The following is a 111515-nucleotide window of genomic DNA, read 5'->3' as shown; positions in this document are numbered from 1 at the left end:
GTCGCGCACCAGCGTCTCGACCTCGGTGAAGGAATGGCGGATCGGCCGCCGGTCCATCGGGGGCTTGGGTTCCGGCCGCGGCGCGCGCGGCTCCTCCGCCCGCTCGTCGAGCCGGCGCGCATGGTGGAGGTAGGTCTCGCCGCGGGTGCGCAGGGCGCTCGCACCGTCCGGTCCCGCCAGCGTCAGGATGCGCTGGAGCCAGCGCGAGGGGATGGCCGGCGCGCCGCCGGCGCGGTGCGAGCGCGCCATCACGACGCGGCAGGCGCCGAGCGCCATCCAGATGTCGTGGGCCGCAAGGCCGATGCGGCGCTCCGGCGGATCGAGCTCGATCTCCGAACGCATGATGCGCGACAGGAAGGCGTCGGAGCGCGCCGTGCCGGGCCATGTGCCCTCGTTCAGCCCGCCGAGGATCATCACGTCGACACTCTGCAGCCGCGCCTCCAGCGCGCCCCAGATGAAGACGCGCTGCGACAGCCCACCGCGCGGCCGCACGTTGATCGAGCGCATCAGCGCCAGCGCCACGTCGGGCAACTCGGGCGCGCGGAAGGCGAAGCCGGTTTCCGGCGCGGCCACGAAGGCGCGCAGCATGTCGCGCAAGGCCGCGCCCGCCTCTTCGGCATAGAGGGCCGTCGGCGCGCCGTCCTCGCCTGCCGCCAGCGCTTCCAGAACGCGCGTCAGGCAGACGGCGTAGTCGGCGAGCTCCTGCTCGCCCCCGTCGCGCAGGTCGGACAGGGGCTGGAGCGCCGCCTCCAGCCGTTCGGCGAGCGCCTGCGCGGCGTCGCGGTCCTCGACCGGCACGAGCTGCACTGGGCGCGGGGCACGGCCGTCCTCGGCCTCCGCGGCCTTGCGACGTTCGGCAAAGAGCTTCGCGAGCCTCGCTCCGTCCGCGACGCCGCAGCCGCCGCGCAGCGCGATCAGCTCGATCGTGCGTGCCGCCTCGCGTGCGCGCGCCGGTGCGAGCCCGAGCCGCAGGAGCGGGTGCTTCAAGAGCGACAGGAGGGTGATCGGGTCGCCCGGCTCCAACGCGACCGACAGCGCGAGCAGGCAGAAGGTGCCCGGCGGCGTCGCGTGCAGCGGGCGGCCGGCGGAATCGTTGGCGGCGACGCCGAAACGCTCGAGCTCGGCCGACACGCGCCGGGCAAGGTTGCGGTCGGGCGTCGTCAGCGCGACGGTCGCGGACGGGTCGGTCAGCGCGTTGCGGATCGCCACGGCGATCGCCAGCGCCTCCTCGCGCTCGTCCGCCGCCTCGATCAGCTCAAGCCCGTCCAGCGCCTCGCCGCCATGCAGGCGATCGGCATCGGACCAGGCGTCGGTGGTTTCGGCCGGGCGCAGCGCGTCGGACAGGAACTTCTCACGCGCCAGAAGCGGATGGCCCCGGTCGGGACACAGGAGCTCGATGCCCTCGCGCTCCACCAGAAGCCCCTGCAGGATGCGCTTCAGGGCATGCTGCGGGTGGCCCGGCGCCGCGATGGAGCGGGAGCGATCGATCGCATCGAAGCTCTTTTCGTCGAGATGGCAATCGACGCCCGGCAGGATCACCGCGCCGTTCGGCAGCCCCGCCACCGCGCGCAGGAAGCGCAGCGTCGAGGGCGCCGTCGCCGTCGAGCCCGCGACGAGGATCGGCCCGCGCGAGCCGCTGGCTTGGAGCCGCTCCGCTTCCGCGTCAAACCAGCGGCGGCGCAAGCTCGCGCGGTCCTCGACCCCGCGCTCCTTCAGGATCGCCGGCCACTGCTCCGACAGGATCGACAGGAAGGTCAGCGTCAGCTGCCACCATTCGGCGAGGCGATCGGGCGCAAGGCCTGTCAGCTTGTGCAGGCCCGCCTCTTCCGTCACCGCCTCGTCCAGAAAGGCGCAGAGGTCCTCGGCCGAATAGAGGGCGTCCGCCGCCGAGGCCGGCAGCACGATCTCCTCGTTCGCGAGAAGGCGCAAAGCCTGCCGGTTCAGCCCGTCCTTCCAGAAGCGCACGAGACGCGCGAGCAGGAGGTGCCGCTCCAACGGGTCCATCGCCGGCGCCAGCGTCTCGCCGAGATCGACGAAGGCCGCGCCCTCGTCGGCTTCCGCCAGCGTGCGGATCGAGGGCAGGATCGCCGATCCACCGCCCATCGCCCGCGCGAACTCGCCCGCCAGGGAGCGCGCCGCGCGGCGCGTCGGCACCAGGATGGTCAGTCCGGCGAGCGCCAGGGGATCGGCGGTAAAGTCCTCGCCGGGCAGGAAACGCCCATCCAGCACGCCGCGCGCCAGCGTCGGCAGGAACGGCAGGGCAGGGGCTATGGAAAAGACATGCGAGGGCATCACGGCCACCCTAGCCGATGGGGATGGCGGGGTTCCACCCCGCACCCCGCCAGGGGAAATGATTTCCCCTGGACCCCTCTTCATTTGAAACGTGTCCGAGATGGGGAAGGGCCGCTGGCCCTTCCCCATCTCGGAAATGGTCCCAAACGAAAAGAAGGGTTCGGGAATTCTTTCCCGAGCGGGGATCGGGGCGGCAGCCCCGCTACGCCCGCTCGGCCCGCGTCGCGCTGGCGGTGAAGGCGGCCTCGGCCTCGGCGATGGCGCGGGGGGTGCCGACGGTGATCCAGAGCCCGTCGAGGCGCACGCCGAAGAGGCGCTCGGCCTCGATGGATCGGTCGAAGACGCGATTGAGCGAGAAGGTCTCCTCCGGCAGGTCGCGGAAGAGGTCGGGCTTCAGGATGCCGGCGCCGGCATAGATGAAGGGGCTCATGTCCCGCTCGGCGACGCGGCGCAGGCGTCCTTCGCGATCCATGGTAAAGTCGCCGCGCCCCTCGTAGCCGGTGGCCTGCCGCATCTCGGCGATGAGGAGCGACATATCGGCCTCGTCGGGATTCCAGAGATCGGCGAGGAGGTCGAGGTTGTCGCGGTAGCCGTCGATCCAGAACGTGTCGGAATTGATGAGATAGAACGGATCGTCGCCGATCAGCGGCAGGGCGCGCACGATGCCGCCGCCCGATTCAAGCAGCTTGTCGCTCTCGTCGGAGACCAGCACCTCCATGTCGCGGCGCTTGCGCAGGTGCGCGCGCATCAGGTCGGCCATGTAGTGGACGTTGACGACGACGCGCTCGACGCCGTTGCGGGCGAGCGCGTCGAGGCCGTAGTCGATCAGCGCCTTGCCGCGAATCTCGACCAGCGGCTTCGGGATGGTCGAGGTGATCGGGCGCATGCGCTTGCCGAGACCCGCGGCGAGAATCATCGCGGTCTTCGGCTTCGGGGCGCGGGGCAGGCGGGCGGGAATGATGCGGGCGTTCACGTCGGGCTCTTAGCGGTGTGGGGCGTCGGCTTCGTCCAGAAGGTGCCATGCCTCGTAGAGACTGGCCAGTTCGCCGAGCGCCGGATGGGTCAGGATCGTCCTGAGATAGGCTTTAATCCGGGGAATGTGACGCAGGTATTGCGGCTTGCCGTCGCGAAGGAGCAACCGGACGAAGATGCCGAGAATCTTGGTCTGGCGTTGCGCCGCCATGATCGCATAGGCGGCGGCGAAGCCGGCCTCGTCGAAGGCGGGATCGGCTTTGCGGCGCGCGTCGACATAGGCGCCGCGCAGGCGGCCTTCCAGCGCCGGCTCGATCGTGACGCGCGGGTCGTGGGCAAGGGCGGCGACGTCGTAGGCCGAGGGGCCGACCATCGCGTCCTGGAAGTCGAGGAAGGCGATGCGGTCCAGACCGGTCCGCTCAGCGCGCCAGACGAGATTGGGCGCCTGAACGTCGCGCTGGACGATGTGGCGCTCGGCCGTGTCGAGGGCCGTGAACAGCCGGGACCAGACGGATTCGAAGGCAGAGCGCTCGCCTTGCGTCTCGGGCCGGCCGAAGACGTGCGGCAGGTACCAGTCGACGAGGAGGCTCGCCTCGATCGCCATGGCGGCGTGGTCGAACGGCGGCACCTCGTAGGGGCGTCCGTCCGGCAGCACGAGATGCGGATCGAACGGCGTCGCGTGGAGATGGGCGAGCGTCAGCATCGCCGTCTCGTAGCGCTCCGGGATAGGGCGACCGTCCGCGTCGAGGACACCCTCGCGGCCGAGGTCCTCCATCAGGACAAAACCGCGCGACGTATCGAAGGCTTCGATCTGGGGCGTCGCCAGCCCGCGCTCGCGCAGCGCCCCGGCGACCGCGACGAAGGGCACCGTGTTGCGGGCCGAACGGGCGATCTCGGCATAGGCGCGCCCGTCCCGCACCGGGGGGCCGAGCACGAGATCGGGCGAATCCATCAGGATGAGGGGCCGCCCGGCTGCGGTGGTCAGCACCTCGTAGCGGCGCGCGGAGGCGTCGCCCGGAAAGGGCTTGCGGTCGGCGTCGCCTTCGCCGGACGCCGCGAGGAACGCGTGGAGCGCCAGCGGGCGTTCGATGCGGGCCGCGGCCTCGGGGAGCGCGTGTATCGCCACCTGCCGCCCGCCGCCGGGCCGGTCCGCAAGCGTGAGGCGTAGGTTGGCGGCGCGCAGGACATCCGGCGCGTGCTCCGGCCATTCGGCCAGCACGATGCCGGTCTCGGCCGCTTCGTCGAAGCCGAGTTCAACGAGTTCGTCGGGATCGCCGATCCGGTAGAGGTCGAAGTGGCTGATGCGCGGGCGCGTCGGATAGAGCTGCACCAGCGTGTAGGTGGGCGAGGGGACCTCGAGGTCGGGATCGCCGGCCACGGCCCGGATGAGCGCCCTGGCGAGCGTCGTCTTGCCGGCGCCGAGCGGCCCCGACAGGGCGACGACGTCGCCCGTGTTGAGGAGCGGCGCGAGGAGGCGCGCCAGCCGGATCGTCGCGGCCTCGTCGGCAAGGTCCAGCGTGAAGGTGCGGATCTCGTCGGCGAACGCGCCCGAAGCGTCCGTCATTCGGCGGCGAGGTCCTGCTCGTCGCGGCCGAGCGGGAAGCGGCAGGTCACGGTCGTGCCGCCCTTCGGGCCCGACTGGATCTCGACCCGGCCGCCGTGCAGCTCGACGAAGGAGCGCACGATGGACAGGCCGAGTCCGGCCCCCGACTGCCGCCCGCCGGATGGATTGGTCTCGAAGCGCTCGAACAGGCGCGCGACCTCGCCGGGCGCGATGCCGGGACCCTGGTCGGAGACGCTGAACACCATCTCGCCGTTGCTGCGCACGGCCTTGAGGTTCACCGTCGAGCCCGCCGGCGCGAAGTTGGCGGCGTTCGACAGGAGGTTGAACAGGATCTGCGTGACGCGGTGCCCGTCGGCACGGAAGGTCGAGCCGGCGCGGCTGAGGTCGATGTTGAGGATGATGTCGTTCTCGCGGAACCGGTCGCGCACGCCGTCGGCGGCATGGCCGACCGTGCCGGCGACGTCGACGTCGGTGAGATCGAGGTCCATGATGCCGGCGTCGATCGTCGCGAGATCCAGGATGTCGTTGACGATGGTCAGGAGCGACGAGGTCGAGGTGCCGATATAGTCGAGATATTCCGACTGGCGGTCGTTCAGCGGCCCCGTCTCGGGCGAGCGCAGGAGCGCGGAGAAGCCGATGATATTGGTCAGCGGCGAGCGCAGCTCGTAGTTGACGTGCTGGACGAAGTCGCTCTTGAGGCGCGCGGCGTTCTCCAGCGCGTCGTTACGCTCGCGCAGCATGCGCTCGGCCTCGCGCGCGTCCGAGATGTCGGTGAAGGTGAGCATGGTCTGGCCGTTCGGCAGCGGCACGATGCCGTAGGCCTGGACGCGCCCGTCCGACAGCTCGATCTCGCCGCTCTCGGCCTCGCGCGCGCCCTCGTCGAAGGCGGTGACGGCATGGGAGAAGGTCGCCCAGGTCGGGCCGGCCTCGCCGCCGAGCGGCGCGCGGATCGAAACCGAGGCGGTGGCCGCGAAGGAGCGGATGTGCGGCTTGGCGGCGAGGAACTCGGCCGACAGGCCCCAGAGTTCGGCGAAGATCGGGTTGGACAGGCGCAGGCGCCCGTCCTGGCCGAACACGGCGACACCCTCGCGCAGATAGTCCAGCGTCTCGCCCTGCAGGCGCACCAGCGCGTTGAGGCGCGACTCCAGCTGCAGCTTCTCGGTGAGGTCCTCGAACACCCAGCTCGCGCCGCCGCGCGGCTCGGGGCTGGCGAAGACGCGCAGCGTGCGCCCGTCGGTCAGGTGCCAGAGCGCCTCGGTCGGCTGCGTCGCGCGGTGCGCGGCGAGGATGTCGGCCTTGACGTCGCGCAAGGGGCGGTCGTCCGGCAGGATGCCGCGCGAGCGCAGCTGGTCGAGGATACCGATGTGGTCGGGCGCGGTCTCGAGATAGGTCGTCGACAGGTCGAACAGCCGGGCGAAGGCCGCGTTGTGATAGAGGAGACGCGTCTTGTCGTCGAAGCGCGCGATGGCGGTCGTTAGCTGGTCCAGCGTCTCGGAGTGCGAGCGTACGGTCTCGTCGAGCTCGCGCCGGATCGCCTCGGCGTCGGAGATGTCGATCGCAAGCCCCGCCGCGCCGAACGGACCAGCCGCATCGACGACGTGGAAGTTGCGCCGGTCGGCCTCGACCACGGCGCTGAGCCGGTCGCTGAAGTGGCTGGCCTGACGGCGCGTCGCGGCGATGCGGGTGCGATCCTGCTCGTTCAGGAACTCGGTCTGCGCGGTGACGGCGCCGGTGACGCCCGGCGCATCGACGGCCTTGGCATAGGCGTCGTTCACCCAGATCAGGCGCTCGTCGGCGTCGCGCACCCACATCGGCAGGGGCGCCGCGTCGAACAGCGACTGCATCGTCTCGATCATGCCGTTGGTGCGGGCGTTCTCCACTTTAAGCGCCGCCAGTTCCTCGCGCAGGCCCGACAGGGGGGCGAAGCGCACGGTGGCGAGCGCGCCGACGGTGCGGCCCGAGGCCTCGATCAGCCGCCCGTCCGGGCGCTCGATCTCGAGGCGGAAGGGCTCGGCGCGGGTGCGAAGCTGCGCGATCGCGGCTTCCAGCCGGCGCGCCTCGCCGGCATCCATCCAGCCGGAGAAGTCGAGGAAGCCGGCGGAATCGCTGGGGACGCCAAGATTCTTCGGCAGCGTTCCGATGATGTCCGGGGCGCCGGTGCCGGCATAGACGACGAGGCGCTGGTGATCGTCGTTGAGGAGGCCGGCGCGCCGGTCGGCCTCAGTCAGCGCGTCGGCGAGTTCCGCGCGGAGCCGGACATTCTCCTCGGCGGTCGCAGCCTGCTGGCGGATCAGCCAGAAGGCCGCGATCATCGCCGCGCCGATCGTCAGGGCCACGAGGGCGAGATAGAGGAGCGGCTCGGCGGCGAGCGGCTGGGCCTCGGCCTGCGCCCGCGCCGGACCGTTGCCGAGAACGAGGACCGCCGACGCCAGCAGCGGAGCCCACGCGTCCCGTCGCCACTTGGCGTTCCGGCCAGCTTTCAACGAGCAGGTCCCCCGACCCGCCTCCTGCACTGATTCGCGCGTCCGCATCGCGTCCTTTCAGCCGCCCCTCGAGCGAGGCGGGTGTCCCCGTAAGCGCCCCCGCTCCCCAACGGCAGGCATGCAGGCGAATCTAAACGGTGGATAACCGTCCGCAAAGCGTCGATCGGACACGCATCGGAAAAAAGAAAAGGCGCCGGGGGGCTTGCCCCCGACGCCCTCTTGCTATGCGGCCCCCGCCATCGCGACGGGTGGCCGGTCCGTCATCAGTAACGATAGTGCTCGGCCTTGAACGGGCCCTGCGGCGTCACGCCGATATAGGCGGCCTGATCCTCCGAGAGGGTGGAAAGCCGGGCGCCGAGCTTGTCGAGGTGGAGGCGCGCGACCTTCTCGTCGAGGTGCTTGGGCAGGACATAGACCTGGTTCTCGTACTTCTCGCCCTTGGTGAAGAGCTCGATCTGCGCCAGCGTCTGGTTGGTGAAGGACGCCGACATCACGAAGGACGGGTGGCCGGTCGCGTTGCCGAGGTTGAGGAGACGGCCCTCCGACAGAAGCAGCATGCGCTTGCCGTCCGGGAAGGTCACCATGTCGACCTGCGGCTTGATGTTGATCCACTGCAGGTTGCGAAGGCTCGCCACCTGGATCTCGTTGTCGAAGTGGCCGATGTTGCCGACGATGCACATGTCCTTGACGGTGCGCATCGTGTCGAGCGTCACGACATCCTTGTTGCCGGTGGTCGTGATGATGATGTCGGCTGTCGGCGCGGCGTCCTCGAGGGTGACGACCTCGAACCCGTCCATCGCCGCCTGCAGCGCGCAGATCGGATCGACCTCGGTCACCTTCACGCGCGCGCCCGCGCCCTGGAGCGAGGCGGCCGAGCCCTTGCCGACGTCGCCGTATCCGCAGACCACGGCCACCTTGCCGGCCATCATTACGTCGGTCGCGCGGCGGATGCCGTCGACGAGCGATTCCTTGCAGCCGTACTTGTTGTCGAACTTCGACTTCGTCACCGAGTCGTTGACGTTGATCGCCGGGAAGGGCAGGAGGCCGCGCTTCTGCAGCTGGTAGAGGCGGTTGACGCCCGTCGTCGTCTCCTCCGTCACGCCCTTGATGGCGTCGCGCTGGCGGGCGAAGAAGCCGGGGGTGGCCGCGAGGCGCTTGCGGATCTGCGCGAAGAGGACTTCCTCCTCCTCGGAGCCGGGATTCGACAGGACGTCCTCGCCGGCTTCCGCGCGCGCGCCGGTCAGGATGTACATCGTGGCGTCGCCGCCGTCGTCGAGGATCATGTTGGAGGGCTCGCCGTCCGGCCACTGGAAGATCCGGTCGGTGTAGTCCCAGTATTCCTCGAGGCTCTCGCCCTTGACGGCGAAGACCGGCGTGCCGGTCGCGGCGATCGCGGCCGCGGCGTGGTCCTGCGTCGAGAAGATGTTGCACGAGGCCCAGCGAACCTTGGCGCCGAGCGCCTGCAGGGTCTCGATCAGGACCGCGGTCTGGATGGTCATGTGCAGCGAGCCGGTGATGCGCGCGCCCCGCAGCGGCTGGTCGGCGCCGAACTCCTCGCGGCAGGCCATGAGGCCCGGCATCTCGGTTTCCGCGATGTCGAGTTCCTTGCGGCCCCAATCGGCCAGCGAAAGATCCTTGACGACGAAATCGCCCGTATTGGCCATGCGGAAGCTCCTTGGATGGGGCAGCAGGCTCGGCCGAGCCGTCCGGTGCCGCCGTTCAAGGCGCTTCCTTAGCAGGAGAGAGGATATAAGGAAATCCTTATATCGTTATCTCGGCGGTCAGCAGTCCTCGCCGAACCGGTCCGCGACCAGCGCCGAGATCGCCGCCACGGCCTTGTCGGCGTCGTGGCCCTCGGCGCGCACGTCGATCGTGGTCCCCTGGCCGGCCGCCAGCATCATCAGGCCCATGATCGACTGGCCGCCGACCGACAGGCCCTCGCGCGAGATGGTGATGTCGCAGTCGAACTGTTCGGCGAGCTGCACGAACTTAGCCGAGGCGCGGGCATGGAGGCCCTTGCGGTTGACGATGGTCATCGTCTGCTCGACCGGGCCGGAGGCGGGCGAGCCGGCTTGAAGCGATTCGGGCGGCGAGGGGAAGTGTTCTGACTTGTCCATGGCTCGGCCGCCGATGATCCGTTGAACCTGTTCGAGAGCTACTTGCCGCTGAGGATGCGGCTTGCGACGGCGATGTACTTGCGGCCGGCATCTTGGGCGGCGACGAGCGCGTCGGCCATCGGCTTCTCGCCGCGCACGCTGGCGAGCTTGATCAGCATCGGCAGATTGACGCCCGCAAGGACATCGATGTTGCCTTCGTCCATCACCGAGATGGCGAGGTTGGACGGGGTGCCGCCGAACATGTCGGTCAGGATGATCACGCCCTTGCCGCGCTCGGCCTCGCGGACCGCCTGGAGGATGTCCAGCCGCCGCTGCTCCATGTCGTCGTCGGGACCGATGCAGATGGTCTCGAACGCCTCCTGGCGGCCGACCACATGCTCCACGGCGAGCTTGAATTCACGCGCGAGCTGGCCATGCGTCACCAGCACCAGTCCTATCATACGTCGACCATCCCGGACTCCGCCACTTCCCTGTGCAACGGATTGTGCGCTTGCGGCCAGATTGCTGCAAGACGCAGCAAGTCACACCCCTCGGAATCTTTCCAGACTGGCGCCGAACGCCTGCATTCCGGGACTTTTTCCTCATTCACGAAGCCGCGACGCGAATGCTGCGACGCGATATCAACCGGCGCGCGTGGCGGTCCAGAACGAGGGCGTCGCGACGAGGGTCAGAAGGACGTCGGCGGCAAAGGACGGATCGCGCTCGGGCAGCACAATCCGTCGAATCCCGATCCCTAGGAGGATCACGGAGCCTTCCTCCGGCAGGCGCTCGATCGAGCCGCGCGGCACGAGATCGACCACGAGGTCGAGACCGGTCTCGGCGACATGCGGCCGGGACAGGAGACCGATGCCGCGCACCTCGATCAGCCCGGCGGTGGCCGCCGGAGCCTCCCCGTAGAGTTGCGCGCCTCGCGGCTCGACGAAGACCTGATCGTCCGACACGAGGACGGCCTCGAGACCTGCGGCGCCGCCCCGGGCGAGAGCGGCGAGCGCGAGGGAGGACTTGCCGCTGCCCGAGGGCCCACGCACGAGAAGGCCCCGCCCGCCAAGGCGCAGCGCGCTCGCATGGAGGTTGACCCTTGCGCTCACGTGTCGGCCGGAAGCTCGACGGTGAAGCGAGCGCCCGCGATGGTGCCGGGCGCCTTGGGATCGGCCATGTTCTCCGCGCGGATCTCGCCGCCGTGCGCCTCGACGATCTGGCGCGAGATCGACAGGCCGAGACCGGAGTTCTGGCCGAAGGATTCGGCACCCGGACGATCGGTGTAGAAGCGCTCGAAGATGCGGTCGATCTTCTCGGCCTGGATGCCGGGCCCGTTGTCCTCGATCGTGACCACGCAGGCGCGAGTGCGGCGCTGCAGGCGCACCAGGATGCGCCCGTCTTCGGGCGGCACGAAGGAGCGCGCGTTGTCGATGAGGTTGGTGAAGACCTGGCTGAGGCGGAGGTCGTGGCCGGCGACGCGGTAGGTCTTGCCGGGCGGCAGTGGCGCGACGGTCAACTCGATCGCAATGCGCTGCTCCGGCTTCAGATGGGCACGCGCCCCGTCCACCACCGAGCCGACGAGGCCGGCGAGATCGACCTCGCCTGCCACCTCGCGCGCCAGCTCGGCGTCGAGGCGCGAGGCATCGGCAATGTCCGTGATCAGCCGGTCGAGGCGCTTCACGTCGTGCTGGATCACGGCGAGCAGACGCTCGCGCGAGCTTTCATTGCGCGCGAGGGGCAGCGTCTCGACCGCCGAGCGCAGCGATGTCAGCGGGTTCTTCAACTCGTGGCTGACGTCGGCGGCAAAGCTCTCGATCGCGTCCATGCGGGCATATAGCGCATTGGTCATGTCGCGGATCGCCGAGGCGAGATGGCCGACCTCGTCGGCGCGGTCGCCGAAGTCGGGGATCTCCTCGCGCGCGGTGACGCCCCGGCGCACGCGGATCGCAGCGGCCGACAGGCGGCGGAGCGGGGTCGCGATGGTGGAGGCGAGCAGCGCCGAAAGGATCACCGTCACCATCGCGGCGACCGCGAAGGTGCGCACGATCGCCATGCGCTCGGCCTGCACGATCTTGTCGATGTCGCCGCCTTGCGTCGACAGGAGGAGGACGCCGAGCACCGCGCGGAAGCGCTGGATCGGCACGGCGACGGAGACGATCAGCTCGCCGTTCTCGGTGGAGCGGACGAGCGCGCGGGGGCCGCCGGTGAGCGCGCTCATCACCTCCGGATAGGTCGAGCCCGAGCCGCCTGGCGTCTCCTTGTAGACGGGGAGATCGCCATGGCCGAGGAGGCGGCCCGTCTCGCGGCTGATCCAGGCGAAGATGCCGGTTTCCTCTTCGCTCTCCACCGGCGGCAGGTCGTAGCGCAGGATCTGGCCGCGCGAGTAGAGATGGCGCGAATCGAGGATGAGGTTGGCGTCGCGATCGTAGAGGCGAGCGCGCGTGCGGGTCGGCGAGATCAGCCGCCGCAGGAGGGGGGCGACGCGCTCGGGATTGATCGGAAAGTCGAGCGATTCCGACTGGTCGGGATTGGGCTGAAGTGTCGCGCCAGCCTGAAGCTCCAGCAGCCGCTCGGGGTCGACGGTGATTGAATCGGTCTCGACCGTCGCCGAGGAGGCGATGGCGCTCGCGATGATCTCGCCCTGCGTGAGAAGGCTCTCGACGCGCGCGTCGATCAGCCCGGCGCGGAACTGGTTGAGATAGAGGATGCCGGAGACGAGGACGATCAGCGCGACGAGGTTGAGGAAGACGATGCGCCGCGTCAGCGAGGAGAACACCGAGTGGCCGAGAAGGCGCCGGGCGCGGATCAGAAGCCGGCGCACCAGCGGCTTTCGCCGCCAGCGACCCACCCGCCGGCGCGCGGCCGCTGTGCGTCCCGTCTCGGATGTGTCCGTCGCCGTCAAGGCCGGCGGTCCATCAGACTTCGCGGAAGCGATAGCCCACGCCGTAGAGCGTCTCGATCATGTCGAAGTCGTCGTCGATTGCCTTGAACTTCTTGCGCAGGCGCTTGATGTGGCTGTCGATCGTGCGGTCGTCGACATAGACCTGCTCGTCGTAGGCCGCGTCCATCAGGGCGTCGCGGCTCTTCACGACACCCGGACGCTGGGCGAGCGAGTGCAGGATCAGGAACTCGGTGACGGTGAGCGTCACCGGCTGGCCCATCCAGGTGCAGGTGTGGCGCTCCTGATCCATCACCAGCTGGCCGCGTTCCAGCGAGGACTCGGGCGCGGCACCCGGCTTGCCGGCCTGCGCCTCGCGCGGGGCGCCGCGGCGAAGGATGGCGCGCACGCGCTCGACGAGGAGCCGCTGCGAGAAGGGTTTGCGGATGTAGTCGTCGGCCCCCATCTTGAGACCGAAGAGCTCGTCGATCTCCTCGTCCTTCGAGGTCAGGAAGATCACCGGCAGGTCGCTCTTCTGGCGCAGGCGTCGCAGGAGCTCCATGCCGTCCATGCGCGGCATCTTGATGTCGAAGATGGCCAGATGCGGCGGCCGGGCCGACAGACCTTCCAGCGCCGAGGCGCCGTCGGTGTAGGTCTCGACCCGGTAGCCCTCGTTCTCCAGCGCGATCGACACGGACGTCAGGATGTTGCGGTCGTCATCCACCAGCGCGATCGTCGGCATCTCGTTACAACTCCTGTTCCGGCGGGCGGGCGCTCGCCTTCGACCCAGCGAAGCGCCGGAAACGCCCGGTGTCCGCATCGTCGCCGACGCGGACCCGATTCCCTGTCTGAAAGGGAAATGTGGCGTTCGTGGCGCTTTTGCAACGCCTAAAGCATTTCCGCGTCCCGCCGGAACGCCTGCGCGGGTCGGTTCAGAGGTTGACCTTGACGTTCTCGGTGGTGTCCGGCCGCGGCTTGTCGCCGACATAGGCCTTCGCGAACTCCCAGGCCTGCGTGATCTTGTTGGAGGTCACGTCCCAGATTTCGGCCTGATGCGGGCGGATCACGAGGATGGCGGTGTCGGGTCCGTCCTTGCCGCCCGGCATCCAGGCCTCCGCCTGCGGATCCCACGCTTCGTCGATGCGCGCGCGGTCGGTGGTCACGCTCGCGGTGCCGGAAACGGCGACATACTCTTCCTTCTTCACGAAGGAGCAGGCGACCTGATCGTCCGCCTGGATCTCGTCCACCTTGTGGGAGCTGCGGTCGGTGACGAACAGGATCTCACCGCGCTCGCGCGAGATCTTCGGCGCCATCGGCCGCGAGCGCAGCTGCCGGCCGTCGCGCGTCGTGACCATGCAGGTCTCGAAGTCCCCGATCATGTCCCAGAACTTCTCGTTTGCCGACTCGGCCATGTCTCGTCCTTTCGTGCCTGAACCTCGGCCTCTCAACGCGCCGCGCGGCGAAAAGTGCCCCGGCACGCGGCAGAACCCCTCGAATGCCAGCGAACGGCAAAATAATTTTTGCTTGAGTTTATCCGATTGAAGCGAAGCGTTGAACCGATTTAGGTGGGGTCCATCATGTTTTAAATCGTTTGATATTGAGAAGACCATGTATTTCCGTAGCTTTTCGACAGTTGCCGCCCGCCGGTATCGGCGATATTTGCTTGGCTCATGCCGGGGCGGCCCGGTGTTTTTTCGAGGAGCAGGCACATGGATGAATTCGGGCTCCGCAACCCCGATCGCGGCATCGAGACGACCGGCCTCGCGAACGTGTCGTCCCTGCGCTGGAACCTTTCGGAAAGCGAACTCGTCGAGACCGCCGTGCGGCAGGGCGAGGGCACGCTGACCGCCCATGGCGCGCTGGTGGTCACCACCGGCCAGCACACCGGCCGCAGCCCCAGGGACAAGTTCGTCGTGCGCGACGAGACCACCGAGGATCGCATCTGGTGGGACAACAACAAGCCGATGGCGCCGGACGCCTTCGAGCGCCTCTATGCCGACTTCAAGGCGCATGCCGAGGGGCGTGACCTCTTCGTGCAGGACCTCGTCGGCGGCGCCGACAAGGACAACGCGATCAAGGTGCGCGTCGTCACCGAGTTCGCCTGGCACTCGCTCTTCATCCGCAACCTCCTGATCCGCCCGGAGCGCGCCGCACTCGAGAGCTTCGTGCCGGAGCTGACGATCATCGACCTGCCGTCCTTCAAGGCGGATCCGGAGCGCCATGGCTGCCGCACCGAGACGGTGATCGCCTGCGACTTCACGCGCAACATCATCCTGATCGGCGGCACGACCTATGCCGGCGAGATGAAGAAGTCGGTCTTCACGGTCCTCAACTACCGCCTGCCCGAGACCGGCGTGATGCCGATGCACTGCTCGGCCAATGTCGGCGCCAACGGCGACGCGGCCGTGTTCTTCGGTCTGTCCGGCACCGGCAAGACGACGCTTTCGGCCGACCCGAAGCGCACGCTCATCGGCGACGACGAGCACGGCTGGGGCGAGAACGGGATCTTCAACTTCGAGGGCGGCTGCTACGCCAAGACGATCCGCCTGTCGGCCGAAGCCGAGCCGGAGATCTTCGCCACGACGCGCATGTTCGGCACGGTCCTCGAGAACGTGATCCTCGACGAGCGCCGCGTGCCCGACTTCGAGGATGGCCGGCTCACCGAGAACACGCGCGCCGCCTATCCCCTGCACTTCATCCCGAACGCCAGCGAGACCGGCCTCGGCGCGCACCCGAAGAACATCATCATGCTGACGGCGGACGCCTTCGGCGTGATGCCGCCGATCGCCAAGCTGACGCCCGAACAGGCGATGTACCACTTCCTGTCCGGCTACACGGCCAAGGTCGCGGGCACCGAGAAGGGCGTCACCGAACCGGAGGCAACCTTCTCGACCTGCTTCGGCGCGCCGTTCATGCCGCGTCACCCGGCCGAATACGGCAACCTCCTGCGCGACCTCATCGCGAGCCACGGCGTCGACTGCTGGCTGGTCTCGACCGGCTGGACCGGCGGAGCCTACGGCACCGGGCGGCGCATGCCGATCAAGGCGACGCGCGCGCTTCTCGCTGCCGCGCTCGACGGCTCCCTGAAGAACGCCGAGTTCCGCACCGATCCGAACTTCGGCTTCCAGGTGCCAGTCGCGGTGCCGGGCGTCGACAGTGCGATCCTCGACCCGCGCTCGACCTGGAGCGATCCGGCCGCCTACGACCGCCAGGCCAACAAGCTCGTCGGCATGTTCCGCGCGAACTTCGAGAAGTTCGAGGATCACGTCGATGCGGGCGTCGTCGACGCTTCGCCGGCGCTGGCGCTAGCCGCCGAATAACGAAGAGTCCTCTGGGAGGAGGCAAAGGGGCTCGCGACCTTCGGGTTGCGGGCCCCTTTCGTTTGCGGCAACCACGGGTGAGATGGCGGCGTTGCCGCCGCGAACGCTCGAGGAGACACGACCCATGGCAGAGCCCGGTTCCGCCAAAGGCCTGCCCGTGAACGCCCGCATCACCATTCCCGACGACGAGCTCGAGGAGAGCTTCATCCGCTCGGCCGGGCCCGGCGGCCAGAACGTCAACAAGGTGGCGACCGCGGTTCAGCTGCGCTTTGCCGGCGCCGCGTCCACGGTTCTTGGCGACGAGGTGAAGGCGCGGCTTCTGCGCCTTGCGGGTCAGCGCGCGACCAAGGCCGGGGAGGTGCTGATCGAGGCCTCCCGCTTCCGCACGCAGGAGCGCAACCGCGAGGACGCGCGCGAGCGGCTCGTCGCCCTCGTGCGCGAGGCGCTCGTGCCGCCCCCGCCGCCGCGCAAGAAGACGCGGCCGACGCGCGGCTCGGTGGAGCGGCGGCTGGAGGCGAAGAAGGGGCGCTCGACCGTCAAACGGATGCGCGGCCGCGTCGACGACTGACGTCCCGTCGGACGGCTCCTAAACAAAAGTTGATCGCGGATCATTTTTTCTGCATCCGGCGCATCATCGCCCTCGTAGCTCCTGATGCCCCTCGATGGGAGGGCACCAACAGGGGAAACGGACCCATGATCTCCAAGCTGTTCCGCAGTGTCGTCGTCGCCTCGCTCCTCCTCGGCACGGCCGGTGGCGCGATGGCGCAGGGCAAGAGCGTGATGGTCGGCGGCGCGCCGATGTACGCCTCCAAGACGATCGCCGAGAATGCCCCGAACGCCAAGAACCTGAAGACGCTGGTGGCGGCGGTGAAGGCGGCCGGCCTCGTCAAGACGCTCGACGGCAAGGGTCCCTTCACGGTCTTCGCGCCCGACGACAAGGCCTTCGCCAAGCTGCCGGCCGGCACCGTCGAGATGCTGGTGAAGCCCGAGAACAAGGCGATGCTGACGAAGATCCTGACCTACCATGTCGTTCCGGCCAAGGCGACGGCCGAGGCGGCGATGAAGATGATCAAGGACGACGGCGGCAAGCATGTCGTGAAGACCGTCGAGGGCGAGACCCTGACGCTCGCGATGAAGGGCAAGAAGCTGACGATCACCGACGCCAAGGGCAATGTCGCGACCGTCACCCAGGCCGACGTGATGCAGAAGAACGGCGTCGTGCACGTCATCGACACCGTACTGATGCCCTGATCAAGTCTTATGGATTGCCGACGGCCCCGCCTCCACATGGGGGCGGGGCCGTCTCCGTTTCATCCATCACGCACGGGAGCCATGCCATGCAGCGTCGACAGTTCCTTCTCGGCTTCGCGGCCTTCGGGCTCGGGGCTTCAGCCCTCGCGCTGCGGGGCGGCGGCGCGGCCCGAGCGGAAACCTTTCCCTTCACCCTGAGCGACGCCGACTGGAAGAGCCGCCTGACCTCCGACCAGTACGCGGTGCTGCGCCAGGAGGCGACCGAACGGCCCTATTCGAGCCCGCTCAACAATGTGAAGACGAGCGGCCTCTTCCACTGCGCGGGCTGCGACAACGCGCTCTATTCGTCCGCCACGAAGTTCGATTCGGGAACGGGCTGGCCGAGCTTCTGGGCGCCAGTCGCCGGGGCGATCGGCAACCGGACCGACTACGTCCTGGTCTATCCACGCACCGAGGTGCATTGCGCGCGCTGCGGTGGCCATCTCGGTCATGTCTTCGATGACGGGCCGCCCCCGACCGGCAAGCGTCACTGCATCAACGGCGTGGCCATGCAGTTCAAGCCGGGTCCGGTGACCTGAGAGGGACAAGCCTTCGTCAATCTTTGAGGCGCTCAATGATGACGGGGCCGCAGAGGGGCGGCGCGCATTGAACGCAGCCCTTCGGGTCGCCATATCTCGGACAGGTCGAGCGGGGTGCCGCATCAGGGCCCCGACCGACAAGTCGCTTGAGACAAGGGCTTGCCGTGACATGAACAGGATGACGCCGTTTTCTAGTCCGCTGCTTCTCGGTTTCGACGGGGTGGAGCGGATGCTCGAGCGGATGGGCAAGGCCAGCGATGGCTATCCCCCGTTCAACATCGAGCGCATCCGTGCCCCGGGCGAGCGCGAAGGCGCTGCGCGCGACGGGACCGGCGGGGAACCCGCCATTCGCATCACGCTTGCGGTCGCCGGCTTCCAGACGGAAGACCTCGAGATCACGACGGAAGACAACCAGCTGACGATCCGGGGCTCGCAGAGCGACCGGGAGGAGCGCGATTTCCTTCATCGGGGGATCGCCGCACGCCAGTTCCAGAAGAGCTTTCTCTTCGCGGACGGCATGCGCATCCTCGGCGCCCAGCTGAAGAACGGTCTTCTGATGATTGATCTCGTGAAGCCCGAGCCAGAGCGCGTTGTGAAAAAGATCGAGATTACCGTCGAGGATTGAAACCTCGGACCCGATCTCCCGTTTGCCTCTACAGGAGACGCCCATGACCCGTACGAATTCGATCACCCCGTCCGACCTCGCCTCCATCGGCGAGGGGCATCTGGCTTATCTGCGCCGCATGTCGTCCGACGACATCCGTGCCCGTTTCCCTTCCGCCCAGTCGATCCGTCCGGGGCTGAAGCTCTGGGCGCTGTTCTCCGCCGACGGAACGCCGCTGGCGGTCTCCGACGACCGCGGTTCAATCCTGGCGAGCGCTACCGAGAACGAACTGCTGACGGTCAGCATTCACTGACCTGGCACCGATAAGGCGATGAGAGACCGGCCGGACCCTGTCCGCGCCGGTTTTTTCCTGCGCGCTCGTCAGGCCGCGTGCGGCGGCGCCTGATGGGTCATTAGGTGGTGGAGCGAGCTCGCGTCGCGCGAGGCGCGCAGCTCGTTCACCGTGCGCGGATCGCGCAGGAGGCGGGCGATCTTCGAGAGGGCCTTGAGGTGGTCGGCGCCCGAGCCTTCCGGCGCGATCAGGAGGAAGACGAGGTCGACGGGCTGGTCGTCCAGCGCCTCGAAGTCGATCGGCTTGGCAAGGCGCGCGAAGACGCCCTGGATGCGCTGGACACCGGAGATCTTGCCGTGCGGAATGGCGATGCCGTGGCCGATGCCGGTGGAGCCGAGCTTCTCGCGGGCGATCACGGTCTCGAAGATGTCGCGTGCGTCGAGCCCGCTCAGCGCGGCGGCGCGCTCGGAAAGGTCCTGCAGCACCTGCTTCTTGGAATGCGCCTTCAGCGAGGGAAGGATCGCGTCCTCCCGGATCAGTTCGGCCAGCTCCACGTCGTCAATGCCTTCCGCTCAACCGGTCCGCGCAGCCCTCGGCGGGGATGATCGTGCCGGACAAACCTTGCGCAGCCCTTCCCGGACACGCCGATAAACGTCGGCCGGACCTTTTGGGGTCCGGCCGATCATCCGTGCGGCGGGTATCAGACCCGGGCCCGCAATGTCGAGGGGTCGATCCAGCCGACATTGCCGTCCGGGCGGCGGTAGACGATGTTGACCTCCTCCGTGGCGCCGTTCTTGAACACCACGACCGGCCCGTCGCGGCGGTCGAGTTCCATCACGGCGCTGGCGACGCTCATCGTGCCCATGACGAGCGAGGTCTCGGCGATCACCGCGGGCGCGAAATCCTCCGGCACCTCGTCATCCTCCTCGGGCACCGAGCTGATGACCGTGTAGGCGATCTCGCGCGATGCCGCTGCGTTCGCCTTGTGGTCCTTCAGGCGGCGCTTGTAGCGTCGCAGGCGCTTCTCGATCTTTTCGGACGCTTCGGTGAAGCTCGATTCCGGGTCGTGGGTATCGGCGGTGGCCTGAAAGTCGACGCCGCTGTCCAGATGGAGCGTGATGTCCGCGCTGTAGCGCGCGCCCTCCTTGGACAGAACGGTGGCGCCGGAGAAATTTCCGTCGAAGTACTTGGCGACCAAGTCGTTCAGCCGATCCTCGATGCGCGAGCGAAAGGCTTCGCCGACGTCCATGTGTCGGCCCGATACGCGAAGTCCCATTCGTGTCTCCTTCCATTCGTCCGGCGACGGGCCTTCGAAGGCTCTTGGTCGCCGTCATATCGAAGACTTCGCGCGACCATTTCGTTCCGGCCTGCCGGGGGAATCATTCGATCCCAAATCGGTGACGGGGCCAAGGCCCGCGCGCTCAAAAATCCCGGAACGCGTCAGACGGCGAGCCGGCGCGCCTTCATCTCGCGGCGCCGCTGCACCGAGGAGGCGATGCCGAGCGCCTCGCGGTATTTGGCGACGGTGCGCCGGGCGAGATCGATGCCCTCCTCCTTCAGCCGCGCGGCGATATCGTCGTCGGACAGGACGCCGCCGGCGCCCTCCGCGGCGACGAGCGCGCGGATGCGCAGCTTCACGCTTTCGGCCGAATGCGCGTCGCCCCCGTCGCTGGCGGCGATCGCCCCGGAGAAGAAGGCCTTCATCTCCATCGTCCCGCGCGGTGTCGCGAGATACTTGCCGGCGGTGACGCGGCTGATCGTCGATTCGTGCATGCCGACGGCCGCCGCCACGTCCATCAGCGTCATCGGCTTCAGATGGCCGCCGCCGCGCGACAGGAAGGCGCTCTGCTGGCGCACGATCTCGTCGGCCACTTTCAGGATGGTGCGCGCACGCCCCTCGAGCGAGCGCTGCAGCCAGCCGGCGGACTGCCGGCATTGGGCAAGGAACGTCCGCTCCTCGGCGCCGGACACTCCGCCACGCTCCAGATGAACCCGAAGGCGCGGGAAGGCTTCCGGGTTGAGCGACACCCGCCAGCCGTTCGGCGCCGCCGCCTCGCGCGTCACGACCGCATCGGGCACGACGACCGCCGGCGCGTCGAGCGAGAAGGCGGAGCCTGGCCGCGGGTCGAGGGCGCGGATCTCGCCGAGGATGTCGAGAAGCTCCGCCTCGCTCTCGCCGGTGAGGCGCGAGAGGGCCGCAAAGTCCCGCTTGGCGAGAAGCGGCAGATTGGCGATCACCGTTGCCATCACCGGGTCGAACCGGTCGCGCCGGCGGAGCTGGATCGCCAGGCACTCCTCCAGCGAGCGGGCGAAGAGCCCGGCCGGCTCGGCCTCGTCCTGAAGCCGGACGAGAAGCGGCAGGAGGTCGGCCGGCAGACCGAGTTCGGCATCGAGGAAGCCGGAGGCGTCGAGATCGGCGAACCAAAGCTCGGCCAATCGACGCTCCTCGCCCTGTGCAAAGACCTCCGCGATCTCGGCGAGCGCATGAGCGTGCAGCGAAGGCGCATCTTCGCCGATCCGGTCTTCCCAGGACCCCGCATCGGGGCCGGGCGCCGCGGAGCCCGCCCCGCGCGTGTCGAGGAGCCGGTCGGCGGCGTCCGCATGGTGCTCACCCTCGGGCCCGGCGCCGTCCCGGAACGCCGAACCGTCGTCCTGCCAGCCGGACAGCGGCACGGGATCGGTGGTTGGAACGGCCGGCTCCGTCGGCGGCACCGGCGGGGCAGCTTCGGCGGGCGGCACGAGCTCGAGAAGCGGGTTCGCGTCGGCCTCGCGCTGCAGGAAGGCGAGAAGCTCGACGTGGTGGAACTGCAGAAGCCGGATCGACTGCAGAAGCTGGGGCGTCATCGTGAGCGACTGGCTCTGACGCACCTGGAGGTTCATCGACAAGTTCACGGCGATCCTCCCTTCCAGGGCGCCCGTCAGCCAGGGGCAAGCCTCGAAAGGAAACTGGTCCGCATCTTGCTTGTCAAGACAAGCGCGCTAGCGCCGCGTTGGAAATCGTCAATAGGTGAACTGCTCGCCGAGATAGATTCGCCGGACGTCGGGATTGTCCACGATGTCCTGCGGCGCGCCGTGGGTAAGGACGGCGCCGGCGTGCATGATGTAGGCGCGGTCGATGAGCCCCAGCGTCTCGCGCACGTTGTGGTCGGTGATGAGGACGCCGATCCCGCGTCGCGTGAGGTGCCGCACGAGTTCCTGGATGTCGGCGACGGCGATCGGATCGACGCCCGCGAAGGGCTCGTCGAGCAGCATGAAGGTCGGGCGCGAGGCGAGCGCGCGCGCGATCTCGCAGCGCCGCCGCTCGCCGCCGGACAGCGCGGTCGAGGGCTGCTTGCGCAGGTGCCCGATGTGGAACTCCTCCAGAAGCGCAGTGAGTTGGCGCTCGCGCTCCGCCTTCGAGGGCTCGACCATCTCGAGCACGGCGCGGATATTGTCCTCCACCGACAGGCCGCGGAAGATCGAGGCCTCCTGCGGCAGGTAGCCGATCCCAAGGCGCGCGCGCCGGTACATGGGCACGCCGGTGATGTCGTGGCCGTCGAGCTCGATGCGCCCGCCGTCGACCGGCACGAGGCCGGTGATCATGTAGAAGCAGGTGGTCTTGCCCGCGCCGTTCGGGCCGAGAAGCCCGACCGCCTCGCCGCGCCGCACGGCGACGTCGACGCTGTCGACGACCCGCCGGCCTCGGTAGGTCTTGGTGATGCCGCGCGCCACCAGCGTGCCGGCGGACGGATGTGCCCGCGCCTCGCCGGGCATGGCGGTCTCGCGGAGATCGCCGAGGGGACGGCGAGTGGGGGTGTCGATCTGATCGGCCACGAAGCGTCCGGGGTCTGGGCGACCGGCACGAGGCCATGCCGCCCGGGGAATCAAGCAGGGAGAGGCGTCAGTTGGTGCCGGCGGCGCCGTTCGCGCCCGGCGACAGAAGCATGCGCACCCGCCCGCCGCCGCCCGAGGCGCCGTTGCAGTTGTTGCTCTGCAGGCGCGCGACGCCGGTGTCCATCTGGATGCGCAGGACGCAGCCGGTCGCCACGTTCTTGCCCTGGCTGAGCACCACGTCGCCGGTCAGCAGTGCCACCTGCGTCGCCATGTCGAACTCTGCCTTGTTGGCGGTCGCCACCTGGTCGGCCGAGCGGATCGTCACCTTGCCGGTGGCCTCGAGGCGGCTGATGTCGCCCGAGCCGCCCGGCATGTTGGAGCGCTGGGCGGCCGGCTGCGCTTCGCCCTCCTTATTGCGTACGTAATAGACCAGAAGCTTCTCGGCATTCATCGAGGTCGGGCCCTGGCGCACGCTGACGTCGCCCGAGAAGGTAGCGAGCGACTGGCCATCGTCGACGTCGAGCTGGTTCGATTCGATGGCGACCGGTTGGTCGCCCTTGACCTGCAGGCCCCCGAAGGAGTTGCCGAAGCCCTGCGACTGCTGCTGCGCGCCGGCTGCCCCGGCGAGGGCGAGCGTTCCGAGGATGGCCAGCACGACGGGCAGGCGATGGATCGATGTCATGGTCCTGGCTCGCTCGAGGGGGCCTCGCCCCCGGTGGGAAGGGACTGCGGAAGAAGGGTCAGCTTGACCCGGTTGCCGAAGGACAGCGTCTTGCCGCCGTCCGAGATGGAGACGTTGCCCGCTTCCAGGCGCTGGTCGCTGGTCGAGATCTCGACCGGGCCGGTGCCGGTCAGGGAGCCGCCCTCGAGCGACACGTCGGCGCTCTGCATGCGAATGCGGATGCCGCTCGTCGTGTCGACCGCGATCTGGTCGTAGAGCCGCAGCATGTTGGTGCGGGTGTCGAACCGGCCCTTCGCGGCGGTCAGTTCGGCCGTCGTGCTGTCGTCCACCGTCAGATTGGCCCGCACGCCCTCGAGATCGATGCTGGAGCCGCCGAGTGCCTGGATCGCGCGGCTCGCCACCATCGAGAAGGGTCGGTCGTTGCCGTCGACGCCCGACATGCGCGGGTCGCGCATCACAAGGCGGCCGTCCTCGATCGAGGTCGAGGCGAAGGCGATGTCGGCGGGCAGGCTGCGCGCCAGCCAGATGGTGACCGCGCCGGCGAGGACGATGGCGCTGGCGACCAGCGGCAGGCCGATCTTGAGCCAGCGCACGCGCCGCGAATGGACCTGCGCGCGGTCGAACGCGTCGGCCGGCCGCTCGGCGACGTTGCCGAGGGCCAGTTCGTCGCGCGCGGCGCTCGCCTGCCTGGTCTGCCTGTCGGGTGCGTCGAGAATGAAGGGGGCTCCGGAACGAATCGGACGGGGAAATGCGGTTGCGCGGCCGGAAGGCGGCTCCGCATCCCGCGTCGTTTATGCGCGATATAGGGTTTTTACATGGTAAAACCATTCCGCGCGAGGCCCGGCGCGAACGCTCCGGGTGCGGCCCAGGCGACGCTTGGCAAGGCGCGTAGGTCCGTCTATCGCTGACCCCCGAAAGTTCGGGGTCAGGCGGGGCGCGGCATGGACGCACAAGGGATCATCGACCGGCGGCGGCTGCGCCGCAAGCTGTCGTTCTGGCGCGTGGTGGCGCTCTGCGGCCTGGCGCTCGCGGTGCTCCTGGCGGTCCTGGCCGCCGGCTGGCAGCCGGGCGCAGGGCTCGGCCCCACGATCGCGCGCGTCGAGATCTCGGGCGTCATCACCGAAGACCGCAAGATGCTCGACCTTCTCGAGGATCTCGCCGAGGACGACGCGGTGAAGGCGGTGATCGTCAAGGTCAACTCGCCGGGCGGCACCACGGTCGGGGGCGAGACGCTGTTCCACGCGGTTCGGCGTCTGGCCGAGGCGAAGCCCGTGGCGGCCGAGGTCGGACAGCTCGCGGCCTCCGCCGGCTACATGGTGGCGATGGCGACCGACCGGATCGTCGCGCACCATTCCTCGATCGTCGGCTCGATCGGCGTCCTGTTCCAGTATGTCGACGCCTCCGTGCTCCTCGGCCGAATCGGCGTCGACGTCGCGGCGGTGAAATCCTCGCCCCTGAAGGCGGAGCCCTCGCCCTTCGATCCCGCGCCGCCGGAAGCGCGCGAGATGATCGGCAGGCTCGTCAACAGTTCGTTCGACTGGTTCAAGCGCCTCGTCACCGAACGGCGTGGCTTCACGCCGGCCGAGACCGACGCGCTCGCCGACGGCTCTGTCTTCTCGGGCGAGCAGGGACTCGCCAACCGGCTGGTCGATGCGCTCGGCGGCGAGGCGGAAGTGCGGCGTTGGCTGGAGGACGAGCGTGGCGTGCCCAAGGGGCTCGAGATCGTGGAACGCGAGCCCGAAAGCGAGGGGCGCTGGGGCCTGTCGTCCGGCGCCCGGGCCCTCGCCGTCAGCCTTCTCGGCTTCGATCCCGCCGCCTCCGGCCTCGCGCAGGCCGTGGCCGGCGCCACCGGCCGCCTTGACGGGATGGTATCGCTCTGGCAGCCTCCCGGCCACTAGCAGGCGCACGGCCGAGCCGTGTCATCCAATTGAAGTTGCAGGCGTTTTGGGTTTCGCGTGTGGGGCGCGGGCCCGCTGCGCCTTCGGGTTGCGCTCCGGGGACAACGTATCGTGATCAAGTCAGAACTCGTGCAGATCATCGCCGGCCGCAATCCGCATCTCTACCAGCGGGATGTCGAGACCATCGTGAACGCGATCTTCGACGAGATCACGCAGGCGCTCTGCGACGGCAACCGGGTCGAGCTGCGCGGCTTCGGCGCCTTCTCGGTGAAGAATCGCCCGCCACGCGCCGGCCGCAACCCGCGCACCGGCGAGGCGGTGGAGGTGGAGGAGAAGTGGGTGCCCTTCTTCAAGACCGGCAAGGAACTGCGCGAGCGCCTGAACGACGCCTGAGCCCTCCTCGGGCTCTCGTCCGCCCGGCGATTGACGCGGGGCTCCCCCTTCATACCTACATCCGATGCCCGGACCCGCGGGCGTGCGGCCGGGCGGCCCGTCGCCCCGCGCCCTTCAAGACGGACAGACCATGATCTCGAAGATCCTCACCCTCCTCGTGCTCGGGCCGCTGGCCATCCTGCTCGTGGTGTTCTGCGTCGCCAACCGGGCGCCGGTGCCCGTGTCGCTCGATCCGATCGGCACCATGCCGCAGTTCGTCTACGAGGTTCCGCTCTTCGTGCTCCTGATCGGCGCGGTGATCCTCGGCCTGATCCTGGGCGGTCTCGGCACCTGGTTCACTCAGCACCACTACCGCGCTCGCGCCGCGCGCCGGACCGACGAGGTCGAGAATCTCCGACACGAGGTCGCCATCGGCAACGAGCGCCTGCGTCGCATGCGCGAGGAGCAGGTCCGCACCTCCGGTCCCGCGATCGCCGCGCCCGGCGAGGTGCGGCCGGCCCTGTCCGGCCCGGCCGCGGTCTGAGGGTCAGGCGTCGGCCGCCTCGGAGGACGCCGGCTCCCGGCCGCTGACGCGGGCGGCAAGGTTGTCGAAGAATTGGCCGGCGAGCTTCTTGGCTGACGAATCGACGAGGCGACCGCCGAGCTGCGCGATCTTGCCGCCGACCTTCGCGTCCACCGTATAGGTGAGGACCGTCTCGGCGCCCTCGTCGGCCAGATGCACGTCGGCGCCGCCCGATGCGAAGCCCGCGATGCCGCCCTTGCCCTCGCCAACGATGGAATAGCTCTCCGGCGGGACGATGTTCTCCAGCCGCACCTGGCCCGTGAAGGTCGCTTTCACCGGGCCGACCTTGGCGACGACGGTCGCCGCCATCTCGTTCTCGCCGGTCACCTCCAGTTCCTGGCAGCCCGGGATGCACGCCTTCAGAACCGCCGGGTCGTTGAGCAGCGCCCAGACCGTCTCGCGCGGCGCGGGCAGGCGGTATTCGCCCTTCAGATCCATGTCCTATCCTCCCCGCCGGCCCTGTGGCCGGCACGGCGGGAGAATGGAACCGGCGAGGCGCTTTGCCAAGCCGGCACCGTTTGCCGTCCGCCCCCGCGATACGCTATGAGCCGCCAATGAGGAACGACAGACCCAAGGGGCCGGGCAAGTCCGGTCGGCGCGAGCGCCCGGCGGAGCGGCCGGCGCCCCGATCGGCCAAGCCGACCGGAGAGAGGCCGCGCCCGCCGGCGCCGGCCGCCGTGGCCGAGCCGCCCCGGCGCGAAAGCGTCGAGGAGATCGCGCGCGAGAACCGGCGCGACCGTCCGGCCGTCGAGTGGCCGAAGGGCGAGCGTCCCGCGTTCCGGGCGCCGGTCGTCCTCGAGGTCGAGCCGGGCGCCGACTACGCGCTTCTGGATTCGGGCGACGGCGAGAAGCTCGAGCGCTACGGACCGCTGACGATCCGGCGCCCCGAGAACCAGGCGATCTGGCCCCGGCGCATGGCGGCCGCCCGCTGGGACGGTGCCGATGCGATCTTCACCGGCGACACCGACGAGGAGGGCGCCGGCCGCTGGCGCTTCCCCGCGACGCCGCTCGGCGAGACCTGGCCGATGCGCCAGGACGGCCTGCCCTATCTCGGCCGCTTCACCTCGTTCCGGCATGTCGGCGTGTTCCCCGAGCAGGCCGTGCACTGGCGCTTCATGACCGAGACGATCGAGCGCGAGCGCGAGCGCGAGCGGCACCAGCGGCCCGTGCGCGTCCTCAACCTTTTCGGCTACACTGGCCTCGCCTCGCTTCTGGCCGCGCGCGCGGGCGCCGAGGTCACGCATGTCGACGCCTCCAAGCGCGCCATCGGCTGGGCGCGCGAGAATGCCGAGCTTGCCGGCCTGTCCGGCGCGCCGATCCGCTGGATCTGCGAGGATGCCGTGCGCTATGCCGAGCGCGAGGCGCGCCGCGGCTCGGCCTACGACATCATCCTCCTCGATCCGCCGAAATTCGGCCGCGGGCCCAAGGGCGAGGTCTGGCAGCTCTTCGAGGATCTGCCGCATCTTCTCGTCCTGATGCGCCAGCTCCTGTCGGACCGTCCGCTCGCGCTCGTCCTCACCGCCTATTCGATCCGATCGTCGTTCTATTCGCTCTCGGCGCTGATGGGCGAGGCGATGCGGGGCCTTGGCGGCACGGTGGAATCGGGCGAACTTGTCATCCGGGAGGAGGGCGAGGACGCCCGTCACCTGTCCACCTCGCTTTTTTCCAGATGGGTGTCCGCTTGACCGACCGCGAAACTCCCCGCCGCCCCGCCACCTCGGCGCCCGGTCGGGTCAAGGAGGTGACGAGCGTCTCCAACCCGATCGTCAAGGACATCCGCAACCTCGCGCTCAAGAAGCACCGCGAGGAGACCGGCCTGTTTCTCGCCGAAGGGCTGAAGCTCGTGATCGACGCGCTCGACGCGGGCTGGACGATCGACACCCTGATCGCCGCCAAGACGCAGCTGCATTCCGACCTCCTGTCGAAGACCGCTGCGCGCACGGTGGCCGGCGGCGCCGACGTCCTGGAGGCCAGCGACAAGGTGCTCGCCGCCATCTCGCGTCGCGACAACCCGCAGAGCGCGATCGGCGTGTTCCGCCAGAAGACGGCGCGGCTCGACCGGATCGACCTCGGGCGCGACGGGCTGCTGGTCGTCCTCGACCGGGTGCGCGATCCCGGCAATCTCGGCACGATCCTGCGCACCGCCGATGCCGCGGGGGCCAAGGGGGTCGTCCTGGTCGGCGAGAGCGTCGATCCGTTCTCGCTGGAGGCCGTGCGCGCGACGATGGGCTCGATCTTCGCCGTGCCCGTCGCCAAGGTCGACGAGGCCGCCTTCCTCGCGTTCCGCAAGAGCTTTTCGGGTCTCGTCGTCGGCACGCACATGCGCGGCGAGACCGACTTCCGTAAGCCCGCCTACGGGTCGAAGCCGACGCTCCTCCTGATGGGCAACGAGCAGTCCGGCCTGTCCGACGCGCTCGCCAGCGCCTGCGACACGCTGGTACGCATTCCGCAGGTCGGGCGCGCCGACAGCCTGAACCTTGCGGTCGCCACCGGCCTGATGATCTTCGAAGCGCGCCGCGGGAGCCTCTCGCTGTGATGCCCCGTCTCCTGTCCGCCCTTTCGATCGTCGCGCTCGCGGTGGCGCTCGACCAAGGCATCAAGCGCCTCGTCGTCGACACGATGGGGCTCGGCGAGGCGATCGAGGTCCTGCCGTTCCTCGCCCTCTTCCACGCCCGCAACGAGGGCATCGCCTTCTCGATGCTCGACGGCTTCCACGGCCTTGGCCTTGCCGCGATCTCGGTCGTGGTGCTCGGCTTCGTCGGCTGGCTCTGGTGGAACACGCCCGCCGACCGCAAGCTCACGCAGTTCGGCTTCGCCATCATCGTGGGCGGCGCGATCGGCAACCTGATCGACCGCGTCTCGCTCGGCTATGTCGTCGACTACATCCTCTTCCACACGCCGGTCTGGAGCTTTGCCGTCTTCAACCTCGCCGATGCGTTCATCTCGGTCGGCGCGGCGCTGATCCTCCTCGACGAGTTCGTCCTCCACCGGAAGAAGCGCGACGCCGAGGGGGGCAAGACGGCGGACAGTTGACGTTTTCGTGAAAGGAGCGGAAACACGGGGCGGGCGATCCGGAGCGGCCGTCTCGACGCGAGACGCTCGTCACGAAACCGTCGCCGCCATCGGCTAATTCGAGGGCGACCCGATGGTTCGATCGGCAGCAGGAGACGCGAAGATGGGATTTGCCGCCACCCTCGGTTCGCACGCCGCCCGCACCGGCGAGCCCTTGTCGAAGCGCATGCTCTCGCTGATCCCCTCGGCGCCGCGCAGCCTCACCGCGCCGCTCGACCCGCGCGCGCCGGTCCTCGGGCGTCTGGGCGGGCTCGAGGTGCGGCTCGCCCGCACCAAGGCGGAGATCCGCGCGGCGCAGGAACTGCGCTACCAGGTCTTCTACGAGGAGATGAGCGCCAAGCCCTCGCCGCTCCAGAAGGTGACGCGTCGCGACGCCGACGGCTTCGATCGTTTCTGCGACCATCTTCTCGTCTTCGACCGCGCGAGGGCGGGCGAGGGCACGGCGCAGATCGTCGGCACCTATCGCCTCCTGCGCCAGGCCACCAAGGGCCGCTCGCCCGGCTTCTACACGGCCGGCGAGTTCGAGATCGACCGTCTGGTCGCCCGCCATGCCGGGCTTCGCTTCCTCGAACTCGGCCGCTCCTGCGTCCTGCCCGACTATCGCGGCAAGCGCACCGTCGAGCTCCTGTGGCAGGGCATCTGGGCCTATGTGCTGGAGCACCGGATCGACGTCCTGTTCGGCTGCGCCTCGCTCGCCGGCACGGACCTGACCAAGCTGTCCGATGCCCTGGCGCTCCTGCGCGACAGTGCGCCGGCGCCGGACGAATGGCGCGTGCGCGCGGTCACCGGACGCCGCTCGACGCTGCCGGCCGGCACCGTCTGCGCCGATCCCAAACGTGCGCTGGGCACGCTGCCGCCGCTCCTGAAGGGCTACCTGCGGATCGGCGGCTATGTCGGCGAGGATGCGGTGGTCGACCACCAGTTCGGCACCACCGACGTTCTCGTGGTGCTACCGGTGTCGCGGATCAACCCTCGCTATGTCAGTCACTATGGGGCCGACGCGAGCCGCTTCGCGGCCTGAGCCCGCCCGGCTGCGAGCCGATCCCTACTGGTCGACGCGGACCACGGAGCGGGTGCGCATGTCGACCAGCACCGGGCGCCCGTCGAAGTAGAAGTAGCCATAGTCCTGGTCGCCCTCGACGCGGGCCAGTTCCACCGCCTGGGGAACCGAGGCGCCGAGGCTCGGCGCGCTTCTCATCTGCGCGTCGGCCTGCGGGTGGTCGACCGCGTACTGGTAGACGTTGACCCGCTCCTTCTGGTCCTGCGCCAGCGCCGCACCGGCGCCGCCCATGAGAAGGAGCGCCGCCAGCGCCGCCCCGCCGATCCTCGAAAATCCGTCGATCCGTGTCATCGCCTGTCCCCGGACGCGCAGCCTTCAGCACCGCGCATCGAGCAAAATCCATCCTGATCGCGTTCTAGCACCAGCCTTCGGCAAAATCATGGACGCCTGCAGACCATCAGTCTCGCATGCGGTTGTTGAATGCCGAATGAACGTTGCGTGTTCCCTCCGGAATCCTGGGGACGGCAGGGTGCGGGCGTCTTCCGCGAGGCGACGGGCGCCGCTATCCATGCACCCATGCTCGACATCCTGCGACCCGACCGCGAACCGCCACAGGCCCCCCACGCGGGCTCAGGCGCCGTGGGCGACGCCGCGCCGACGCCGATGATGGCGCAGTTCCTGGAGATCAAGGAGCGCCACGCCGACTGCCTCCTGTTCTATCGGATGGGCGACTTCTACGAGCTGTTCTTCGACGACGCGGTGGCGGCCTCCGCCGCACTCGGCATCACCTTGACCAAGCGCGGGAAGCATCTGGGCGCCGACATCCCGATGGCGGGCGTGCCGGTCGTCTCCTCCGACGACTACCTGCAGAAGCTAATCGGCCTCGGCTTTCGCGTCGCGGTCTGCGAACAAGTCGAGGACCCCGCCGAGGCCAAGAAGCGTGGCGGCAAGTCGGTGGTGCGGCGCGACGTGGTGCGTCTCGTCACGCCCGGCACGATCACCGAGGAAACGTTGCTCGAGCCCGGCCGGCCGAACTACCTCATGTGCCTGTCGCGGATCGGCGGGGCCGCGGGCGCCTATGCGATCGCTTGGACCGACCTGTCGACCGGCCTCTTCCGCATCGCGCAGACGAGCGCCGATCAGCTTTCTGCCGACGTCTTGGCGATGGAGCCGTCCGAGGTCGTGGTCGCCGACACGCTGGCCACCGACGAGGCGCTCGGCCCGCTCGTGCAGCGGCTCGGGCGGCGCCTGCGCGTCGAGCCGGCGGTGCTCTTCGACGGCGCGACGGCCGAGGAGCGCCTGTGCCGTTTCTTCGGCGTCTCCACGCTGGACGGGTTCGGCACGTTCGGGCGGGCCGAGCTGTCGGCGGGCGCGGCGCTTCTCGCCTATCTCGCCCGCACGCAGCTGAAGGCGCATCCGCCGCTCTCGCCGCCGCGCCGCGTGGAAGCGGGCTCGTATCTTAGGATCGACCCGGCGACGCGCGCGAGCCTCGAGCTGACGCGCACCGTCGCGGGCAAGCGGCAGGGCTCGCTGCTCGCCACGATCGACCGCTGCCTGACGGGCGCGGGCTCCCGACTTCTGGGCGCGCGCCTCGCCCTGCCGCTGACCGATCCGGCTGGGATTTCCGAACGGCAGGACAGCGTGGCGGTTTTGGCGGAGGAGGGCACGCTGCGCCGTCGCCTGCGCGAATGCCTGCGCGGCCTGCCCGACATCGACCGCGCCCTGTCGCGGCTTGGCCTCGATCGTGGTGGCCCACGCGATCTCGGCGCGCTCGCCGAAGGGTTGGAGCGGGCCGGCGCGATCGCGCGCGAACTCGCTGGCGCGGACCTCGGGCACGAGCTGGCCGAGGCGCTCGCAGCGCTCGAGGCCCGGCCGCTGGCGCTCGCCGTAAGCCTCACCGACACGCTCGCCGACGATCTGCCGCTGCAGCGCCGCGACGGCGGCTTCGTGCGCGCCGGGGCCGATCCCGATCTCGACGAGACGCGGGCGCTGCGCGACCACTCGCGCCGCGTCGTCGCCGAACTGCAGGCGCGCTATGCCGGCGAGACCGGCATCCGCTCCCTGAAGGTCAAGCACAACAACGTGCTCGGCTATTTCGTCGAGGTGCCGGAGGCGCAGGGGCCGGCGATGCTGGCGGGGGGCGCCTTCCACCATCGCCAGACGCTCGCCTCCGCCATGCGCTTCTCGACGCCGGAACTCGCCGATCTCGAGGCGCGCATCACCGAGGCGGGCTCCAAGGCTCTCGCGATCGAGCTTGCGCTCTTCTCGGGCTTGCGCGACGCGGTGCTCGCCGAGATCGACGCCATCCGCGCCGTCAGCGACGCGCTCGCCGTGATCGACGTGTCGGCGGGGCTCGCCGAACTCGCGGTCGCCGCGGACTGGGTTAGGCCCGTCGTCGACGGCACGCTCGCCTTCTTCATCGAGTGCGGTCGCCATCCGGTGGTCGAGGCGGCGCTGAAGGGCGGCGGTCAGTCCTTCGTCGCCAACGACTGCGACCTGTCGCCCCCGCAGGGTGTGTCCGGCAAGGCGGGCGGTGCCGGCGCGATCTGGCTGATCACCGGTCCCAACATGGGCGGCAAGTCGACCTTCCTGCGCCAGAACGCGCTGATCGCGGTGCTCGCGCAGATCGGCGCCTTCGTGCCGGCGACGAAGGCCCATATCGGCGTCGTGGATCGCCTGTTCAGCCGCGTCGGCGCGTCCGACGACCTCGCCGAAGGTCGCTCGACCTTCATGGTCGAGATGGTCGAGACCGCTGCGATCCTCAACCAGGCGACCGAGCGTACGCTGGTCGTGCTCGACGAGATCGGACGCGGCACCTCGACCTATGACGGCCTGTCGATCGCCTTTGCGTCGGTCGAGCACCTGCACGAGGTGAACCGGGCCCGCGCGCTTTTTGCCACCCACTTCCACGAGATGACGGCGCTGGCCGCGCGGCTGAAGCGCCTGCGCAACGCGACGGTGCGCGTCAAGGAGTGGGAAGGCGAGGTGATCTTCCTCCATGAGGTGACGTCGGGTGTCGCCGACCGCTCCTACGGTGTCCAGGTCGCGCGCCTTGCCGGCCTGCCGCCGGCCGTGGTCGAGCGGGCGCGGCAGATCCTGTCGGAATTGGAGCGGTCCGGCCAGGGCGAGAAGCGCACCGCCTTCCTCGACGACCTGCCGCTCTTCTCGCAGGCCGCCCGCGCGCCTGCCGCCCCACCGCCGTCGCCCGCGCTGGACGCGCTCGCAGCGCTCGACCCGGACGCCCTGACCCCACGCGAGGCGCTGGAAGCGCTCTATCGACTGAAGGGGCTCGTCGCCACCAAGCCCTGACGCGCCGCGCGGATCGTTACCCGGCCACGCTTTGTGCGGGGAGCCGGGCGGGAACGCCCGCGGCGCGTCGGCCTTCCTTGCCCGGATGCGCCGCCCCGGTGGCGCGCAGAAGGAGCCATGCGCCATGTCGAACTTTCCCGCCCAGCACCAGTCCCGCGATCCCGGCCTCGAGCACGAGATGACGCCGCGGCCGGACTATGAGCCGCGCTTTCCCGGATCCGGTCGCCTTGCCGGCAAGACGGCGATCATCACGGGCGGGGATTCCGGCATCGGTCGCGCCACCGCCGTCCTCTTCGCGCGCGAGGGCGCCGATGTCGCGATCCTCTATCTCGACGAGGACCGCGACGCCGAGGAGACCAAGGCGCTGGTCGAGCGCGAGGGCCGCAAGGCGCTCCTGATCAAGGGCAACGTGCGCTCCAAGGCCGCCTGCAAGGACGCCGTCGAAAAGACCGTCGCCACGTTCGGCAAGCTCGACATCCTCGTCAACAACGCCGCCCACCAGGAAGAGGTGGAGGACCTGCGCGAGATTTCGGAGGAGCAGCTCGCCAAAACCTTCGAGACCAACATCTACGGCTACTTCTACATGACGCAGGCCGCGCTCGATCACCTGAAGAGCGGGGCGGCCATCGTCAACGTGACCTCGGTCAACTCCTACAAGGGCAACGACACCCTGATCGACTACTCCTCGACCAAGGGTGCCATCACCGCCTTCACGCGCTCGATGGCCTCCAACCTCGTGGAAAAGGGCATCCGCGTGAACGGCGTCGCGCCCGGTCCGATCTGGACGCCCTTCATCCCGATGGCGATGGACGAGGAGAAGGTCGCGAGCTTCGGCAGCCAGGTGCCGATGAAGCGGGCCGGCCAGCCGAACGAGGTCGCCTCCGCACTCCTGTTCCTCGCCTCCGAGGACGGCTCCTACTTCACCGGACAGGTGATGCACCCGAACGGCGGGACCATCGTCGGCGCCTGAACGCGGACGCGCCGGGTGGAGGCCCTCCCGGCGCAACCTTTTGTCAGGGCCGCTCGCCCATGCTAGAGCGCCGCCGCCGGACGGACGGGCTGTCATGCCCTTCGACCGGCGGCGGCGTTGCGCCGGCATGAGGCAGTCCGATGAGCGTTTCTTCCAAACCCGGCATCCGCTTTGCGGCGCGCCACCCGCTCGACGGCGAGGACCTGCGCCTTGCCGAGATCGTCGACCCGGCGGCGCTGCGCGCGGCGCTCTGGGCCCTCGTGCCGTCGGAAAAGCCGGGGGCCTGCGCGACGCCCGAGGTTCGTGCCAAGGTGCTGGCCGTCCTCAAGGCCGCCAATGTCGCCGGACGGAAGGCCGCGGAGGCGATGCTGTTCGCCGACGGTGGGGGGCTGCCCTGCGCCGCGCGCATCTCGGCGCTGCAGGACGAGTTGATCCGCGCCGTCTACGATTTCGCCCTCCACCACGTCTTCGCCGCCACGAACCTCTCGTCCGGCGAGCGCATGGCGATCCTCGCCGTCGGCGGCTACGGGCGCGGGACGCTCGCGCCCGGCTCCGACATCGATCTCCTGTTTCTCCTGCCCTACAAGCAGACGGCGCTCGGCGAGCAGGTCGCCGAGTATCTTCTCTACCTTCTCTGGGACCTCGGCCTGAAGGTCGGCCACGCGACCCGCTCGGTCGAGGAGAGCGTGCGCCTGTCGGAGAGCGATTTCACCATCCGTACCGCGATCCTGGAGCGGCGGCTGATCTGCGGCGATGCCGAACTCTTCGCCGAACTCGGCCGCCGCTTCGACGCCGAGGTGGTCGAGGGTACGGGCCGCGCCTTCATCGCCGCCAAGCTCGCCGAGCGCGATGCGCGCCACGCCAAGGGCGGCGACACGCGCTATCTCGTCGAGCCCAACGTCAAGGAAGGCAAGGGCGGGCTTCGCGACCTCCACACCCTGTTCTGGATCGCCAAGGACCACTATCGCGTCGACACGCGCGAGGCGCTGGTGGCGGCCGGCGTCTTCTCGCGGCGCGAGGGCCAGATCTTCGGCAAGGCCGAGGACTTCCTCTGGGCCGTGCGCTGCCACATGCACTTCCTGACCGGCAAGGCCGAGGAGCGCCTGTCCTTCGACATCCAGCCGGAGATCGCCGCGCGTCTCGGCTACACGTCGCATCCCGGCCTCACCGACGTCGAACGCTTCATGAAGCACTACTTCCTGATCGCGAAAGACGTCGGCGACCTCACCGGCATCTTCTGCGCGGCGCTGGAGGAGGAGAAGGCCAAGGACGTGCCGGGCATCCGCGGCTTCGTCCAGTCGCTGCGCCGCCGCTCGCGCCACATTCCCGGCACGCTGTCGTTCCTCGTCGACAACGGCCGCATCAACGTGGCCGACCGGCACGTCTTCGCGGCTGATCCGGTCAACCTCCTGCGCATCTTCAAGCTCGCGGCGGTCCATCGGCTGGAGTACCACCCGGACGCCCTGAAGCTGATCCGCCGTTCGCTGCGCCTGATCGACAACGACCTGCGCCGCAATCCGGAGGCCAACTCCCTCTTCATCGACGTCCTGACCGACCGCGAGGATCCGGCCTTCCACCTGCGCCGGATGAACGAGGCCGGGGTGCTCGGCCGCTTCGTGCCCGACTTCGGCAAGATCGTCGCGATGATGCAGTTCAACATGTACCACCACTACACGGTGGACGAGCATCTCCTGCGCTCGATCGCGGAACTCTCCAAGCTCGAGCGCGGCAATCTCGGCGGCGAGCTGCCGGTGACCTCCGGCTTCATCTCGACGATCCGCGACCGCGTGCCGCTCTACGTCGCGCTTCTCATCCACGACATCGCCAAAGGAAGGCCGGAGGACCATTCGGTCGCGGGCGCCGAGATCGCCGAGGAGCTCTGCCCGCGCCTCGGGCTGGATGCCGGCGAGACCGAACTCGTCGCCTGGCTGGTGCGCGACCACCTCGTGATGTCGATGGTGGCGCAGCAGCGGGACCTCAACGACCACAAGACGATCCGCGATTTCGCCGCGCGCGTGCAGACGCTGGACCGGCTGAAGCTTCTGACGATCCTGACGGTCTGCGACATCCGCGCGGTCGGCCCGGGCGTCTGGAACGGCTGGAAGGGCCAGCTCATCCGCACGCTCTACGCCGAAACCGAGCCGATGCTCACCGGCGGATATTCGGAATCCTCGCGCGAGCAGCGCACGCAGGCCGCCAAGGCCGAGCTGCGCGCCCGCCTGTCGGCCTGGGACGCGGAGGCGCGCGAGGCGGCGGTCGACCACCACTACCAGAACTACTTCCTGTCGGTGCCGATCGACGAGCAGGTGCGCCATGCGGAGTTCGTGCGCGACGCCGACGCGGGCGCGCGGACCTTCGCCACCATCGCGCGCACCGATAAGTTCCGGGGCGTGACCGAGATCACGGTTCTGGCGCCCGACCATCCGCGCCTCCTGTCGCTGATCGCCGGCGGCTGCGCCTCGGCTGGCGCCAACATCGCCGACGCGCAGATCTTCACGATGACCGACGGACGGGCTCTCGACATCGTCACGCTCAACCGCGAGTTCGCGGAGGACGCCGACGAGCTCCGCCGCGCGACGCGCATCGCCGCCACGATCGAGAGCCTCCTCAACGGGCGCGAGGCGATCCCGGCGCTGATCGCCCGTCGTCGTTCGCCCCGCACCAGCCCGTCCTTCGCCTTTCCCCCGCGCATCGACATCCACAACGAGCTGTCGAACCGCCTGACGGTGCTGGAGGTCGAGGGGCTTGACCGGCCAGGGCTTCTGGCCGATCTCACCGGCGCGATCTCCGACCTCTCGCTCGACATCCGCTCGGCCCATATCTCGACCTACGGCGAGAAGGTGGTCGACGTCTTCTACGTGACCGATCTCCTCGGCATGAAGGTGACGGGCGAGGGACGTTCGGACCGCATCCGCCGCCGTCTCCTCTCGGTCTTCGAGGACCCGGACGGCGAGCTTTCCTCCCCCTCCGTCAAGCCGACGCCGGTTGCCTTCGGGATCGTCAGTTGAGCCTTCTCAAGAAATTCGCGACCGTCGGCGGCGCGACGCTCGTCAGCCGCGTCTTCGGCTTCACGCGCGAGATGATGATGGCCTCCGCGCTCGGCATCGGGCCGGTCGCGGACGCCTTCAACCTCGCCTTCCGCTTTCCCAACCTCTTCCGGCGCCTGTTTGCGGAAGGCGCGTTCAACGCCGCCTTCATCCCGCTTTTCGCCCGCTCGCTGGAGGAGGAGGGCGAGGCCGGCGCGCGGCGCTTCGCGTCCGAGATCTTCGCGACCCTCTTCGTGGTGCTGATGGGGCTGACCGTCGTCGCCATGATCTTCATGCCGTTCCTGGTGAAGACCATCATCGCGCCGGGCCTTGCCGCCTGCATCGACGATCCCGAGACGCTTCGCCAGCAGCTCTCCTGCGAGGACCGCTTCGGCATCACCGTCGCCTTCTCGCGCATCATGTTTCCCTATCTCGCCTGCATGTCGCTGATGGCGATGGTGTCGGGCATCCTCAACGCGTTCCGCCGCTTCTTCGCCGCCGCGGCCGCGCCGACCCTCCTCAACTTCATCCTGATCGGCGTCCTCGCCTACGCGTGGTGGACGAAGGCCGACCAGCAGACGATCGGCTTCCTGATGAGCTGGGGCGTGCTCGCCGCGGGCGTCGGGCAGCTTCTGATGGTGACGCTCGCCATGCGGCTCGCTGGCTTCTCGGTCTCGCTCGGCCGGCCGCGCTGGACGCCGGGCCTGAAGCGGCTCCTGATTCTGGCCGGTCCCGCCGCGCTGATCGGCGGCATCACCCAGATCAACCTCTTTGTCGGCCAGGCGATCGCCTCCTACCAGCCCGGCGCCGTGTCGATCCTCACCTATGCCGACCGGCCCTATCAGCTGCCGCTCGGCATGGTGGGCGTCGCGATCGGCGTCGTGCTTCTGCCCGAGCTCGCACGCGCCCTGAAGGCGGGTCGGCTGGAGGAGGCGCAGCACACGCAGAACCGCTCGCTCGAGTTCGCGCTGTTCCTGACCGTGCCGGCGGCCGTCGCGCTCTTCGTCATGCCGGAGCCGATCATCCGGCTGATCTACGAGCGCGGCGCGTTCGGGCCGGACACGACCGAGAAGGTCGCCGCCGTCCTCGGCCTCTACGCCCTCGGCCTGCCGGCCTTCGTTCTCATCAAGGTCTTCTCGCCCGGCTACTTCGCGCGCGAGAACACGCGCACGCCGATGATCGTCACCGGCATCTCGGCGCTCGCCAACACCGTCCTGTCCTTCGTCCTGTTCTGGTTCTACGCCGAGCGCGGCATCGCGGCGGCGACCACGCTCGCCGGTTGGATCAACGCGGCCCTCCTGTTCGAGGGACTGCGGCGCCAAGGGCTCTGGCACGTCGACGGCAAGCTCCTGCGCCGCGCCGGGCTGGTGTTCCTCTCGGCGGCGCTGATGGGCGGCGCGCTCCTCGTGATGCTGGAGGCGCTGGAGCGCTGGATGGGGGCGGACCCCAACGTCATCCACCAGTCGCTGGCCGTTCTGGCGCTGGCGGGCGTCGCGATGCTGATCTACTTCGTGCTGGCCTTCCTCACCGGGGCGGCCGACCGGGCCATGGTGCTGAAGCTCCTGCGGCGGAAGCGGGCGGCCGGTTAGGGCCGCCCGGCTCCAAGATCGTCAGTCGCGCAGCTCGGCCGGCACCGTACCGCCGTTGGCGGCGAGCTTCGTCATCACCTGCCGGTGCAGCCACGTGTTCATCGCGGCCGAATCGTTGTGGTCGCCGGTGTAGCCGAGCTCCTCCGCCAGCTCCTGCCGGGCCGAGAGGCTGGAATCGAGGTCGAGGAGCTTCAGGAGATCGACGATCGAGTGACGCCAGTTGAGCGTCTGGCCGGCCCCCTTGGCTTTGCCGTCGAGGATCGCGGCGACATCCACCGCGCCGGCCGGAGCCGAGGCGGGAAGGCTGGAGGCGCCGGGCGTCGAGGCGACCGGGCTCGACGTTCCGGCCGTTGCGGGCGATACGACCTCGGAGGTCCCCGGCGCGCCGCTCGCGGGCGCCGTGATCTGCGGGCTCGGCGCGGTCGCTTGGCCGGCGGGCGCGGCGGTGCCGCCAAGGCTGGTCGAGGCCGGCGTCGCCGCGGGGCCGGTGCCGGCCTGCGGCGCGGCTTCGGTGGCGGGCGTCTCGGCGTGGGCGGAGCCGAAGATCTTGGACTTGATGCGGTCGAAGAAGCTCATGGGGCGGTGTCCTCGTGTCTCATGCGGCCGCTGCCGGGCGCAGCGGGTGTGCAGCGAAGACGCAAGGGTTGTGCGGTTGGTTCCCAGCGACGCCCTGCGTTCGCTCAATGACGAGAACCAGCAGACACGGCGCGACTTGCCGCGCGCGTCCCGCTTCGCCATAAGCGCGCGACCGGCCGCGACGGCCGCTGAAGCCTTCGGAGCTGTCCCATGGCCGCGTTCCAGCCGCTCGTGTTCTCCGGCGTCCAGCCGACCGGAAACCTGCATCTCGGCAACTATCTCGGCGCGATCCGGCGCTGGGTCGCGCTGCAGGACGAATACCCCTGCCTGTTCTGCGTGGTCGATCTCCATGCGATCACGGTGTTCCAGGAGCCGGAGGAACTGGAGCGCTCGATTCGCGAGGTGGCCGCCGCCTTCATCGCGAGCGGCATCGACCCGAAGAAGCACATCCTCTTCAACCAGAGCCGGGTGCCCGAGCATGCCGAGCTCGCCTGGATCTTCAACTGCGTCGCCCGCCTCGGCTGGATGGAGCGCATGACGCAGTTCAAGGAGAAGGCCGGCAAGGACCGCGAGCGCGCCTCGCTCGGCCTCTTCGCCTATCCGAGCCTGATGGCCGCCGACATCCTCGCCTATCGTGCGACGCTGGTGCCGGTCGGCGAGGACCAGAAGCAGCATCTGGAGCTGACGCGCGACATCGCCGCCAAGTTCAACCACGACTACTCTGACCGCATCGCGGGCAAGGGCCTCGGGCACCCAATCGCGATGGGGGACGAGACCGTGCAGGGCTACTTCCCGATGACCGATCCCCTGATCGAGGGGCCGGCGACGCGTGTCATGAGCTTCAAGGACGGCTCGAAGAAGATGTCGAAGTCCGACCCGTCCGACCTCAGCCGCATCAACCTGACGGACGACGCCGAGACGATCGCGCGCAAGATCCGCAAGGCGAAGACCGATCCGGACGCGCTGCCCTCCGAGACCGCGGGCCTCGCCGGGCGCCCCGAGGCCGACAACCTCGTCGGCATCTTCGCCGCGCTCGACAACCGCTCGAAGGCCGACATCCTCGGCGAATACGGCGGCCGCCCGTTCTCCGAGTTCAAGCCGGCCCTGGCCGACCTCGCGGTCGCCAAGCTCGCGCCGATCGCGACCGAGATGCGCCGCATCCTCGACGATCCCGCCGAGATCGACCGGACCCTGCGCGACGGCGCGGAGCGCGCCCGCGCCATCGCCAGCCGCACGCTCGGCGACGTCAAGTCCATCGTCGGGCTGCTGAACGGGTAGGGTGGTTGCGGGGCTGCCGCCCCGGTCCCCGCTCGGGAAAGAATTCCCGAACCCTTCTTTTCGTTTGGGACCATTTCCATGATGGGGAAGGGCCACCGGCCCTTCCCCATCATGGACACGCCTCAAATGAGGAGGGGTCCAGGGGAAATCATTTCCCCTGGCGGGGTTTGGGGCGGAGCCCCATGACCACCCCCACCCGCTTGCCGCCCCGGCGCGGCGCTGTCATGGTCCGGCCATGGTATCGAAGCGACTCGGGCGCGGCGAAGGCGGCCGCCGCAAGTTCTTGGCCGTCATCGACGAGACGCCCGAATGCGGGCGTGCCGCCGCCTATGCGGCGCGGCGCGCCAAGGCGTCAGGCGGCGCGGTCGTGTTCCTGTATGTGATCGACGGCGCGGACTTCCAGCAATGGCTGGGGGTCGGCGACATCATGCGCGCCGAGGCAATGGAAGAGGCGGAAACGCGCATGGCGCGGGTGACCGACGAGGTGCGCGAGGCGGTCGGCATCGAACCCGAGACGCTGGTGCGTGAGGGCAAGACGGTGGCGGAAATCCGCGGCCTGATCGAGGCCGACCGCGAGATCGCGATCCTGGTATTGGCTGCGAGCGACGCCGCGGAAGGGCCGGGGCCGCTGGTCTCGGCCGTGGCGGGCTCGGGCTCGGCCTTCCCGGTCCCGGTCACGATCGTGCCGGCGACGCTCACCGACGAGGACATCGAAAGCCTCTGCTAGCGGTCAGGCGCCGGCGGCCGAGAGCGGCAGCGTTAGCCGCACCTCGAGCCCGCCCTCCGGCGCGCGGCCGAGAGCGAGACGCCCGCCGTAGAGGCCGGCGATCTCGGCGGTGATCGGCAGGCCGAACCCGTGGCCGGGGCGCGTCTCGTCGAGGCGGCGGCCGGGCTGGAGGACCGCGGCGATCTCGTCCGTCGAGAGACCCCGCCCGTCGTCGGCGATGCGTACGACGGCCTGCGCGCCCTCCTGCGCAGTCTCCAGAACCACGCGTCCGGACGCGTGCCGGCAGGCGTTGTCGAGAAGATTGCCGAGCATCTCGTCGAGATCCTCCTGGTCGACCGCGACGAAGAGGCCGGGCGCCGGCCGGGTCTCGATCGCCACGCGCGGATCGAACTTCCGGAGCGTCGAGGCGAGGTCCTCGGCGTGACGGGCGAGATCCGTGCGCTGGCGCACGGGGCCGCCCAGCGCTGCGGAGCGGGCGCGGCGCAGGTGATGGCGCACCCGCCGGTCCATCAGGGCGGAGAGGTCGAGGAAGCGGGCGCGCGCGTCCGGATCGGGCAGGCGTTCGGCAGCGGCCGAGAGCGTCGCGAGCGGCGTCTTGAGGCCATGCGCGAGATTGGCGACATGAAGCCGCGACTGGCGGAGGTTGGCCGCGTCCTGTTCGATCAGCGCGTTGAGCTCGCGCTGCAGCGGTTCGAGCTCGGCGGGGTAGCGCCCCTCCACCGTCTCGCGCTCGCCCGAGCGCACGCGAACGAGCGCCGTGCGCAGCCGGTCGAGCGGCTTCAGGCCGAAACGGACCTGCGCGAAGATGGCGGCGACGAGCAGCGCGCCGAGGCCCGCCAACGTGGCCGCGACCTGAAGCGTGACGTCGCGCAGCGGATTGTCGATCGCCCCGCGGGGAGCGGCCACCAGAATGCGGGCCTCCCGGCCGCCCGGTAACGCGATCTCGTCTTCACGCAGGACGATCGCCTGGCCGTCCGGCCCGCACCCGAGATCCAGCCGGTCAGGGCCGCCGCCGATCGACGAGGCGTCGTCCTCGTGGACGAGATCGCGCCCCCCAAGCGAGCGGGAGCGTGCAAGCATACGACCGTCCACGTCCACCTGCCAGAACCAGTCGCCGCGCGGCCTGTCGAACGGGGCGCCGTCGACCTCGGCGAGCGCGCGGGCGAGCGAAGGCGGCTCGGGCGGGCGCCGTCCGCGACGCGGTTCGTCGGGCGGTGGGGGCGTTAGCAGCGCGGTCTGGAGCGTCGCGATCTGCAGGTCGAGCCGCCCGGCCACCTCGCCGCGCACGAACCGCTCCAGCACGGTTCCGATGAGGACACCCGTGACGACGATGGCGGCGAGCACGAAGAGCGCCGCCGATAAGGTCAGCCGCGCCCGGAGCGACAGATCGCGCAGCGCGCGCGGGCGGCGGGCCGGTGGAGGCGGAGGGCCGCGGGGGGGCGGCGGAGGGGGCGGCGGGCGATGCGGCGTCATCCGGCCGCCTCGCCGGCCGTGAGGCGATAGCCGAGGCCGCGCACGGTCTCGATCATCGCATGGCCGATCTTGCGGCGAAGCCGCGCGATGATGACCTCGACGGAATTGGAATCGACTTCGGCGTCGCCCTCGTAGACGCGCTCGATGAGGTCGGCGCGCGGCACGACGATCTCCTTGCGCAGCATCAGGCAGGAGAGGACGCGCCATTCCAGCGCGGTGAGCTTCAAGGGCAGGCCGTCGCGCTCGAACGTGCCGACCTGCGCGTCGAAGGTGAGGGGGCCGCAGGCGATGCGCGCGTCGGCATGGCCGCGCGAGCGGCGCACCAGCGCGCGCAGGCGCATCACCAGCTCCTCGACGCGGAACGGCTTGACGAGATAGTCGTCGGCACCCGCCTTGAACCCCTGCACCTTGTCGCTCCAGCCGTCGCGCGCGGTGAGGATGAGAACCGGCAGGTCGCGTTTGGCAGTTCGCCAGCCGCGCAGCACCTCGATGCCGCCGAGGCCCGGCAGGCCGAGGTCGAGCACCGCGGCGTCGAAGAGCTCGGTATCGCCGAGATGCAGGCCGTCGATGCCGTTGTCGGCATGATCGACCGCGAAGTTCTCGGCCCGCAGCGCGCCCGCGATCTCGGCGGCCAGGCCCGCGTCGTCCTCGATCAGAAGCACGCGCATGGGAGGGGTTCGTCCTTTGATTGGATAGCCGCCCCGCCTAGTCCGGGCAGCTGAACGGAATCTGAACCGCGCGGTTCAGGAGGGGTTTCAGGCGGGGGGATAGAAGGAGCGTCATCAGCAACCGACAAGGATTTGTCGATCATGAAGACGACCCTCTCGCCCAAGCGCCGCTTCGGCCTCGCCGCCCTCGCGGTTCCGCTCCTCGCCGGCTCGACGCTGGCTTTCGCGCAAGGCGCGCCGACGACCGGCGCGACGCCTCCTGCCCCGCCCGCTCCCCGCACCGCCACCGTCAACGAGCTTCGCGACATGAACGATCTTCGCCTCGATGGCCGCGTCGCCGAGGTCTTCGGCAACCGCTTCGTCTTGGAGGATGCGACCGGCCGCACGCTGGTCGAACTCGGACCGCGCGGCGAGCGCGGCGATCTCGTGAAGGTCGGCGACGCGGTGTCGGTCGACGGGCGCTTCGCGCGCGGCCAGATCGATGCCCGCTCGATCAGCGTGGGCGGCGCCGAGCGCATCGCGCTGGAGCGCCCGCGCCCGGAGCGTGACGGCCCGCGCGGCCCCGGCGGCCCGGGGCGTGGTCCCGATCGCGACGGTCCGCGCCATGGCCCCCGCGGCGAGGACGGCCCGCCGCCGCCCCGCGAGGAGCGCGCGGGTCGCGGCTGGTTCGGCGGCGGCGTCGACGAGGCGGCGGCCACCAAGGCGCTGACGGATGCCGGCTACAGCGAGGTGACCCTCACCGACACCAAGAAGCACCACGCCGAGTTCACCGCCAAGGACGCCACGGGCAAGGTGTGGGCGGTCAAGGTCGATGAGGACAACCGCCTTGCCGAGCGCGAGCCCTACGTCGCGCCGATGGCCGAGGACGCGGCGCGCGCCGCGATCGAGAAGCTCGGCTACACCTATGGCGGCGACTTCGAGGTGAAGAAGAACCACGTCGAGGCCGATGCGAAGGACGCCGCGGGCCGCGACGTGCGCATCGAGCTCAACGCCGACGGATCGCTGCGCAAGGAGCGCTTCGAGAGCTGATCGTTCGGCAGCGGTGAAGGGACGGGGCGGCGCCGCGGCGTCGCCCTTTTCGCGTCAGTCCGCCGGCTCGCCGCGCCGCGCGGCATCGGCGAGAAGCGCTACGACGAGGTCGGTCTGCGAGACGATGCCGACGAGGCGTCCGTCCGGTCCGGTGACGGGCAGGTGGTGGATGCCGAGCGCGGACATCGCCGGGACGACGTCGGCGATCGCGTCGTCCGGCCCGATCGTCGTCACCGGCGCCGTCATGATGTCGGCGACGCTGGCGGCGGGCGCCCGGCCGCGCCGCATCGTCAGCACCACCCGCTCGCGGGCGCCCATGCGCGGGCCGCGTGCGTCCCAGGCCGCTTTGTCGAGAAGATCGGTCTGCGTGAGGATGCCGACGACGCGCGCGCTGTCGTCCGTCACCGGCAGCGCCTTGATGTGATGGCGGCGCAGGAGATCGAGCGCTTCGCGAAACGAGGCGTCGGGCGAGATCGCGACGACATCGCGCGACATGATGTCGACCGCCCGCGTCGCCCGCGCCCGGCGCGCGAAGGAATGGAGCTCCGTGCGCCGCAGGAGCGCCTCGAGGTCGGCCCGCGAGATGTCGAGGAGCTGGTCGGTCTCGGCAAGCGCCGCGTCGAGATCGGCGGTCGAGAAGCCGATGCGCTCGCTCGGCGGCGGGTCTTGTGTAGCGTGGCCGGCCGCCGGGCGCGGCGCGCGGTGCGGATAGGGGCGGCCGGTCAGGTTGTTGTAGGCAAGCGCTGTGAGGAGGAGGAGCGCCGAGTTCGCCGCGACCGGCCATAGGGCGAAGCCGAAGCCGAGGTCGAAGACCGCCGGGCCGCCGAGCACCGCCGTCAGCGCCACCGCGCCGCTCGGCGGATGGAGGCAGCGCAGGAAGAGCATCGCGAGGATCGCCGCCGCGCCTGCCGTCGCCGCCGCCAGCATCGGATCGGGCACCAGCATCCGCACGCCGACCCCGATCAGCGCGGCGATCGTATTGCCGCCGAGGATCGACCAGGGCTGCGCCAGCGGGCTCGCCGGCACCGCGAAGAGGAGCACCGTCGAGGCACCCATCGGCGCGACGAGGATCGGCAGCGCCGAGCCCGAACCCACCGCCGCCCGGCAGACGAGGCCCGTCACGAGCAGCCCGAGGAGCGCGCCGAGGACGACACGCAGCCGCTCCTGCCAGCTGACGGCGGGAAGGTCGGGCAGGAAGCGTCGGGCGAGCGCGATCATCGGGCAGCCAGCGGGTTCGAGGGCGGGCGAGGCCGTTCCATCGCTGAGGGAACGCCCGGATGCAAGCCTGCCTTGGCTTCCGAACGCAGCGTCTTTCCGCCGTTCGCTTGCGGCCGCAGCCCGTGGCGATTATCTGAAGGTCACGACTTTCCGCCGCTGAACCGAGGCGTGCCCATGTTCATCCAGACCGAATCCACCCCCAATCCGCAGACCCTGAAGTTCCTGCCCGGCCGGGTGGTGCTGGAGAACGGCACGGCGGAGTTCCTCGACGCGGCCGACGCCGCCGCGCGCTCGAAGCTCGCCGCCAAGCTGATGGGCATCGAGGGCGTCCGTAGCGTCTTCTTCGGCTACGACTTCGTCACCGTCACCAAGGACGAGACCGGCTGGCAGCACCTCAAGCCGGCGATCCTCGCGGGTCTGATGGAGCACTTCCTGTCGGGCGAGCCGGTGATGGCGCCGGGCGCTGCGGGCGGCGCACAAGATCACGATTCGGGCGAGGAGTTCTTCGAGCCGGGCGACGAGACCGTCGTCTCGACCATCAAGGAACTGCTCGAGACCCGGGTGCGCCCGGCGGTCGCGCAGGACGGCGGCGACATCACCTTCCGCGGCTTCCGCGACGGCGTCGTGTTCCTCAACATGCGCGGCTCGTGCGCCGGCTGCCCGTCCTCCACCGCGACCCTGAAGCACGGCATCGAGAACCTCCTGCGCCACTTCGTGCCCGAGGTCGAGGCCGTGGAGGCGATGGAAGCGGCCTGACCGGCCGGACCGTCCGATGAGCGGCGGCCTGCTTCTGGCGATCGACACGGCGGGCGAGCGCTGCTCGGCGGCGGTTCTGCGTCTTGACGACGGCCGGGTTCTGTCCGCCCTCGATCCGGTGATCGGCCGCGGCCATGCCGAGGTCCTGATGGACACGGTGGCCAAGGCGCTTGAGCTCGCCGGCGCGGCCTGGGGCGACATCGCCAAGCTCGGCGTCGGCATCGGTCCCGGCTCCTTCACCGGCATCCGCGTGGCAGTCGCCGCCGCGCGGGGCTTCGAGCTTTCGCTCGGGATACCGAGCGTCGGCGTCACCACGCTGGAGGCGCAGGCCGAACCCTTCTGGGGCGAGGCGCCGGTGCTGGCCGTCCACGACGCCAAGCGCGGCGAGGTCTACGCGGCCCTGTTCGATCGCGGCGGCGCAGTGCTCGCCGAGCCGCAGGCGCTCGCGCCGGACGCTCTCGCCGGGCTCGCGGTGCTGGCGCCCGGCGATCTTCGTCTTGTCGGGTCGGGCGCCGCGCTCGTCGCGGAACGGCTCGGGCTCGACGCGGCCCGCATCGCCAGCCAGGAAGGCTCGGCGCCGATCCGCGCTCTCGCGCGTCTTGCCGCGCCCCGCCCCGTCGCCGCACCCCCGCTTCCGCTCTACTTACGAGGGGCGGACGCCAAGGCGCAGACGCCGGCGGGTCTTCGGGCCGCGGCTTCGACAGGCGCCGTTAACCCTTGAGGCCGATAGTCGTGGCTTGGCCGGCGATTCCGGTCCGGCCGCGATCCTTCCGGAGGAGGAGGGCATGTACTGGTATCTGCCATGGGCCTGGACCCTGTCCTTCTGGGACAGCATCGTCACGCCGGTCGACCATGTCGCCGAGCCGATGGCGGCCGACGACGTCGAATGGGCCGCGGCCCTGCATAGCCAAGCCTTTTCGCAGCCGTGGTCGGGCGACGAATTCGCCGCGCTTCTCTCCCAGAAGGGCACCTTCGGCTTCGTCGTGCGGCGCACGGGGCAGGTCCGGCCGCTCGGCGTCGTCCTCTTCCGCACCGCCGCCGACGAGGCGGAAATCCTCACGATCGTCGTCGACCGCGCGGCGCGGGGGAAGGGGTTCGGACGGCTCCTGATGGACAACGTCCTCCAGCATCTTCATTCCGAGCGCGCCGCGAGCCTCTTCCTCGAGGTCGAGGAGACCAACACGCCGGCGCTCAAGCTCTACCGGCACCTGCGCTTCGAGGAGGTCGGACGGCGGCCGGCCTACTACGTCGGCGCCGACGGGCAGCGGCAGAACGCCCTGATCCTGAAGCGGACCCTTGGCCCTTACTGACCACGCGGGCGCACGCGTCGCGGAGACGGGCTCACCGTCGCGCGATCCCGTAGCACAGGCGCGCCTCGCCGCGATCGCCCTCGTTCTGGCGCTGACGACGCTGGTTCTGACGCCCCTCCAGCTTCTCGCAATCCGCTTCCGGTGGAAGCTTGCGGGGCATCTTCCCTTCCTGTGGCAGCGCATCGCGGCGCGCGTCGCGGGCCTGCGGGTTCACCGTCGCGGCGCGCCGGCCGCCGGCCGCCCGCTTCTTCTCGTCTCCAACCACCAGTCCTGGGCCGACATCATGGCGCTCGGCTCGGTGATGCCCTTGTCCTTCATCGCCAAGTCCGACGTCGAGGGCTGGCCGATCTTCGGGCTTCTGGCACGGCTCCAGCGCACGGTCTTCGTCGAGCGGGGCGCGCGCGGGCGGACCGGTGCGCAGGCCGATTCCATCGCCGAACGGCTGGGAGCGGGCGACGCGATGGTGCTGTTTGCCGAGGGCACGACCTCGGACGGCAACACGGTGCTGCCGTTCAAGACGGCCCTCTTCGGGGCGGCGCAGGCGGCTCTGAAGGCGTCCGGCGCCGACGCGGTGCTCGTCCAGCCGGTCGCGATCGCCTATGTCGGCGCCAACGGCATGGCGCTCGGGCGCTTCGGCCGTCCGCTCGCGGCCTGGCCCGGCGAGGTCGAGCTGATGCCCCATCTGTCGGCCTTCTTGCGCGAGGGCGCGATCGACGTCGAGATTTCCTTCGGCGAGCCGATCCGCGTCACGCCCGGCAGCGATCGCAAGGCGGTGGCCCGCCGCTGCGAGGCCGAGGTGCGCCGGATGCTGCTCGCGAGCCTCGGCTTCCCTTCGGCTGACGAAACCGCACGCAACCCCTGACGCGAAAACGTCGCTTGCGTCGGAGGGGCTGGGGGTCGATATAGAAGGGAGAAGGCCGGGCCGGCGGGCGTTGCGCGGCGGTGCGGCGACGTCGAGGACTTCCCGATGGGTTCCAGCGTCCCGCCGCTCGGCAGGACGGGACGGAGCCCGCAAAGGACGCATGGACACAACCGACGAGAGCGCACGCGGCGAACGCAAGGTCTTCATCAAGACCTATGGCTGCCAGATGAACGTCTACGATTCGCAGCGCATGGGCGACGCGCTGGAGCGGGATGGCTACCGGCAGACCGAGGTGATCGAGGACGCCGATCTCGTGCTCCTCAACACCTGCCACATTCGCGAGAAGGCCGCCGAGAAGATCTATTCCGAGCTCGGGCGCATCCGCGTGCTGAAGAGCGAGCGGGCAGCGGTTGGCCGCGAGCTTCGCGTCGGCGTGACCGGATGCGTCGCGCAGGCCGAGGGCGCCGAGATCATCGAGCGCGCGCCCGTGGTCGATCTGGTGATCGGCCCGCAGACCTACCATCGCCTGCCGGACGCTTTGAAGCGCGTCGCCCGCGGCGAGCGCGTGGTCGAGACCGACTACGCCGTCGAGGACAAGTTCGACCATCTGCCGGCTTCGGCGAGGTCGGCGATCGCCCGGCGCGGCGTCACCGCGTTCCTGACCGTGCAGGAAGGCTGCGACAAGTTCTGCACCTTCTGCGTCGTGCCCTACACGCGCGGCTCCGAGGTCTCGCGGCCTTACTCCGCCGTGATGGACGAGGCGCGCCGGCTGGCGGAGGCAGGCGTGCGCGAGGTGACGCTGCTCGGCCAGAACGTCAACGCCTGGGCCGGCACGGACGCGTCCGGCCGACCGATCGGGCTGGCCGGCCTCCTGCGCGAGCTTGCCGCCGTTCCGGGCCTTGCGCGCCTTCGCTACACGACCTCGCACCCGCGCGACATGGACGACGACCTGATCGCTGCCCACGGCGACCTCCGCGCGCTGATGCCCTATCTCCATCTGCCGGTGCAGTCGGGCTCGGACCCGATCCTGAAGGCGATGAACCGGCGCCACAAGGCGGCGGACTATCTCGCGCTCCTCGACCGCATCCGCGCCGCGCGGCCCGACATCGCCCTGTCCGGCGATTTCATCGTCGGCTTCCCCGGCGAGACCGACGCCGATTTCGAGGCGACGCTCGATCTCGTGCGCACCGTGCGCTACGCCGCCGCCTACACGTTCAAGTATTCGCCCCGGCCGGGAACGCCCGGCGCCACGATGGACGGCCATGTGCCGGAGGACGTGAAGACCGAGCGGCTGGAGCGCCTGCAGGCGCTGATCCGCGAGCAGCAGGTCGCCTTCCAGGAGTCCTTCGTCGGCCGCGACACCGAGGTCCTGATCGAGAAGCCGGGACGTCACCCCGGCCAGATGATCGGCCGCTCGCCCTTCCTCCTGCCGGTCGTGGTCCCGTCCTCGGCGGGCGAGGTGGGTGATATCGTCACGGTTCGCATTTCCGAAACGCGCCCCAATTCATTGATGGCTGCCGGCGCCGAGCCGGCTGTGATGGCCGCCGGCGCCGAGCCGGTCGTTTCGGCTCCGGCAGCGTCCGAGCCCCAGTTGAGGAAGATCGCATGAAGGCAGCCCGCGGCGTGCTTCCGACCTCCGGCGCATCGGACATGGCCCATATCGTGCTGACCTTCGACGACAACCGGCTGGCGAGCGCCCTGTTCGGGCAGTTCGACGAGCATCTGGCGATGATCGAGCAGAAGCTGTCGGTGGACGCGCGGGCGCGCGGCAACAAGGTCGAGCTGCGCGGCGACCCGGTGGCCGCCGAGCAGGCCCGCCGCACGCTCGACATCCTCTACGCCCGCCTCCAGTCCGGCCACGACCTGCAGGCGTCCGACGTCGAGGGCGCGATCCGCATGGCGGTGGCGCAGGACGACCAGCTCGTGCTGCCGACGCTGGAGAAGAAGGGCCGCCTCGCGCTCGCCCAGATCTCGACCCGCAAGAAGACGATCTACGCCCGCACGCCGACGCAGGACGCCTACATGCGCGCGATGGAGCGGGCCGAACTGGTGTTCGGCGTCGGTCCCGCCGGCACCGGCAAGACCTATCTCGCCGTCGCCCATGCTGCCCAGCTCTTGGAGCGCGGCCAGGTCGAGCGCATCATCCTGTCGCGCCCCGCGGTCGAGGCCGGCGAGCGCCTTGGGTTCCTGCCGGGCGACATGAAGGACAAGGTCGACCCGTATCTGCGCCCGCTCTACGACGCGCTCTACGACATGATGCCGGCTGAGAAGGTGGAGCGCGCGCTGACCGCCGGCGCCATCGAGATCGCACCGCTCGCCTTCATGCGCGGCCGCACGCTCGCCAACGCCGCCGTCATCCTCGACGAGGCGCAGAACACGACCACCATGCAGATGAAGATGTTCCTGACGCGTCTCGGCGAGAACGCGCGCATGGTGGTGACCGGCGATCCCTCGCAGATCGACCTGCCGCCCGGCGTGAAGTCCGGCCTGGTCGAGGCGCTGCGCGTTCTGGAGGGCGTCTCCAGCATCGTGTCCGTGCGCTTCGAGGCCAAGGACGTCGTGCGCCATCGCCTCGTGCAGGCGATCGTGGAGGCCTACGAGGCCGACGCGACGCAGACGCGCGCCAAGGCGGCGCCATGAACGACGGCCGATCTTCCGCCGCGGTCCGGACCGGGCCGCGGATCCTCCTGTCGGTGGAGGACGACGCCTGGGGGACGCTCCTGTCGCGCCCCGCCGACGAGATGGTGCGCGAAGCCGTGTTCGCCGCCGCGGCCGGGGTCGGGCTTGGCTCGGACGTCGAGACCGAGGTCTCCGTCACCCTGTCGGACGACGAGGACGTGCGCGCCCTCAACGCCGAATGGCGCGGCAAGGACAAGTCGACCAACATCCTCTCCTTCCCGATGATGCCGCTCCGGCCCGGCGACGCGCCCGGCCCGATGCTCGGTGATCTCATCCTCGCCCGGCAGACGCTGGAGCGCGAGGCGCGGGACGAAGCGAAATCACCCGACGACCATTTCCGTCATCTCCTCGTTCACGGCGTGCTGCATCTTCTGGGCTACGACCACGAGAGCGAGCCGGAGGCCGACGAGATGGAAGCTCTCGAAATCGCGATCCTGGCCGGGCTCGGCATCGCCGACCCCTACGCCGACGCCGATCATTCCGCCGACGCGCTCACCTAGAAGGGACCCTTGGTGAATCACATGAGTATGCCTCCCTACGGCGACGAGACCGGCCAGGAGCCGGCCGCGTCGGAACCCCCCGCAGAGACGCGAAGTCGCCGTCCCCGGCGCGCGGCACAGGTGCCCGCCGAGCCGGGATTTCTGGATTCGCTCGTCGCGTTCCTGCGCCCGCGCGTCTCGCATTCGCTTCGCGAGGAGATCGCCGAGGCCCTGACGCGGCCCGAGACCGAGGCGTCCGGCTTCACGCCGAACGAGCGCCTCCTCCTCAACAACATCCTTCAACTGCATGACGTGCGCGTCGAGGACGTCATGATCCCGCGCACCGAGATCGAGGGCATCGCGTCCTCCGCGACGCTCGGCGAACTGATGGCGCGCTTCGAGGAGACGGGCCATTCCCGCATGCCGGTCTATGGCGATGGGCTCGACGACCCGCTGGGCATGGTCCACATCCGCGATGTGATCGGCCACGTCACCCGCGCCGCCCTGTGCTTCCGCCACGAGGAGGGCGCGGCCGACGCGCCGGTGCGCTCGGCCCTCGACCTTGGGCGCGTCGACCTCGCCCACACGATCTCCGACCTCGGCCTTCTCCGCCAGATCCTCTTCGTGCCACCCTCCATGCACGCCGCCGAGCTGATGCAGCGGATGCAGGCGAGCCATATCCAGATGGCGCTGGTGATCGACGAGTACGGCGGCACCGACGGTCTCGTCTCGCTTGAGGACATTCTCGAGATGGTGGTCGGCGACATCGAGGACGAGCACGACGACGAGGAAGCGCTGGTGACCCATGCCGGCGACGGCGTCTTCTATGCCGACGGGCGCGCCGATCTCGACGAGGTGCGCGAGATCGTCGGCGCCGACTTCGACACCAGCGAACACGAGGAGGACGCCGACACGATCGGGGGTCTCGTGGTCAACGCGCTCGGCCGCATGCCGGCACAGGGCGAAGTGGTGGAAGCCGTGGACGGTTTCGAGATCGAGGTGATGGACGCCGATCCGCGGCGCGTGAAGCGGCTGCGTATCGTGCGCTTCCCGGAAGGCGCGGCGACGGTTCTCGACAGCTGACCCGCGGACGCCCTTCCGGCAGGCTTCGCGACAGTCCCGTCCTCTACCACCGTTGGAGGGTGCGTCCGTTCGGCGCATGACGGGTTCCGGCAGGGCTGGAGCGAGCGGGGACATCGACGTTGGACAGACTGGCCGGACGGATCATGCTTCTCCACGGCTGGCGGCGGGCGCTTCTGGCCTTCGCCGCCGGCCTTCTGGCGACGCTGGGCCTTGCGCCGGTGAACATTCCGGCTGTCGGCTTCCTCTCGTTCCCGGTGCTCGTCTGGCTGCTCGACGGGGCCAGCGGGCGTCCAGGCGCGGGGCTCTTCAGGCGCGTCGCGCCGGCTTTCCGGATCGGCTGGTGCTTCGGCTTCGGCTATTTTCTCGGCGGTCTCTGGTGGCTCGGCGCCGCGGTCCTCCAGGGCGGCACCGCCTTCCTGTGGGCCCTGCCGCTCGCCGTACTCGGCCTGCCCATGGTGCTCGGCGTCTATCACGGCCTCGCCGCGGCCGTGGCGCGCCTCGCTTGGAGCGACGGCGTCGGCCGCCTCTTCGCGCTGGCCGCCTCGTTCGCCGGCTTCGAATGGCTGCGCGGCACGCTTCTCACCGGCTTCACCTGGAACGAACTCGGCGTCCTCGCCGCGCCCGTCCCACTGCTGATGGGCAGCCTGTCGCTGATCGGGCTGCACGGCCTGACGATCCTCGCCGTCTTCGTGTTCTCCCTGCCGGCGCTCCTCGCCGGCGCGCCGAGAGGCCGTGCGCTCACCGTCGCCTTCGGCCTTGCGATTCTCGCCGGGCATGCAGGCTATGGCGCCTGGCACCTGTCGCGGGCGCCCGTCGGCACCGTGCCGGACGTCGCGTTGCGCATCGTGCAGCCGGCGATCCTCCAGTCGGAGAAGTGGGACCCCGCCGAGGCGGATGCGAACTTCGAGAAGCTCCTGTCGCTGACCAGCGACGGTGAGCCGGCGGCCGAAGACACGCGGCGCCTCGTGATCTGGCCCGAATCGTCCTTTCCCTTCATCCTCACCGACCGCCCGGACGCGGTGACGCGCCTTGCCGATGCCTTGGCGCCGACCGATACGCTGATGGCGGGCGCGACGCGCGTCGAGGGCGAAACCTCCGATCCCGGCGCCCGCTTCTACAACTCGCTCTACGTGATCGATTCGAGCGGCGCGGTGCGCGATGCCGGTGACAAGCTTCATCTCGTGCCGTTCGGCGAGTACTTGCCGTTCCAGGAGACGCTCGAAAGTCTCGGGATCACACAGCTGACGATGCTGCCGGGCGGTTTTTCCGCCGGTTCGTCGCGCCGCATCATGCAGGCGGGCGAGGGCGGTCCGAGCTTCCTGCCGCTGATCTGCTACGAGGCGATCTTCCCAGACGAGATCCTGGGCTCGGGCGAATCGCGCCCGGATTTCCTCCTCAACGTCACCAACGACGCCTGGTATGGCCACACGCCCGGCCCCTACCAGCACCTGAAGCAGGCGCAGCTGACGGCCGCCGCCTTCGGCCTGCCCCTGGTGCGCGCCGCCAACACCGGCATCTCCGTCGTCACCGACAGCGTCGGGCGACCGGTCGCAGGCCTCTCGCTCGGGGAGGGCGGCACGGTCGACGCTGCGCTGCCCGTCGCCGGCCCGCCGACCCTCTACTCGCGCATCGGCAATCTTGCGTTCGCCGCAATTGTCAGTCTTTTCGCGCTTCTGGCGATCGTGACATCCGTACGGTCCGGTCGTGCGTGATGATGGCGCGATTGCTCGTCTAAGTCGTATCATCTAAATAACCGCGTATAGGGTTAGGTGCTGGATGGCGGGGGCCGATCCAGCTGGGGTCGCGGTCACGAGCCGCGGCGCCCGAGGGGTCATCGATGGCGATCGAGAGCAAGAAACCAAATCCCGTGGACGTGCATGTGGGCGCGCGGGTGCGGTTTCGGCGCACGATGATGGGCACCAGCCAGGAAAAGCTCGGCGAAGCGCTCGGCGTCACGTTCCAGCAGGTCCAGAAGTACGAGAAGGGGACCAACCGCGTCGGCGCCAGCCGCCTGCAGAAGATCGCCGAGGTGCTGCAGGTACCCGTGTCGTTCTTCTTCGAGGGCTACAAGGGCGGGGATGCGCCGCCCGTCGGGATGCGCGAGCCCGATGCCGAATTTGTCACCGACTATCCGGTGTCGGCCGAAAGCATCCAACTCAACCGCGCCTTCGGCAAGATCCAGGACCCGAAGGTCCGGCGCCGCATCCTCGAGCTCGTGCGCTCGCTGGCCGAGGCCGAGGCCGAGATCGGCGAGGCCAAGTAGCGGCACCTCGACGCGCCGGCGCGAGAAAAGCCTTGCGCCGCGGGGAACCCCTGATAAGGGACGGCGACCCCGATCGAAGTCCCAACAGCTGAGAGACCACAGGCGGATGCGCAGCGGCGAGTACTTCTTCACCTCCGAGAGTGTTTCGGAGGGGCATCCGGACAAGGTCTGCGATCGCATCTCGGACGAGGTGCTCGATCTCCTCTACCGCGAGGCCCGCAAGGCCAAGATGGACGCCTGGCAGCTTCGCGTCGCCTGCGAGACGCTGGCCACCACGAACCGGATCGTCATCGCTGGCGAGGTGCGCTCGACGCTCGATTCGCCCAAGCTCCGCTCCAAGGTGCGCTCCGCCGCCCGCCGCGCCGTGAAGGCGATCGGCTACGAGCAGGACGGCTTCCACTGGAAGACCGCCAAGATCGACGTTCTCCTGCACGAGCAGTCGGCTGACATCGCGCAAGGCGTCGACGCCGGCTCGAAGGCGACCGAGGGCGCGGGTGACCAGGGCATCATGTTCGGCTACGCCTGCCGCGAGACGGCCGAGCTGATGCCCGCTCCGATCTTCTACGCGCACAAGATCCTGGAGCGCCTGTCGGAGGCGCGCCGCTCGGGCGAGGGGGGCGCCGGTGTGCTCGGCCCCGACGCCAAGAGCCAGGTGACCGTGCGCTACCAGGACGGCAAGCCCGTCTCGATCTCCTCGATCGTCCTGTCGACGCAGCATGTCGACGAGAGCCTGACCTCGGCCGACGTGCGCCGGCTGGTCGAGCCCTTCGTGCGCGAGGCGACGAGCGGTTTGCCGATCGAGGAGACGTGTGTCTGGCACGTCAACCCGACCGGCAAGTTCGTGATCGGCGGGCCGGACGGCGACGCCGGGCTCACCGGCCGCAAGATTATCGTCGACACCTATGGCGGCGCGGCCCCGCACGGCGGGGGCGCCTTCTCCGGCAAGGACCCGACCAAGGTCGATCGCTCGGCCGCCTATGCCGCGCGCTATCTTGCGAAAAACGTGGTCGCGGCCAACCTCGCCGACCGCTGCACCATCCAGCTCTCCTACGCCATTGGCGTCGCCGAGCCTGTGTCGGTCTACGTCGACCTGCATGGCACCGGCAAGGTCGACGAGGCGGCGCTCGAGAAGGCGCTGCGCGAGCTGATGGACCTGACGCCCCGCGGCATCCGCGAGCATCTCGACCTCGCACGCCCGATCTACGCCAAGACCTCGGCCTATGGCCATTTCGGCCGCAAGCCCGGTCGCGACGGCTCGTTCTCCTGGGAGCGGACCGACCTCGTCGCCAAGCTGAAGGCGAAACTTGGCCGCTGAACGACGGACGAACGGCGAACGCACGCGCGTCCGGGAGAACTTCTTCGGACGCTCGCGCGGCAAGACGCTGCGACCGCTGCAGGCCGGGCTCCTGCGGGAGGCGCTGCCCCCGCTGGCGCTCGACCTCTCTCGAGCAGCGCCTGCCGACCTTCGCACCCTGTTTTTGGCGCCCGTCGAGACGGTGCGGCTCGAGATCGGGTTCGGCGGCGGCGAGCATCTGCATCTGGAATCCGGCCGCCATCCGACCGCCGGCTTCATCGGCGTCGAGCCCTTCGTCAACTCGATGGCGAAGATGCTGGTGGCGCTGGAGGAGGGCCCCCGCGCGAACCTTCGTCTCTTCGGCGACGATGCGACGCTGCTCCTCGACTGGCTGCCGGACGCCTCGCTCGACGGAATCGACCTGTTCTACCCGGACCCCTGGCCGAAGCGGAAACACTGGAAGCGACGCTTCGTGAACCCGCGCACGCTCCAGCGCATGGCGCGCGTCCTGAAGCCCGGTGGGCGGTTCCGCTTCGCCTCCGACATCGAGACCTACGTGGACTGGACGCTGCAGCACCTGCGCGACCACCCCGCGTTCGCGTGGGAGGCGGACGGCCCGGCCGACTGGCACACGCCCTACGAGGGCTGGCCGGGCACGCGCTACGAGGCGAAGGCCCATCGCGAGGGCCGCAAGGGCGCCTACCTCACCTTCCGCCGCCTCTGACGAGGGCGGGGCGTTCGCCTTGCCATGGCGGCGCTTCGGCTGTATATGGGGTTCAAATTCTCTGCGATGCGATCGTGAGAGTGGGTCCTCCCGGTCCCGCTCTTTTTTGTTAGGGGCATAGCCTCGGCAGGAGATCCGGCGGTCGCCGCAGGCGGGATAGCTTCAATAAGCGTCCCGAGGCACGACCGGAGACTTCGTGACGGACAAGCGCATCATTACCGAAGAGGGCCTCGAGGGCCGCATCGCCGCTCTGCTCGAGCCCGTGATCGAACAGCTCGGCTACCGCCTTGTGCGCATTCGCGTGTCGGCGATGAACGGCACGACGCTGCAGATCATGGCCGAGCGGCCGGATGGTTCTATGAGCGTCGAGGACTGCGAGGCGGTGTCGCGCGGCATCTCCCCGGTCCTCGACGTCGAGGACCCGATGGACCGCGCCTACCACCTCGAGATTTCGTCGCCCGGCATTGACCGTCCCCTGGTGCGTGTCGGCGACTTCGAGGCCTGGGCCGGCCAGCTGATGAAGCTGGAGACGACGCGCCTCGTCGCCAACCGCAAGCGCTTCCGCGGTCGCATCCTGTCCGTGTCGGACGAGGGCTTCCGGCTGGAGCGCGACGCCGTGTCGGATGGCGAGGACAAGGTCGTCGAGGTGCCGTTCGATGCCCTGGCCGAGGCCCGGCTGATCCTGACCGACGACCTAATCGCGGCCTCCCTGAAGGCCGACAAGGCCGCCCGCAAGGCGAAGGGCCTGCCGATCGACGACGAAGACGAGACCTTGGACGCAGCCGGAGAGCCCGGCGCGCATTGATGAGACGATGGGAGGCGTCGCGCCGGAGGGCGTGGGCCATCCTTTCCGAAGGGCCGGAGCCTTGGATGCCCGGCGGCTTTCGACAGGAGACGTGAACATGGCAGTCAGTGCGAACCGACTCGAGCTTCTGCAGATCGCGGATGCCGTGGCGCGCGAGAAGTCGATCGATCGGGAGATCGTGATCGCCGCCATGGCGGACGCGATCCAGAAGGCCGCCCGCTCGCGCTACGGCCAGGAAACCAACATCCGCGTCGACATCAACACCAAGACCGGCGAGATGAAGCTGCAGCGGCTTCTGGAGGTCGTCGAGGAGGTCGAGGATCCCGCGACGCAGATCTATCTTGATCTCGCCCGCGACAAGAACCCCGACGCCGAGCCCGGCGACTTCATCGCCGAGCAGCTGCCGCCGATGGAGTTCGGCCGCATCGCCGCCCAGTCTGCCAAGCAGGTCATCGTGCAGAAGGTACGCGAGGCCGAGCGCGACAAGCAGTACGACGAGTTCATCGGTCGCGTGAACGAGATCGTCAACGGCACGGTCAAGCGCGTCGAGTACGGCAACGTGATCGTCGATCTCGGCAAGGGCGAGGGCATCATTCGTCGCGACGAGCAGATTCCGCGCGAGCTCTTTCGCTACGGCGACCGCGTGCGCGCCTTCGTCTACGACGTGCGCCGCGAGCAGCGGGGCCCGCAGATCTTCCTGTCGCGCACCCACCCGCAGTTCATGGCGAAGCTTTTCACCATGGAAGTGCCGGAAATCTACGACGGCATCATCGAGATCAAGGCGGTCGCCCGCGATCCCGGCTCGCGCGCCAAGATCGCGGTGGTCAGCCGCGATTCGTCCGTCGATCCGGTCGGCGCCTGCGTCGGCATGCGCGGCTCGCGCGTCCAGGCCGTCGTCGGCGAGCTGCAGGGCGAGAAGATCGACATCATTCCCTGGTCGCCGGATGCGGCGTCCTTCCTCGTCAACGCGCTGCAGCCGGCGGAAGTCGCCAAGGTCGTGCTCGACGAGGACGCCGAGCGCATTGAAGTCGTGGTCCCGGATGACCAGCTAAGCCTTGCGATCGGTCGTCGCGGCCAGAACGTGCGCCTCGCCTCGCAGCTCACCGGCTGGGACATCGACATCCTCACCGAGGAGGAGGAGTCGCAGCGTCGCCAGAAGGAGTTCACCGAGCGCTCCGCCCTGTTCATGGACGCCCTGAACGTCGACGAGATGGTCGGCCAGCTTCTGGCGTCCGAGGGCTTCGCGAGCGTCGAGGAAGTCGCCTACGTCGACAATTCCGAGGTCGCCTCGATCGAGGGCTTCGACGAGGATACGGCGGCCGAGATCCAGAACCGCGCCAAGGAGTTCCTGGACCAGCGCGAGAAGGAGCTCGACGACAAGCGCCGCGCGCTCGGCGTCGAGGACGACCTGCGCCAGATCGAGGGCCTGACGACGGCCATGCTGGTCGCGCTCGGCGAGGACGGCGTGAAGAGCGTCGAGGACTTCGCGGGCTGCGCGGCCGACGATCTCGTCGGCTGGACCGAGCGCAAGGACGGCGAGACGAAGAAGTTCACCGGCGCGCTCTCGGCGTTCGACGTGAGCCGTCAGGACGCCGAGGCGATGATCATGCAGGCCCGCGTGATGGCCGGCTGGGTCGAGGCCGAGGAGCCGGCGGTCGAGAGCGACGAGGAGGCCGAGGAGGTCTGAGCGAGGGAATGGACGAGGACGCGGATCTGGAGGCGGCGGTGATGAATGGGCGCATGTGCATCGTGTCGCGCCGCTCGCTGCCGGCCGACGCCCTGATCCGCTTCGTCGTCGCCCCGGACGGGCAGGTCGTGCCGGACCTCAGGCGACGGTTGCCCGGACGCGGCGCCCATATCGAGGCGCGGCGTTCGGTGGTCGAGACGGCGATGAAGCGCAAGCTTCTGTCGCGGGCCCTGAAGCGCGAGCTGACTGGAACCGAAACGCTGGCCGACGATTTGGAAGCGCTTCTGGTTCGCGCGGCGACGGGCGCTCTGGCGCTCGCCCGCAAGGCCGGCCAGCTGACGACCGGGTCGACCAAGGTCGATGCCGCGCTGCGCGCGGGCAAGGCTCTCGCGGTCCTCCACGCCTCGGATGGCGCGGCGGACGGAATTCGAAAGCTCGACGGAGCGCGCCATGCGCGGGCCGCCGAGACGGGAGGGCGGCCGGTGCCGGCCTACCAGTCGCTGACCGCCGACGAAATCGGTTTGGCCATGGGCGACCTGAATGTGATACACGCGGCCATCCTGCCCGGTGGAGCTGGAGCGGCCCTGATCGAGCGCCTCGATGCGCTGGAGACCTACCGGGGCGCAAGCGCCCGGGAAACCAACGAAGCGGATGCCGGTCACCAGCCGGCTTCGTGAAGCCACCATTAAGATCAACGGCTGAGCACGGTTGAAAAATGCTCTAGGCACGGATAGTGGCGCGGGGAACAAACCCGCGCAGGAAGCGGAAGCGGTAATGAGCGATACGAAATCGGGCGATGACAAGACGCTGAGCGTCACCCCGAAGAAGACCCTGTCCCTGAAGCCGAGCGGCAGCGTTTCGCAGTCCACGGTGCGGCAGAACTTCTCGCACGGGCGGACGAAGAGCGTCGTCGTGGAGACCAAGAAGCGCAAGTTCTCGGTCCCCGGCGAAACGGCAAAGGAAGCGCCTGCGGCGTCCGAGGCCGCAGCGGCGCCTGCAGCACCCGCGCCCGCACCGGCTGCGGCGGCGCCCGCACGCCCGACCCTGACGCCCGCGCAGATGGCGGCGCTGGAGCATGCGGCTAAGAACCCGCAGGCGCCGGTCACCCCCGATCGCCCCGTGGCGCCGGTCGCCCAGGCGGAACCGGTCGCCAAGGCCGCCGAGACGGCGCCCGCGGCCGAGGCGGCGCCTGCCGTGCCCGCACCGGCCGCCGCTGCTCCGGCTCCCGCTCCTGCTGCGCCCGTCGCCGAGGCTCCTGCCGCGACGCCGAGCGTCTCCACGCCCCCTTCCGAACCCGAGTCACCGAAGCCTTCCTTGAACGATACCGCCAAAACCGCCGCGCCCGCGGCCACCCCGACCGCCACTCCGGCTGCCGCGTCCGCCGCGCCCCGCGCCCCGCAGGGCACGGCACCGCGTCCGGGCGCGCCTGCGCCCGCCCGCCCCGCCGCCGGCGGCCCGGCCGGCGCGCAGCGTCCGGGACAGCCGGCGCGTCCCGGCTATGCCGGCTCGCAGGCCGGCCGCCCCGGCGCGCCGGGCCAGCAGCGCCCCGGTCAGCCGGCTCAGGTCGGTCGTCCGGGCCAGCCGGGCGGGCGTGACGACCGTCGCGGTCCCGCGCCGGCCGCTGCCGCGCCCGGTGCCCGCCAGCCGCGCGGCGCCGTCCTGTCGGATTTGTCGTCCAAGGAAATGGATGCGCGTCGTCGCGCCCTGATCCTCGCGCAGCAGCGCGAGGCCGAGGACCGTCGCCTGTTCCAGATCGAGGAGGCGCGCCGCGTCGCCGAGGACGAGCGTCGCCGCGCCGAGCGCGAGGAATCCGAGCGCCGTCAGGCCGAGGAGAACGCGCGTCTCGAGCTCGAGGCCGCTGCCCGCAAGAAGGCCGAGGAGGACGCGGCCCGCCGCGCCGCCAACAAGCCCGTCGCCCGCACCAGTGGCGGCAAGGCCAATGTCAACGTCATCCCCGGCCCGCCGCCGGTGGACGATGGCCTGGGCCTGCGCCCGGCCGGTCGTACCGACCTCACCAAGAAGACGCGGGCCGACGACGAGGACGATCGTCGCCGTCCGGGCGCCGCTCGTGGTCCGGCACGCGCGCCAGCCGCCGACGCCGCCAAGCCGACGCGCGCCCGCACCGGCGACGACCGCCGTGGCGCCGGCCGCGTCAATGTCGAGCGTGCGCTGTCCGACGAGGACGCGCGCGGCCGCTCGCTGTCGTCGATGCGTCGTCGCCAGGAGAAGTTCAAGCGCTCGCAGCAGAACCAGACCCGCGAGAAGATTGCCCGCGAAGTGATTATCCCCGAGACCATCACCATCCAGGAACTCGCCAACCGCATGTCGGAGCGGGCCGTGGACGTCATCAAGTTCCTGATGGCGCAGGGTCAGATGATGAAGCCGGGCGACGTGATCGACGCCGATCTCGCCGAGATCATCGCGTCCGAGTTCGGCCATACGGTTCGCCGCGTCGCGGAATCGGACGTCGAGACCGGCATGTTCGACGTGGCGAGCGATCCGGAGAAGCTGGTCACGCGGCCACCGGTTGTCACGATCATGGGCCACGTCGACCACGGCAAGACCTCGCTCCTCGACGCGATCCGCAAGACCAGCGTCGTGTCGGGCGAGGCCGGCGGCATCACGCAGCACATCGGCGCCTACCAGGTCGAGCAGAACGGTCAGAAAATCTCGTTCATCGACACGCCGGGCCACGCCGCGTTCACGGCGATGCGCGCTCGCGGCGCGCAGGCGACCGACATCGCGATCCTCGTGGTGGCGGCCGACGACAGCGTCATGCCGCAGACGATCGAGTCGATCAGCCACGCGAAGGCGGCCGGCGTGCCGATCATCGTGGCGATCAACAAGATCGACAAGCCGGCCGCCGATGCCCAGAAGGTCCGCACGCAGCTCCTCCAGCACGAGGTGTTCGTGGAATCGATGGGTGGTGAGGTGCTCGACGTCGAGGTGTCGGCCAAGACCGGCGCGAACCTCGACAAGCTCCTCGAGGCGATCCTGCTGCAGGCCGAAATCCTCGACCTGAAGGCCGACCCCGACCGCACTGCCGAAGGCGTGGTGATCGAGGCCCAGCTCGACCGTGGCCGCGGCCCGGTGGCGACGACGCTCGTCCAGGCCGGCACGCTGCGCGTCGGCGACATCGTGGTCGCCGGCGACCAGTGGGGCCGCGTGCGCGCCCTCGTCAACGACCAGGGCAAGCAGATGAAGGAGGCCGGTCCGTCGACCCCCGTCGAGGTCCTCGGCATGCAGGGCACGCCGCTCGCCGGCGACCGCTTCGCGGTGGTCAAGGACGAGGCGCAGGCCCGCGAGATCACCGAGTACCGTCAGCGCCTGACGCGCGAGAAGGCGGTCGCCAAGTCGGCCGGTCAGCGCGGCTCGCTCGAGCAGATGATGAACCAGCTGCAGTCGAGCGGCCTCAAGACCTTCCCGCTGCTCGTCAAGGGCGACGTGCAGGGCTCGGTCGAGGCGATCGGAACGGCTCTGGAGAAGCTCGGCACGGACGAAGTGCAGGCGCGCATCGTCCATTCGGGCGCCGGTGCGATCACCGAGTCGGACGTCCAGCTGGCCGCCACCTCGAACGCCGCGATCATCGGCTTCAACGTGCGTGCCAACGCGCAGGCCCGTCAGCTCGCCGAGCGCGAGGGGATCGAGATCCGCTACTACAACATCATCTACGACCTCGTGGATGACGTGAAGCAGGCGATGTCGGGCCTCCTGTCGCCCGAGCGGCGCGAGACGTTCCTCGGCAATGCCGAGATCCTGGAGGTGTTCCACATCACCAAGATCGGCAAGGTCGCGGGCTGCCGCGTCACGGAAGGCAAGGTCGAGCGCGGTGCGGGCGTACGCCTCATCCGCGACGGCGTGGTCATCCACGAGGGCACGCTCAAGACGCTCAAGCGCTTCAAGGACGAAGTCGCCGAGGTGCCGGGCGGCCAAGAATGCGGCATGGCCTTCCAGAACTACGAGGATATCCGCGTCGGCGATATCATCGAGAACTTCCGCGTGGAGCACATCGCCCGCACGCTCTGATCCCAAGACGGCGGTCCTCGAGGGGACCGCCCGACCGGACCCAATGCGCAAAGCCCGGCGGCAACGCCGGGCTTTGCAGTTGCGTTCGCACGAGGGACGATGCGGCCTCACGCCTAGGAGCAACCAGCCATGGCCAAGCATACCAAAGCCCCGAAAGGGCCGTCGCAGCGTCAGCTGTCGGTCGGCGAGAAGGTTCGCCACGCCCTGACCGAAACCCTGCAGCGTCGCGAGATCCTGGACCCGCTCCTCGAAAACGCCGTGATCAGCGTGACGGAAGTGCGCATGAGTCCCGACCTGAAGCTCGCCACCGCCTATGTCACGGTGTTCGGGCAGGAGAACGTGGACCCCTACGTGCAGGCCCTCAACGGCCATGCGCGGTTCCTGCGCGGTCGGCTTACGCCGGCGCTCAGGCAGATGAAGTACATGCCGGAGGTCCGCTTCCGGCAGGACGACAGTTTCGACAACTATGCCCGGATCGACGCGCTCCTGCGCTCGCCGGAGGTCCTGCGCGACACGCAAGGGACGGCAGACGACGAGGACGACAACTGATGGCACGTCGCGGGAAGAAGCCGAAGGGCCGCCCGATTTCCGGCTGGGTGATCTTCGACAAGCCGAAAGGCATGGGCTCCACGGAAGCCGTCTCGAAGATCAAGTGGCTCTATTTCGCGCAGAAGGCGGGCCATGCCGGCACGCTCGATCCGCTGGCGTCCGGCATGCTGCCGATCGCGCTCGGCGATGCGACGAAGACCGTCCCCTTCGTGATGGACGGGCAGAAGACCTATCGCTTCACCGTGTCCTGGGGCGCGGAGACGACCACCGACGACACGGAAGGCCCGGTGGTCAACGCCTCCGACCGCCGCCCGTCCCGCGCCGATATCGAGGCCCTCCTGCCGAACTATACCGGCGAGATCTCCCAGGTGCCGCCCGCCTTCTCGGCGATCAAGATCGAGGGCGAGCGCGCCTATGATCTGGCGCGCGCCGGCGAGACCGTCGAGATCGCCGCGCGCACCGTGACGGTGCACCGGCTGGCGATCGTCGAAATGCCCGACGCCTCGATCACGACCTTCGAGGCCGAGTGCGGCAAGGGCACCTATGTCAGAGCCATCGCGCGCGACCTCGGGCGCGACCTCGGCTGCTTCGGCCACATCACCGAGCTTCGCCGCGTGCGCGTCGGCTCGTTCGACGAGGACGACATGGTCACGCTCGACGAGCTGATGGATGCCGCCGAAGAGGGGCTTGAGGAGCTGACGCCGGAGGCGGCGGAAGCCGGTGCGCGCGCCCGCATCACCGACTTCACCGCGCTCGACGAGATCGTGCTCGACGCGGCAACCGCGCTCTCGGACCTCTACGAGGTGGCGCTGACCGACGATCAGGCCGGGCGGGTGCTGTCGGGCAATCCCGTGCTCCTGCGCGGGCGCGATGCGCCGGCCTTCTGCGACGAAGCCTATGCCACCGGACAGGGGCGCCTCGTCGCGATCGGCTCGATCGACCAGGGCTCGTTCCATCCCAAACGCGTCTTCGGCGGGCGCGGCTAGAACGAGCCCCTTCCGTTCCGGGCTGGCATTCCCCGCGGAATGCGCCTATACCCGCCTCGCGTGCCCGGCCGTTCAGTCCGGGCGTCGCTTCATGGCCCTGGCTGGACGACATCCCGGCTCGGGCGTCCCAACCCTCCAAATGCTCCAAGAAAGGGATATCCGATGTCGATCACGCTCGAGCGCAAAGCCGAACTCATGAAGGAATACGGCACCAAGGAAGGCGACACCGGTTCGCCCGAGGTGCAGGTCGCCCTTCTGTCGGAGCGCATCGCCAACCTGACCGAACACTTCAAGGGCCACAAGAAGGACAACCACTCGCGTCGTGGCCTTCTCAAGATGGTGTCCCAGCGTCGCCGCCTCCTCGACTACCTGAAGGAGCGCGAGGAAGAGCGCTACACCGCGCTGATCGGCCGTCTCGGCCTGCGTCGCTAAATCCGTCATTCGGCGCGGCGCTCAAGGGTCCTTGAGCGCCGCGCCCGCATTTCGAACCAGCTTCTCCCGCCCCGGCGGGGAAAGCCTGTCCCGGCCGGCGGCTCAGACGAGCGCCGCGCCAGAGAGCCCAACGCTCATGGGGCAGGATTGCCGGATGCTTCCCGGCATGATCCCGACGGCCGCGCGCCGGACGGAACCCATCGTGCCCGGGCGCCGCTGACCTCTAGCCGCGCCGCGACCGGAAGCCTCCCGCCGTCTTGCCCATGCGCGTTTCCCTTTGCCCGGCCGCGATCCATCGCGGCGCAGACACGAGGCCTATCGCATGTTCAATACCCATAAGGTCGAGATCGAATGGGGCGGCCGCACGCTGACCCTCGAAACCGGCAAGATCGCCCGTCAGGCCGACGGCGCGGTGCTCGCCACCTACGGCGAGACCGCCGTGCTCGCGACCGTCGTCTCGGCCAAGGCCCCCAAACCCGGCTTCGATTTCTTCCCGCTGACCGTCAACTACCAGGAAAAGGCGTTCGCCGCCGGCAAGATCCCGGGCGGCTACTTCAAGCGCGAGGGCCGTCCCTCCGAGAAGGAAACGCTGGTCTCGCGCCTGATCGACCGTCCGATCCGCCCGCTCTTTGCGGAAGGCTACAAGAACGACACGCAGGTCGTCGTCACCGTCCTGCAGCATGACCTCGAGAACGACCCGGACGTCCTGGCGATGGTCGCGGCCTCCGCGGCGCTGACGCTGTCCGGCGTGCCCTTCATGGGCCCGATCGGCGGCGCGCGCGTCGGCTACATCAACGGCGAATTCAAGCTGAACCCGCATGTCGACGAGATGGGCGAGTCCAAGCTCGACCTCGTGGTCGCCGGCACGCAGGACGCGGTGCTGATGGTGGAATCCGAGGCGCACGAGCTCGACGAAGAGACGATGCTCGGCGCCGTCATGTTCGGTCACAAGGGCTTCCAGCCGGTGATCGAGGCGATCATCAAGCTCGCCGAGCACGCCGCCAAGGAGCCGCGCAACCACACGGTGCCCGATCACTCGGCGCTCGAGAGCGAGATGCTGGGCCTTGCCGAGGCGGAACTGCGCGACGCCTACAAGAACACCGACAAGCAGGCCCGCTACGCCGCCGTCGACGCGGTGAAGGCGAAGGTCATGGCGCACTTCCTGCCCGAGGGTCAGGACCCGAAGGCTCCGAAGGAAGACGTCGGCACCGTCTTCAAGGAGCTCCAGGCCAAGATCGTGCGTTGGAACATCCTCGACACCAAGAGCCGCATCGACGGCCGCGACCTGTCAACCGTCCGCCAGATCGTTTCCGAGGCCGGCATCCTGCCGCGCACCCACGGTTCGGCGCTCTTCACGCGCGGCGAGACGCAGGCGCTGGTCGTGGCCACGCTCGGCACCGGCGAGGACGAGCAGTACGTCGACAGCTTGACCGGCACCTACAAGGAGACCTTCCTCCTTCACTACAACTTCCCCCCGTACTCGGTCGGCGAGACGGGCCGCATGGGCTCGCCCGGCCGCCGCGAGATCGGCCATGGCAAGCTCGCCTGGCGCGCCATCCGCCCGATGCTGCCGGCCAAGGAAGCCTTCCCCTACACGATCCGCGCCGTCTCGGAAGTGACCGAGTCGAACGGCTCGTCCTCGATGGCGACCGTCTGCGGCACCTCCCTCGCACTGATGGACGCCGGCGTGCCGCTGGCGCGACCGGTGGCCGGTATTGCCATGGGCCTCATCCTCGAGGGTGAGCGCTTCGCGGTCCTGTCCGACATCCTCGGCGACGAGGACCACCTCGGCGACATGGACTTCAAGGTGGCCGGCACCGACCGGGGCATCACCTCGCTGCAGATGGACATCAAGATCCAGGGCATCACCGAGGAGATCATGAAGATCGCCCTCGAGCAGGCCAAGGGCGGTCGCGAGCACATCCTCGCCGAGATGAACAAGGCGCTGGGTTCGGCCCGCGCCGAGCTCGGCGAGTTCGCCCCGCGCATCGAGGTCATGCAGATCCCGACCGACAAGATCCGCGACGTGATCGGCTCGGGCGGCAAGGTGATCCGCGAGATCGTCGAGAAGACCGGTGCCAAGATCAACATCGAGGACGACGGCACCGTGAAGATCGCCTCGTCCTCCGGCAAGGAGATCGAGGCGGCCAAGAAGTGGATCCACTCGATCGTGGCCGAGCCGGAAGTCGGCGAGATTTACGAGGGCACGGTGGTGAAGTGCGTCGAGTTCGGCGCCTTCGTGAACTTCTTCGGCTCGCGCGACGGTCTCGTCCACATCAGCCAACTGGCCGCCGATCGCGTCCAGAAGACGCAGGACGTCGTCAAGGAAGGCCAGAAGGTCTGGGTCAAGCTCATGGGCTTCGACGAGCGCGGCAAGGTCCGCCTCTCCATGAAGGTCGTCGACCAGGCGACCGGCGAGGAGATCAAGAAGCCCGCCAAGGAAGACGACGCGGAGTAATCCCGTCTCGCTAGTGACGATCGAAGGGGCGGCCGACGGGCCGCCCCTTTTCGTTGGGCGAAGGAACGCCGCGAAACGAAAAGGCCCCGGCGGGGTGTCCGCCGGGGCCTTGTCTCGAGTGCCGCGGATGCGATCAGACGATCGTCAGGCCGACGTCGAGGTTGTTGCGGGTCGCATTGGAATAGGGGCAGACCTGATGGGCGGTGTCGACGAGCTTCTGCGCATCGGCGCGGTCGAGGCCCGGCAGCGAGATCGTCAGATCGGCGGTGATGCCGTAGCCGCCTTCCGAGCGCGGGCCGAAGCCGATCTCGGCGGTCACCGTCGCATCGTTCGGCACCTTCACGCCGACCTTCGAGGAGACGGCGCGCATGGCGCCGAGGAAGCAGGCGGAGTAGCCGGCGGCGAACAGCTTCTCCGGGTTGGCGCCGTCACCGCCCGGTCCGCCCATTTCCTTGGGGACGACGAGGTTCAGGTCGAGATTGCCGTCCTCGGAGCGGACATGGCCGTCGCGGCCGCCACCGGACGCGGTGGCGCGGGTCTTGTAGATCGTGTCGACAGGCATGGAACCTTCTCCTTCTCGGCGCAATTGATTATTGCGATAAACGCAGATGTAGAGGGGAAGCTATCGCCTGTCCAGCGGAAAATTATTGTGATAAGCAAAATGCCGACCGAACCGAGGCTGAAGCCATGACGCGCGCGAAACCGCCGCTGCCGCTCGACGACCATCTGTGCTTTGCGCTCTACGGCGCGTCGATGGCGATCGGCCGGCTCTACAAGCCGATCCTCGACGAATGGGGCATCACCTATCCGCAGTACCTGACGCTGTCGGTCCTGTGGGAGGAAGACGGCCAGCGCGTCGGCGACCTAGCCGCCCGGCTGGATCTCGAGCCGAGCACGATGACCCCGCTGGTCACGCGTCTGGCGTCGGCGGGGTTCGTGACGCGCGAGCGCGATACGGTCGACGCGCGTCAGGTCATCGTGCGGCTGACGGAGGCCGGCCGCGCCCTCGCCGACCGCAGCCGTTGCCTGGGAGAGGCGCTGGTGGCGTCGGCCGGACTGCCCCTCGACCGACTGCGGGAGATGACCGCGGATGCGCGCCGGCTGCGCGACGCGGTGTCGGGGCGGGGCGGCGATGCCGCCGCCCCGAACGACGGCTGAAGGCCTAAGGGGCCGGGTTGCCGACGCGCTGGTGCACGCCGTCCACCGCGTCCTGCATCTCCGCCGTCCATTCAACGTCCTCGGCGGCGAGGCACTCGTCGAGCTGCGCCATCGTCGTCGCGCCGATGATCGAGGCCGTGACGAAGTCCTGCGCCAGCACGAAGGCGTTCGCGAAGGTGGCGGGGGCAAGACCGAACTCGCGGGCGAGCGCCACATAGGCGTCGACGGCCTCCGCGGTGCCGTGCTTCTCGTAGCGCTGCAACCGGTCGAACAGCGCCTTGCGCGAGCCCACAGGAAGCGCGCCGCCGGCATACTTGCCGGTGAGATAGCCCTGCGCCAGCGGCGAGTAGGCGAGGAGGCCGACACCTTCGCGCACGGCGATCTCGGCCTGCGCCGTCTCGAACGTGCGGTTCAGGAGATTGTAGGCGTTCTGGATGCTCGCCATGCGTGGCGCTCGTCCGGCGTCGGCAAGCGTCAGCCAGCGCATCGTGCCCCAGGCGCTCTCGTTCGACAGGCCGGCGTGGCGGATCTTGCCGTCCCGCACGAGGTCCTGGAAGACTGCAGCCGTCTCTTCGATCGCCACCTCGTCCAGGGCGGCTTCGGGCGTCGTCCAGCGCGTCGGCACCGAGCCGAAGCCCGTGGTTGGGCGGTCCGGCCAGTGGATCTGGTAGAGATCGATGCAGTCGATGCCGAGGCGCCTCAGCGACCCCTCGACGGCTTCGACGACATTGCGACGGTCGAGGCGCGGCTCCGAACCGTCGGCGCGGAACCAGGTCGAGGTGGAGCGGCCGACGACCTTGGTCGCGATCACCATGCGGTCGCGGTTGCCGCGCGCCCGCAGCCACGAGGCGATATAGGCCTCCGTGCGCCCCTGCGTCTCGGCCTTGGGCGGGATCGGATAGAGCTCGGCCGCGTCGAGGAAGTTGACGCCGCGCTCCACGGCGCGGTCGAGCTGCTCGTGCGCTTCGCCTTCGGTGTTCTGTTCGCCGAAGGTCATGGTGCCGAGGCAGATCCGGCTGACGCGCAGATCCGTGCGCCCGAGCGGTCGTTGCTGCATGATGGGTTCCGAGAGCGTAGGGTGGGGGGGAGGGGCGTTTCGCCTTCGCTTTAGACCCGCGCCGCCTCGGCGGCAACGGCGGGGCTGTCATCGCATCCTCAAGCCCGTGCCCTAGATCAGAGCCTCCATCCCGACCGCTGGAGTGTCCATGCGCCTGATCCTCGTGCCCGCCTTCGCCTGCGACGGCGATCTCTACGAGCCGTTGATCGCGCTCCTGCGGCCCGACTTCGACTGCCGCACGGTGGTGCCGGCCGCGCCCGACATGGCGGCCTGCGCCCGCGAGGTCGTGGACGCGGCAGAGGGCAAGCCGTTTATCGTCGCCGGCACGTCGTTCGGCGGGCATGTGGCGCGCGAGGCGGCGCTGGCCGCGCCTTCGCTGGTCCGGGGCCTCGTGGTCATGGGAGCTGCGCCGCAGGGGCCGGCGAGCCGCGAGCCGTTCGACCGCCGCCGCGCGGCGATCGAGGCGGACGGCGGGGCGGAGATGCTGGAGGACATGGCGCGTGCGATCGTCTACGAGCCGGACGGGCGCGGCCAGGAGGCGGCCGACATCTTCCGCGCGATGGCCGCACGCGCCGGCATCGACCGGCTTCTTGCCCAGAACGAGGCGCTGATGACGCGGCCCGACCGCACGGCGGACCTCCAGCGCCTCGCCTGCCGCTCGCTTCTCGTCTGGGGGGAGGCGGACAGCTTCTCCGCGCCGGACGCCGGGCGCGCGATGGCGGAGGCGATGCCCGACGCGGAGTTCATGCTTCTGGAGGAGTGCGGGCACCTGCCGAGCCTCGAGGCACCGATGCGGGTCGCCGCCGCGATCCGCGCGCGCTTCGCTTGAGACCGGGCGTGCCCGATCTCGTCATCTTCGACTGCGACGGCGTGCTGGTCGATAGCGAGCATCTCGCAGGCGAGGCGCTGATCGCGCTGCACGAGGCGCATGGGATCGAGGTGTCGCGGGCGCTCTTTGCCTCCATCATCGGCATGAAGACGGTGGACGGGCTGGCGGCGCTCGCAGCCAGCACGGGCCGGGCGCTGCCGCCGGGCGCGGAGGCCGATCTCTGGCCGGCGACGGCGGCGGTGTTCCGCGAGCGGCTCAAGCCCTGCGAGGGTGTCGTCGAGCTTCTCGCCGCCTCGGACCTTCGCCGCTGCGTCGCCTCCTCCTCGCACCCCGACCGCCTGCGCCTCAGCCTCCGCGTCAGCGGGCTCGACGCCTACTTTCCGGAGGATGCGGTGTTCTCGGCGTCCGAAGTCCGGCGCGGCAAGCCGGCGCCGGACCTCTTCCTTCATGCGAGCGCGCGCATGGGCGTCGATCCCGGCCGCTGCGTCGTCATCGAGGATTCGCGCTTCGGGATCACGGCCGCCAAGACCGCCGGGATGACGGCCATCGGCTATACCGGCGCGAGCCACATGGGGCCTGCGGCGGCGGATGCGCTTCGGGCCGCCGGGGCCGACCATGTCTTCGGGTCGATGGCGGAGATCGCCGAGCGTCTCCGCCAGATCTGACTTGCGTCAGGCGGTGGCCGGGTCCACCTCGCCAGCGATCTCGGCCCGGCGCTCCTGCGCCTTCAATTCGTCCAGCGCGGGCATCGACATGATGTTGTAGCCGGCATCGACATAGTGGATCTCCCCGGTCACGCCGCGCGACAGGTCGGACAGGAGGTAGAGCGTCGAGTTGCCGACCTCCTCGTGCGTGACGTTGCGGCGCATCGGCGAGTTGCGGCGCTGATAGTTCAACATCAGGCGCGCGTCGGAGACGCCCGCACCCGCCAGCGTGCGCAAGGGACCGGCCGAGACGGCGTTGACGCGGATGTCGCGGGGGCCGAAATCGGCCGCGAGATAGCGCACCGAGGCTTCCAGCGCGGCCTTCGCGACGCCCATCACGTTGTAGTTCGGCATGACGCGCATCGAGCCGCCATAGGTCAGCGTCACCATCGAGCCGCCCTCGTTCATGATCGCGGCCGCGCGCTTGGCGACCTCGGTGAACGAGAAGCAGGAGATCACCATGGTGCGCGTGAAGTTCTCGCGCGTCGTGTCGGCGTAGAGGCCCTTCAACTCGTTCTTGTCGGAGAAGCCGATGGCGTGGACCACGAAGTCGATCGACCCCCACTCGGCCTTCAGCGTCTCGAACAGGGCGTCGACCGAGGCGATGTCCTCGACGTCGCAATCGACGAGAAGGGTCGAGCCGATCTCGGCGGCGAGCGGGCGCAGCCGCTTGCCGAACGCCTCGCCCTGGTAGCTGAAGGCGATCTCTGCGCCCTGGGCCGCGAGCGAGCGCGCCGCGCCCCAGGCGATCGAATTGTGGTTGGCGACGCCCATCACGAGGCCGCGCTTGCCCGTCATCAGTCCGGTCATCAGGGAAGCTTCCTCAGGCGCCGACGCGCTGGAACACAAGCGTGGCGTTGGTGCCGCCGAAGCCGAACGAATTGGACAGGGCAATGTCGATCTTCGCGTCGTCGATGCGCTTGCGCACGATCGGAACGCCCTCGAATTCGGGGTCGAGCTCCTCGATATGGGCGCTCTCGCCGATGAAGCCGGCCTGCATCATCAGGAGCGAGTAGATCGCCTCCTGCGCGCCCGCCGCGCCCAGCGAATGGCCGGTCAGCGACTTGGTCGATTGGACGAACGGCATGTCGTCGCCGAACACCTCGCGGATCGCGCCGATCTCCTTCGAGTCGCCGACCGGCGTCGAGGTGCCGTGCGTGTTCACATAGTCGACCCGGCCTTTCACGGTGGACAGCGCCTGGCGCATGCAACGGATCGCGCCCTCGCCGGACGGGGCCACCATGTCGTAGCCGTCCGAGGTCGCGCCGTAGCCGACGAGTTCGGCGTAGATCTTGGCGCCGCGCGCCACCGCCCGCTCGTACTCCTCGAGCACCACGACGCCCGCGCCGCCGGCGATGACGAAGCCGTCGCGGTTCTTGTCGTAGGCGCGCGAGGCGACCGACGGACGGCCGTTGAAGTCCGAGGACATGGCGCCCATGGCGTCGAAGAGGTTCGACATCGTCCAGTCGAGGTCCTCGTGGCCGCCCGCGAACATCACGTCCTGCTTGCCCCACTGGATCATCTCGGCGGCGTTGCCGATGCAGTGCGCCGAGGTCGAGCAGGCCGACGAGATCGAGTAGTTGACGCCGTGGATCTTGAACCAGGTCGCAAGCGTCGCGGAGGCCGTCGACGACATCGCCTTCGGCACGGCGAAGGGCCCGATGCGCTTCGGCGAGTTGTTCTTGCGGGTGATGTCGGCGGCCTCGATCAGGGTGCGCGTCGAGGGACCGCCCGAACCCATGATGATGCCGGTGCGCTCGTTGCCGGATACGTCGCTCTCGGGCAGCCCTGAGTCGGCGATGGCTTGGCGCATGGCGACGTGGTTCCACGCGCCGCCCTGGCTGAGGAAGCGCATGGCGCGCCGGTCCACCATGTCCGAGACGTCGATCTCGGGCTTGCCCCAGACGCGGCAGCGGAAGCCGTTGTCGGCAAAGTCCTGGGCGAAGCTGATGCCCGACTTCGCCTCGCGCAGCGAGGCGGTGACCTCGTTCAGATCGTTGCCGATCGAGGACACGATGCCCATTCCGGTCACGACGACGCGCCGCATGGCAAACTCCCTTGCAAGGGTCTCAAGGACCCGGATTCTTCGATGGGCGGGCGGATATCAGCCGCCGGCCGTCTCGTCCGCCTGCTCGTCCTGGAACAGGCCGACGCGCAGGTTGCTCGCCTGATAGATGACGACGCCGTCCGCCTTCATCCAGCCCTCGGCGATGCCGAGCTTGAGCTTGGAGCGCATCACGCGGCGAAAGTCGACGCCGTATTCCACGAGCTTGACCTTGGGCGTCACCTGGCCGGTGAACTTGACCTCGCCGACGCCGAGCGCGCGGCCGCGGCCGGGCTCGCCGAGCCAGCCGAGATAGAAGCCCGTCAGCTGCCAGAGCGCGTCGAGGCCGAGGCAGCCCGGCATCACCGGATCGCCCTTGAAGTGGCAGTCGAAGAACCAGAGGTCGGGCGAGACGTCGAACTCGGCGCGGATCGAGCCCTTGCCGAACTCGCCGCCGTCGGTGGTGACCTCGGTGATCCGGTCGAACATCAGCATCGGCGGCAGGGGGAGCTGCGCGTTGCCCGCGCCGAAGAGCTCGCCCCGGCCGCATGCCAGAATCTCGTCCTTGCCGAAATAGGTCTTCACCGTGTCCATTGATCCGTCCGGTTGGGGAACGGTATGCCGCCGCCGTTCCAACTTGTCTCAAATCGTTCGCGGGACGGCCCTTACCACGCGAGCGCCCGAGGGCAAATCCGTTAACGTCTAGAGAGGTGTCACGGTTTCGCGCCGGGCGCCGCCGTCATGGAGCCGACATGCGTGTCTTTTTCGTGCTGCTCACCCTCGCTGTCTCGATCGGCCCCGCCCTGTCGCAGGAGTGGCGCGCGAGCGGCCGGGGCGAGGGCGCGCGCGCCTACTTCACCCTGAAGGGGCGTCCGGCCGGTGCCGAGATCGCGTGCCTTCCCGGCGGCCGGCTCGGCGTCACGGCGGCCGGCAACGGGGCGCGTTTTCCGGCGGACCGGCCGGTGACGCTCGTCCTCTCGGTCGACGGCATGGCCTATGCCGGCGAGGCCCGCGTCGAGCCGGAGGGGGCGGGCGGCGGCTCGCGCTTCGTGCGCACCGTCGAAGGCAAGGACGCGGCGTCGCTGCTCGCCGCCCTCAAGCGGGGGCGGAGCCTCGAAGTGTCGAGCCCGGCCGGCCATGTCCGCCTGCCGCTCGTCGGGTCGGGCCGCGCGATCGCAGCGCTCGCACCGGCCTGCGCCGCGCCGTGAGGCCGTCCGTTGTTCGCGGTGCGAAATCCGACTATATTGAATCGCGGCAAGGCCTTGCGGCGGCGTATGACGCTCGTCTAAAGGTGAATAGAAGAGTCAAGTTTTCGGTGGTCGACGTCATGGACAATCGGGCCAAGCCCCTCGCGGCAGCGGACGCGCGCACGGCCGGTCGGCCTCAGAGCTTCTGCGTCTTCGAGCGCCTGCGCGCCTCGGGCCTCCGGCCGACCCGCCAGCGCGTGGCGCTGTGCAACCTGATCTTCGGTGCCGGCGACCGCCACCTGTCGGCGGAAGAGCTGCACGAGGAAGCGCACAAGGCGGGCGAGCCGGTGTCGCTGGCCACCGTCTACAATACGCTGCACCAGTTCACGGACGCCGGCCTCGTACGCCCGCTCTCGGGCGAGGGGCAGCGGACCTATTTCGACACCAACACGTCGGACCACCACCACTTCTTCGTGGAGGCCGACAACACGATGATCGACATTCCCGACGGAACGATCACGATCGACAACCTGCCCGAGCCGCCCGAGGGCATGGAGATCGTCAATGTCGACGTCGTGGTACGCCTGCGCCGCAAGACGGGTGCGAAGCCGCACGCCTGACGTCACGATCTAAGCAGCAGAAACGAAGAAGGCCGGTCGCCCCAGCGGGTGACCGGCCTTCCTGCTTTCGAGGCGGGGGGACGAGGCGCCTCAGAACCGTTCGTCGGGGTAGACACCCCAGATTTCCTTCTGGGTGACGAAGCCGCGCCGGCCGGCGGCCTCGACCTCGCACCAGCCGAACGAGCACTCGCGGACCTTGGTCAGGACGCCCGGCTCCATCTCGGCGACGATCGGTCCGTCGGTCGCGGCGGAGCGATGCATGGTGATCGTCGCCTGCGTCTTGCCCTTCAGCCAGGGAGCCGCGAGCGCCGTGCGCTCACCCGACAGGAGCGAATGGTAGACCCAGCCCTCGGTGCCTTCGGAGTCGCGGATGCGGCGCCAGAGGTCGTATTCCTGGATCACCTCCACCGGCAGGCCGGGCTTCAGGTAGAGCCAGGACACCGCGTAGTCCTTGCCGGGGCCGACGCGAAGGTTCACGCGGGCGGACTTCAGCGAGACGAAGCGCGGCAGCGGCAGCTTGCGCTGCATCTCGGCGTCCTCGCCTTCCTCGGCGGCGGCCGGTGCGGCCACCGGCGGCGTCGCGGCGGCGGCCGGAGACTGGGCATGCACCGCGCCGACCGACGGCAGGGCGGCGAGAAGGGCAAGGGCGATCGAGGCGAGAAGGGACGAGCGGGACACGGGGGGAGGGCTCCGGACATGCGGGACGGCTTCGGCCCGGCGGAGCCGGGTGGCCGGGCGCACAAGGATCTTTTCAAAAGATGACCCGTATGCCCGACGCATCGCCATGATCGCGCATCGGGGTTAACAACCCCTTGCCCGAAGCTGATCGGAGCGCGCCTCTCAGGCCGGCTGCGACAGTCCGGGAGCCGAAAGGCCGAGCCCCGCCAGACGCTCCTCCAGGGATACGGCGGGCTGGCTGCCTTCGGACGGGGACGCGACGTAGCGCGCGACGTCCTCCATCCGCCGGATCGTGCGCCAGAACACGTCCTCCATCAGGATATGGGCGAACTCGCCGTTGCGCCCCACGCTGTAGAGGCCGTCGACGCCGGTCGACATGGAGAAGAGACGGCGCTCGGTCTCATAGGCGCCGAGATAGACGGGATAGGAGATCGGGGTGCGGATCGTGCCGCCGGCGCCCAGATACCGCCCGCGAAGCTCTTCGCCGTAGAGCGCGCAGATCTGGTCGAGGCAGGTGCGGGCGAGGTCCTCGTCGCTCATCGTCCACCTCGCGTCGCCGACCTCGCAGCCGATGTCGAAGGTGATCAGCGTCTTGCCCTCGGGCGCCAGCCACGGCATCGAGATCGGCGCCTCGGTGAGGCGGAACGACAGCTGGCTGCGGTCGGGCACCCAGACCATCGTGTTCGGCAGGATGGCGCGACCGGAGAAGCGCAGATTGACGAACATCATCGGCCGGTAGCGGAACGCCGCAAGGGGCTTCAGCGCGTCGGTGCCTTCGACGAGCCGCGGCAGGACGTTGACCGGCGCGGTGGAGATGACCGCCGAGACGGGAATCTCGACGCCCGCGCTGCGGATCGCGACCACCCGGCCCTTGTCGACGAGGATACGCTCCACCGGCGACTGGAGGCGCACCGCGCCGTCGAGCTTGCGCAGCGTCGGCTCGAGCATCCGGGCGAGGCCGCCCTCGGGATAGACGTGATAGACGCCCGCCCCTTCCGGCATCGTGCGGGTGTAGCCGTTGCACACGGCCCGCCGCGTCACCTTGGCGGCGGCGCTGAGATAGAGCGACTTGACGATGCTGTTGCCGAACTTCTCGCCGACCGAGGACGAGAGCTCGCGCGCCGGCGCCCCCGACCAGGCCTCGACCAGCGGCATCGCCACCTCCTCGGCCATGGCGTCGCCGTAGGAGCGGCGCATCCAGTCCTCGGCGTTGGCGGCGGGCGTCTTCGGACGGCTGGCAAAACGGCTCTTCAGGGCGCTTGCCAGAAAGCGCGGCTCGGCCATCAGGCCGAAGGGATGGCTGCGGTCGCGACCGTCGATACGCACCGCCTCGCCGTAGTGGCGAACCGTACGGCAAATGTCCTCCGCGCCGAGCGCCTTGGCGAGCCGGTTGGAGATGAAGTGCGCGCCGTAGTCGTAGGAGAAGCCCTCGGCGTCCTTGAAGGAGGCCGCCATGCCGCCGACCGCCTTGCCCGCCTCGAACACCACCGCCGGCAGGCCGCGTCGCTTGAGTTCGGCCGCGGCCGTCAATCCGGCGAGACCCGCTCCCAGTACCGCGATCGGCTTCATCGTCTTCTCCCCATCTCGTTCCGCGGACTAAAGCAGAACGTCGGTGAACAATGGGGGAAGGATACAGTCGCAATTCGATGGAATCACGGGCCCGTGATCGGTATCTCGACTTAAGGCTAACGAAGATCGTCCGGCAGGATCGCTGACGACTTCCGCACCGGCATGGGCTCAGGGCGATGGATCGGCCGGGCGGCGGTAGCGGATTTCCTCGAAGCGCATTCGCAGGATGTCGACGAGAAGCAGGCGCCCGACCATCGGATCACCGACGTCGGCGACGAGCTTGATGGCCTCCGCCGCGCCCATCGTGCCCATGATGCCGGTGACGACGCCGAGAATTCCGGCCTCCGCGCAGGTCGGCACGGTGCCCTCGGGGGGCGGCTCGGGGAAGAGGTCGCGGTAGCGGGGCGAGAGCCGCCCGTCCGGGCCTGGCCTGTGAGGCATGAGCGTCGTCAGCGATCCGGAGAAGCGCTGGACCGCGACCGTGACGAGGGGGACCCTCGCAGCCTCGCAGAGATCGGCGACGAGGAAGCGCGTCGCGAAGTTGTCGGAGCCGTCGACGACGACGTCGTAGCGCGACACGAGGGCCGGCCCGTTCGACGCATCGAGGCGGACGGGATGGGCCTCGATCGCGACATGCGGGTTAAGCCGCCCCAGTGCTTCGGCCGCGGCTTCCACCTTCGGCCGGGCGAGATCCGTGGTCTCGAACAGTACCTGCCGCTGGAGGTTCGACAGGGACACGTGGTCGTCGTCGACGAGCCCGATCGTGCCGACGCCGGCCGCCGCGAGATAGAGAGCGGCCGGCGAGCCGATGCCGCCGGCGCCGACGAGGAGCACGCGGCTTCCCTTCAACCGCTGCTGCCCTGGCCCCCCGATCTCGGGCAGCACGATGTGGCGGGCGTAGCGGCCGAGCTCGTCGGCGGAGAGCGGGGGAGGGGAGGGCGAGAGCGTCATGTCACGGCTCCGTTGGCGACGAGGAGCATCTGCGCGCGCCCGTCGAGCGCCTCGAACAGCGCGGCGTCGGTGCCGGTCAGGAAGGACTGGACGCCGAGATCGTCGAGAATGTCGAAAAGGGCGGCCCGGCGGCCGGGATCGAGATGGGCGGCGATCTCGTCGAGAAGAAGGACCGGCGCCATGCCGGACGCCGCCTCCACGAGGCGGGCATGGGCGAGGACCAGGCCGATCAGGAGTGCCTTCTGCTCGCCGGTCGAGGAGAGGGCGGCCGGCATCGCCTTGGCACGGTGCGTGACGGCGAGGTCGCCGCGATGGGGGCCTTCCAGCGTGCGGCCGGCGGCGCGGTCGACCATGCGTCGGCGCGCCAGGCGCTCGGTGACGCGGTCCTCGAGGTCCACCGCCGCGCCTTCGAGCGGGAGGTCGTCGTAGCCGGACTGGAGATCGAGTTCGGCCACCGGGAAGGGCGAGGCGGAGGCGGCATCGAGGAGCCCGGCGAGGCGGGCGACGAGATCGGCGCGCGCCAGCGCGATCGCCAGCCCGAGTTCGGCCATCTGCCGCTCGATCCCGGCCAGCCAGCGGTCGTCGAGGCGATCCTCCGAGAGGAGACGGTTGCGCCCGCGCATCGCCTTCTCGTAGTCGAGCGTGCGCCGCCCGTGCTCGGGATCGACCGTCAGCACCATGCGGTCGAGGAAGCGGCGGCGCTCGGTGGCGGGGCCGGTGAACAGCCCGTCCATCGCGGGCGTCAGCCAGACGACGCGCAGGACGTCGAGAAGCTCGTCGATCGATCGGGCGGTGGTGCCGTCGATGCGCAGGACACGCGCGGGCGTGCCCTCGTCGGGGCGCACAAGGGTCAGGACGTCGGTCGGCTCGTCCTCGGGCGTCGGCGCGGCGAGGCGCGCGCGCACGGAGAAGCCGCCCGTCGCAGCGCCGCCCGTGCTGCGTGCGATCTCGCCGTAGGCGGCGCGCCGCAGGCCCTTGCCCGGCGACAGGAGCGACAGCGCCTCCAAGAGATTGGTCTTGCCTGAGCCGTTGTCGCCGTGGAGCACGACGAAGCGCGAGCGGATGGAAAGGTTCAGCGTCTCGTAGTTGCGAAAGTCCACGAGGCCGAGCCCGGTCACGCGGATCCGGGCATCGCGGGCGAGGTCCATCGGCGCGGCGATGCGCCTCGTCAGACGCGCATCGGCATCAGGACGTAGAGCGTGCCCTCGTCGCCGCCGTCGCGGATCAGGGTCGGCGAGCCGGGATCGGCCATCATGAAGACCGCGCTGTCGCCGGATAGCTGGCCGGTGATGTCGAGAAGGTACCGGGCGTTGAAGCCGATCTCGATCTCTTCCGCCTCATAGCCGACGGGCAGCTCCTCCGTCGCGGTGCCCGCGTCCGGCGAGTTGACGGTGAGGACGAGCTGGCCGCCCGAGAGCGCGAGCTTCACCGCACGCCCGCGCTCGGACGAGATCGTGGACACGCGGTCGACCGCGGCCGAGAAGCTCTGGCGGTCGAGCGTCAGCGCCTTGTCGTTTCCGGTCGGGATGACGCGCTGGTAGTCGGGGAAGGTGCCGTCGATGAGCTTCGAGGTCATCACCACGGCGCCGAGCGAGAAGCGGATCTTGGAGTCCGACAATTCGATCGCCACCGTCTCGGCGCCTTCGCCGAGAAGCTTCTGGATCTCGGCCACGGTCTTGCGCGGCACGATGATGCCCGGCATGCCTTCCGAGCCTGCGGGCGCGGGCATCTCGGCGCGCGCCAGGCGATGGCCGTCGGTCGCCACCGCGCGCAGTGTCAGGGCGCCGCCGGTCTCGATCGTGTGGAGGAAGATGCCGTTGAGGTAGTAGCGCGTCTCCTCGGTGGAAATCGCGAACTGCGTGCGCTCGACGAGCCGCGCGAGATCGGACGCCTTCAGCGTGAAGGCGTGGGTGAAGGCGCCGGCGGTGATGTCCGGAAAGTCGGCCTCGGGGAGGCACTGGAGGCGGAAGGTCGAGCGCCCGGCCGAGACGGTCATCTGCGCGCCGTCGCCTGTCGTCTCGAGCTTGACCTCGGAGCCATCCGGCAGCTTGCGCACGATGTCGTAGAGGAGGTGGGCCGGAACCGTCGTCGCGCCCGGCACGTCGCCGCTCGCCGGCACGCTTTCGGTGATCTCGATGTCGAGGTCGGTCGCCTTCAGGCGCATCGCCCCGTCCTCGGTCTTCAGGAGGACGTTGGAGAGGATTGGGATCGTGTTGCGCCGCTCCACCACACGCTGGATGTGGCTCAGCGACTTCAGAAGGTTCGACCGCTCGATGATGATACGCATGGACGACAACCGTTCGCAGGGTCGAAAGGGCGCCGAGCCCATCGGACCCCTCCGAGAAAAGGTCCCGACGTTTTAGAGCAAAGGCCGGCGGGCGCAAAGGAAAACCGCCGGAAACGTCGCGTTTCCGGCGGCACGGGTCAGGCCGGCAGCTTCACTCCTCGATCATACGGCGGATGACGTCGAGCTCCTCCGACAGCTTCTCGTCGCCCGCACGCTCAGCCTCGATCTTGCGCACGGCATGGAGCACCGTCGTGTGGTCGCGCCCGCCGAAGCGGCGGCCGATCTCGGGCAGCGAGCGCGGCGTCATGGTCTTGGCGAGATACATGGCGATCTGGCGCGGGCGCACGATCGTGCGTGTGCGCCGGGCCGACAGGATGTCGGTGCGCGACACGTTGTAGTGGCGCGAGACGAACTTCAGGATGTCCTCGATGCGCACCCGCTTCTCGCCGCCGGCCCGCGTCAGCTGATTGAGGAGGTCGTCGAGATGCTCGGCCGACAGCGGCTGGCCGACGGCATGACGGAAGGCGATCTGGTTGAAGGCGCCCTCGAGGTCGCGGCCCGAGCCGACGACGCGGCGCGCGATCGTGTCCACCACCGTCTCGGGGATCGCGAAGCTCGGATCGCCTGCCTTCATCGCCGAGACGCGCGAGGCGAGGATGCCGCGGCGCATCTCGTAGTCCGGCGACACCATCTCGATCGCGACGCCCCCCGACAGGCGCGAGCGCACGCGGCTGTCAAGCGATTCGAGCTCGAAGGCCGGGCGGTCGGCGGCCACGATCACCTGACGCGCCGAATCGATCAGAGCGTTGAGGAGGTGGCAGAACTCCTGCTGGATCGACTTCCCCTGCAGGAACTGCATGTCGTCGATGATCAGGATGTCGATGCCGCGTAGGTTCTCCTTGAAATCGAGCGCCTGGTTGTCGCGGATCGCGGTGGCGAAGCGCCACATGAAGTATTCTGCCGTAAGGTACACGACGCGGGGCTTGTCCTCGCGGGCGACGGCCGCGTTGGCGATCGCCTGGAGAAGGTGCGTCTTGCCGAGGCCCACCGAGGCGTGGAGGAACAGGGGGTTGAAGCGCACGGACTGCGGCCCGTTCTCGGCGATCGAGCGGGCGGCGGCAAGCGCCACGCGGTTCGACGCGCCCTCGACGAAGGTCGAGAAGACGTAGCGCGGGTCAAGCGGCGAGCCGAACTCGGCGCGAGCGCCCTCGGTGGGCGCCGTGCGCTCGGTCGGGGCGGCGACGCGCGGGGCGACGCTTCCCACCGTGCGCGCGTCGCCCGCCGCCGGCGTCGGCTGGTCGGCATTGGCGGCCGGGGGCGGAACGCTGGCGCCGCGCACGGCCGAGCGGACGGCGACGTCCACCTTCAGCGTGCCCGGTACCTCCTCGGCGAAGATCTGCAGCAGAAGATCGCGGTAATGCCCGTTGATCCACGATTTGAGAAACGCCGTCGGCACCGACAGCTGAACGACGCCCTTGCCGACATGCTCGAGCTTCAGGCGGGCGAACCAGGAGGCGAAGACGTCGGGGCCGAGCTGCGCCTTGAGACGGGCGTTCACGCGATCGAGGATCGCCGTCTCGTCGCGTGCCGGTGCTGCCATGGAAGTCTCGCCATTCGCGGGTGCGGCGGAAGCCGCACGGCTGGGGGTGGAAGGAAAGGTGCGCGTGCGGGCGCCGGCAACGGGAGGGACGGGGTGGCCGCCAGTGTGAAGGGCGGTCATTTCTGCCTCCAGGGCAGGCCGGCCGCCTTCCATCCCGCGACCTGGCCGCGGTGGCCGTCGGCATCGGGCGGTCCCTCGAAACCGTCGAGAACGTTGAAGCAGTCGGTGAAGCCCGCCGCCGTCATCGCCGCGGCGCTCGACATGGAGCGGGCGCCCGAGCGGCAGAGGAAATAGAGCTTGGAGCCCTCCGACCCGCCGGCGGCGCGAACGGCCGCGCCGACGCGCTCGGCAAAGCGCGGATCGACGGCCATCGTCGGATAGGTCTGCCATTCCGCGAACAGCGCGTCCTGGCCGTTTTCGGGCACCATCGGAAAGCCCACGAAATTCCACTCGGCCGACGTGCGGACATCGATCAGGAAGCTCTGGGGATCGGACTGAAGCGCCGACCAGCACGCCTCGGCCGACACGTCGCCCTTGTAGGAACGGCTCATCTACGAACTCCCAACACGCCGCGCCGGAAACAGCCGGACGCAGCGAAACGCGGAACGAAATTCACCCTGCCGCGCCCATGCCATGCACGAGCGACCGGGTGATACTCATCGATTAACGGAAAGCGCCTGGACGACCCGGCCTGTGGCGGGTCCCCCGTTAAGTTCTGGAAAACGCCCCTTGTCCCCAGCCTTCGTCGTCCGGCGCTCTTGTCGTGAGGCAAAAGCTACGGAACAGCCCAGCTTCGGGCAAGCTTTGAATCGGCGCTCGCGACCTGACCAAGGCCGAACTGTGGCGAGTCGGACATGCCCGTTTTCAGGCGTCAAACGGCAATCGCCTGATTCACAGGGAGATTCACGGCACGGTTCGGCCGCGATTTGGTCGCAGGTCTGAAGCCGGGATTCTTTTTCAGACGCCGGCTTGACTCATGCGACTCGGCCAAGCCGCGACCAGGCCAGTTGCCCACGTCGCGGACCCTCGTCCAAGGCATTGAAATGATTGATGGAAAGCTGACTCTCGCAAAGTCGATCGGGAGTATCGCGTTCCGCTTCCATGACAAGTGGGTGACGGGTGAAATTGTCGGTTCCCAACCATCGATCGGGAAGGATTGAAGAATCGGAAAAGGCCCGGAGCGGGTGCTCCGGGCCTTTCCTCCTGTCAGCGATATCGTGGAGCCGATCAGGCCGCGCCGACGGCCTTCACGCGGCTCGACAGGCGCGAGATCTTGCGGGAGACCGTGTTGCGATGCATCACGCCCTTGGAGGCCGCACGCGCCAGCTCCGGCTCGGCCAGTTTGAAGGCGGCCTGGGCAGCAGCCTTGTCGCCCGACAGGATCGCTTCCTCGACCTTGCGCAGGAAGGTGCGGACGCGCGAACGGCGGTCGCGGTTGATCGCGGTGCGGCGGGCGATCTTGCGGGCGGCCTTCTTGGCCGACGGCGTATTGGCCATGTTCAGTCTCTCTCGGCTTGACGCGGAACCGAACGGCCAACCGGGCCGCCTGTCTCCGCGCGAATGGTTTCAGCGTGAAGCCGCCGAGCCGAACGAGAACCCGAGCGGCAAGGCGCGAAAGGCCGCACCGTGGGTGCCGCCTGAAATCTGGCGCGCTTATAGGACCAAGCGCCCGCCTCGTCAACGGTCGGCGGGCGAGACCCGTCAGCGATGCCGGAAGTTCGGCTTCCGCTTCTCGACGAACGCCCCCATGCCCTCTTTCTGGTCCTCCAGCGAGAAGGCGGCGGCGAAGAGGCGGCGCTCGGCGCGAAGCCCCTCCGTCAGCGTCGTGTCGAAAGCCCGATTGATCGCCTCCTTGGCCATCATCGCGGCAGGCAACGAGAAGCCGGCGATGATCTCGGCCGCCTTCTGGGCTTCCGCGAGGAGTTCGGCATCGGGCACGACGCGCGCGACGAGGCCGGACCGCTCGGCTTCCCCGGCGTCCATCATCCGGCCGGTGAGGCAGAGATCCATGGTCTTCGCCTTGCCGATGGCGCGCGCCATGCGCTGCGTGCCGCCCATGCCGGGCAGGACGCCGAGCGTGATCTCCGGCTGGCCGAACTTTGCCGATTCGGCCGCGATGATGAAATCGCACATCATGGCGACCTCGCAGCCGCCGCCGAGCGCATAGCCCGCGACCGCCGCGATCATCGGCTTGCGGGCGTTGGCGAAGCGGTCCCAGCCGCTGGCGAAGTCGGAAAGGTAGGCCTCCGCGAAGCCGAAGGGCTGCATCTCCTTGATGTCGGCCCCGGCGGCGAAGGCCCGCTCGGAGCCGGTCAGCACCACGGCGCCGACCTCGGCATCGGCCGCGAAGGCGTCGGAGGCTTGGAGAAGCTCGGTCAGGACCTGGGTATTGAGGGCGTTCAGCGCCTTGGGGCGATCGATCGTCATCCAGCCGACCCGGCCGCGGCGCTCCACCTTGATGCTCGTGTAGTCCATGCTCGACCTCCCGTTGTCCGGCCAAGGATAGGGGCGGGCGGCGTTGCCGCCAAGCGTCTCAGCCGCCGGCCGCCTCACGCTCGGCAGCGGCGAGCCCTGAAAACCATTCGGCATAGGGCGTGTTCTTCGGCGAAAAGCGCGTCCAGTCGCGCGCGCCGTCCGCCCACCAGACGGGGCCGCGCTCGCCGAGCGCGCGCTTGGCGGCATCGACGCGGCGGCGTGCGGCCCGCCGCGCTTCGTCGTCTGCCGCATCGCGCACGGCGCGACGGGCATCCATCAGGTCGTGGACGGCCGCCTCCCGTTCGGCTTCGGGAAGGCGGGGGTCGGACGAACGCCAGAGCCGGCCGCGGGCGACGAAGTAGCGCCCGTCCGGCGTGCGCGGATAGCGGTCCGTCACCGCTGGCAGACCGGACAGAAGAAGGTCGAGCGACCGGACTGCACGATCCGCTGGACGATGCCTCGGCAGCCCTCGCGCCGGCAGGGCTCGCCCTCGCGGTCGTAGACCGAGAAGCGATGCTGGAAATAACCGAGCGCACCGTCCGCCTGGCGATAGTCGCGCAAGGTCGAGCCGCCGGCCTCGATCGCGTCGCGGATCGTCTCGCGAATATGGAGCGCCAGCTCGTCGAGGCGGCGGGTCGGCCGGCCGTCGACCTTCACCAGCGTGCCGGCGAGGCGGCGCGGCGACAGGCGGGCGCGCCACAGGGCTTCGCAGACATAGATATTGCCGAGGCCCGCGATGATCGTCTGGTCGAGAAGTGCGGCCTTCAATGGCGCCGCCTTGCCCTTGAGGCGCGGCGCCAGTGCCTCGCCGGACAAAGCGTTGCCGGTCGGCTCGATGCCGAGCGCCCGGAAATGCGGATGCGTGTCGCGTGCTGCCGCCTCGATCAGGCTCATGTAGCCGAAGCGCCGCGGGTCGTTGAAGACGATGCGCGCGGCGGGCGTGTCGAGATGGAAGAGGACGTGGTCGTGCAGCCGGTCCTCGGAGCGCGCGAGATGGAAGGCCGCGCCCGCCACCGGCTCGGCCGCGTCCGTCCCGTCGATGCCTTCGATCCGAAACGACCCGGACATGCCGAGATGCATGGCCAGAAGGAGGTCCCCCTCGATCTCGGCGAGGAGATATTTCGCCCGCCGCCCGAGCGAGAGGATGCGCCGGCCCTCGAGGCGGGCGGCGAAACGATCGGGGAGGGGAAAGCGCAGGGCCTCGCGCCGCGTCTCGACGCGGGCGATCCGCGCCCCCTCCATCACCGGCGCCAGCCCGCGGCGGACGGTCTCGACCTCTGGCAATTCGGGCATCGCTGCTTATCATCTCCGGCATGGGACGCGCCCCGGATGCAGGCGCGCCACAAGACATGGCGTGCCTGCGCCCGTTCCGCTATGGGTCCGCCCGTGGGCGACGCCGCCAGGGTGCCCAAATACTCGAGAGGTCGATCAGCATGTCGCGAACCCGCGTCGGCGCAACGGAGGGCATGGAAACCTCCTACGGTTTCGAGACGGTCTCGGGCCGCGAGGAGAAGCAGGCTCGCGTGAACGAGGTGTTCCACCGCGTCGCCTCGAACTACGACCTGATGAACGATCTCATGTCGGCCGGCCTGCACCGCGTCTGGAAGGACGCCATGGTGCAGTGGCTCGCGCCCTCGCGCCGGCCCGGCTGGCGCTTCCTCGATGTTGCGGGCGGCACCGGCGACATCGCCTTCCGCATCGTGGAAGCCTCGCGCGGCGCGGCCGAGGGCGCCGTCCTCGACATCAACGCCTCGATGCTTCAGGTCGGCGCCGAACGCGCGGAGAAGCGCGGCCTCGCCGGCAACCTCGCCTTCGTCGAGGGCAACGCCGAGGACCTCAAGCTCCCGGACGACAGCTTCGACGCCTACACGATCGCTTTCGGCATCCGGAACGTGCCGCGCATCGATCTGGCGCTCGCGGAGGCCTATCGCGTGCTGAAGCCGGGCGGGCGCTTCCTGTGCCTCGAATTCTCCGAGGTCGACCTGCCAGTCCTCGACAAGGTCTACGACCTGTGGAGCTTCAAGGCGATCCCCGCGATCGGCGGCGCCGTCGCAAAGGACCGGGCGTCCTACGAGTATCTCGTGGAATCGATCCGCCGCTTCCCCAACCAGATGAACTTCGAGGCCGCGATCCGGCGCGCCGGCTTCGAGCGCGTGACGCACCGCAATCTGACGGGCGGCATCGCGGCGATCCATTCGGGCTGGAAGCTCTAGGCTTTGAGCAACCCCATCACCGGCACCTTCGCCCTCCTGCGGGCGGTCTACATTCTGGTGCGCGAGGGCGTGTTCTCGGCCCTGCCCGCCGAGGGCCTGCCGCCAATGGCCGCGCTCGCCCATCGTCTGGCCGGCCTGATGGCGCGGCGTTCGGCCCGGCGCGCGGCGCGCTCGGAGCGCCTCAGTCAGGCGCTGAACCGGCTGGGCCCCTCCTACGTCAAGCTCGGCCAGTTCCTGGCGACGCGCCCCGACATCGTCGGCACCGAGATCGCGGTTGAGCTCAGCCAGCTGCAGGACAAGGTGCCGCCGTTCCCGCGCGAGCAGGCGATCCGCGACATCGAGGTGACGCTCGGCCGGCGCATCGACGACCTCTTCGTCGAGTTCGGCGACGTGGTGGGCGCCGCCTCGATCGCGCAGGTCCACAAGGCGCGCGTCCTGACGCGGGACGGCGCGTATCGCGACGTCGCGGTCAAGGTCATCCGGCCGGGCGTGCGCGTGCGCTTCCGGCGCGAGTTGGAGGCCTTCGCCTTCATCGCCCGCGTTCTCGAGACCTTCGTTCGCTCCTCGCGCCGCCTGCGTCCCATCGCGGTGGTGGAAACGCTCGCCCAGTCGACCCGCATCGAAATGGACCTTCGTCTCGAGGCGGCGGCCTCGTCGGAAATGGCCGACAACGTCGCGAACGATCCGCATTTCCGCGTGCCCGGCATCGACTGGGAGCGCACGGGCCGCGACGTGCTGACGATGGAGTGGATCGACGGCATCAAGATGAACGACGTGGCGGCGGTACGCGCGGCGGGGCACGACCTGCCGCGCCTCGGCGTCGACCTCGTCCAGTCGTTCCTGCGTCATTCGATGCGCGACGGCTTCTTCCACGCCGACATGCATCCCGGAAACCTCTTCGTGGTGCCGGACGGGACGATCGTAGCGGTGGATCTTGGCATCGTCGGCCGCCTGACCGCAGATTCCCGCCGGTTCCTCGCCGAGATCCTCTACGGCTTCATCCGCCGCGACTACCAGCGCGTCGCCGAGGTGCATTTCGAGGCGGGCTACGTGCCGCGCACGCAGGATGTCCTGTCCTTCGCGCAGGCGCTGCGCGCCATCGGCGAGCCGATCCACGGCCAGCCGGCCGAGACCATCTCCATGGCCCATCTCCTCACCCTCCTCTTCGAGGTGACGGAACTCTTCGACATGCAGACGCGGCCCGAACTCGTGCTCCTGCAGAAGACGATGGTGGTGGTGGAGGGCGTCGCGCGCTCCTACGACCCGCGCTTCAACATGTGGGAAGCGGCCGAGCCGGTGGTGACCGACTACATCGTCTCCGAACTCGGCCCCGCGGCCAAGCTGCGCGACGCCAAGAAGGGTCTGGAGGCGATCGGCCGGGTGATCCACCGCTTCCCGGACTTTGCGGCCGGCCTCGAGGTCTTCGCCAACAACATGCCCGACCTCATCGAGAACGGCATCCACATCAACGACGACGACCTGATGGAACTCGCCAAGGAATCGCGCACCGGCCTCATCATCAGCCACATTGCGCAGGTGGCCTCCGCCATCGCACTGGTGGTGATCGCTTGGCAGCTGACGTTCGGGTAGGGGGTAGCGAGGCGGGTGATTGCATTGCCATCAATCACTATCTAGCCTGCAGCTCTCAACGGGAGACAGGGCGATGGCGAGCCTGACGATCCGAAACATCGACGACGACCTGAAGCGCAAGCTTCAGATCCGCGCGGCGCGCAACGGACGATCGATGGAGCAGGACCTGCGGCTGGCACTGCAGAACCTCGTGGCGGAGGAGCGAAAGCCACGACTGCGGAGCGAGGCCGAGGCCAGGGTCATCTACGAGCAACTCCGTGCACTGCGGCAGCCGCCGCTCGAGCCCATCGACCAGAAGGCAGTTTCGGACGAACTCTACGACTACCTTCCGTGATCGTCCTCGACACCTCCGCTCTCATCGCAATCCTGGCGGACGAGCCGGAGGCCGACGCATTCAGCGCCCTTCTGAGCGAACAGAGAGAAGTGTCCTTGTCTGCCGGGACGGCGTTCGAAGTGGACATCGTCGCTCGCGGCAGATGGGGACAGGCCGGCAGCGTCCGAATGAGCGCGCTTCTCGAGAAGGCGGCGGTCCGGATCGAACCTTTCGATGAAGGACAGAGGCGAGTGGCGGCCGAAGCCTACTCCCGCTACGGCCGCGGCTCCGGCCATCCCGCCCGCCTGAACTTCGGCGACTGCTTCTCGTATGCGCTCGCGCGCGCGCTCGACGCGCCGCTGCTCTTCAAGGGCGACGACTTCATCCATACCGATGTCCGCTCCGCCCTCGCGAGCCCGCCATGACCCTTGCCGACAAGCGCATCCTTCTCATCATCGGCGGCGGCATCGCGGCCTACAAGGGGCTCGACCTCATCCGGCGCCTGCGCGAGCGGGGGGCGAAGGTGACACCGGTGATGACGCGGGCGGCGGCCGAGTTCGTGACGCCCCTGTCGGTCGGCGTGCTGGCCGGCACCAAGGTCTACGGCGAGCTGTTCGATCGCGACGACGAGCAGGACGTCGGCCATATCCGCCTCGCGCGCGGTGCCGACCTCGTGATCCTCGCACCGGCGAGCGCGACGCGCATGGGCAAGATGGCGGCCGGGATCGGGGACGATCTCGCCGGCGCGATCCTGCTCGCGACCCGCGCGCCGGTGCTGCTGGCACCCGCCATGAACCCGGCCATGTGGACCCATCCTGCGACCCGGCGGAGCCTTGAGACGCTGAAAGGCGACGGCCTCCATTTCGTTGGGCCGAACCGCGGCGAGATGGCCGAGAGCGGCGAGAGCGGTGAGGGGCGAATAGCCGAGCCGCTGGAGATCGTGGCCGCCGCCGAGGCGATCCTCGGGACCGGTGCTGGACCGCTCGCCGGCCGGCACATCCTCGTGACCTCCGGCCCCACCCACGAGCCGATCGATCCCGTCCGCTACATCGCCAACCGCTCGTCCGGGCGGCAGGGACATGCGATCGCGGCGAGCCTTGCGCGGCTCGGCGCGCGCGTGACGCTGGTGTCGGGGCCCGTGGCGCTCGCCGATCCGCCGGATGTGTCGACCGTCCATGTCGAGACGGCGCGCGAGATGCTGGCGGCGGTCGAGGCGGCGCTCCCGGCCGATGCCGCGGTGTTCGTGGCGGCCGTCGCCGACTGGCGCATGGAGGGCGACGCCGCCCACAAGATCAAGAAGGGCCCTGAAGGGCCACCGTCGCTGCATCTCGTCGAGAACCCCGACATCCTGCGCACGGTCGGCATCGGGCCGCGTCGTCCGGCGCTGGTCGTCGGGTTTGCCGCCGAAACGCGCGATCTCCTCGAAAACGCCGCTGCCAAGCTCGAGCGCAAGGGCGCCGACCTCATCGTCGCCAACGACGTGTCCGGCGACGTCATGGGTGGCGAGGCGAACACGGTGCGGCTCGTCTCGCGCGACGGCGTCGAGGAATGGCCGAGGATGCCGAAGGGGGCGGTCGCCGACCGGCTGGCGCTGGACATCGCGCGGCGATTGGCGGAAACCGGCAGACCATGAGCACCACGCGACCCCGGATCGGCATCCGCCGCCTGCCCCACGCCGAAGGCCTCGACCTGCCCGCCTACCAGTCGGCGGGCGCGGCCGGCGCCGACATCCGCGCCGCGCTGGCCGAGCCCCTGGTGCTGGAGCCGCAGGGTCGCGCCCTGGTGCCGACGGGCCTCGTAATGGACATTCCGGACGGCTGGGAGGTGCAGGTGCGCCCACGCTCCGGGCTCGCCGCGCGCCACGGCGTCACCGTCCTCAACAGCCCCGGCACGGTCGACTGCGATTACCGGGGCGAGGTGATGGCGATCCTTGTCAATCTCGGGGCCGAGCCCTTCACCATCACGCGCGGCGAGCGCATCGCGCAGATCGTGGTCGCCCCGGTGGTGCAGGCCGGGTTCGACGTGGTGGAAACGGTGTCGGCTTCGGCGCGCGGGGCCGGCGGCTTCGGATCGACAGGGAGGTAGGGTGCGATGACGCTGGCCGGATTTCTCGCCTATGCCCTGGCGCTCGGCATCGCGGCAGCAGTGCCCGGTCCCGGCGTCGTCGCGCTGGTGGCGAGGGCGCTCGGCGCCGGCTTTCGCCATGGCATGGCCTTTGCCGCCGGTCTTGTGATCGGCGATCTCGTCTACTTGTCGGCGGCGGTGTTCGGACTGGCGCTCGTGGCCGACATGCTGGGAAGCCTCTTCGTCCTCGTGCGCTACGGGGGCGCGGCCTATCTCCTGTGGCTCGCCTGGCGCCTGTGGCGCTCGGCCGGCGATGGGACGCAGGTGTCCGCGCTGACCGACGAGCGCGCCTCTCGAAGCTTTCTGGCCGGTCTCGTGGTGACGCTCGGAAACCCGAAGACGATCGTCTTCTACCTCGCCCTCGTGCCGACGCTGGTGGACCTCCGGCACGTCACCGTGTCCGACTATCTCGTGCTGGCGCTCATGACGACCGCGGTGCTCGTCATGGTGATGACGCCCTATGCGGCGCTCGCCGCGCGGGCGCGCGGCTTCCTGCGCCGGCCCGCCATGCTGGCGCGGCTGAACCGCAGCGCCGCCCTGTTTCTGGCCGGGGCCGCGGTCTGGACGCTCGCGCGCCGGGCCTGACCGGCCGGCGATCAGCGTGCCGCGATGCGGCGTGCGTCCTTCGCCTCGCGCAGATGCCGCTCCACCGGCTTGCCCTCGATCGTGGCCCCACGCGCCAGCGCGCCGAGACGCGTGAGCTCCACGCGGTTCCGGCCGGTCCGCTTCGCCTGGTAGAGGTTGGCGTCCGCCATCTTGTAGAGCGCCTGGAAGGCGACAGGGCCGCGAAACGCAACACCCCCGGCCGAGACTGACAGGCGCGTGCGCCGGTCGGCCGGGCCGACCTCCAGCCGTTCGATCGCACGGCGCAGGCGCTCGGCGACGATCCGCGCCTCCTCCAGCCCCGCGTCCCGCAGGAGGATCGCGAACTCCTCCCCGCCGAGCCGCCCGACGAGATCGTCCTGGCGCACCGAGCGGCGCAGCGTGGCGGCGATCGCCGTCAGCGCTTCGTCGCCGACATGGTGCCCGAGCCGGTCGTTGATCTTCTTGAAGTGGTCGGCATCGATGATCAGCAGCGTATGGTGGACGGCGTCGCGCGCACGCCGCCGGCCGGTCGCGCCGATCTCGGCCTCGGCCGCGCGCTTGAAGGCCGTGCGGTTGAGGACCTGCGTCAGCCCGTCGCGCGTCGCGGCAAGGTGCAGCCGCTCGTTCTGTCGGCGCAGGCCCGCGATGCGCGCGGCGGCATAGATCTGCAGCGGCAGGGCGCAGCCGAAGAGCGCAAGCAGGCAGAACAGGAGCGTCGAGCGCGTGGCCGGCAGGCCGAACCCGTCGAAGGCGTAGAAGGCGGCGATCACCATGATCGCGCCCATGGTCAGCGTGAGGCCGAGAAGCTCCATCGAGAAGCGGACGAGATCGTCGATCGAGGTCTGTCGCATGGCATGCCCTAGCAGCGGTCTTGGCCCCTAGCCTAACGCCTTCGCCTTGCAGGGGCGTGAAGCCGGCGCGTCGAATTGAATCGAAGCGATTTCAAGCCGTTGTTATCCCGTGGGCGAAGATCATTCCTCGACGTGCGGCGGCCGGGGCACAATATTGCCCGCGAGGGCCGGATGCGCGGGTGGGGCAGGCTGTGTCGCGCGCGCGGATCGTCCTACACTGCCCCCGAATGCGCACAGGGCGCAGGGCGACTTGAGAAAAGGACGCGCATCCCATGGACAATCCGACGAGCGAGAGCACCGCGCGCACCCATGGCCGGGGCCGGGTCTACGATTCCATCCTCGACACGATCGGCGACACGCCGCTGGTGCGTCTCGACAAGCTGGCGCGCGAGAAGGGCGTGAAGGCGCATCTCGTCGCCAAGCTCGAGTTCTTCAATCCGATCGCGTCCGTGAAGGACCGCATCGGCGTCGCCATGCTGGAGGCGCTGGAGGCGGCCGGCACCATCCAGCCCGGCCGCAACACCCTGATCGAGCCGACCTCGGGCAACACGGGCATCGCGCTGGCCTTCGCGGCCGCCGCCAAGGGCTACCAGCTGATCCTGACCATGCCCGACACGATGTCGATCGAGCGCCGCAAGATGCTGCGCCTGCTCGGTGCCGAGCTCGTCCTCACCGAGGGCGCGCGCGGCATGAAGGGCGCGATCGCCAAGGCCGAGGAACTGAAGGCCGAGATTCCGAACGCGGTGATCCCGCAGCAGTTCGAGAACCCCGCCAACCCGCAGATCCATCGCGTCACGACCGCCGAGGAGATCTGGAACGACACGGCGGGCAACGTCGACATCTTCGTCTCCGGCATCGGCACGGGCGGCACGATCACCGGCACGGGGCAGGTCCTGAAGAGCCGCAAGCCCGGCCTGCAGGTGGTGGCCGTCGAGCCCGAGGCGTCGCCCGTCCTGTCGGGCGGCTCGCCGGGGCCGCACAAGATCCAGGGCATCGGCGCGGGCTTCGCGCCGCCGATCCTCGACCGCGAGATCTACGACGAGGTCGTGACCATCTCCAACGAGGACTCGTTCGAGACCGCGCGGCTCGTGGCGCGTCTGGAAGGCGTGCCGGTCGGCATTTCGTCGGGGGCGGCGCTCGCCGCCGCGATCCGGGTCGGCCAGCGAGAGGAGAACGCCGGCAAGACGATCGTCGTGATCATCCCGTCCTTCGCCGAGCGATACCTCTCGACCGCGCTGTTCGAAGGGCTCGTCGACGAGGCCGAGCCGAAGGAGCCGCCGCGCGGCACGCCGTCGATCTGATGTCCGATGCAACGAATTGACGGAAAGGGCTGCCGTCGGGCGGCCCTTTCCTTTTTGGCCGTGCGTCCTTTCTAGGGATGGGTGCTTCGGGAGGGAGCGCGCCCGCTGCGACCCAGCCGAAATGGACCGACCGGAATGCCCATCCAGGAAACGCTCGAGACCTCGCACACCTTCCTGGCGCGCCTCGCCTCCGAGGCCGCCGCCTTCCTGCCCAATCTCATCGCCGCGATCCTGATCCTTGCGGTCGGCTTCTTTCTCGCCGGGCGGCTCGCCAATCTCGTCACCCGCGCCTTCGGCGTGTCGGCCAAGATCGACCAGACCGTGCGCGAGCCGCTCGTGGCGATCGTGCGCTATGTCGTCATCATCCTGACGCTGATCATCGCGCTGGGGCAGGTCGGGGTGCAGATGACCTCGCTGCTCGCGGTGCTGGGCGCCGCGGGCCTTGCCGTCGGCCTAGCCCTCCAGGGAACGCTCACCAACATCGCGGCCGGCATCATGCTCCTGTGGCTGCGCCCGTTCCGTGTCGGCGACTATATCGAGACGCAGACCTTCGCGGGGCGCGTCCACGAGATCGGCCTGTTCGTCTCGCATCTCGAGACCTTCGACGGCCTCTTCGTGTTCGCCCCGAATTCGACGCTCTGGAACGTCTGGATGCGCAACCATTCGCGCGCCGCCTCGCGGCTCCTCGCCTGGGCGGTGACCGTGCCGCGCGACATGCCGTTCGAGGCGGCGCGCCAGGTGCTGATCGAGGCGTGGCAACAGGAGGGCGCGGACGGACGGCTGAGCGAGCCCGTCGCCTTTCTCGACCAGCTGACGGTGGATGCGCAGATCCTGGTGCTGCGCGGGCGCGTTACGGAAGGCGAGACGGCCACCGCCCAGCGGCGCATCGCCGAGGCGATCCGCACCCGGTTTCTCGAGCGGTTCGGCGAAGGGCAGGAGCCGAGGGCGATCCAGCGCATCGTGCCGGCCGACAACGATCCCTCGCGCTATCTCGGGCAGGACGAGGCGCCGGCCGCCAATTCCACGCTCGTCAACGACCGGCCGGAAGCGCCGAGCCAAGGCGTCGTCACCACCGCGAAGGGGTGAAGGCGGAGGATCAAACGAAAAGGGCGGCGGATCCTGCGATCCGCCGCCCCTTTTTCCATTCGATCGATCAGGCTTCAGGCCCCGCGGGACGGAGCGCCCGGACGGACGGCCTTCTTCGGCGCCGGCAGCAGACCCTCGCGCTGGGCCTGCTTGCGAGCGGCCTTGCGGGTGCGGCGGATGGCATCCTGCTTCTCGCGAACGCGACGCTCGGACGGCTTCTCGTAAGCCCGGCGCTCCTTCATTTCGCGGAAGACGCCCTCACGCTGGAGCTTCTTCTTCAGAGCGCGCAGCGCCTGTTCCACATTGTTGTCGCGAACGTCGACCTTCATGGGCATCCTTTCGATACGGGCCGGGGTGCGAGACCCCGTGGGTTGATGTCCGGGCTGGCCCGGCGGTTCTACATTCATTCGTCCGTCGGCGGCGGAGCCGAAAGGCTCGGGGCTCTTCCCCGAAAGGAGAAGCCACGTCCGTCGCGGTCGGCAGGCAAACGATCGCGTGTCAATGGCCCCTTTCGCCGCCAAAATCAAGGTCCACCCGCACGGCGATCATCGATTGCGCCGCGTCAAAGCGACTTTCGACGCCGCGTCACCCGCATCGGTAGTCCGCCGCGCGGCTGCACGGTGATCTTCTGCACGGGGTGGGGCGGCCGGGCGCCGACGTATTCGAAGCGCAACGTCCGCATCAGGCAGGCGAGCGCGATCACGCCTTCCTGAAGGGCGAACGAGGCGCCGATGCACACGCGCGGGCCGACGCCGAAGGGAATGTACTGGTAGCGGTCGATCCGCCCGCGATTCTCCGGCGCGAAGCGGTCGGGGAGGAAATGGCCGGGCCGCTCCCACAGCGCCTCGTGCCGGTGGACGAGCCAGGGCATCACGAGGAGGGAGGCGCCGGCCGGCACCTCCATGCCCGCCACCGTGTCGGCCTCGATCGCCATGCGATTGAGCGAGGGCGCGGGCGGATAGAGGCGCATGGCCTCCTCCAGCGCGGCGCGCGTCCGGGGCAGGGCGTCGGCCCATTCGCGCGGATCGGGCAGGCCCGGCAACTGCTCGTCGAGCTCCCGCTCGACCTTGTCGCGCTCGATGGGCGCGCTGGCGAGGAGGTAGAGCGTCCAGCCGAGCGCGCGCGCCGTGGTCTCGTGGCCCGCCCCGATGAATGTGATGATGTTGTCCTCGACCTCGGAGGCCGACAGGCCTTCGGTCTGAAGCAGAAGCGTCAGGAGATCGCGCGGCGCGGATGTCGGATCGGCGGCGATCAGGGCGCGGCGGCGCTCGGCCGTCTCGGTGATCAGGCGCCGGAAATAGGTCGTCGAGCGGTGGCCGAGGAGGCGGCCGACCCGCGGCAGGAAGGCCGGCGCGTCGAGAAGGTCGAGCGGGTCGATCCGTCCCATCCGGTGGAGGAAGTCGTCCATCGCGCGCGCGAACTCGGCCGGCTCGCCGGCGATCGCGTCGGTGAAGAGGGTCGCCTGCAGGATGTCGTAGGTGAGAAGCGTCATCTCGTTCGCGACGTCGCGCGGCGCATCCGCTTCGCTTTGCTCGAGCGCTTCGGCGAAGGCCTGCGAGCGCGTGGCCATGATGGCGGCGAGCCCGCCGACATTGCGCGGCGTGAAGACCGGCGCCATCGCCCGGCGCGTGCGGCGCCAGAGCTCGCCCTCGGCGGTAAGAAGCCCGTCGCGCAGCATCGGCCGCAGCACGCGCTGGCGCAGCGGCTGCATGGCATAGTTCGCCGCGTTGTCGACGAGGCAGTGCCGGATCGTGGCCGGGTCGTTGACGATGACGGTGGGCACGCGCAGCCAGTCGTTGCGCAGGACCCTCTCGCGATAGGCCCGCTCGCCCCAGATCTCGATCGGGTTGCGCATCGCCGTCCAGATGAAGGCGGGCGTCGAGAGCGGTCGCGGCTGGGGGCGCGGGGCGGGCGCGAGGAAGGGGTCGGAAAGCGCGGACATCAGGACGATGCTTCGGTGGATCGGAAGGGCTGAGATGGGAACCCTGCGGTGTCGATGTAAGGCCGCCGGGATCAGCGAAAGCGCTGAAAAGCTTGGATTCGGGGGCGGAAACCATTATATCCAGAAGGCCCCGACGGGCACGACTGCAGGGCGGGCGGAGCCTTTTTCGGCTCCCTTCCGCGTCACCACAGGAACATCATGTCAGAAGCCTTCGAGACGAACCCCGGCGTGCCCGCGGAGTACGGCGCCGATTCCATCAAGGTGCTGAAGGGTCTCGATGCGGTCCGCAAGCGTCCCGGCATGTATATCGGCGACACGGACGACGGGTCCGGCCTCCACCACATGGTCTACGAGGTGGTCGACAACGCGATCGACGAGGCGCTCGCCGGCCACGCGACGCTCGTCACCGTCACGCTCAACGCCGACGGTTCCTGCACCGTGACCGACAACGGTCGCGGCATTCCGACCGACATCCATTCCTCCGAAGGCGTCTCGGCGGCCGAGGTCATCATGACCCAGCTCCACGCCGGCGGTAAGTTCGACCAGAACTCCTACAAGGTCTCGGGCGGTCTTCACGGCGTTGGCGTCTCGGTCGTCAACGCGCTGTCGGTGTGGCTGAAGATGAAGATCCGCCGCAAGGGCAAGATCCACGAGATGAGCTTCACCCACGGCGTCGCCGATGCGCCGCTGGAGGTGACGGGCGAGGCGGGCGACGAGACGGGCACCGCGATCACCTTCCTGCCCTCGACCGACACCTTCAAGGGCGTGACGACCTTCGACTACGGCACGCTGGAGCACCGCCTGCGCGAGCTCGCCTTCCTGAACTCGGGCGTGCGCATCGTGCTCGCCGACAAGCGCCATGCCGACGAGAAGCGCAACGAGCTGTTCTACGAGGGCGGCCTCGAGGCCTTCGTGCGATACCTCGACCGCGCCCGCAAGCCGCTGATCGCCGAGCCGATCACCGTGAAGACCGAGCGCGACGGCATCACGGTGGAAGCCGCGCTCTGGTGGAACGACAGCTACCAGGACAACGTCCTGTGCTTCACCAACAACATTCCCCAGCGCGACGGCGGCACGCACATGGCGGGCTTTCGCGGCGCCCTGACCCGGCAGGTCATCGGCTATGCCGAAAGCTCCGGCCAGCTCAAGAAGGAGAAGGTGCAGCCGACCGGCGACGATTGCCGCGAGGGGCTGACCTGCGTCCTCTCGGTCAAGGTGCCCGATCCGAAGTTCTCGTCCCAGACCAAGGGCAAGCTCGTCTCGTCCGAGGTGCGGCCCGTGGTGGAAAGCGCGATGAACGAGGCGCTCGGCTCTTGGTTCGAGGAACACCCGTCCGATGCGCGCACCGTGGTCGGCAAGATGGTCCAGGCGGCCGCCGCTCGCGAGGCTGCGCGCAAGGCGCGCGAGACCGTGCGCAAGGACGTGATGAGCGTCTCGACCCTGCCCGGCAAGCTCGCCGACTGCCAGGAGAAGGATCCGGCGAAGAGCGAGATCTTCATCGTCGAGGGCGATTCGGCCGGCGGCTCGGCCAAGGGCGCGCGTTCGCGCCAGAACCAGGCCATCCTGCCGCTTCGCGGCAAGATCCTCAATGTCGAGCGCGTGCGCTTCGACCGGATGATCTCGTCGGACCAGATCGGCACGCTGATCACCGCGCTCGGGACCGGCATCGGCACCTTCGAGGGCTCGACCTACGGGTTCGATGCCGACAAGCTGCGCTACCACAAGATCATCATCATGACGGACGCCGACGTCGACGGCGCTCACATCCGCACGCTGCTCCTCACCTTCTTCTTCCGGCAGATGCCCGAGCTCATCGAGCGCGGCTACGTCTACATCGCCCAGCCGCCGCTCTATAAGGTGACGCGCGGCAAGCAGAGCCAGTACCTGAAGAACGAGAAGGCGCTCGAGAACTACCTGATCGACGGCGGCCTCGAGGACGCCGTCCTGACGCTCGCCAGCGGTGAGGCGCGCCGGGGCCGCGATCTGCGTGCGGCGGTGGACGACGCGCTTCAGGTGCGCCAGATCCTCAACGTCCTTCATTCCCGCTATGCGCGGCCCGTGGTCGAGCAGGCGGCGATCGCCGGCGCGCTCAGCCCCTCGGTCGCCGAGAACCGCGGCGAGGCCGAAGTGATGGCCGACCGGATTGCCAAGGCGCTCGATGCCGTCGCCGAGGAGACCGAACGCGGCTGGATCGGCGAGGCGGACGGCGAGGGCGGCTACCGCTTCCAGCGCACCGTGCGCGGCGTGCTCGAGGTGCAGGCGCTGGATGCCGGCCTCGTCCAGTCGGCCGACGCGATCGCGCTGCATCGCCTGGCGGGCCGTCTCGGCGAGATCTACGAGACGCCGCCGGTCCTGAAGCGCAAGGAGACCGAGCGCGCCCTGACGGGGCCGCTCGACCTTCTCAACGCCGTCTTCGAGGTCGGCCGCAAGGGCCTGTCCCTCCAGCGCTACAAGGGCCTCGGCGAGATGGACCCCGAGCAGCTGTGGGAGACGACCCTCGACCCCGAGGTCCGTTCTCTCCTCCAGGTCAAGATCGCCGACGCCACCGACGCCGACCAGCTCTTCTCCCGCCTGATGGGCGACGAGGTCGAGCCGCGCCGCGAGTTCATCCAAGAAAACGCGCTGCAGGTCGCAAACCTCGACATCTGACGGGCGGTCGGTGCCGTGAAGTTCGGCGGAGTGGGACGTCCTTTAACTCCGTCGGACGCCGGGAGAAGACGCTCCAGGGCATTCGCGAGCGGTTTTGCGAATGGCTCGGCGGATCGGACGGCAACCATCCGCCAGCGATGGCGGGGATCTGCGTCCTGGCTTTTCCTTGACAGGTGTCGCCTACCCCATAAATCCCGCATTCACCCCCATAAAGCCCGCAGAGCACCCCCATAAATCCCGCATTTGCGCGTTTTCGACCGCCAAACACCCATAAATCCCGCATTTTGCTCTGCGGGATTTATGGGTAAAAGGCACGCAAGAGCGCTTGGAATGGATCGACCGAGAGCCGAACTCCCGGGATTTTTCGACGAGGAACCAGCCAAAAGCCGTCTGCGGATGCGGGTGGGGACACCTCAACCGTTCGCGGTCGGCGGCCCCTTATACGAACAGTGGCGGTGCGGTGGGGGACAGCTACGGTGATCGGCCGACGCAAGCTGGAGGCTGCCGCCAAGCACTCAGCCGCGTCCGCATTCACGATCCTAATGGCCAGCGCCGACAGCCTGCGTTCCGTCCAGACCTCGTCAGGGGCCGACGAACCGAATGCTCACCGTCCGCACCTCCGGGCCCTCCGGGAGCCGAAGCCGGACCGCGTTGCACCGCCTTCTTTCTTCCAGCCGCTCGATCTCCACGAGTTCGGCGCGCGCCTTCAGTTCCGCCCCCATGCATGGCCAATCTGGCATCTCGTCGGATTGGGACAGCCCCCATTCGTCGAGGTCGCTCAGGAAGCGCGGGTCGTTCTCGGTCAGGTCGATCTCGACGCTCGATGCCTCCTCCTTGGTGCCGCGGACCCATCCTAGGGTGACCGGGTTCAGGATCTCCAGGAACGCGACGGACCAGTCCTCCCGATCGAACACCCATCGGATTTCGGACCAGGTCGGCCGGTCGTCGAAGAAGTGCTGCCACTTGCCGACGGAAACGTAGCGACCCTCAACGTCGCTCTCTTCCACCTCGAGGGGCAACTCTACCTCGGGCGGAACTTTCGAGGACCCAATGAACGGGATGACGACCATCAGCGTACGAACTCCCAACGGCCGTCGTCACGCAAGTCGTGGACCGCGTGCGCCCAAGCGGGAAACGTGTCGCTCATCGTAACGCCAGGGCACTCGTCGCGGTCGAGCAGCCCGGGGTGATCCCGTAGCAGCTTCCGCTCGAAATCCTTCCCTTCGGCCACCGTGCCCAGAACCCAGGGGCCGTCTTCGACCTCGTGCAGATTGAGCCAGATGATCGCCTTCTTGTCGCGGTCCAGCACCCACCTGACGGGGGTATCCGGGCCGATGCCAACGAGATCGCACCTCCAGTCATTGCCGAAGGCGAACCAAGCGCGTTGGCCACCGTCATCGGCATGGCGGCTGGATCCTTCAGCGCCGTTGCGAGTCCTTTCGGCCATTCCTTGTACCTCCTCCTGAGCGCTTCTCAGTGCGACATCAAAACGGTCCCCCGGATCGGATGAGCCCGCAAGCCCCAGCTGACGCGATCGGACTTCGAAACCGTTCCTCCGACCGCGCTCGCGTCCGGATCGGCCGCCTCTGCTTAAACCTTCCGATGCGAGCGCTCGACCGGACGAAGAGGCGATGCGTATCCCGCAGCCAACGCCTCCATGCCCCGGAACACGACGAGTGGGCGGCGCTCCGTTTCTTCAGGACCGTTCACGTTTCGTCCACCCGCTTGCGCTCCCGATTTTTTGCCATCAGCATTTTTCGGCGGTCCCGATCGACCGTCGGAAACGGACCGAGGAACGCCCCATGGCAGACAAGATCGAAACGATCGACGAACTCCGCGACGCGCTCGCCGCCGCACTGAAAGCGGGGAATTTCAACGTGCACTACGAGGTCCGGCACGTGCACAAAAAGTTCGATCTCGCGGCGTCGATCTCAAATCTCGATATCCACAATGCGATCGGCGCCGTGCTGCGTTCGGGCGACAAGCCGGAGGTCGTCTTCATCCTGGGCGGCGGGCAGGTGTTGGGGCAGATCCACGTGCCGGCGGATGGCGACCTTGCCATCGAAGACGAGCTCTGGAAGGTGGCAGGCGACGCGTCCGTCCTCCATGGCGGGAAGGTCTGGCTGACGCCGGCGCCGTCCAGCGCCTACGGCTTCGGCATCCTCGAGGCGTTCCGAATGCCTCCGGGGTATTACGGACCGAACGACTGGCCGCTGATCGAACGCTTCGGCGTCGAGTGCGGCAAGTTCCAGCAGTCCCGTGAACGGGTGGCGGCTTGACGCGCGAGACGGCATGCGAGCCGGTCGGCAGGAGCGATCGGTCGGATGAAGAGATCGACGCCCTCCAACGGCTGGGCGACATGCTGCGCGAGAGGGGATGGCGGCCATCCGAAGCGCAGGTTTGCGAACTCGCGCGGATGCTGGCCGACCGCATGCCGACGGCATCCCGTTCGGTCCGCAAGGTATAAGGACTGAACGCCTAGCGTTGCCGCTCTCGATCGACAGCGCGGAACTCGTAGGCGTTGCCTGGCTCGGAAAACATTTCCGATCGACGGCACCCTTCGCCGGACGGCTGAATCCTTTGGCCACGGCTGATCACGGGAAGATGACGCTCAGCCTGCCTGGCATGCGCGCCATCCCTGTATGGAGGGCAATCTCCCAACCGGCGGTCGAGGCAACAAGCTCCCGACGGGGGCAAACGACCGCCTCCATCGATCAGCCCGGAAAAAATTCCTGTCCACATACTTGCGCCCGCCTCCGACCCGGGGAACCATTTTTGCAGTGATCGAAGTCGCAAGGAGCCTCACGTGCCGAACAGACGAACGCGCCTGCACCAGCTGACGTTGGATGAGGAGACGAGGGAAGCCATGTTCGCGGCCAGGGGCGCCTACTTGGCGGCAGGGCGCGAGGACCCCTGGGTCGGGGTGGCGAGGATCCTGGAGGAACGGCTGGGCCTCGACCTCGCCGATCCCGCGAACGCGGACGTCGCCATCATCGTCAACGACGAGGACTTCACCTTCCTCGCGCCGGATCCGGAAACCGGAACCTTCACGACGATTTCGTCCCTGCTCGCAGTCTACGAAAACGTGCCGCGTGACTGGGCCACGTGGACCGGCGAGATCCCGTCCCGCTTGGCCATGCTCATGTGGATGATCGGGAACCTGATGAGATCCATCGGCTGGAAAGAGCGCTTCCCGAGACCCATGGCGGCTTAGCCGTCAAGGCGTCCCGTCTTGGCGGGACCGCCGCATCGGACCGCCCGGTCAGTGAGCGTCCGACCAAAACGGCATCGCAGTCCAATCGCTCGGCCGCGCGCGGCCATTCGAAACCCAATTGGCCTTCCGCGACGAAGAGCGGACCGTCCGCTTCGGATCAAATGTTCTCGAACCGTCATCGGTTCGAGGCGGGAAAGGCGTGAAGTGAACCATGAACGCAGGGGAGGGGAAGTTGGCAGAGGATCGGGTCCGCATTCCGACGAGGAGGGTTGCCGTTCGGCGCCGCGCTGTCGTCGATGACGGCTTGCCAAGGCAGGCGCGACAGGAACTCGCACGGAAGAAACCGGAGAACCGCGTGACGGGCACGATCGACACGGCGGCGGAGCTACGCCGGGCGCTTTGCAAGATGGTGAGGAACCGTCCCTTGGACATACGCGGACTCGCCAACCTCGAAGAGAAGCGTTCGCTGTCAGACGAGATGCGCATCAGCGACTCGATGCCGTACTTTGCGATCAGGCAGGTCGTCGACGAGACGCTGCGGTCCGACCGCAACCCGGAAGTCGTCTTCACGTTGGCCGGCGGTCTGGTCCTGACACAGGTCTTCGTACCGATGAATGCCCCTTTCGGGCTCGACGACGAACTGTGGCGTGTCGCCAAGAACCTGTCGAAGGTCTACGGCGGTAGCGTCGATGTCGAACCCGCGCCTGCGGCGGCGTCCGGCTATGGCATTCTCACGGCGTACAGGATGCCTTCGTTCGTCTACCTTCCAGGGGACGGGCCGCTCGTCCAGCGGTTCGGCGTCGAATGCGGAAGGTATCGGCAGTCCTGCGGAGCGATGGCCGCCTGACACGCTAAGCGACAAGCGAACCTGCCGTGACGATCCATCGATCCGATGTCTTGGCAGCCGCGCCGAACATTCGAGCGGTATCCTGACCGAGAACAGGTGGCGGCGGCCGGTCACGCAGGGTCCCAAATTCATTCGGACGCTGACCAACCGCGCCCGCTGACCGCCGTGCGCCCACCCCCGACCTCGGAACATTTTGACCCGTTACCAGCGTGAGGAACACCAAATGACGAACGCACACCGCAGCCGCAGCCACATCCTCCTGATCGGCGACGAGACCATGAAGGAGATGTTCGAGGTCAAGGGCGTCTACTCGGCCGACGAGGGAGCGGACCCCTGGGTCGGCGTGGCAAGGATCCTGGAGGATCGGCTCGACGTCGACCTGACCGATCCGGCGAACGCCGACCTCCGCATCCGGATCAACAACGAGGACTTCAGCTACCTCGCGCCCCATCCCGCGAGCGGGACGTACACGACCATCTCGTCGCTGCTGACGATTTACGAGAACAAGCTGGCGGGCTTCGACGAGCTGAGCGACGAGGTCCAGTACCGATACGGGATGCTGATAGGCTCGATCGGCAACCTCATGTTCTCGCTGTTCGATGCCGAGCAGGAGCGGAAGGCGCTTGCGGCATAGGGGGCTGGCTCTAAGCGTTCCCCGCTCGCGGCTGCGGGGCGTAGGCTCGGCCTGATCCGCGAGGCATCGGCTGCGACGTGATTGACTGCATGTGACGGACTGAGGCCCCCAGGCCGGAAAAGTTTTCTGGCGGCTTGCGGAAGCGGCGAGACCGGGGAGCCCTTTGTCGACGCGTTGTGCGGCACAGGACGGAGAGAAGGCATGACTGAGATCGAGCACGAGGATGAGGTCTGGTTCGCTATAGAGGCGCTCCAGCAGGCCGACCGCGACATGGTCGCGTTCGAGCTGGACGAGGGCGATGGCGAGGACACGTTCCTCGGCGAAGGATCCACATACGAACGCATCAAGGCCCGTGTCGACGCCGCCATCGCCGCCATCGAGGACGAGGGGCTGAACCGGGAGACCGCGGCTAAGGGCACGCTCGCGCTGCTCGAGTCGATCCTGCTCACGACGTACGCGGAGCACATGGGCATGATCGAGGCTGCGGTCCGGATGACGAACGCGGCCGAAGCCCGGGCGAACGGCTAGCGCTCTCGCCGATCGACGAAACCGGACGCGAACAGGATCACCTCCATGGCCGGGCAAACCAAGACGCCTCGCAATCCATTAGGAGGGATCATGACGATGTTCCACGGCATCGCCGACGATGCCCAGGCCACGCGTCCGGCGCCGATGGCGGAGCTGACGGTCGGCGCCTTCGCCATGGAGCTGCGCGCCACCGCCCCTGCGGTAGGCCAAGCCTCCGACGGCTGGGTCGGGCGGCCTGTCGCGGTCCTGGTGATCTGCCGCCGCACACTCATGGTCGCCGGCGTCCACCTCGCACAGGACGGCGTCAGCTACGGCGACGTGCTGCGATGCCTCGCCGACGCCTTCCTGCCCCGGGACGCAGCGGAGTTCGGCGCGGCTGGGTACTGGCCCTGCGAAGGCGTGGCGGACCGTGTCTTCGTCCATGCAAGGCATGACCTAGTACCGGCGCCTGTCCGTCTCTTTCGACAGGCGCTCGGCATCGAGATCGTGCGGCACGAGGATTACGAGCCCATGGTCGGTGACCTCGCAGACCGCTGGTCGCAGGAGACGGGGATCGGTGTCGACCCTGTGCAAGAGGGTCGATCCGCGATCACGCACATGCTCGCGGGCCGTCTGCCCGATGGGGAAGAGGTTCCGCTGGGGGACGTCGAAAGACGGCTGCGCCGCTGGATCGTCGACCGTTACAACGCCGTCCCCATTCCCGGGATCGAGCGCTCACCCCTCGACCTTTGGCATGAGGCCGCAGTCGGCTTCGTTCCGCGGTTCGTGCCTGCCGATGCGCCGGGTGGCCTCTTTCGTGCTGACAGGTTTCGCGCGATCGGCCCACGCGGCGTGTCCTGGGGTGGGCGTACCTATTGGAGCGAGGCGGTCCCGGAGCTGGTTGAGAGTTGGGGTGAAACGCGGACCTATGAGGTTCGCAGCGACCCGACGGACATCACGAGCGTCGAGATCTGCACGCCGGAGCGCAAGTGGGTGCGCTTGAGCGCCCGGTGGGTCTGAGCAGCAAAGGGATCTGCCGATTGGTGGGGAGCGAATGAGAGGCGAAGGAGGACCACATCGCGGCCAGCCGTCGCGACGATACGTTCGGCAGCATAGCCCGCATATCTACCAGCAAGCATGCTGCTACCGACTACAAGCAGACATGGAAATGTGCGGCAAAGATTTGCCAATCGCTATCCCGAAGCTCATTTTGCTCAGATATCCATAGGCTGCGTAGCCTGCCCAAATGGCTATCGAGTTTCGCACCCTTCCCAGTAATCGCTCGCCCGCTCCCACATTGACAAGAGAGAACACTTATCACTAAGTGGTCTGACCACGGACGGATCACCTGATGAGCAGTGACGTTTCCATCACGCGCGGCGACACCGACACCCTAAGCGGCTACGAGCGCGTCGTCTCGTTCCTGCGCGAGCAGCTTCTGTCGGGCCAGTTGAAGACCGGCGACTGCCTCCTGCCCGAGCGTGAGCTGTCGGCCCGGCTCAACGTCAGCCGCCCCATGCTGCGCGAAGCGCTTCGCGCCCTCGCGATGATCGGCGCCGTCGAGATCCGCCATGGCGTCGGCACGATCGTGAAGCGGCCGGACGTCTCGACCCTCGGCGAGTTCTTCTCCTTCGTGCTGGCGCAGCAGGCCGATGTCATCGACGACATCATGGAAGCGCGCATCGCGATCGAGCACCATGCCGTGCGTCTCGCCTGCCGCCGGGCGACGCAGCCCGATCTCGACCGGATCGCCGACGCCTTGAAGCTGATCGCCGAGACCATTCATCACGTCGAGGCGGGCGGCGCCGCCGACTTCTGCTTCCACGAGGCGATCGTACGTGCCGCCCATTCGCCGACGCTCGTCAGCATCTACGGCTCCCTCTCGGCTCTGATGATGCGCTCGCATCTCGACCGCCGTGAGCAGATCATGCGGATCGAGGGGATCGACGAGTTCCTGATCGACCACCACCGGCTCATCTTCTCCGCGATCGTCGATCGCGACGTACCGAAGGCCGACGACCTCCTCACCCGCCATTTCGAGATCGGTGCCGAGTTCCGGCGCCGGGCGACCATGCTCGAGACCGCACACCGGATGGGGGAGCGCCGAGGCGCAGCCTCGCCTGCCGTCCCATCGAACGACCCGAACGCAAGGACCCATCCATGAAGATCGTCATCGGCAGCGACCACGCCGGCTTTCCGCTGAAGGCTCAGGTGATCGACCATCTGAGGGCCGGGGGGCACGAGATCGAGGACGTGGGAAGCTTCGATCCGAACCCCGTCGACTTCCCCGACATCGCCCGCCTCGTCTGCGACAAGGTGCGCGGCAAGGAGGCCGAGCGCGGCCTTCTCGTCTGCGGCACCGGCGTCGGCGCCGCGATCGCGGCCAACAAGATCCGCGGCATCCGCGCCGCCGTCTGCCACGACGTCCATTCGGCCCACCAGTCGGTGGAGCACGACGACGTCAATGTCATGTGCATCGGGGCCCAAATCGTCGGCCCTTGGCTCGCCAACGACCTCGTCGACGCCTTCTTCGCCGCCGAGTTCGACCGCAACGAGGACTTCGTGCGCCGCGTCGACAAGCTCGCCCAGCTCGAAACCGCGGACTGACCCATCGGACGACGGCTTCGGGAGGAGGTCAGGGATGAACGACACAGACGCGATGCGGGTCGGCTTCGTCGGCCTCGGCACGATGGGCCGCGAGATGGCGCGCATCCTGGTCGAGGCGGGGTATGCAGTCACCGCCCACGACATCGATCCGGCGGCCGTCGAAGCCCTAGCGACGATCGGGGCCCGGCCCGCGTTGAGCGTGGCGGATGTCGGCGCGAGCGCGGACGTCGTCGTCACCATGCTGCCCGATACCCCGCATGTCGAGGAGGTGGCCCTCGGCGTGGGCGGTCTCGTCGAGACGATGCGTCCGGGCACCGTCCTCGTCGACATGAGCACGATCTCGCCGGCCGCGACCCGCACCATGGCGGAACGTCTGGCCGCCTCCGGCATCTCCATGCTCGACGCGCCCGTATCGGGCGGCCCGATCGGTGCGAAGAACGCGACGCTCTCGATCATGGTGGGGGGCGACGCGGAGGCCTTCGAGCGTGTCCGGCCGGTCCTGTCCGCCATGGGCACGACGATTTCGCACGTGGGCGCCAGCGGCGCCGGCCAGACGGTGAAGCTCTGCAACCAGCTCGTCTGCGGCGTGAACCTTCAGGCCATCTGCGAGGCGCTGGCGCTCGGCCGCGCCTGCGGGGTCGATCTCGACCAGATGCGCGACGTGCTCCTAGGCGGCTCGGCCTCGTCCTGGATGCTCGACAAGCTCGGCCCCGCGATGATCGCGGGAGACGCCGGAGCGGGCTTTCGCATCGACCTGATGCTGAAGGACCTGCGCCTGACGCTCGAGATGGCGCAGGCGCGCTCGGTGCCGCTGCCTGCGACCTCGCTCGTCACCACGCAGTATCTCGAGGCCAAGGCGCATGGCGAGGGCGCCAACGGCAACCAGGCCCTGTTCCGCGTCTACGACCGAATGACCGGGCAGCGCGCCGCCGGCGCGCCGGACGGGCGGCCATGAGCCTCGATTTCACCGCCATCTTTGCCCGCTGGCAGATGCTGCAGGACGGTCTGCTCCTCACCATCCAGCTTGCGGCCGTGACGACGCTGACCGGATTTCTGATCGGCACAATCTGCGCGATCGCCCGCCGGTCAAGCCTGAGTTGGGCATCCAGGGCAGCGGGCATCTACATCGAGAGCATCCGCAATACGCCGTTCCTCGTGCAGATCTTCGTCGTCTATTTCGGGCTATCAAGCCTCGGCTTCTCGTTCTCCGCCGTTACCGTCGCGATCATCGCGCTGACCATCAATGTCGGCGCCTACACGGCCGAGATTATGCGCGCCGGCTTCGATTCCGTGCATCGAGGACAGTGGGAGGCGGCCGAGTGCCTTGGCCTGTCGAAGACCAAGGCCTACTGGCACGTCGCACTGCGCCCGGCGATGGAGCGCGTCTACCCCTCGCTCACCAGCCAGTTCATCCTCCTAATGCTGGCCTCTTCCGTCACCTCGCAGATCTCCGTCGAGGAGTTGACGGCCGCCGCCAACTTCATCCAGTCCGAGACCTACCGCCCCTTCGAGACCTTCCTTGTCGCCGCCGTCCTCTACCTCGCGCTGTCGCTCGTGATGCGCCTCGTCTTCTGGCTTTTCGGCCTCCTCATCTTTCCGCGGCTGCGACGCCTCGGAACGGCACTGTAGGGGGACGCGGCCATGAACACCGCCGTCAATCTCGGCCACCTCCAGTTCCTCCTCACCGGCGCCCTGTGGACGCTCGTCCTGTCGCTGATGGCCTTCGTCGGCGGAGCCGTCGTCGGCTTCCTCGTCGCGCTCGGCCGCACTGCGCCCTGGCGTGCCCTGCGGGTCGTCACCGGCGCCTACGTCACGGTGGTGCAGGGCACGCCGCTCCTCATCATCCTCTTCATCACCTATTTCGGTCTGCCGACGCTTGGCTATTCGATCTCACCGCTCTTGGCGGCCGGTCTGTCGCTGACGATCTATGTCGGCGCCTATCTCGGCGAGATCTGGCGCGGCTGCCTCCAGTCGGTGCCGAAAGCCCAGTGGGAAGCGGCCGAATGTCTGGCGCTTTCGAAGACCAGCCGGATGTTCCAGGTGATCCTGCCGCAGGCGATCCGCATCGCGACGCCGCCGACCGTCGGCTTCTGCGTTCAGATCATTAAGAACACCTCGCTCGCCTCCGTGGTCGGCTTCGTGGAACTCGCGCGCGCGGGGCAGCTGATCAACAACTCGATCTTCGAGCCCTTCCTGATCTACGTGATCGTCGCCGCTCTCTACTTCTGCCTCTGCTACCCGGTGTCGCTTCTCAGCCGCCGCCTGGAGCAGCGCGGCGCGGCGCGTCTTCGCACCCTCAAGGCGCTGTCGGCATGACCGCGGCTCCCACCCAGGATACAGCCATGCCCATCGTCGCCCTCAAGGACGTCAGGAAGAGCTTCGGGTCCGTCCAGGTGCTGCACGGCGTCTCGTTCTTTGTCGAGAAGGGCGAGGTTGTCGCGCTGATCGGGGCGAGCGGCTCGGGCAAGTCCACGGCGCTGCGCTGCATCGACCGGCTGGAGGTGATCGACAGCGGCGAGATCGAGGTCTGCGGCCACCGGGTCGACGACCCCAAGCTCGACCTCAGGCGGCTGCGGCAGGACGTCGGCATCGTCTTCCAGAGTTACAACCTCTTCCCGCACCTGACGATCGCCGAGAACATCATGCTGGCGCCCCGCTCGGTGAAGAAGATGTCGAAGGCAGAGGCGCGGGCAGTGGCCGAGGGCGTGCTCGCCAAGGTGGGCCTTGCCGAGAAGGCGGACCAGTATCCCGAGCAGCTGTCGGGCGGCCAGCAGCAGCGCGCCGCGATCGCCCGCTCGCTGGCGATGGAGCCAAAGGTCATGCTCTTCGACGAGGTGACCTCGGCGCTCGACCCCAAGCTCACCGGCGAGGTCCTGCGCGTCATTGAGAGTCTGGCCGCCGGCGGCATGACGATGATCATGGTGACGCACGAGATGAACTTCGCCCGGCGCATCGCCGACCAGGTCGTGTTCATGCACCAGGGTCGCATCCACGAGCACGGGCCGGCCGGGATTCTCGACCGGCCGACAACGCCAGAGCTGCGCGACTTCGTCGCCGAAGAACTGTGACGGCGGGGCGACCCAGAACCCGCCGCATCAAGGGAGGAACTCCATGAAGCTAAAGACGCTCACCGCCGTTGCCGCGGTTCTCGCAACGCTTGCCGCCGGCGTCGCGCCGGCCGCTGCCGATGCGCTTGCCGACATCATGGCCGCCAAGAAGATCCGTATTGCCACCGACATGGCGATCCCGCCGTCAGGGATGCTGGACGCCAACCTCCAGCCGACGGGCTCCGACGTCGAGACGGCAAAGCTCCTCGCCGCCGACTGGGGCCTGGAACTCGAGTTCGTCCAGACCACGGGCGCGACGCGCATCCCGAACCTTCAGACCAACAAGGCCGACATCGTGATCTCGACCCTGTCGGTCACGCCTCAGCGCGCTGAGGTGATCGACTTCTCCAAACCCTATGCCGCGCTCCAGTCGGTGGTCGGCGCGCCGAAGGCGTCGACCATCGCCGGCTGGGACGACGTTCGCGGCCAGGCGATCACGGTGACCCGCGGCACGACGCAGGACACCGAACTGACGGGCCTCGCCTCGGAGAAGGGTTTCACCGTCACCCGCTACGACGACGACGCCACGATGGTGACGGCGGCCGTCAGCGGCCAAGCCAAGATGGTGGCGACCTCCGCGACGCTTGTGAACCAGATCGGCCAGCGCAACCCGGACCTCGCCTACGAGCCGAAGTTCGTGATCCGCACCTTCGATCTCGCCATCGGACTTCGCAAGAACGAGCCCGAACTGAAGGCCAAGCTCGACGAATGGGTCGCAGCCAACCTCAAGAACGGCAAGCTCAACGAGATCTACCAGCGCTTTCACGGCTCCGCCCTGCC

113 protein-coding genes and 1 pseudogene (1 of these 114 running past the window's edge) are annotated in these 111515 nt (G+C 68.9%); 70 read left to right on the top strand and 44 right to left on the bottom strand.

The window, feature by feature from the left end; all coding sequences use genetic code 11:
• The 11 genes from addB to BM175_RS13535 all read right to left on the bottom strand — a co-directional run.
• Positions 1 to 2292 carry the 5' portion of a double-strand break repair protein AddB gene (gene addB, locus BM175_RS13585; protein ID WP_090963896.1) on the bottom strand. The gene continues 819 nt to the left of window position 1, outside the view, so the window shows 2292 of its 3111 coding nt (coding positions 1-2292); its start codon is at positions 2290 to 2292; the stop codon falls past the left edge of the window.
• Between the two features lie 202 nt (positions 2293 to 2494).
• The gene (locus tag BM175_RS13580) at positions 2495 to 3208 is read right to left on the bottom strand and encodes a nucleotidyltransferase family protein (protein WP_090963957.1); all 714 of its coding nucleotides are present in this window, start codon (positions 3206 to 3208) and stop codon (positions 2495 to 2497) included.
• Between the two features lie 66 nt (positions 3209 to 3274).
• On the bottom strand, positions 3275 to 4828 hold the full coding sequence (gene tsaE, locus BM175_RS13575; RefSeq protein ID WP_090963894.1) for a tRNA (adenosine(37)-N6)-threonylcarbamoyltransferase complex ATPase subunit type 1 TsaE: 1554 nt from the start codon (positions 4826 to 4828) through the stop codon (positions 3275 to 3277).
• The gene (locus BM175_RS13570) at positions 4825 to 7311 is read right to left on the bottom strand and encodes a PAS domain-containing sensor histidine kinase (protein ID WP_244545997.1); all 2487 of its coding nucleotides are present in this window, start codon (positions 7309 to 7311) and stop codon (positions 4825 to 4827) included. Before BM175_RS13570 ends, tsaE begins: the two co-directional genes overlap by 4 nt.
• Positions 7312 to 7574: 263 nt before the next feature.
• The gene (ahcY, locus tag BM175_RS13565; RefSeq protein ID WP_090963891.1) at positions 7575 to 8975 is read right to left on the bottom strand and encodes an adenosylhomocysteinase; all 1401 of its coding nucleotides are present in this window, start codon (positions 8973 to 8975) and stop codon (positions 7575 to 7577) included.
• A 117-nt stretch (positions 8976 to 9092) separates the two neighbouring features.
• Complete coding sequence (locus tag BM175_RS13560; RefSeq protein WP_090963888.1) at positions 9093 to 9428, bottom strand: HPr family phosphocarrier protein; 336 nt, start codon at positions 9426 to 9428, stop codon at positions 9093 to 9095.
• A 38-nt stretch (positions 9429 to 9466) separates the two neighbouring features.
• Positions 9467 to 9868: a PTS sugar transporter subunit IIA gene (locus tag BM175_RS13555; protein ID WP_055893695.1), complete on the bottom strand. Its 402-nt coding sequence runs from the start codon at positions 9866 to 9868 to the stop codon at positions 9467 to 9469.
• Between the two features lie 180 nt (positions 9869 to 10048).
• Positions 10049 to 10516, bottom strand: a complete 468-nt coding sequence (locus tag BM175_RS13550) for an HPr kinase/phosphorylase (protein WP_090963886.1) — start codon at positions 10514 to 10516, stop codon at positions 10049 to 10051.
• Positions 10513 to 12309 carry a sensor histidine kinase gene (locus BM175_RS13545; RefSeq protein ID WP_090963884.1) on the bottom strand — a complete coding sequence of 599 codons (1797 nt, stop codon included), beginning with the start codon at positions 12307 to 12309 and terminating at the stop codon, positions 10513 to 10515. Before BM175_RS13545 ends, BM175_RS13550 begins: the two co-directional genes overlap by 4 nt.
• A gap of 13 nt (positions 12310 to 12322) precedes the next feature.
• Positions 12323 to 13027, bottom strand: a complete 705-nt coding sequence (locus BM175_RS13540) for a response regulator transcription factor (protein WP_090963882.1) — start codon at positions 13025 to 13027, stop codon at positions 12323 to 12325.
• A gap of 190 nt (positions 13028 to 13217) precedes the next feature.
• Entirely contained in the window at positions 13218 to 13697 is a 480-nt protein-coding gene (locus BM175_RS13535) for a pyridoxamine 5'-phosphate oxidase family protein (protein ID WP_090963880.1), read from the bottom strand.
• A 297-nt stretch (positions 13698 to 13994) separates the two neighbouring features.
• Between BM175_RS13535 and BM175_RS13530 the strand changes: the two genes are divergently transcribed.
• The 6 genes from BM175_RS13530 (at position 13995) to BM175_RS13505 (ending at position 18351) form a co-directional block, all read left to right on the top strand.
• On the top strand, positions 13995 to 15605 hold the full coding sequence (locus tag BM175_RS13530) for a phosphoenolpyruvate carboxykinase (RefSeq protein WP_090963878.1): 1611 nt from the start codon (positions 13995 to 13997) through the stop codon (positions 15603 to 15605).
• Between the two features lie 124 nt (positions 15606 to 15729).
• A complete protein-coding gene (gene arfB, locus BM175_RS13525; RefSeq protein WP_090963876.1) occupies positions 15730 to 16173 on the top strand; it encodes an alternative ribosome rescue aminoacyl-tRNA hydrolase ArfB in 444 nt (147 codons plus the stop codon).
• A gap of 125 nt (positions 16174 to 16298) precedes the next feature.
• Positions 16299 to 16856, top strand: a complete 558-nt coding sequence (locus tag BM175_RS13520; RefSeq protein WP_055893676.1) for a fasciclin domain-containing protein — start codon at positions 16299 to 16301, stop codon at positions 16854 to 16856.
• Positions 16857 to 16942: 86 nt separating this feature from the next.
• Positions 16943 to 17434, top strand: coding sequence for a peptide-methionine (R)-S-oxide reductase MsrB (msrB, locus tag BM175_RS13515; protein ID WP_055893673.1), 492 nt, complete (start codon positions 16943 to 16945; stop codon positions 17432 to 17434).
• Positions 17435 to 17603: 169 nt separating this feature from the next.
• Positions 17604 to 18059, top strand: a complete 456-nt coding sequence (locus tag BM175_RS13510; protein ID WP_055893670.1) for an Hsp20 family protein — start codon at positions 17604 to 17606, stop codon at positions 18057 to 18059.
• Positions 18060 to 18102: 43 nt separating this feature from the next.
• Positions 18103 to 18351, top strand: coding sequence for a BQ00720 family protein (locus tag BM175_RS13505; RefSeq protein ID WP_055893667.1), 249 nt, complete (start codon positions 18103 to 18105; stop codon positions 18349 to 18351).
• Positions 18352 to 18419: 68 nt separating this feature from the next.
• Here the strand turns inward: BM175_RS13505 and ptsN are convergent, their stop codons facing one another.
• From ptsN to lptC, 6 genes are all read right to left on the bottom strand, one after another.
• Complete coding sequence (gene ptsN, locus BM175_RS13500) at positions 18420 to 18884, bottom strand: PTS IIA-like nitrogen regulatory protein PtsN (protein ID WP_090963873.1); 465 nt, start codon at positions 18882 to 18884, stop codon at positions 18420 to 18422.
• 146 nt (positions 18885 to 19030) lie between these two features.
• Positions 19031 to 19606 carry a ribosome hibernation-promoting factor, HPF/YfiA family gene (gene hpf, locus BM175_RS13495; RefSeq protein ID WP_090963871.1) on the bottom strand — a complete coding sequence of 192 codons (576 nt, stop codon included), beginning with the start codon at positions 19604 to 19606 and terminating at the stop codon, positions 19031 to 19033.
• Positions 19607 to 19770: 164 nt separating this feature from the next.
• Positions 19771 to 21210 carry an RNA polymerase factor sigma-54 gene (gene rpoN / locus BM175_RS13490; RefSeq protein WP_210284116.1) on the bottom strand — a complete coding sequence of 480 codons (1440 nt, stop codon included), beginning with the start codon at positions 21208 to 21210 and terminating at the stop codon, positions 19771 to 19773.
• Positions 21211 to 21330: 120 nt separating this feature from the next.
• Complete coding sequence (gene lptB, locus BM175_RS13485) at positions 21331 to 22083, bottom strand: LPS export ABC transporter ATP-binding protein (RefSeq protein ID WP_090963955.1); 753 nt, start codon at positions 22081 to 22083, stop codon at positions 21331 to 21333.
• Positions 22084 to 22210: 127 nt separating this feature from the next.
• Positions 22211 to 22825, bottom strand: coding sequence for an LptA/OstA family protein (locus BM175_RS13480; protein ID WP_090963867.1), 615 nt, complete (start codon positions 22823 to 22825; stop codon positions 22211 to 22213).
• The gene (gene lptC / locus BM175_RS13475; RefSeq protein ID WP_090963865.1) at positions 22822 to 23418 is read right to left on the bottom strand and encodes an LPS export ABC transporter periplasmic protein LptC; all 597 of its coding nucleotides are present in this window, start codon (positions 23416 to 23418) and stop codon (positions 22822 to 22824) included. Before lptC ends, BM175_RS13480 begins: the two co-directional genes overlap by 4 nt.
• A gap of 348 nt (positions 23419 to 23766) precedes the next feature.
• Here lptC and sppA point away from each other — a divergent pair, with 348 nt between their 5' ends.
• The 3 genes from sppA to BM175_RS13460 all read left to right on the top strand — a co-directional run bounded on the left by sppA (position 23767) and on the right by BM175_RS13460 (position 25639).
• Entirely contained in the window at positions 23767 to 24723 is a 957-nt protein-coding gene (gene sppA, locus BM175_RS13470; RefSeq protein WP_090963863.1) for a signal peptide peptidase SppA, read from the top strand.
• A gap of 111 nt (positions 24724 to 24834) precedes the next feature.
• A complete protein-coding gene (locus tag BM175_RS13465) occupies positions 24835 to 25116 on the top strand; it encodes an integration host factor subunit beta (protein WP_055893642.1) in 282 nt (93 codons plus the stop codon).
• A 130-nt stretch (positions 25117 to 25246) separates the two neighbouring features.
• A complete protein-coding gene (locus tag BM175_RS13460) occupies positions 25247 to 25639 on the top strand; it encodes a lipopolysaccharide assembly protein LapA domain-containing protein (RefSeq protein ID WP_175526855.1) in 393 nt (130 codons plus the stop codon).
• Between the two features lie 3 nt (positions 25640 to 25642).
• On the opposite strand, the gene BM175_RS13455 is transcribed toward BM175_RS13460, so the two are convergent.
• The gene (locus BM175_RS13455) at positions 25643 to 26116 is read right to left on the bottom strand and encodes an SRPBCC family protein (RefSeq protein ID WP_090963859.1); all 474 of its coding nucleotides are present in this window, start codon (positions 26114 to 26116) and stop codon (positions 25643 to 25645) included.
• 116 nt (positions 26117 to 26232) lie between these two features.
• Here BM175_RS13455 and BM175_RS13450 point away from each other — a divergent pair, with 116 nt between their 5' ends.
• From BM175_RS13450 to olsB, 4 genes are all read left to right on the top strand, one after another.
• Entirely contained in the window at positions 26233 to 27363 is a 1131-nt protein-coding gene (locus tag BM175_RS13450; RefSeq protein ID WP_090963857.1) for an RsmD family RNA methyltransferase, read from the top strand.
• On the top strand, positions 27348 to 28214 hold the full coding sequence (locus BM175_RS13445) for a TrmH family RNA methyltransferase (protein WP_090963855.1): 867 nt from the start codon (positions 27348 to 27350) through the stop codon (positions 28212 to 28214). Before BM175_RS13450 ends, BM175_RS13445 begins: the two co-directional genes overlap by 16 nt.
• Complete coding sequence (lspA, locus tag BM175_RS13440; RefSeq protein ID WP_090963853.1) at positions 28214 to 28711, top strand: signal peptidase II; 498 nt, start codon at positions 28214 to 28216, stop codon at positions 28709 to 28711. The genes BM175_RS13445 and lspA overlap by 1 nt, the downstream gene beginning before the upstream one ends.
• Positions 28712 to 28853: 142 nt before the next feature.
• Positions 28854 to 29771 carry a l-ornithine N(alpha)-acyltransferase gene (olsB, locus tag BM175_RS13435; protein WP_090963851.1) on the top strand — a complete coding sequence of 306 codons (918 nt, stop codon included), beginning with the start codon at positions 28854 to 28856 and terminating at the stop codon, positions 29769 to 29771.
• Positions 29772 to 29795: 24 nt separating this feature from the next.
• Here olsB and BM175_RS13430 read toward each other — a convergent pair whose 3' ends face one another.
• Positions 29796 to 30101 (bottom strand): DUF1236 domain-containing protein, encoded by a 306-nt coding sequence (locus BM175_RS13430; RefSeq protein ID WP_090963849.1) that lies wholly within the window; start codon positions 30099 to 30101, stop codon positions 29796 to 29798.
• A 312-nt stretch (positions 30102 to 30413) separates the two neighbouring features.
• Here BM175_RS13430 and mutS point away from each other — a divergent pair, with 312 nt between their 5' ends.
• The 4 genes from mutS (at position 30414) to murJ (ending at position 38644) form a co-directional block, all read left to right on the top strand.
• Positions 30414 to 33059, top strand: coding sequence for a DNA mismatch repair protein MutS (gene mutS / locus BM175_RS13425; RefSeq protein WP_090963953.1), 2646 nt, complete (start codon positions 30414 to 30416; stop codon positions 33057 to 33059).
• Positions 33060 to 33183: 124 nt separating this feature from the next.
• Positions 33184 to 34029: an SDR family oxidoreductase gene (locus BM175_RS13420; protein ID WP_090963847.1), complete on the top strand. Its 846-nt coding sequence runs from the start codon at positions 33184 to 33186 to the stop codon at positions 34027 to 34029.
• Between the two features lie 140 nt (positions 34030 to 34169).
• On the top strand, positions 34170 to 37037 hold the full coding sequence (locus BM175_RS13415; protein WP_090963846.1) for a [protein-PII] uridylyltransferase: 2868 nt from the start codon (positions 34170 to 34172) through the stop codon (positions 37035 to 37037).
• On the top strand, positions 37034 to 38644 hold the full coding sequence (murJ, locus tag BM175_RS13410; protein ID WP_090963844.1) for a murein biosynthesis integral membrane protein MurJ: 1611 nt from the start codon (positions 37034 to 37036) through the stop codon (positions 38642 to 38644). The genes BM175_RS13415 and murJ overlap by 4 nt, the downstream gene beginning before the upstream one ends.
• Before the next feature lie 21 nt (positions 38645 to 38665).
• Here murJ and BM175_RS13405 read toward each other — a convergent pair whose 3' ends face one another.
• A complete protein-coding gene (locus tag BM175_RS13405; protein WP_090963842.1) occupies positions 38666 to 39220 on the bottom strand; it encodes a DUF3597 domain-containing protein in 555 nt (184 codons plus the stop codon).
• Positions 39221 to 39430: 210 nt separating this feature from the next.
• Here BM175_RS13405 and trpS point away from each other — a divergent pair, with 210 nt between their 5' ends.
• Both trpS and BM175_RS13395 read left to right on the top strand, forming a co-directional pair.
• A complete protein-coding gene (gene trpS, locus BM175_RS13400) occupies positions 39431 to 40498 on the top strand; it encodes a tryptophan--tRNA ligase (RefSeq protein ID WP_090963840.1) in 1068 nt (355 codons plus the stop codon).
• Positions 40499 to 40733: 235 nt separating this feature from the next.
• Positions 40734 to 41225, top strand: coding sequence for a universal stress protein (locus tag BM175_RS13395; RefSeq protein WP_055893609.1), 492 nt, complete (start codon positions 40734 to 40736; stop codon positions 41223 to 41225).
• Between the two features lie 3 nt (positions 41226 to 41228).
• Here BM175_RS13395 and BM175_RS13390 read toward each other — a convergent pair whose 3' ends face one another.
• Both BM175_RS13390 and BM175_RS13385 read right to left on the bottom strand, forming a co-directional pair.
• The gene (locus tag BM175_RS13390; RefSeq protein WP_090963839.1) at positions 41229 to 42698 is read right to left on the bottom strand and encodes a sensor histidine kinase; all 1470 of its coding nucleotides are present in this window, start codon (positions 42696 to 42698) and stop codon (positions 41229 to 41231) included.
• Complete coding sequence (locus tag BM175_RS13385) at positions 42695 to 43366, bottom strand: response regulator transcription factor (protein WP_090963837.1); 672 nt, start codon at positions 43364 to 43366, stop codon at positions 42695 to 42697. Before BM175_RS13385 ends, BM175_RS13390 begins: the two co-directional genes overlap by 4 nt.
• Before the next feature lie 141 nt (positions 43367 to 43507).
• Between BM175_RS13385 and BM175_RS13380 the strand changes: the two genes are divergently transcribed.
• Positions 43508 to 44395 (top strand): hypothetical protein, encoded by an 888-nt coding sequence (locus tag BM175_RS13380; protein ID WP_139224628.1) that lies wholly within the window; start codon positions 43508 to 43510, stop codon positions 44393 to 44395.
• A gap of 54 nt (positions 44396 to 44449) precedes the next feature.
• Here the strand turns inward: BM175_RS13380 and BM175_RS13375 are convergent, their stop codons facing one another.
• On the bottom strand, positions 44450 to 45613 hold the full coding sequence (locus BM175_RS13375) for an HPP family protein (RefSeq protein ID WP_090963833.1): 1164 nt from the start codon (positions 45611 to 45613) through the stop codon (positions 44450 to 44452).
• Between the two features lie 174 nt (positions 45614 to 45787).
• Between BM175_RS13375 and BM175_RS13370 the strand changes: the two genes are divergently transcribed.
• The 21 genes and pseudogenes from BM175_RS13370 (at position 45788) to pnp (ending at position 68006) form a co-directional block, all read left to right on the top strand.
• A complete protein-coding gene (locus BM175_RS13370) occupies positions 45788 to 46369 on the top strand; it encodes a NifU family protein (protein ID WP_090963831.1) in 582 nt (193 codons plus the stop codon).
• 16 nt (positions 46370 to 46385) lie between these two features.
• Positions 46386 to 47090 (top strand): tRNA (adenosine(37)-N6)-threonylcarbamoyltransferase complex dimerization subunit type 1 TsaB, encoded by a 705-nt coding sequence (gene tsaB / locus BM175_RS13365; RefSeq protein ID WP_090963830.1) that lies wholly within the window; start codon positions 46386 to 46388, stop codon positions 47088 to 47090.
• Positions 47091 to 47106: 16 nt separating this feature from the next.
• Complete coding sequence (locus BM175_RS13360; RefSeq protein ID WP_244545996.1) at positions 47107 to 47679, top strand: GNAT family N-acetyltransferase; 573 nt, start codon at positions 47107 to 47109, stop codon at positions 47677 to 47679.
• Complete coding sequence (olsA, locus tag BM175_RS13355) at positions 47666 to 48541, top strand: lyso-ornithine lipid O-acyltransferase (protein WP_483073369.1); 876 nt, start codon at positions 47666 to 47668, stop codon at positions 48539 to 48541. The genes BM175_RS13360 and olsA overlap by 14 nt, the downstream gene beginning before the upstream one ends.
• Positions 48542 to 48701: 160 nt before the next feature.
• A complete protein-coding gene (gene miaB, locus BM175_RS13350) occupies positions 48702 to 50150 on the top strand; it encodes a tRNA (N6-isopentenyl adenosine(37)-C2)-methylthiotransferase MiaB (RefSeq protein ID WP_090963828.1) in 1449 nt (482 codons plus the stop codon).
• Positions 50147 to 51181, top strand: coding sequence for a PhoH family protein (locus BM175_RS13345; RefSeq protein ID WP_090963826.1), 1035 nt, complete (start codon positions 50147 to 50149; stop codon positions 51179 to 51181). Before miaB ends, BM175_RS13345 begins: the two co-directional genes overlap by 4 nt.
• Positions 51178 to 51720, top strand: a complete 543-nt coding sequence (gene ybeY, locus BM175_RS13340; RefSeq protein ID WP_090963825.1) for an rRNA maturation RNase YbeY — start codon at positions 51178 to 51180, stop codon at positions 51718 to 51720. The genes BM175_RS13345 and ybeY overlap by 4 nt, the downstream gene beginning before the upstream one ends.
• Positions 51721 to 51741: 21 nt before the next feature.
• Entirely contained in the window at positions 51742 to 52782 is a 1041-nt protein-coding gene (locus tag BM175_RS13335; RefSeq protein ID WP_090963823.1) for a hemolysin family protein, read from the top strand.
• 119 nt (positions 52783 to 52901) lie between these two features.
• Positions 52902 to 54494 carry an apolipoprotein N-acyltransferase gene (gene lnt / locus BM175_RS13330; RefSeq protein WP_244545995.1) on the top strand — a complete coding sequence of 531 codons (1593 nt, stop codon included), beginning with the start codon at positions 52902 to 52904 and terminating at the stop codon, positions 54492 to 54494.
• 125 nt (positions 54495 to 54619) lie between these two features.
• A complete protein-coding gene (locus BM175_RS13325; protein ID WP_090963819.1) occupies positions 54620 to 55045 on the top strand; it encodes a helix-turn-helix domain-containing protein in 426 nt (141 codons plus the stop codon).
• Positions 55046 to 55151: 106 nt separating this feature from the next.
• A complete protein-coding gene (metK, locus tag BM175_RS13320) occupies positions 55152 to 56360 on the top strand; it encodes a methionine adenosyltransferase (RefSeq protein WP_090963817.1) in 1209 nt (402 codons plus the stop codon).
• Positions 56350 to 57063, top strand: a complete 714-nt coding sequence (gene trmB / locus BM175_RS13315) for a tRNA (guanine(46)-N(7))-methyltransferase TrmB (protein ID WP_090963815.1) — start codon at positions 56350 to 56352, stop codon at positions 57061 to 57063. Before metK ends, trmB begins: the two co-directional genes overlap by 11 nt.
• Positions 57064 to 57259: 196 nt before the next feature.
• Positions 57260 to 57868, top strand: coding sequence for a ribosome maturation factor RimP (gene rimP, locus BM175_RS13310; protein ID WP_090963813.1), 609 nt, complete (start codon positions 57260 to 57262; stop codon positions 57866 to 57868).
• 97 nt (positions 57869 to 57965) lie between these two features.
• Positions 57966 to 59555 (top strand): transcription termination factor NusA, encoded by a 1590-nt coding sequence (nusA, locus tag BM175_RS13305; RefSeq protein WP_090963811.1) that lies wholly within the window; start codon positions 57966 to 57968, stop codon positions 59553 to 59555.
• Between the two features lie 41 nt (positions 59556 to 59596).
• Positions 59597 to 60232, top strand: coding sequence for an RNA-binding protein (locus tag BM175_RS13300; protein ID WP_244546001.1), 636 nt, complete (start codon positions 59597 to 59599; stop codon positions 60230 to 60232).
• 97 nt (positions 60233 to 60329) lie between these two features.
• Positions 60330 to 60581, top strand: a pseudogene (locus tag BM175_RS23345) (translation initiation factor IF-2 associated domain-containing protein); the annotation flags it as partial.
• A 168-nt stretch (positions 60582 to 60749) separates the two neighbouring features.
• The gene (gene infB, locus BM175_RS13295) at positions 60750 to 63581 is read left to right on the top strand and encodes a translation initiation factor IF-2 (protein WP_342029261.1); all 2832 of its coding nucleotides are present in this window, start codon (positions 60750 to 60752) and stop codon (positions 63579 to 63581) included.
• A gap of 129 nt (positions 63582 to 63710) precedes the next feature.
• Positions 63711 to 64130: a 30S ribosome-binding factor RbfA gene (gene rbfA / locus BM175_RS13290; protein ID WP_090963806.1), complete on the top strand. Its 420-nt coding sequence runs from the start codon at positions 63711 to 63713 to the stop codon at positions 64128 to 64130.
• Positions 64130 to 65116 (top strand): tRNA pseudouridine(55) synthase TruB, encoded by a 987-nt coding sequence (gene truB / locus BM175_RS13285; RefSeq protein WP_090963804.1) that lies wholly within the window; start codon positions 64130 to 64132, stop codon positions 65114 to 65116. The genes rbfA and truB overlap by 1 nt, the downstream gene beginning before the upstream one ends.
• A gap of 162 nt (positions 65117 to 65278) precedes the next feature.
• On the top strand, positions 65279 to 65548 hold the full coding sequence (gene rpsO, locus BM175_RS13280; protein WP_055893552.1) for a 30S ribosomal protein S15: 270 nt from the start codon (positions 65279 to 65281) through the stop codon (positions 65546 to 65548).
• A gap of 322 nt (positions 65549 to 65870) precedes the next feature.
• The gene (gene pnp / locus BM175_RS13275) at positions 65871 to 68006 is read left to right on the top strand and encodes a polyribonucleotide nucleotidyltransferase (RefSeq protein ID WP_090963802.1); all 2136 of its coding nucleotides are present in this window, start codon (positions 65871 to 65873) and stop codon (positions 68004 to 68006) included.
• Between the two features lie 133 nt (positions 68007 to 68139).
• Here the strand turns inward: pnp and BM175_RS13270 are convergent, their stop codons facing one another.
• A complete protein-coding gene (locus BM175_RS13270) occupies positions 68140 to 68568 on the bottom strand; it encodes an organic hydroperoxide resistance protein (RefSeq protein ID WP_055893546.1) in 429 nt (142 codons plus the stop codon).
• 125 nt (positions 68569 to 68693) lie between these two features.
• On the opposite strand from BM175_RS13270, the gene BM175_RS13265 reads away from it, so the two are divergent.
• Positions 68694 to 69164 carry a MarR family winged helix-turn-helix transcriptional regulator gene (locus BM175_RS13265; protein WP_090963799.1) on the top strand — a complete coding sequence of 157 codons (471 nt, stop codon included), beginning with the start codon at positions 68694 to 68696 and terminating at the stop codon, positions 69162 to 69164.
• A 4-nt stretch (positions 69165 to 69168) separates the two neighbouring features.
• On the opposite strand, the gene BM175_RS13260 is transcribed toward BM175_RS13265, so the two are convergent.
• Complete coding sequence (locus BM175_RS13260) at positions 69169 to 70221, bottom strand: aldo/keto reductase (protein ID WP_090963797.1); 1053 nt, start codon at positions 70219 to 70221, stop codon at positions 69169 to 69171.
• Between the two features lie 148 nt (positions 70222 to 70369).
• Between BM175_RS13260 and BM175_RS13255 the strand changes: the two genes are divergently transcribed.
• Positions 70370 to 71050 (top strand): alpha/beta fold hydrolase, encoded by a 681-nt coding sequence (locus BM175_RS13255; protein WP_090963795.1) that lies wholly within the window; start codon positions 70370 to 70372, stop codon positions 71048 to 71050.
• Between the two features lie 8 nt (positions 71051 to 71058).
• A complete protein-coding gene (locus BM175_RS13250) occupies positions 71059 to 71715 on the top strand; it encodes an HAD family hydrolase (RefSeq protein WP_244545994.1) in 657 nt (218 codons plus the stop codon).
• A gap of 6 nt (positions 71716 to 71721) precedes the next feature.
• Here the strand turns inward: BM175_RS13250 and fabI are convergent, their stop codons facing one another.
• From fabI to fabA, 3 genes are read right to left on the bottom strand one after another with little or no spacing between them, the layout of a single operon-like run.
• A complete protein-coding gene (fabI, locus tag BM175_RS13245; RefSeq protein WP_090963791.1) occupies positions 71722 to 72564 on the bottom strand; it encodes an enoyl-ACP reductase FabI in 843 nt (280 codons plus the stop codon).
• Positions 72565 to 72577: 13 nt separating this feature from the next.
• Positions 72578 to 73801: a beta-ketoacyl-ACP synthase I gene (gene fabB / locus BM175_RS13240; protein WP_090963789.1), complete on the bottom strand. Its 1224-nt coding sequence runs from the start codon at positions 73799 to 73801 to the stop codon at positions 72578 to 72580.
• Between the two features lie 57 nt (positions 73802 to 73858).
• Positions 73859 to 74392 (bottom strand): 3-hydroxyacyl-[acyl-carrier-protein] dehydratase FabA, encoded by a 534-nt coding sequence (fabA, locus tag BM175_RS13235; protein WP_090963787.1) that lies wholly within the window; start codon positions 74390 to 74392, stop codon positions 73859 to 73861.
• Positions 74393 to 74550: 158 nt separating this feature from the next.
• Between fabA and BM175_RS22740 the strand changes: the two genes are divergently transcribed.
• Both BM175_RS22740 and irrA read left to right on the top strand, forming a co-directional pair.
• Entirely contained in the window at positions 74551 to 75006 is a 456-nt protein-coding gene (locus tag BM175_RS22740) for a hypothetical protein (protein WP_090963785.1), read from the top strand.
• Between the two features lie 119 nt (positions 75007 to 75125).
• A complete protein-coding gene (gene irrA, locus BM175_RS13225; protein WP_090963947.1) occupies positions 75126 to 75605 on the top strand; it encodes an iron response transcriptional regulator IrrA in 480 nt (159 codons plus the stop codon).
• Positions 75606 to 75695: 90 nt separating this feature from the next.
• Here the strand turns inward: irrA and BM175_RS13220 are convergent, their stop codons facing one another.
• The 11 genes from BM175_RS13220 to mutM all read right to left on the bottom strand — a co-directional run bounded on the left by BM175_RS13220 (position 75696) and on the right by mutM (position 86458).
• Entirely contained in the window at positions 75696 to 76232 is a 537-nt protein-coding gene (locus BM175_RS13220) for an SH3 domain-containing protein (RefSeq protein WP_246716993.1), read from the bottom strand.
• Positions 76233 to 76445: 213 nt separating this feature from the next.
• Positions 76446 to 77852 carry a protoporphyrinogen/coproporphyrinogen oxidase gene (locus BM175_RS13215; RefSeq protein ID WP_090963783.1) on the bottom strand — a complete coding sequence of 469 codons (1407 nt, stop codon included), beginning with the start codon at positions 77850 to 77852 and terminating at the stop codon, positions 76446 to 76448.
• Positions 77853 to 78020: 168 nt separating this feature from the next.
• The gene (locus BM175_RS13210; protein ID WP_090963781.1) at positions 78021 to 78803 is read right to left on the bottom strand and encodes a HesA/MoeB/ThiF family protein; all 783 of its coding nucleotides are present in this window, start codon (positions 78801 to 78803) and stop codon (positions 78021 to 78023) included.
• Positions 78800 to 79951 carry a DNA replication/repair protein RecF gene (gene recF, locus BM175_RS13205; RefSeq protein WP_090963779.1) on the bottom strand — a complete coding sequence of 384 codons (1152 nt, stop codon included), beginning with the start codon at positions 79949 to 79951 and terminating at the stop codon, positions 78800 to 78802. The genes BM175_RS13210 and recF overlap by 4 nt, the downstream gene beginning before the upstream one ends.
• Positions 79952 to 79971: 20 nt before the next feature.
• A complete protein-coding gene (gene dnaN, locus BM175_RS13200; protein WP_090963777.1) occupies positions 79972 to 81090 on the bottom strand; it encodes a DNA polymerase III subunit beta in 1119 nt (372 codons plus the stop codon).
• A gap of 151 nt (positions 81091 to 81241) precedes the next feature.
• Positions 81242 to 82690: a chromosomal replication initiator protein DnaA gene (dnaA, locus tag BM175_RS13195; protein WP_090963775.1), complete on the bottom strand. Its 1449-nt coding sequence runs from the start codon at positions 82688 to 82690 to the stop codon at positions 81242 to 81244.
• 116 nt (positions 82691 to 82806) lie between these two features.
• Complete coding sequence (locus tag BM175_RS13190; protein WP_090963772.1) at positions 82807 to 83241, bottom strand: rhodanese-like domain-containing protein; 435 nt, start codon at positions 83239 to 83241, stop codon at positions 82807 to 82809.
• Positions 83242 to 83917: 676 nt separating this feature from the next.
• Complete coding sequence (gene rpsT, locus BM175_RS13185) at positions 83918 to 84187, bottom strand: 30S ribosomal protein S20 (protein ID WP_055893495.1); 270 nt, start codon at positions 84185 to 84187, stop codon at positions 83918 to 83920.
• A gap of 204 nt (positions 84188 to 84391) precedes the next feature.
• Entirely contained in the window at positions 84392 to 85165 is a 774-nt protein-coding gene (locus tag BM175_RS13180; protein ID WP_090963770.1) for an enoyl-CoA hydratase, read from the bottom strand.
• A 58-nt stretch (positions 85166 to 85223) separates the two neighbouring features.
• Positions 85224 to 85562: a hypothetical protein gene (locus BM175_RS13175; RefSeq protein WP_090963768.1), complete on the bottom strand. Its 339-nt coding sequence runs from the start codon at positions 85560 to 85562 to the stop codon at positions 85224 to 85226.
• Positions 85559 to 86458: a bifunctional DNA-formamidopyrimidine glycosylase/DNA-(apurinic or apyrimidinic site) lyase gene (mutM, locus tag BM175_RS13170; protein WP_090963766.1), complete on the bottom strand. Its 900-nt coding sequence runs from the start codon at positions 86456 to 86458 to the stop codon at positions 85559 to 85561. Before mutM ends, BM175_RS13175 begins: the two co-directional genes overlap by 4 nt.
• A gap of 140 nt (positions 86459 to 86598) precedes the next feature.
• Between mutM and ubiE the strand changes: the two genes are divergently transcribed.
• The 7 genes from ubiE to BM175_RS13135 all read left to right on the top strand — a co-directional run bounded on the left by ubiE (position 86599) and on the right by BM175_RS13135 (position 91990).
• Complete coding sequence (ubiE, locus tag BM175_RS13165; protein ID WP_090963764.1) at positions 86599 to 87378, top strand: bifunctional demethylmenaquinone methyltransferase/2-methoxy-6-polyprenyl-1,4-benzoquinol methylase UbiE; 780 nt, start codon at positions 86599 to 86601, stop codon at positions 87376 to 87378.
• A 3-nt stretch (positions 87379 to 87381) separates the two neighbouring features.
• Positions 87382 to 88968 (top strand): 2-polyprenylphenol 6-hydroxylase, encoded by a 1587-nt coding sequence (ubiB, locus tag BM175_RS13160; RefSeq protein WP_090963763.1) that lies wholly within the window; start codon positions 87382 to 87384, stop codon positions 88966 to 88968.
• Positions 88969 to 89041: 73 nt separating this feature from the next.
• Entirely contained in the window at positions 89042 to 89302 is a 261-nt protein-coding gene (locus tag BM175_RS13155) for a FitA-like ribbon-helix-helix domain-containing protein (protein ID WP_090963761.1), read from the top strand.
• Entirely contained in the window at positions 89299 to 89706 is a 408-nt protein-coding gene (locus tag BM175_RS13150; protein ID WP_090963759.1) for a type II toxin-antitoxin system VapC family toxin, read from the top strand. The genes BM175_RS13155 and BM175_RS13150 overlap by 4 nt, the downstream gene beginning before the upstream one ends.
• Positions 89703 to 90914, top strand: coding sequence for a bifunctional phosphopantothenoylcysteine decarboxylase/phosphopantothenate--cysteine ligase CoaBC (gene coaBC / locus BM175_RS13145; protein ID WP_090963757.1), 1212 nt, complete (start codon positions 89703 to 89705; stop codon positions 90912 to 90914). Before BM175_RS13150 ends, coaBC begins: the two co-directional genes overlap by 4 nt.
• Positions 90911 to 91366 carry a dUTP diphosphatase gene (gene dut / locus BM175_RS13140; RefSeq protein WP_090963755.1) on the top strand — a complete coding sequence of 152 codons (456 nt, stop codon included), beginning with the start codon at positions 90911 to 90913 and terminating at the stop codon, positions 91364 to 91366. Before coaBC ends, dut begins: the two co-directional genes overlap by 4 nt.
• Positions 91367 to 91372: 6 nt before the next feature.
• Complete coding sequence (locus tag BM175_RS13135; protein ID WP_090963753.1) at positions 91373 to 91990, top strand: LysE family translocator; 618 nt, start codon at positions 91373 to 91375, stop codon at positions 91988 to 91990.
• 11 nt (positions 91991 to 92001) lie between these two features.
• On the opposite strand, the gene BM175_RS13130 is transcribed toward BM175_RS13135, so the two are convergent.
• On the bottom strand, positions 92002 to 92841 hold the full coding sequence (locus BM175_RS13130; protein ID WP_090963751.1) for a GGDEF domain-containing protein: 840 nt from the start codon (positions 92839 to 92841) through the stop codon (positions 92002 to 92004).
• 272 nt (positions 92842 to 93113) lie between these two features.
• Between BM175_RS13130 and cysK the strand changes: the two genes are divergently transcribed.
• Both cysK and BM175_RS13120 read left to right on the top strand, forming a co-directional pair.
• On the top strand, positions 93114 to 94142 hold the full coding sequence (cysK, locus tag BM175_RS13125; protein WP_090963748.1) for a cysteine synthase A: 1029 nt from the start codon (positions 93114 to 93116) through the stop codon (positions 94140 to 94142).
• 135 nt (positions 94143 to 94277) lie between these two features.
• Positions 94278 to 95228 carry a mechanosensitive ion channel family protein gene (locus tag BM175_RS13120; protein ID WP_244545992.1) on the top strand — a complete coding sequence of 317 codons (951 nt, stop codon included), beginning with the start codon at positions 94278 to 94280 and terminating at the stop codon, positions 95226 to 95228.
• Between the two features lie 74 nt (positions 95229 to 95302).
• Here BM175_RS13120 and rpsU read toward each other — a convergent pair whose 3' ends face one another.
• Both rpsU and BM175_RS13110 read right to left on the bottom strand, forming a co-directional pair.
• Positions 95303 to 95557, bottom strand: coding sequence for a 30S ribosomal protein S21 (rpsU, locus tag BM175_RS13115; protein WP_055893455.1), 255 nt, complete (start codon positions 95555 to 95557; stop codon positions 95303 to 95305).
• A gap of 233 nt (positions 95558 to 95790) precedes the next feature.
• Entirely contained in the window at positions 95791 to 97170 is a 1380-nt protein-coding gene (locus tag BM175_RS13110; protein ID WP_090963746.1) for a cytochrome P450, read from the bottom strand.
• Positions 97171 to 97368: 198 nt separating this feature from the next.
• Between BM175_RS13110 and gyrB the strand changes: the two genes are divergently transcribed.
• Positions 97369 to 99819: a DNA topoisomerase (ATP-hydrolyzing) subunit B gene (gyrB, locus tag BM175_RS13105; RefSeq protein ID WP_090963744.1), complete on the top strand. Its 2451-nt coding sequence runs from the start codon at positions 97369 to 97371 to the stop codon at positions 99817 to 99819.
• A gap of 581 nt (positions 99820 to 100400) precedes the next feature.
• Here the strand turns inward: gyrB and BM175_RS13100 are convergent.
• Positions 100401 to 100907, bottom strand: a complete 507-nt coding sequence (locus tag BM175_RS13100) for a hypothetical protein (RefSeq protein ID WP_175526854.1) — start codon at positions 100905 to 100907, stop codon at positions 100401 to 100403.
• Entirely contained in the window at positions 100889 to 101266 is a 378-nt protein-coding gene (locus tag BM175_RS13095; protein WP_090963741.1) for a hypothetical protein, read from the bottom strand. Before BM175_RS13095 ends, BM175_RS13100 begins: the two co-directional genes overlap by 19 nt.
• 229 nt (positions 101267 to 101495) lie before the next feature.
• Here BM175_RS13095 and BM175_RS13090 point away from each other — a divergent pair, with 229 nt between their 5' ends.
• The 14 genes from BM175_RS13090 to BM175_RS13025 all read left to right on the top strand — a co-directional run.
• Positions 101496 to 102098 carry a hypothetical protein gene (locus tag BM175_RS13090; protein WP_139224625.1) on the top strand — a complete coding sequence of 201 codons (603 nt, stop codon included), beginning with the start codon at positions 101496 to 101498 and terminating at the stop codon, positions 102096 to 102098.
• A complete protein-coding gene (locus tag BM175_RS13085) occupies positions 102095 to 102286 on the top strand; it encodes a hypothetical protein (RefSeq protein WP_090963737.1) in 192 nt (63 codons plus the stop codon). Before BM175_RS13090 ends, BM175_RS13085 begins: the two co-directional genes overlap by 4 nt.
• Positions 102287 to 102661: 375 nt before the next feature.
• On the top strand, positions 102662 to 103033 hold the full coding sequence (locus tag BM175_RS13080) for a hypothetical protein (protein ID WP_090963736.1): 372 nt from the start codon (positions 102662 to 102664) through the stop codon (positions 103031 to 103033).
• 211 nt (positions 103034 to 103244) lie between these two features.
• On the top strand, positions 103245 to 103880 hold the full coding sequence (locus tag BM175_RS13075) for a hypothetical protein (protein WP_139224623.1): 636 nt from the start codon (positions 103245 to 103247) through the stop codon (positions 103878 to 103880).
• A 223-nt stretch (positions 103881 to 104103) separates the two neighbouring features.
• A complete protein-coding gene (locus BM175_RS13070; RefSeq protein WP_090963732.1) occupies positions 104104 to 104514 on the top strand; it encodes a hypothetical protein in 411 nt (136 codons plus the stop codon).
• Between the two features lie 201 nt (positions 104515 to 104715).
• A complete protein-coding gene (locus tag BM175_RS13065; protein ID WP_090963730.1) occupies positions 104716 to 105042 on the top strand; it encodes a hypothetical protein in 327 nt (108 codons plus the stop codon).
• A 90-nt stretch (positions 105043 to 105132) separates the two neighbouring features.
• The gene (locus BM175_RS13060) at positions 105133 to 106041 is read left to right on the top strand and encodes a hypothetical protein (protein WP_090963728.1); all 909 of its coding nucleotides are present in this window, start codon (positions 105133 to 105135) and stop codon (positions 106039 to 106041) included.
• 331 nt (positions 106042 to 106372) lie between these two features.
• Complete coding sequence (locus BM175_RS13055; protein ID WP_090963727.1) at positions 106373 to 107185, top strand: FadR/GntR family transcriptional regulator; 813 nt, start codon at positions 106373 to 106375, stop codon at positions 107183 to 107185.
• Complete coding sequence (rpiB, locus tag BM175_RS13050) at positions 107182 to 107628, top strand: ribose 5-phosphate isomerase B (protein WP_090963725.1); 447 nt, start codon at positions 107182 to 107184, stop codon at positions 107626 to 107628. Before BM175_RS13055 ends, rpiB begins: the two co-directional genes overlap by 4 nt.
• Before the next feature lie 34 nt (positions 107629 to 107662).
• The gene (locus BM175_RS13045) at positions 107663 to 108583 is read left to right on the top strand and encodes an NAD(P)-dependent oxidoreductase (RefSeq protein WP_090963723.1); all 921 of its coding nucleotides are present in this window, start codon (positions 107663 to 107665) and stop codon (positions 108581 to 108583) included.
• A complete protein-coding gene (locus BM175_RS13040) occupies positions 108580 to 109257 on the top strand; it encodes an amino acid ABC transporter permease (RefSeq protein WP_090963721.1) in 678 nt (225 codons plus the stop codon). The genes BM175_RS13045 and BM175_RS13040 overlap by 4 nt, the downstream gene beginning before the upstream one ends.
• Before the next feature lie 12 nt (positions 109258 to 109269).
• Positions 109270 to 109944 (top strand): amino acid ABC transporter permease, encoded by a 675-nt coding sequence (locus BM175_RS13035; RefSeq protein ID WP_090963719.1) that lies wholly within the window; start codon positions 109270 to 109272, stop codon positions 109942 to 109944.
• A gap of 26 nt (positions 109945 to 109970) precedes the next feature.
• Entirely contained in the window at positions 109971 to 110696 is a 726-nt protein-coding gene (locus BM175_RS13030) for an amino acid ABC transporter ATP-binding protein (protein WP_090963717.1), read from the top strand.
• Between the two features lie 43 nt (positions 110697 to 110739).
• On the top strand, positions 110740 to 111515 hold a 776-nt coding region (locus tag BM175_RS13025; RefSeq protein ID WP_090963715.1), incomplete at its 3' end, for a transporter substrate-binding domain-containing protein.

The sequence above is a fragment of the Aureimonas phyllosphaerae genome, from assembly GCF_900113065.1.
Classification (GTDB): Bacteria; Pseudomonadota; Alphaproteobacteria; order Rhizobiales; family Rhizobiaceae; genus Aureimonas; species Aureimonas phyllosphaerae.
This window is presented reverse-complemented; position numbering and strand designations above follow the sequence as displayed.

Bases quoted from the DNA above. Each gene is read 5' to 3' on its own strand.
- olsB (WP_090963851.1), top strand. From the start codon at position 28,854: ATGGGATTTGCCGCCACCCTCGGTTCGCACGCCGCCCGCACCGGCGAG.
- BM175_RS13135 (WP_090963753.1), top strand. From the start codon at position 91,373: ATGACGCTGGCCGGATTTCTCGCCTATGCCCTGGCGCTCGGCATCGCG.
- arfB (WP_090963876.1), top strand. From the start codon at position 15,730: ATGGCAGAGCCCGGTTCCGCCAAAGGCCTGCCCGTGAACGCCCGCATC.
- BM175_RS13265 (WP_090963799.1), top strand. From the start codon at position 68,694: ATGACGCGCGCGAAACCGCCGCTGCCGCTCGACGACCATCTGTGCTTT.
- BM175_RS13130 (WP_090963751.1), bottom strand. From the start codon at position 92,841: ATGCGACAGACCTCGATCGACGATCTCGTCCGCTTCTCGATGGAGCTT.
- BM175_RS13430 (WP_090963849.1), bottom strand. From the start codon at position 30,101: ATGACACGGATCGACGGATTTTCGAGGATCGGCGGGGCGGCGCTGGCG.
- BM175_RS13580 (WP_090963957.1), bottom strand. From the start codon at position 3,208: ATGATTCTCGCCGCGGGTCTCGGCAAGCGCATGCGCCCGATCACCTCG.
- BM175_RS13520 (WP_055893676.1), top strand. From the start codon at position 16,299: ATGATCTCCAAGCTGTTCCGCAGTGTCGTCGTCGCCTCGCTCCTCCTC.
- coaBC (WP_090963757.1), top strand. From the start codon at position 89,703: ATGACCCTTGCCGACAAGCGCATCCTTCTCATCATCGGCGGCGGCATC.
- dnaA (WP_090963775.1), bottom strand. From the start codon at position 82,690: ATGGCAGCACCGGCACGCGACGAGACGGCGATCCTCGATCGCGTGAAC.
- BM175_RS13450 (WP_090963857.1), top strand. From the start codon at position 26,233: ATGAGGAACGACAGACCCAAGGGGCCGGGCAAGTCCGGTCGGCGCGAG.
- BM175_RS13505 (WP_055893667.1), top strand. From the start codon at position 18,103: ATGACCCGTACGAATTCGATCACCCCGTCCGACCTCGCCTCCATCGGC.
- BM175_RS13460 (WP_175526855.1), top strand. From the start codon at position 25,247: ATGATCTCGAAGATCCTCACCCTCCTCGTGCTCGGGCCGCTGGCCATC.
- lptB (WP_090963955.1), bottom strand. From the start codon at position 22,083: ATGCCCGGCGAGGCGCGGGCACATCCGTCCGCCGGCACGCTGGTGGCG.
- BM175_RS13190 (WP_090963772.1), bottom strand. From the start codon at position 83,241: ATGAGCCGTTCCTACAAGGGCGACGTGTCGGCCGAGGCGTGCTGGTCG.
- BM175_RS13540 (WP_090963882.1), bottom strand. From the start codon at position 13,027: ATGCCGACGATCGCGCTGGTGGATGACGACCGCAACATCCTGACGTCC.
- BM175_RS13095 (WP_090963741.1), bottom strand. From the start codon at position 101,266: ATGGCCGAAAGGACTCGCAACGGCGCTGAAGGATCCAGCCGCCATGCC.
- tsaE (WP_090963894.1), bottom strand. From the start codon at position 4,828: ATGACGGACGCTTCGGGCGCGTTCGCCGACGAGATCCGCACCTTCACG.
- BM175_RS13030 (WP_090963717.1), top strand. From the start codon at position 109,971: ATGCCCATCGTCGCCCTCAAGGACGTCAGGAAGAGCTTCGGGTCCGTC.
- BM175_RS13045 (WP_090963723.1), top strand. From the start codon at position 107,663: ATGAACGACACAGACGCGATGCGGGTCGGCTTCGTCGGCCTCGGCACG.
- BM175_RS13535 (WP_090963880.1), bottom strand. From the start codon at position 13,697: ATGGCCGAGTCGGCAAACGAGAAGTTCTGGGACATGATCGGGGACTTC.
- BM175_RS13530 (WP_090963878.1), top strand. From the start codon at position 13,995: ATGGATGAATTCGGGCTCCGCAACCCCGATCGCGGCATCGAGACGACC.
- BM175_RS13035 (WP_090963719.1), top strand. From the start codon at position 109,270: ATGAACACCGCCGTCAATCTCGGCCACCTCCAGTTCCTCCTCACCGGC.
- BM175_RS13270 (WP_055893546.1), bottom strand. From the start codon at position 68,568: ATGCCTGTCGACACGATCTACAAGACCCGCGCCACCGCGTCCGGTGGC.
- rpsO (WP_055893552.1), top strand. From the start codon at position 65,279: ATGTCGATCACGCTCGAGCGCAAAGCCGAACTCATGAAGGAATACGGC.
- BM175_RS13380 (WP_139224628.1), top strand. From the start codon at position 43,508: ATGAAGACGACCCTCTCGCCCAAGCGCCGCTTCGGCCTCGCCGCCCTC.
- ubiE (WP_090963764.1), top strand. From the start codon at position 86,599: ATGTCGCGAACCCGCGTCGGCGCAACGGAGGGCATGGAAACCTCCTAC.
- BM175_RS13180 (WP_090963770.1), bottom strand. From the start codon at position 85,165: ATGGACTACACGAGCATCAAGGTGGAGCGCCGCGGCCGGGTCGGCTGG.
- gyrB (WP_090963744.1), top strand. From the start codon at position 97,369: ATGTCAGAAGCCTTCGAGACGAACCCCGGCGTGCCCGCGGAGTACGGC.
- metK (WP_090963817.1), top strand. From the start codon at position 55,152: ATGCGCAGCGGCGAGTACTTCTTCACCTCCGAGAGTGTTTCGGAGGGG.
- BM175_RS13415 (WP_090963846.1), top strand. From the start codon at position 34,170: ATGAGCGTTTCTTCCAAACCCGGCATCCGCTTTGCGGCGCGCCACCCG.
- BM175_RS13385 (WP_090963837.1), bottom strand. From the start codon at position 43,366: ATGCGCGTGCTTCTGATCGAGGACGACGCGGGCCTGGCCGCCGAGATC.
- BM175_RS13070 (WP_090963732.1), top strand. From the start codon at position 104,104: ATGACGAACGCACACCGCAGCCGCAGCCACATCCTCCTGATCGGCGAC.
- BM175_RS13405 (WP_090963842.1), bottom strand. From the start codon at position 39,220: ATGAGCTTCTTCGACCGCATCAAGTCCAAGATCTTCGGCTCCGCCCAC.
- BM175_RS13325 (WP_090963819.1), top strand. From the start codon at position 54,620: ATGGCGATCGAGAGCAAGAAACCAAATCCCGTGGACGTGCATGTGGGC.
- rpsT (WP_055893495.1), bottom strand. From the start codon at position 84,187: ATGGCCAATACGCCGTCGGCCAAGAAGGCCGCCCGCAAGATCGCCCGC.
- BM175_RS13395 (WP_055893609.1), top strand. From the start codon at position 40,734: ATGGTATCGAAGCGACTCGGGCGCGGCGAAGGCGGCCGCCGCAAGTTC.
- BM175_RS13075 (WP_139224623.1), top strand. From the start codon at position 103,245: ATGAACGCAGGGGAGGGGAAGTTGGCAGAGGATCGGGTCCGCATTCCG.
- irrA (WP_090963947.1), top strand. From the start codon at position 75,126: ATGGACAATCGGGCCAAGCCCCTCGCGGCAGCGGACGCGCGCACGGCC.
- fabB (WP_090963789.1), bottom strand. From the start codon at position 73,801: ATGCGGCGCGTCGTCGTGACCGGAATGGGCATCGTGTCCTCGATCGGC.
- BM175_RS13375 (WP_090963833.1), bottom strand. From the start codon at position 45,613: ATGATCGCGCTCGCCCGACGCTTCCTGCCCGACCTTCCCGCCGTCAGC.
- dut (WP_090963755.1), top strand. From the start codon at position 90,911: ATGAGCACCACGCGACCCCGGATCGGCATCCGCCGCCTGCCCCACGCC.
- BM175_RS13040 (WP_090963721.1), top strand. From the start codon at position 108,580: ATGAGCCTCGATTTCACCGCCATCTTTGCCCGCTGGCAGATGCTGCAG.
- rpiB (WP_090963725.1), top strand. From the start codon at position 107,182: ATGAAGATCGTCATCGGCAGCGACCACGCCGGCTTTCCGCTGAAGGCT.
- BM175_RS13335 (WP_090963823.1), top strand. From the start codon at position 51,742: ATGAGTATGCCTCCCTACGGCGACGAGACCGGCCAGGAGCCGGCCGCG.
- sppA (WP_090963863.1), top strand. From the start codon at position 23,767: ATGGACGCACAAGGGATCATCGACCGGCGGCGGCTGCGCCGCAAGCTG.
- BM175_RS13110 (WP_090963746.1), bottom strand. From the start codon at position 97,170: ATGTCCGCGCTTTCCGACCCCTTCCTCGCGCCCGCCCCGCGCCCCCAG.
- fabI (WP_090963791.1), bottom strand. From the start codon at position 72,564: ATGACCGGACTGATGACGGGCAAGCGCGGCCTCGTGATGGGCGTCGCC.
- mutS (WP_090963953.1), top strand. From the start codon at position 30,414: ATGATGGCGCAGTTCCTGGAGATCAAGGAGCGCCACGCCGACTGCCTC.
- ahcY (WP_090963891.1), bottom strand. From the start codon at position 8,975: ATGGCCAATACGGGCGATTTCGTCGTCAAGGATCTTTCGCTGGCCGAT.
- pnp (WP_090963802.1), top strand. From the start codon at position 65,871: ATGTTCAATACCCATAAGGTCGAGATCGAATGGGGCGGCCGCACGCTG.
- BM175_RS13455 (WP_090963859.1), bottom strand. From the start codon at position 26,116: ATGGATCTGAAGGGCGAATACCGCCTGCCCGCGCCGCGCGAGACGGTC.
- mutM (WP_090963766.1), bottom strand. From the start codon at position 86,458: ATGCCCGAATTGCCAGAGGTCGAGACCGTCCGCCGCGGGCTGGCGCCG.
- BM175_RS13120 (WP_244545992.1), top strand. From the start codon at position 94,278: ATGCCCATCCAGGAAACGCTCGAGACCTCGCACACCTTCCTGGCGCGC.
- BM175_RS13560 (WP_090963888.1), bottom strand. From the start codon at position 9,428: ATGGACAAGTCAGAACACTTCCCCTCGCCGCCCGAATCGCTTCAAGCC.
- BM175_RS13445 (WP_090963855.1), top strand. From the start codon at position 27,348: ATGGGTGTCCGCTTGACCGACCGCGAAACTCCCCGCCGCCCCGCCACC.
- msrB (WP_055893673.1), top strand. From the start codon at position 16,943: ATGCAGCGTCGACAGTTCCTTCTCGGCTTCGCGGCCTTCGGGCTCGGG.
- nusA (WP_090963811.1), top strand. From the start codon at position 57,966: ATGGCAGTCAGTGCGAACCGACTCGAGCTTCTGCAGATCGCGGATGCC.
- recF (WP_090963779.1), bottom strand. From the start codon at position 79,951: ATGGACCTCGCCCGCGATGCCCGGATCCGCGTGACCGGGCTCGGCCTC.
- hpf (WP_090963871.1), bottom strand. From the start codon at position 19,606: ATGGGACTTCGCGTATCGGGCCGACACATGGACGTCGGCGAAGCCTTT.
- BM175_RS13420 (WP_090963847.1), top strand. From the start codon at position 33,184: ATGTCGAACTTTCCCGCCCAGCACCAGTCCCGCGATCCCGGCCTCGAG.
- fabA (WP_090963787.1), bottom strand. From the start codon at position 74,392: ATGGACACGGTGAAGACCTATTTCGGCAAGGACGAGATTCTGGCATGC.
- BM175_RS13555 (WP_055893695.1), bottom strand. From the start codon at position 9,868: ATGATAGGACTGGTGCTGGTGACGCATGGCCAGCTCGCGCGTGAATTC.
- ybeY (WP_090963825.1), top strand. From the start codon at position 51,178: ATGAACGACGGCCGATCTTCCGCCGCGGTCCGGACCGGGCCGCGGATC.
- trpS (WP_090963840.1), top strand. From the start codon at position 39,431: ATGGCCGCGTTCCAGCCGCTCGTGTTCTCCGGCGTCCAGCCGACCGGA.
- dnaN (WP_090963777.1), bottom strand. From the start codon at position 81,090: ATGCGTATCATCATCGAGCGGTCGAACCTTCTGAAGTCGCTGAGCCAC.
- BM175_RS13255 (WP_090963795.1), top strand. From the start codon at position 70,370: ATGCGCCTGATCCTCGTGCCCGCCTTCGCCTGCGACGGCGATCTCTAC.
- rpsU (WP_055893455.1), bottom strand. From the start codon at position 95,557: ATGAAGGTCGACGTTCGCGACAACAATGTGGAACAGGCGCTGCGCGCT.
- cysK (WP_090963748.1), top strand. From the start codon at position 93,114: ATGGACAATCCGACGAGCGAGAGCACCGCGCGCACCCATGGCCGGGGC.
- BM175_RS13510 (WP_055893670.1), top strand. From the start codon at position 17,604: ATGAACAGGATGACGCCGTTTTCTAGTCCGCTGCTTCTCGGTTTCGAC.
- BM175_RS13480 (WP_090963867.1), bottom strand. From the start codon at position 22,825: ATGACATCGATCCATCGCCTGCCCGTCGTGCTGGCCATCCTCGGAACG.
- BM175_RS13260 (WP_090963797.1), bottom strand. From the start codon at position 70,221: ATGCAGCAACGACCGCTCGGGCGCACGGATCTGCGCGTCAGCCGGATC.
- BM175_RS13390 (WP_090963839.1), bottom strand. From the start codon at position 42,698: ATGACGCCGCATCGCCCGCCGCCCCCTCCGCCGCCCCCCCGCGGCCCT.
- miaB (WP_090963828.1), top strand. From the start codon at position 48,702: ATGGACACAACCGACGAGAGCGCACGCGGCGAACGCAAGGTCTTCATC.
- rbfA (WP_090963806.1), top strand. From the start codon at position 63,711: ATGGCCAAGCATACCAAAGCCCCGAAAGGGCCGTCGCAGCGTCAGCTG.
- BM175_RS13055 (WP_090963727.1), top strand. From the start codon at position 106,373: ATGAGCAGTGACGTTTCCATCACGCGCGGCGACACCGACACCCTAAGC.
- lspA (WP_090963853.1), top strand. From the start codon at position 28,214: ATGCCCCGTCTCCTGTCCGCCCTTTCGATCGTCGCGCTCGCGGTGGCG.
- BM175_RS22740 (WP_090963785.1), top strand. From the start codon at position 74,551: ATGCGTGTCTTTTTCGTGCTGCTCACCCTCGCTGTCTCGATCGGCCCC.
- truB (WP_090963804.1), top strand. From the start codon at position 64,130: ATGGCACGTCGCGGGAAGAAGCCGAAGGGCCGCCCGATTTCCGGCTGG.
- BM175_RS13215 (WP_090963783.1), bottom strand. From the start codon at position 77,852: ATGAAGCCGATCGCGGTACTGGGAGCGGGTCTCGCCGGATTGACGGCC.
- BM175_RS13300 (WP_244546001.1), top strand. From the start codon at position 59,597: ATGAATGGGCGCATGTGCATCGTGTCGCGCCGCTCGCTGCCGGCCGAC.
- BM175_RS13065 (WP_090963730.1), top strand. From the start codon at position 104,716: ATGACTGAGATCGAGCACGAGGATGAGGTCTGGTTCGCTATAGAGGCG.
- BM175_RS13210 (WP_090963781.1), bottom strand. From the start codon at position 78,803: ATGACGCTCTCGCCCTCCCCTCCCCCGCTCTCCGCCGACGAGCTCGGC.
- BM175_RS13060 (WP_090963728.1), top strand. From the start codon at position 105,133: ATGACGATGTTCCACGGCATCGCCGACGATGCCCAGGCCACGCGTCCG.
- tsaB (WP_090963830.1), top strand. From the start codon at position 46,386: ATGAGCGGCGGCCTGCTTCTGGCGATCGACACGGCGGGCGAGCGCTGC.
- BM175_RS13370 (WP_090963831.1), top strand. From the start codon at position 45,788: ATGTTCATCCAGACCGAATCCACCCCCAATCCGCAGACCCTGAAGTTC.
- BM175_RS13155 (WP_090963761.1), top strand. From the start codon at position 89,042: ATGGCGAGCCTGACGATCCGAAACATCGACGACGACCTGAAGCGCAAG.
- BM175_RS13345 (WP_090963826.1), top strand. From the start codon at position 50,147: ATGAAGGCAGCCCGCGGCGTGCTTCCGACCTCCGGCGCATCGGACATG.
- rpoN (WP_210284116.1), bottom strand. From the start codon at position 21,210: ATGAACCTCCAGGTGCGTCAGAGCCAGTCGCTCACGATGACGCCCCAG.